Here is a 115,343-nt window from a genome sequence, read left to right on the forward strand (position 1 = left end):
GACGACGATGGTCAGGACGGAGACGCTCACGGCGATCGCCAGGGAGCGCCGGAGCCCGTGGACGGCGGAGGCGTAGACGTCGTTCCCGCCCTGGTTGGTGCCGAACCAGTGGGCGGCGCCGGGCGGCTCGGTGAGGGCGGCGAAGTCGGCGTCGGAGTACGCGTAGGAGGTGAACAGGGAGCCGAACACGCTGAACAGCACCAGCAGTACGAAGATCACCACACCGACGACGGCGAGGCGGTTGCGCAGGAAGCGGCGCAGGTAGAGCCGGCCGAGGCCGAGGTCGGAGGCGTTCTTCCGGCCGCCGGGGGGAGCCGTTCGCGCCGCCGGGTCCGCCGTCGCCCCGGACGAGGCGTCGGTCGTCATGTCTGTGGCCACGTCAGTTCACCCTCACTCGGGGGTCGAGGAAGACGGTGGCGATGTCCGCGAGGATCGCGCCGATCGCGGTCAGGGCGGCGGCGAAGGCAGCCGTCGCGACCGTGCCGTGCACGTCGTTCTTGCCGATGGTCTGGATGAAGTAGCGGCCCATGCCGTTCCAGCCGAAGATCGTCTCGGTGATGACGGCGCCGGTGAACATGGCCGGGATGCTGAACGCCACGGAGGTCGCCGTCGGGATGAGCGCGGCGCGCAGGGCGTGCCTGCGGATCGCCTGGGACCGGGTGAGCCCGGTGGCCTGGGCGGTGCGTACGAAGTCCGCGTCGATGGTGTCCAGCAGCAGCGAACGCTGCGTCAGGTGGTAGCCGACATAGCCCATCAGCGTCAGGCTCAGGGTCGGCAGGATCAGATGCAGCAGACGGTCGCCGATCGTCGGCAACAGCCCCTCGACGCCCGGGGAGTTCTCCCCGGCGACGTAGAGGAAGTGCAGTCCGGCGTTCTGGTTGAGCCAGATGGCCACGAAGACCACGGCGAGCGCGGCCACGGACGTCGGGATGTTGAACACCGCGATGGACACGGCCTGCGAGATCCGGTCGGCCCAGCCGTACTGCCGTGACGCGGTGTACACGGCCAGGGCGACGCCGATGACCACGGACAGGAGGGTCGCGATGATGACCAGTTCACCGCTGATGAGCGCCCGGTAGCCGATCTCCCCGTTGACGGAGACGCCGGTGGGCGACCTGCCCCAGTCGAAGTGGAACACCACCGAGGTGAGCCAGTCCCACCAGCGGTGCACCAAGGGCTCCCCCGGGCTCAGGTTGTACGGCGCGAGGGCCCGGTCGATCTGCTCCTCGGTACGGACCGGGCGCAGCTCCTTGAAGTTGGACCGCGGGTCCAGGAACCAACTGGCCAGGAAGTACGTGGCGTTGGTCGCGACCACGATCATCAGGAGCCAGCCGGCCGCCTTGCGGGTCACATGGCGCACCATGCCCGGCACCTCCTCCCCGCAGGTCGGAGACGCACCTCGGGGGTGCCGGGTCGAGGGGGCGTGTGCATGTGACGGCGAGAGCTTTCTGGGTACGGAGCGTGAGCACGAATGTGCGAACCCCAGCCTGGTCCGCGCCCCGGGACCGGCACCAGGCTTTGGCCGCTCTTGCCATGAGCTCGACATACTGCCGCAGCAATTCACCACGGGGAGTCACCAGGCGGGCACGGACGGGTCCCGTCCCGCACGAATCCGCCCCCATCGGGCCCAGGGGGGGGCGGGTCCGATGGGGGCGGCGGCCGGGGGCGGCCTCATGCACCGTCCCGTGGGGGGTGAGAGACGTGTGCCCGGCACTCCCGAGGTCATGCATGTGACGTACGCCACTCTCTGTCGGGGTGCCGTCACCCGATCGGCACCGGGGTGCGCAGGACCGGCCCGAGCCGCTTCGATCACCGCTGTGACCTGCGGTATCGCGTCTTGGCAAGGAGGCCGCGCCGGTCCGTTCGAGTGAAAGCTGACTCGGTGTCAGCAGGCATGGGCGGCGGACCGCCCGTTAGCTCGGGGTCAGGACACACCTACTCGCGCCATCGCCGGAGGAACCCCCCATGCGTCCTGCCCGTCTAGTGACCGGTACCGCCGCGTCCGCGGTCACCATAGCCACGCTCGGCCTCTTCGCCGCCGGGCCCGCGTACGCGGGAGATGCCGGCACACTGCGGGCCGGCCCGGCCCAGGCGGCGTCACTGACGCTCACCGGTGCTCCCGGGGCACGGCTCACCGACGACGAAGACGCGGGCGACGACGCCGGATCGGGGTCCGGTCCGGGCTCCGGCACGGACGGCCCGTTCAGCCTCGACACCCTCTCCGGTCTCGACGCGCCGTCGCTGCTCGACTCCGTCGCCGGGGGCGACGCCTTCTCCGGGCTCGGCCTGTCGGGCGGGCGTGACAACCCGTCCGGGGACGAGGACACGGACCGCGGCCAGGACACCGGACGGGGTCCGGGCACCGACCGCGGCGACGGCTCGGGCGGACGCGACGAGTCCGGCGGACGTGACGGCTCGGGCGGACGTGACGACTCCGGCGGACGTGACGACTCCGGCGGGCGCGACGACTCCGGCGGGCGCGACGACTCCGGCGGGCGCGATTCGTCGGACGGGCGTGAGAGCTGGAGTCCGTCCGACGAAGAGGGCTCGGGCAAGCACGACGGCTCGGGCGGGCGCGACACCTCCTCGTCCGGACACCGCCCCGGGGACGGTCCCACCGGACCCACCGGGCACGTCAAAACCGGTGTCGGCGGCAGCGTCCGGTCCGACACCACCCAGATCGCGGCGGGCGCCGGCGTACTCGCCGCGACCGCCGTCGGCGGAGCCTGGCTCCTGCGTCGCCGGGCGAGCGGCACGCAGGGAGCCGGCTGACGGAGCCGGATTCACGGCTCCGTACCGCCCGGTTCCCGTCCCGGTGGCCCCGCGCCACCGGGACGGGACCATCCCCATTCCGTCACCCGGAGGACGAACGTGACCCAGAAGGCCAAGGGCTGGCTGCTGGTCGTCGCGGCGCTGGCCGGTGTCTGGCTGATCCGGAACGGCGCCGACACCCAGCTGGTCCCGCCCCGGCCGACCGCCGCCCAGGCGTTCGCCGACGGCCCGGTGCCTCAGCCGGGGTCGCCGCTCGCCGATCCGCTGAAGCCCTCCGCTCCCGTACGCATCCGCATCCCGAGCATCCGGGTGGACGCCCCGATGATGCCTCTGGGCCTCGGGCCCGACGGCAGCCTCGACGTGCCGCCCGCCGGGAACCGCAACATGGTCGGCTGGTACCGGGACGGCACTCCCCCGGGCTCCGAAGGCAGCGCCATCGTCGCCGGACACGTGGACAACGCCCAGGGGCGGTCGGTCTTCTACGACCTGGGCGCGCTGCAGAAGGGCAGCACGGTGGAGGTGGTCCGCCAGGACGGCCGCACCGCCGTCTTCTCGCTCGACGCGATCGAGGTCTACGAGAGCGACGATTTCCCCGACGAGCGGGTGTACGGCGCCTCGTCCTTCGCCTCGCTGCGGCTGATCACCTGCGGCGGCGGCTTCTCGAAGAAGACGGGCTACGCGGGCAATGTGGTGGCGTACGCGCATCTGACCGCCGTCCGCTGAACCCCGGCCGCCCGGGGCGCCGGGGCGGGCCGCTCAGGCCGTCCACTGGTCGAAGGCCAACTTCGCGACCAGCGAGAAGACCACGACCAGCAGCACCCCGCGGACGAAGCCGCTGCCCCTGCTGAGCGCCATCCGCGCCCCGACGACCGCGCCCGCCAGGTTGAACACCGCCATCAGCGCGGCCAGCTGCCACAGCACGCTGCCCTGGTAGGCGAACATCGCCAGCGCGCCGGCGTTGGTGCAGACATTGACGATCTTGGCGGTGGCGGACGCCGTCACCAGGTCGAGATGGAGCACCGCGGTCAGCGCCAGCACCAGGAACGTGCCGGTGCCGGGGCCGAACAGCCCGTCGTAGAAACCGATGCCGCCACCGACCAGCACGATCGCGGTGACGGTGCGGGCCCGGGTGACCCGGTGCCGCACGCCCTCGTCCGTCTCCTTGCCGAAGGACGGCCGCAGCATCACGAACCCGGCGACGGCCAGCAGCACGACCATGATCACCGGCCGGAGCACCGCACTGCTGATCCCGGCGGCGAAGAACGCGCCGGTCATCGAACCGGCCAGCGCCGCGAGCCCGATCCGCACCGCGGTCCCGATCTTCACGGGGGCCTTGCGTACGTACGCCACGGCGGCGCCCGAGGTGCCGACGATCGCGACCGCCTTGTTGGTGCCCAGCACGTGCGCGGCCGGAACGTGCGGCAGCCCCAGGAGCAGCGCGGGCAGCAGAAGCAGCCCGCCGCCGCCCACCACCGCGTCGATCCAGCCCGCCGCGGCCGCCGCGAGACAGAGGACGATCAGGGTGGTGAGGGTTATGTCGGGCATGATCACGACCCTAAGGACGCGGTCGGCGTCCCGTCCAACCCCTTGAGCCAAACCTGAGCTTCCCGCGGCTTCCCGCGGCTTCCCGCGCTGGTGCGCGCCCGCGTGCACGGCGCGCACCGGCCGCCCGGTCCGCTCCGGCCCAGCCGGTCCCGGGGGCGCACCGCGACCGTACGCTGGGCGCATGAGCCACGGCTGGAGCGCGAACGACATCCCGGACCAGAGCGGCCGTACGGCCGTGGTCACCGGCGCCAACAGCGGCATCGGCCTGCACACCGCGCGGGAACTGGCCCGGCGCGGTGCGCGGGTCCTGCTCGCCTGCCGCGACGAGACCCGCGGCGGGGAGGCCGAGTCCCGTATCCGGAAGGCGGTGACCGGAGCGGACGTGACGTTCGTCCCGCTCGATCTGGCCGATCTGGACTCGGTGCGCGCGTTCGCCGCGGCCCATGCGCCCGCCCGGCTCGATCTGCTGATCAACAACGCGGGCGTGATGGCCCTCCCGTACGGGACGACGGCCGACGGCTTCGAGCGGCAGTTCGGCGTCAACCACCTCGGGCACTTCGCCCTGACCGGGCTGCTGCTGCCCCGGCTCCTCGACACCCCCGGCGCGCGGGTGGTGACCGTCTCCAGCGGTCTGCACGCGCTGTCCGACATCGACATGGGTGATCTCAACAGCGAGCGGAGCTACCGGCGCTGGGTCGCCTACGGCCGCTCGAAGACCGCCAATCTGCTCTTCGTCCACGAGCTGGCACGGCGGCTGGCCAGGGGCGGCTCCCGGCTGGTGGCCGCCGCCGCGCACCCGGGGTACGCGGCGACCAATCTGCATTCCGCCGCCGCCCGGATGGAGCGGCGCAGGGCGGCGGAGCGGTTCTTCGACCTGGGCAACCGGATCGTCGCCCAGCCCGCCTCGGCCGGTGCGCTGCCCACGCTGTACGCGGCCACCGCGCCCGGCGTGCGCCCCGACTCCTTCACCGGGCCGGGGCCGCTCGGCTGGCGCGGGGCGCCCGCCCCGTCCTGGCGGACGGGCTGGACGCGCGACGACGTCACGAGCGAGCGGCTCTGGGTGGCGTCCGAGCAGCTCACGGGGGTGACGTACCCCGGTCTCGCCCCCTGAGCGGCCGCCGGGCGGTCGTCGGCTCAGCCCTGCGGGTCCTGGACCGCGGCGGGGTCCATCCACATGACCTCCCAGATGTGGTGGTCCGGGTCCTGGAAGGAACGGCCGTACATGTGGCCGTAGTCGATCGGCTCGTTGGCGGGCGAGCCGCCGGAGGCGAGCGCGGTGTCGGCCAGCTCGTCCACCTTCTCCCGGCTCTCGGCGCTCAGGGCGAGGATGACCTCGGTGGACTTCGAGGAGTCGGCGATCTCCTTCTTGGTGAACTCCTTGAAGCGCGGCTCGCTGAGGAGCATCGCGAAGATGGTGTCGCTGATGACGAGGCACGCGGTGTTCTCGTCGCTGAACTGCGGGTTGCACGAGAAGCCCAGCTTGCCGAAGAAGGCCTTGGTCGCTTCGAGGTCCTTGACCGGCAGGTTGACGAAGATCATCTGAGGCATGGCCGTTTCGCTCTCTGTTGTTCGAACGCGTACGACGGGTAGACGACGGGGCGGCACGGAACTCATCGCCGCCCGCGAAAGAATTTCCGCCGCTCGAAGCCCTGCCCGCCCGGCGCGTCCCACCCGCCGCGTCCGGCCCACCACGTCCGCCCTCCGCCGCCGCGTCCGGCCCACCACGTCCGCCCTCCCGCCGCCGCGTCCGGCCCGCCGCTTCGTCCGCCGCCGCCGTCCGGCCCGCTCCGGGAAGTTCCCTGGCCGCCGCTCAGGACAGGGCGAGCGGCGCGCCGCCGCGGAGGAGCGATCCGCCCAGCGGCGTCAGCGTGTGCAGGACCGAGCCGCCGTGCCGCAGGGTGTGGATCAGGCCCGCCTCGCGCAGCACACAGGCGTGCTGGCTCGCCGAGGCGAGGGAGACCCCCGCCCGGAGGGCCAGCTCACTGGTCGTACAGCCGTTCCCTATCGCGCTGAGGACCGTCGACCGGGTGGTGCCGAGGAGTCGGCCGAGCCAGGGGCCCGGCTCGGCGAAGACCGGCGCGCGGGAGTGGGTGACCGGGTAGACGAGGACCGGCGGGAGCCGTGGGTCGCGGTAGACGACCGGGGTGACGCGGCAGAAGAAGGACGGCTGGAGCAGCAGCCCCCGCCCGTCCAGACGGACGTCCCGGTCGACGGGGTAGTCCGCCTCCAGCACCGGGGCCCGCCAGCGGATCATCGGCGGGAGGGAGGCGAGCAGCTCATGGGCGCCGCCGTCCAGGAGGGCGCGGCCGCGCACCGCGCGGTCGGCCTCGACGCTGGCCCGGATGTGCGGCCAGTACGGCTCGATCGCGGCGCGGTGGTAGCTGCGCAGCGCGTCGACGAGCCGGCCGAGCGGTTCGGCGTGGCCGCCCGGGAAGCGGCCCGCGTCGCGGCGTCCGGCACCGAGCAGGGCCAGTTCGGCCAGGACCCGGGCGGGCGGGGTGCCGCGCAATGCCTCCATTCCCGCGTCGATGCCGTACGGCTCGCCGTTTTCCTGAGAAGGCGTCAGGAAGTCCGGGAAATAGCCGCGGGGTGGAATCACCGCGGACAACAGACGTACTTCACCATTCAACCGACGACGGGTTTCCGCACGCCATTTCCCGAACACCGCGGAACCGCGCCGGTCCCTCAGTCGGTGGAAACTCAGAGCGGTTTCCCACAGCGCGTCCGGCCGGGTGGCCATCCGCACCTTGGAGAGGTCCACTCCGGACATATGGATACGCAGCACCGGGCCCCCACCTGTTGCACCTGCAATTACCCCCACCCCAGGGTAGGTGATCCGTAACAGCACGTCACCACGGGGTTTCGGCCAGAGGTGAAACGACTCGCACCGGCCCGCACTCACCCGAAAAGCTGTACGACGTCGGGTACGAATCCGGCGCCACCGGAAGGGCGAGTGAAGGCCGTGGGGGGTTTCGCGCGCCCGGCGGCGGTGGAAGGCCGGTGCGGCACCGTGCCCGATGGGGGTAACCCGGGTGCGGTCCATGGATGGGGATCCATGGACCGCATCCCGGTCCGTTCCGGACTCTTTTCTTTGCGTACCAAACTGGCCCCGTCCCCCGGGTGAAGAAAAAGCACAAGGACGCACAACGATTTCCCCAGAACAAAACGAGACGGCGGCACCCCCGCACAGGGTGCCGCCGTCTCCGGGGAGTGGGCCAGGGGGTCCGGGTACCGGATCAGCGGCTGTCGCTGCCGGCCGAACCCGCCGCCGCCCGGCCCGCTTCGAGCCGCGCGACGGGGATACGGAACGGGGAGCAGGAGACGTAGTCCAGGCCCACCTCGTGGAAGAAGTGCACCGACTCCGGGTCTCCGCCGTGCTCGCCGCAGACGCCGAGCTTCAGGTCGGGCCGGGTGGCCCGGCCGGCCGCGGCCGCGCTGCGGACCAGCGAGCCGACGCCGTCCTTGTCGATCGTCTCGAACGGCGACACCCCGAAGATGCCCTTCTCCAGGTACGCGGTGAAGAACGAGGCCTCCACGTCGTCGCGGGAGAAGCCCCACACCGTCTGGGTCAGGTCGTTGGTGCCGAAGGAGAAGAACTGCGCGGCCTCGGCGATCTGACCGGCGGTCAGCGCGGCGCGCGGCAGCTCGATCATGGTGCCGATGGTGAGCTTGAGACGGGTACCGGTGGCGGCCTCCACCTCGGCGATGACCCGGTCGGCCTCCTCGCGGACGATCTCCAGCTCCTGGACCGTGCCGACCAGCGGGATCATGATCTCGGCGCGCGGGTCGCCCTTGGCGTTCTTGCGCTCGGCGGCGGCCTCGGCGATCGCCCGCACCTGCATGGCGAACAGGCCGGGGATGACGAGTCCGAGGCGGACCCCGCGCAGACCGAGCATCGGGTTCTGCTCGTGCAGCTTGTGCACGGCCTGGAGCAGGCGCAGATCGTTCTCGTTGGCGTCCTTGCGGGACTCGGCGAGCGCGACGCGCACCGACAGTTCGGTGATGTCGGGCAGGAACTCGTGCAGCGGCGGGTCGAGCAGCCGTACGGTGACGGGCAGTCCGTCCATCGCCTCGAACAGCTCGATGAAGTCGGCCTTCTGGAGCGGGAGCAGCTCCTCCAGCGCGGTCTCGCGCTCGGTGTCGGTGTCCGCGAGGATCAGCTTCTCGACCATCTCGCGGCGCTCGCCGAGGAACATGTGCTCGGTGCGGCACAGGCCGATGCCCTGGGCGCCGAAGCGGCGGGCGCGCAGCGCGTCCTCGGCGTTGTCGGCGTTGGCCCGCACCCGCAGCCGGCGCACCCGGTCCGCGTACGCCATGATGCGGTGCACCGCGGCGACCAGTTCGTCGGCGTCGTCGGCACCGGCGTGCATCCGGCCCTCGAAGTACTCGACGACCGGAGACGGCACGACGGGGACCTCACCGAGGTACACCTTGCCGGTGGAGCCGTCGATGGAGACGACGTCGCCCTCCTCGACGACCCGGCCGCCCACCGTCATCCGGCGGCGCTTGGTGTCGACCTCCAGGTCCTCGGCGCCGCAGACACAGGTCTTGCCCATGCCGCGGGCGACGACGGCGGCGTGCGAGGTCTTGCCGCCGCGCGAGGTCAGGATGCCCTCGGCCGCGATCATGCCGTCGAGGTCGTCGGGGTTGGTCTCGCGGCGGATCAGGATGACCTTCTCGCCGGACCGGGACCACTTGATGGCGGTGTACGAGTCGAAGACCGCCTTGCCGACCGCCGCGCCGGGCGAGGCGGCGATGCCCCGGCCGAGCAGCTCCGTGGCGGCCTCGTCGTCGAAGCGCGGGAACATCAGCTGGGCGAGCTGGGCGCCGTTGACCCGCTGGAGCGCCTCGGCCTCGTCGATCAGGCCCTGGTCGACGAGCTGGGTCGCGATCCGGAAGGCGGCACCGGCGGTGCGCTTGCCGACCCGGGTCTGGAGCATCCACAGCCGGCCGCGCTCGATGGTGAACTCGATGTCGCACAGGTCCTTGTAGTGCGTTTCGAGGGTTTCCATGATCTGCATCAGCTGGTCGTACGACTTCTTGTCGATCGACTCCAGCTCGGCGAGCGGCACGGTGTTGCGGATACCGGCGACGACGTCCTCGCCCTGCGCGTTCTGCAGGTAGTCGCCGTACACGCCCTGGTGGCCGCTGGCCGGGTCGCGGGTGAAGGCGACTCCCGTACCGGAGTCGGGGCCCAGGTTGCCGAAGACCATCGAGCAGACGTTGACGGCGGTGCCGAGGTCGCCCGGGATGCGTTCCTGGCGGCGGTAGAGCTTGGCCCGGTCGGTGTTCCACGAGTCGAAGACGGCCTTTATGGCCAGGTCCATCTGCTCGCGCGGGTCCTGCGGGAAGTCCCGTCCGGCGTCCCTGGCGACGATCTTCTTGAACCGCGCGACCAGCTTCTTCAGGTCGGCCGCGTCCAGATCGACGTCGACGGTGACGCCCTTGGCCTCCTTCGCCTCCTCCAGCGCCTCCTCGAAGAGGTCGCCGTCGACGCCGAGGACGGTCTTGCCGAACATCTGGATGAGGCGGCGGTAGGAGTCCCACGCGAACCGCTCGTCGCCCGCCTGGGCGGTGAGACCGGCCACGGACGCGTCGGAGAGGCCGATGTTGAGGACCGTGTCCATCATGCCGGGCATCGAGAACTTCGCGCCGGAGCGGACCGAGACCAGCAGCGGATCGTCGGCCTGGCCGAGCTTCTTGCCCATCCGTGCTTCGAGGGCGTCGAGGTGCGCACTGACCTCGGCACGCAGCTCTGCCGGCTCCTCGCCGCTGTCGAGGTAGACCTTGCACGCCTCGGTGGTGATGGTGAATCCCGGAGGGACGGGGAGCCCGAGGTTGGTCATCTCGGCGAGGTTCGCACCCTTGCCGCCGAGGAGGTCCTTCAGATCCTTGTTGCCCTCGGTGAAGTCATAAACGAACTTCTCGCCCTCGGACGCCCGGGATTCCGGGCTGGTTACGTGGGGATCTTTGTTTTCCGACACGGGTCTCGACTCCTCGAGGACGCGGTGGCTGCCCTGACGGCGAGGAACATACCCAGATCGAAGGCGTCTGGGTACGTCCACTTGCGCGTCATGAGGCCTCAACCACCCGTCCGCCAGCAGATCGAAAGTGACGCGAGCTTTAGCCTGTTCGGAGGCATGTGTTCACTTCTTGAACGAATAAACACTCAGTGGAGCGGGATTCTTCGATTCTGATCACTCTCCGCACGGGAAGCGTCGATCGATCAAAATGGAGGCCCCTGGCACCGAGTGCCATCATTTGAGAAGTCAAGCTCCCGATTTTGCGCTCATCTGAGCACACCAGCTCTCAGGGTGGCGAGAATCACTCTACGGCCGGCGCTCAGATGTCACCATCCGGACGCCTGACCGGCAACCGACTGTCATTCCCTCATCACCGAATGGGCATGGAAGCAGACGGATTCATCGCCTCACACGCCCCATCGGCCCGTTCAGGCCGTTCATTGGCCGAACCGCCACCGAATCCGGCCGAATAAGGCGCTCAGATGAGCGAGGCAAGAGAAGAGGCACGCGGTGCCTGTGGCTCCGCGTGCCCCGAAAGAGTCCGGAAGGGCGGCAGCGGGGGCCCGAGGCCCCGCTGCCGCCCCCGGCGGGCCGTCTCAGCCGCCCGAGGTGTCCAGCTCCGCGTCCGGGCTCACACCCGCGCAGTCGTAGGGGTCCTTCAGCCAGCCGTCCGGCAGCACGACGCGGTTGTTGCCCGAGGTGCGCCCGCGCGGCCCGTCCGCGCCGTCCGGCCACGGCTGGTCCAGGTCGAGCTCCTGCAACTGCCCGCCCAGCTCCTCCAGCGAGGAGGTCACCGCGAGCCGCTTGCGCATCTCCGAGCCGACCGAGAAGCCCTTGAGGTACCAGGCCACGTGCTTGCGGAAGTCGATCACGCCACGCTTCTCGTCGCCGATCCACTCCCCCAGCAGCGTCGCGTGCCGCAGCATCACCTCGGAGACCTCCCGGAGCCCCGGCGCCTGCCGCGTCCCCGTGCCCTCGAAGGCGCTCACCAGGTCGGCGAAGAGCCAGGGGCGGCCCAGGCAGCCACGGCCCACGACCACGCCGTCGCAGCCGGTCTCCCGCATCATCCGGCGGGCGTCGTCCGCGCACCAGATGTCGCCGTTGCCGAGGACGGGGATCTCCGGGACGTGCTCCTTGAGACGGGCGATGGCGTCCCAGTCGGCGGTGCCGCCATAGTGCTGCGCGGCCGTCCTGCCGTGCAGGGCGACGGCCGTGACCCCCTCCTCGACCGCGATCCGGCCCGCGTCCAGATAGGTCATGTGGTCGTCGTCGATGCCCTTGCGCATCTTGATGGTGACCGGCAGCTCACCGGCGTTGGAGACCGCCTCGTGGAGGATCGCGCGCAGCAGCGGCCGCTTGTACGGGAGCGCCGAGCCACCGCCCTTGCGGGTCACCTTGGGGACCGGGCAGCCGAAGTTCAGGTCGATGTGGTCGGCGAGGTCCTCGTCGACGATCATGCGGACGGCCTTGCCGACGGTGACCGGGTCCACTCCGTACAGCTGGATCGAGCGCGGGGTCTCGCTCGCGTCGAAGTGGATCAGCTGCATGGTCTTCTCGTTGCGCTCGACCAGCGCCCGGGTGGTGATCATCTCGCTGACGAACAGCCCCTTGCCGCCGGAGAACTCCCGGCACAGGGTGCGGAACGGGGCGTTGGTGATGCCGGCCATGGGGGCGAGCACCACCGGCGGCTGCACCGTGTGCGGGCCGATCCGGAGCAGCGGGAGCGAGGGGGCGAGCGTGGTCATTGCTCCATTGTCGCGTACCGGACCGGAAGTTCCGGCAGCAGCATTCGTTAGTTAACCGTACTATCCATGTATGCCCGAGCTCAGTCACCGCCGACGGCAGTTGGTGCTGGCGATCTGCTGCATGAGTCTGCTGATCGTCAGTCTCGACAACACCGTTCTCAACGTCGCCCTGCCCTCCATGCAGAAGGAACTGCACGCCACCGTCGCCGGCATGCAGTGGACGATCGACGCCTACACCCTCGTCCTGGCCTCGCTGCTGATGCTCGCGGGCTCCACCGCCGACCGGATCGGGCGGCGGAAGATCTTCAAGATCGGGCTCCTCCTCTTCACCCTCGGTTCGCTGCTCTGCTCCCTGGCACCGAACCTGGAGTCGCTGGTGGCGTTCCGGATGGTGCAGGCGGTGGGCGGTTCGATGCTCAACCCCGTCGCGATGTCGATCATCACCAACACCTTCACCGACCCGCGCGAGCGGGCCCGTGCCATCGGGGTGTGGGGCGGTGTCGTCGGCATCTCCATGGCGGCGGGCCCGGTGGTCGGCGGGCTGCTGGTGGACTCGGTCGGCTGGCGGTCGATCTTCTGGATCAATCTGCCGGTCGGCCTGGCCGCGCTGCTCCTCACCTGGCGGTACGTCCCCGAGTCCCGCGCCCCGAAGCCGCGCCGCCCCGACCCGGTGGGCCAGCTGCTGGTGATCGGGCTGCTCGGTTCGCTGACGTACGCGATCATCGAGGCGCCCTCCTCGGGCTGGACCTCGGCCCGGATCCTGGTGTTCACCGCGCTCGCCGTGTGCTCCCTGATCGGGCTGCTGCTGTACGAGCCCCGGCGCGCCGAGCCCCTGATCGATCTGCGGTTCTTCCGCAGCGCCCCGTTCAGCGGCGCCACCGTCATCGCGGTCTGCGCCTTCGCCGCACTGAGCGGGTTCCTCTTCCTCAACACCCTCTACCTGCAGAACGTGCGCGGGCTGAGCGCGCTGCACGCCGGTCTCTACATGCTGCCGATGGCGGCTCTGACCTTCGTCTGCGCACCCCTGTCCGGGCGGCTCGTCGGCAACCGGGGGCCCCGGCTGCCGCTGCTCGTGGCGGGCGTGGCCATGACCGCGTGCGGGGTGCTGTTCGCCGTGTTCGACGCGGAGACGGACAACCTCCTGCTCTTCACCGGCTATGTGCTCTTCGGCCTCGGCTTCGGCATGGTCAACGCGCCGATCACCAACACGGCCGTCTCCGGGATGCCGCGCTCGCAGGCCGGGGTGGCGGCGGCGGTCGCCTCGACCAGCCGGCAGATCGGCGGGACGCTCGGGGTCGCCGTGATCGGCGCGGTGCTGGCGTCGGGCGTGGCGGGGACCGGATCGCCGCGCAGTGCCGGGTACGCGACGGGCTTCGTGGACGCGAGCACGCCCGCCTGGTGGATCATCGGCGGATGCGGGCTCTGCGTCCTGCTGGTCGGGGCGCTGACCAGCGGGCAGTGGGCGCGAAGGACGGCCCACCGGACCGCGCTGCGGCTGGAGGAGACGACGGGCGCCCCGGCCGGGGGTCAGGCCTCGGCGAGCTCCAGGTCCTGAAGCTCCTGGAGGCGCTTCCTGGTCTCCTCGTCGGAGGGCGCGTACGTCACCATGCGCGGACCCCTCGACGGACCGAGCCACAGATCGGTGTGTTCGAGACGGAGCAGCCCGACATGGGCGTTGCGGAAGATCTTGGTCCGGCCGCCCGTGGCCACCACCTCGTGCCGGGCCCAGATCTCCCGGAACTCCTCGGACGACTCCTCCAGCCGCCTCAGCAGCGCCTTCCAGGCGGGCTCGGCCAGATGCTCGGCCATCGACCTGCGGAACTTGGCGGCCATCAGCCGGTTCACCTCGGCCAGCTCGACGACCGAGGAGCGCCACTGCGCGTTGGTGTAGGCGAGGATCATGCAGTTGCGGTCCTCGGGGGCGACCGCGTCCAGATCGCAGAGCAGCCTGCCGTACGTCCGGTTGTACGCGAGGATGTCGTAACGGCTGTTCTGGATGCAGGCCGGGATCGGGTCCAGCTGCCGCAGCATCTCGCGCAGCGCGAGCGTCACGCTCGGGCAGTCCGCGCCCGGGGCCGGGTCGACGGCACCGGCCAGCGAGAAGAGATGACCGCGCTCGCCGCTGTCGAGCAGCAGCGCGCGGGCCAGCGCGTCGAGCACCTGGGGCGAGACCTGGATGTCCCGGGCCTGTTCCAACCAGGTGTACCAGGTGACACCGACGGCGGAGAGCTGGGCGACCTCCTCGCGGCGCAGGCCGGGGGTGCGTCTGCGGCGGCCCCGGACCAGGCCGACCTGCTCGGGGGTGATCCGCTCGCGGCGGCTGCGCAGGAAGTCCGCGAGCTCCTGCCGTCGGACGTCGGGCTCGAAGGGCCCTGCCGCCCCCGGATCCGACGAGAGCCCAGGCACCACACGCACATCGGGTAGTTCGCTCACCATCGTCCTCATGCCTCCAGCCTGCCGAACCTCCCGGCGCTCTGCCAGGTACTGCTTGTACCAGGATAAAGACACTCTGGTACCAGGCTGAGAAGGGGGCGATTCTCGATGACGTGAGTGAATCAACTGTACGAACGCAAGCCATCGCCCCCGCCGGCACCGTGGTCCGGCACGACCACCCCGCTCCGGTGCTCGGCGCGCTCGGGCTGTTCACCGTGCTGCTCGGCGCGGCGCTGCCGCTCATCGACTTCTTCATCGTCAACGTCGCGCTGCCGACCATCGACCACGATCTGGACGCGGGTCCCGCGCTGCTGGAACTGGTCGTCGCGGGCTACGGCCTCGCCTATGCCGTGCTGCTCGTCCTCGGCGGCCGGCTCGGCGACATGGCCGGCCGGCGCCGGCTCTTCCTGCTGGGCATCGCCGCCTTCGGCATCACCTCGCTCGCCTGCGGACTCGCCCCGGACGCCTGGACGCTCGTGGGGGCGCGGGTGGCGCAGGGCGCGGCGGCGGCGCTGATGCTGCCGCAGGTGCTCGCCACCATCCAGGCGGCCACCTCGGGAGACCGGCGGGCCCGCGCGATGGGCCTGTACGGGGCGACGGCCGGGCTCTCCATGGTCGCGGGCCAGATCCTCGGCGGTGTCCTGGTCGCCGCCGCGCCGCTGTCGTCGGTGTTCGGCGAGAGCGCGGGCTGGCGTTCGGTGTTCCTGGTGAACGTGCCGGTGGCGGCGGTGGGGCTGGTGCTGGCCGCCCGCGCCGTGCCGGAGACCCGTTCGGAGCGGCCCGAGCCGGTCGACGTGCCGGGCACGCTGCTGCTGACGGTGTCGCTGGTGACGCTGCTCGCCCCGCTGACGGAGGGGCGCGCGGCGGGCTGGCCGCTGTGGACCTGGGTCTCGCTGGCGCTGTTCCCGTTCGCCGCGTACGCCTTCTACCGGGTGGAGCGGCGGGCCGACCGGCTCGGGCGGATGCCGCTGGTGCCGCCGAGCCTGCTGCGGCTGGAGTCGTTGCGGCGCGGGCTGACGCTGGTGGTGCCGTTCTCGATCGGCTTCGGCGGCTTCATGTTCGTGATCGCGGTGGCCCTCCAGCAGGGGCTGGGGCTGGGCCCGGCGGCGGCGGGTCTGTCGATGGCGCCGATGGCGGTGGCCTTCTTCGTGGCGTCGCTGGCCGGTCCGCGGCTGATCCTGCGGTACGGCAGCCGGGTGGTGACGGCCGGCGGGCTGATCCAGGCGGTGGGGGTGCTGGTGCTCGCGCTCACCGTGTGGCGCGAGTGGTCCGGTCTCGGGATGCTGGGGCTGATGCCGGGGGTGGCGATCGCGGGGTTCGGGCAGGGTCTCCAGCTGCCCGTCCTGTTCCGCATCGTGCTCTCCGACGTACCGGCCGCGCGTGCCGGGGTGGGCGGCGGGGTGATGACCACGACCCAGCAGGCCGCGCTGGCCCTGGGGGTGGCCACGCTGGGCACGCTGTTCCTCTCCCTGGTCCCGGGCGCGGGCATGCGGGACGCGCTGGCCGTGACGCTGCTGGTGCAGCTGGCCGCGGTGGCGCTGACGACGCTGCTCAGTCTGCGGCTGCCGCGCAGCGTGAGGTGAGCGCGGGGCGGCGACGGGGCGCGGACAAGGGCGTGGGCCCGGATCACGGGGTGATCCGGGCCCACGGTCGTACGGGTGACGAGAAGGCGTCAGCTCTGCGCCGGGGCGTCCTGCCCGTCGGTGTCCGGCTGTGCGGTGTCGTCCGGCGCGGACTCGGGCGCGGTGCCCGACTGCGCGCGCTCGCGCATCCTGCGCAGCAGCTCCTGCTTCTGGTCGGCGGCCGCCCTGCGGTCGGCGTCGCGCGCGGGGCCGGCGCCCTGCTGCTCGGCCCGGGACAGCTTCTTGCGCTGTCCGCCCACACCCAGCAGGTTGTTACGGCTCTTGGCCATGGCGTTCTCCCGTTCGTTGTGCGAAGTGAGGTCTGAGACGACCTGGAATCGGTCCGGTGGGCGGCGGGTGGTCGACCCCGCCGCGCTCTCACTCGTAGATCTGGAAGAACGAATACATGGCGGCACCGTACCCCGCCCCGCCTCGCCGACGCACCCGGTTTTCCGGCTGTGCGGGGGTACGGCGGAGCCCCGGCCCCCCGCACGGGGACCGGGGCTCCGCCCGGGGGCGCGGTGGGTCAGCAGCCCAGCAGACGGGAGCCGAGGTAGCCCTGGATCTGGTCCAGGGAGACGCGCTCCTGCTTCATGGTGTCGCGCTCGCGCACGGTCACCGCGTTGTCGTCGAGGGTGTCGAAGTCGACGGTGACGCAGAACGGCGTGCCGATCTCGTCCTGACGGCGGTAGCGGCGGCCGATGGCGCCCGCGTCGTCGAACTCGATGTTCCAGTTCTTCCGCAGGTCGGCCGCGAGGCCCTTGGCCTTCGGCGAGAGCTGCGGGTTGCGGGACAGCGGCAGCACGGCGACCTTGACCGGCGCCAGGCGCGGGTCGAGACGCATCACGGTGCGCTTCTCCATGACGCCCTTGGCGTTGGGAGCCTCGTCCTCGATGTAGGCGTCGAGGAGGAAGGCGAGCATCGCGCGGCCGACACCGGCCGCCGGCTCGATGACGTACGGGGTCCAGCGCTCGCCGGCCTCCTGGTCGAAGAAGACCAGGTCGGTGCCCGAGGCCTTGGAGTGCGCCTTGAGGTCGTAGTCCGTGCGGTTGGCGACGCCCTCCAGCTCACCCCACTCGCTGCCGCCGAAGCGGAAGCGGTACTCGATGTCGGCGGTGCGCTTGGAGTAGTGCGAGAGCTTCTCCGCCGGGTGCTCGTACCAGCGCATGTTCTCCTCGCGCATGCCGAGTTCCGTGTACCAGTTCCAGCGCTGGTCCATCCAGTACTGCTGCCACTCCTCGTCCTCGCCCGGCTTGACGAAGAACTCCATCTCCATCTGCTCGAACTCGCGGGTGCGGAAGATGAAGTTGCCCGGGGTGATCTCGTTGCGGAACGACTTGCCCATCTGGGCGATGCCGAACGGCGGCTTCTTGCGCGAGGTCTGAAGCACCTGGCCGAAGTTGGTGAAGATGCCCTGGGCGGTCTCGGGGCGCAGGTACGCGACCGAACCGGAGTCCTGGGTGGGGCCGAGGTGGGTGGAGAGGAGACCCGAGAACTGCTTGGGCTCGGTGAAGGTGCCCTTGTTGCCGCAGTTGGGGCAGTTGAGCTCGGCGAGGCCGTTCACCGGCGGCTTGCCGTGCTTCTCCTCGTACGCCTCCTCCAGGTGGTCGGCGCGGAAGCGCTTGTGGCAGGAGGTGCACTCGGTCAGCGGGTCGCTGAACGTGGCGACGTGGCCGGAGGCGACCCACACCTCGGGGGCCAGGATGACCGACGAGTCGAGTCCGACCACGTCCTCGCGCGCGGTGACCATGTAGCGCCACCACTGGCGCTTGAGGTTCTCCTTCATCTCGACGCCCAGCGGCCCGTAGTCCCAGGCGGCTCGCTGGCCGCCGTAGATCTCACTGCACGGGTAGACGAAGCCACGGCGCTTGCTCAGGCTGACGATGGAGTCGATCTTGTCGGCGGCCACGGTGCTCTCTTCATTACGACGAAAACTGGACAGGGGACGGCGCGGAGCGCCTCGGTGGGGGGTGGTGATCACGAGACGACGGGCGAATGCTTCAGATTACCGGCGGGCACGCCCCCTGGATCAAATCGGTACCGGCGCCGTCGGCCGCAAAGTCATCTCATCAGCCTTGTTGACAATCGTTTCCAGTTTTGTTGAAAATGACTGTCATGAACGTAAGCCGCCTCATACCCACCGCCGCCGTCGCCGGAGCAGCCGTCCTCGGCCTCACCGCCCTCACGGCCTGTTCCTCCTCCGATGCCGCGGACCACAAGAACGGCGACAAACTGGACGTGGTGGCCTCGTTCTACCCGATGCAGTTCCTGGCCGAGCAGATAGGCGGGAAGCACGTCACCGTCACCACCCTGACCAAGCCGGGCGTCGAGCCGCACGACCTGGAGCTCAGCCCCCGGCAGACCGGCGGACTCACCGACGCCGACTTCATCCTGTACCTCAAGGGCATCCAGCCCGCCGTGGACGACGCCATCGCCCAGTCCGGCGCCAAGCACGTCGTCGACGCGGCGAAGCTCACCACGCTGGAGGACCACGGCACCGAGACCGGCGCCGACGAGCACGGTCACGAACACCACGGCGACGAGGCCGGGGCCGACCCCCACATCTGGCTGGACCCGGTGAAGTACGCCGAGGTCGCCAAGGGCGTCGGCAAGGCCCTGGAGAAGAGCGACCCGGACCACGCCGCGGACTACCGGAAGAACACCGACGCGCTGGTCACCAAGCTCGACGGCCTGAACACGGCGTACGAGAACGGGCTGCGGAACACCTCCACCAAGACCTTCATCACCACCCACTCCGCCTTCGGATACCTCGCCGAGCGCTACGGCCTCACCCAGGAGGGCATCGCCGGCGTCGACCCCGAGGCCGAGCCCAGCCCCGCCCGGCTCAGCGAGATCCACACCATCGCGGAGAAGGACAAGGCCACCACCGTATTCTTCGAGACGCTCGCCAGCGACCGGACCGCGAGGACCGTCGCCAAGGACACCGGGCTGAAGACCGACGTCCTGGACCCGCTCGAAGGAATCACGGACAAGTCCAAGGGCACCGACTACATCGAGGTCATGCGGTCCAACCTCACCGCCCTGGAGAAGGCGCTCGGCGCGAAGTGACCCTCGAAACACCCGCCACAGCAGCATCGGAGGCGCTCATGCCCGAGACCGGGAGCACCACGACCGACCCCGTGATAGCCCTGCGGGGCGCCACCGCCACGCTCGGCGCGCGCCCCGTGCTGCGCGGCATCGACCTGACCGTCCACCGCGGCGAGGTGGCCGCCCTGCTCGGCGCCAACGGCTCGGGCAAGTCGACCGCCGTGCGCTCCGCCATCGGCCAGGTCCCGCTCACCGGCGGCTCCGTCGAGCTCTTCGGCACCCCGCTGCGCCGCTTCCGCGACTGGGCCCGCATCGGTTACGTGCCCCAGCGCACCACCGCGGCCGGCGGCGTCCCCGCCACGATCCGCGAGGTCGTCGCCTCCGGACGGCTGTCCCGCACGAAGCTGGGCCTGCTCCGCCGGGCCGACCGGGCCGCCGTCGACCGGGCCATCGGGCTCGTCGGCCTCGCCGACCGGGCCGGGGACTCGGTGGACGCGCTCTCCGGCGGACAGCACCAGCGGGTGCTGATCGCCCGCGCGCTGGCCGCCGAACCCGAGCTGCTGATCATGGACGAGCCGATGGCCGGCGTCGACCTGGCCAGCCAGGAGATCCTCGCCACGACCCTGCGCGACCAGGTCGAGGCCGGCACCACGGTGCTGCTCGTGCTGCACGAGCTCGGCCCGCTGGAGCCGCTGATCGACCGCGCGGTCGTGCTGCGCGACGGCTGTGTGCTGCACGACGGGCCGCCCCCGAAGGCGCTGGGCCAGCACGCCCTGCCCGGCCACGACCACGTACACCCCCACGCGGCCTCCGAGCCCGTCCGGACGGGACTGCTGAGCTGACCATGGAATTCCTCGACCCTCCCTTCATGCAGCGGGCCCTGCTCGCCGCCGTGCTCGTCGGCGTCATCGCCCCCGCCGTCGGCATCTACCTCGTCCAGCGCCGCCAGGCCCTGATGGGCGACGGCATCGGCCATATCGCGATGACCGGCGTCGGCCTCGGCTTCCTGCTCTCCACCAGCCCCGTCTGGATGGCCACGGCGGTGGCCGTCGCGGGCGCCGTCGTGATGGAGCTGATCCGCTGGTACGGACGCACCCGCGGCGACATCGCGCTGGCCATGCTGTTCTACGGCGGCATGGCGGGCGGGGTGATGCTGATCCACCTCTCCGACACCGGCTCCAACGCCAACCTCACCTCGTACCTCTTCGGCTCCCTGTCCACGGTCTCCTCCGAGGACATCACCTCGATCTGCGTGCTGGCCGCCTTCGTGCTGCTGGTGACGCTGGGGCTGCGCCGCCAGCTGTTCGCGGTCAGCCAGGACGAGGAGTTCGCCCGGGTCACCGGGCTGCCGGTGCGCGCGCTCAATCTGCTGGTCGCCGTGACGGCGGCGGTGACCGTCACCGTCGCGATGCGGGTCGTCGGGCTGCTGCTGGTCAGCGCGCTGATGGTGGTGCCGGTCGCGGCCGCGCAGCAGATCACCAGGTCCTTCAAGGTGACCTTCGTGCTGTCGGTGGCCATCGGCACGGCGGTGACCCTGGCCGGCACCGTCACCTCGTACTACCAGGACGTACCGCCCGGCGCGACGATCGTGCTGCTGGCCATCGCGGTCTTCGTCGCCCTGACCCTGCTGGCGACGCCGCTGGCCAGAAGCCGCGCACGCCGGAGCGAATCGGCGTCCGAGGAGTGCACCCTGGAGGTACCGGCCTCCCGTCCGGCCCCGGACTCGCTCCGGGTTTGACCATGACGCCCGGACGGGCTGGCACAATGGCCCGACACGAGTACGGGCGACACGAGGAGGCTGCTGTGGCGACGGCGCCGATCAGTGGAACGAACGCGGCCCCGGTACGCGGCCGGTCGACCCGGCAGCGGGCGGCGGTGGCGGCGGCGCTCGACGAGGTGGACGAGTTCCGCAGCGCCCAGGAGCTGCACGATGTGCTGAAGCACCGCGGTGACTCGGTCGGGCTGACCACCGTCTACCGCACCCTCCAGTCCCTCGCCGACGCCGGCGAGGTCGACGTGCTGCGCACCACGGACGGCGAGTCCGTGTACCGGCGCTGCTCGACCGGGGACCACCATCACCACCTGGTGTGCCGGATGTGCGGCAAGGCCGTGGAGGTCGAGGGCCCCGCGGTGGAGCAGTGGGCGGAGACCATCGCCACGCAGCACGGCTATGTGAACGTGGCCCACACGGTGGAGATCTTCGGTACCTGCTCGGAGTGCGCGGCCACCCAGAAGTGACGGTCCGGGGGCGAGCCGCCCCCGGACCTGTGCCGCTCAGCCCGTCGGCTCCTGCGCCGCCTCCACCGCGCCGCCGAAGCGCCGGTCCCGCTGGGCGAACTCCAGGCAGGCCCGCCACAGGTCGCGGCGGTCGAAGTCCGGCCAGAGCACGTCCTGGAAGACCATCTCGGCGTAGGCGCTCTGCCAGATCAGATAATTGGACGTGCGCTGTTCCCCGCTGGGGCGGACGAAGAGGTCGACGTCCGGCATGTCCGGGTAGTAGATGTACTTCGCGAAGGTCTTCTCGTTGACCTTGGACGGGTCCAGCTTCCCGGCCGCGACGTCCCGCGCGATCCGCTGCGCCGCGTCGGCGATCTCGGCCCGGCCGCCGTAGTTGACGCAGAAGTACAGCGTCATCCTGTCGTTGTCCTTGGTCTGCTCCTGGGCGACCTGGAGCTCCTGGACCACGGACTTCCACAGCTTGGGCATGCGGCCGACCCAGCGGATGCGGATGCCCAGCTCGTCCATCTCGTCACGGCGGCGGCGGATCACGTCCCGGTTGAAGTTCATCAGGAACTTCACCTCCTCCGGGGACCGCTTCCAGTTCTCGGTGGAGAACGCGTACAGCGAGAGGTTCTTGACGCCCATCTCGATGCAGCCCTTGAGCACGTCCATCACGACGCCCTCGCCGACCTTGTGCCCCTCGGTGCGCGGCAGGCCGCGTTCCTTGGCCCAGCGGCCGTTGCCGTCCATCACGACGGCGACGTGCTTGGGCACCAGCTCACCGGGGATCTTCGGAGGCGTGGCACCGGAGGGGTGCGGCTCCGGGGTCTTGTAGTCGCGCCGGTTACGGCCGCCGAGCATCCCGCGTACTGCCATGAACTGTCTCGCTCCCTGTGCCTGATCTGCTGTGGTCATTTCTCTACGTACCGCAGTGAGCGGAGCCCGCGCTCCAGGTGCCAGTGCAGATAGGCGGACACCAGCCCGCTCCCCTCCCTGACATGGCGCGCCTCGCACGCGTCCGCCGTCTCCCAGTCGCCGCTGAGCAGCGCGCTCAGCAGGGTCACGGCCTCCGCCGAGGGTACGACGCTGCCGGGCACCCGGCAGTCGCCGCAGATGACGCCGCCCGCCGCGACGGAGAAGAACCGGTTCGGGCCGGGCATTCCGCACCGGGCGCAGTCCTCGAAGCTGGGTGCGTAGCCGTTGACGGCGAGCGAGCGCAGCAGGAACGCGTCGAGGATGAGATGCGGCTCGTGCTCGCCGCGGGCGAGGGTCCGCAGCCCGCCGACGAGCAGGAGGTACTGCTGGACCGCGGGCTCGCCCTCGTGGTCGGTGAACCGCTCGGCGGTCTCCAGCATGGCGGTGCCCGCGGTGTAGCGGGCGTAGTCGGTGACGATGCCGCCGCCGTACGGGGCGATCGTCTCGCTCTGGGTGCAGAGCGGCAGTCCCCGGCCGACCAGTTCGCTGCCCCGGGCGAAGAACTGCACGTCGACGTGGGAGAAGGGTTCCAGCCGGGCACCGAACTTGGACTTGGTGCGCCGCACCCCGCGGGCGACGGCGCGGACCCGGCCGTGGCCGCGGGTCAGGATCGTGATGATCCGGTCGGCCTCGCCCAGCTTCTGCGTGCGCAGCACCACGCCGTCGTCCCGGAACAAGCTCATACGACCATTGTCCGGTACGGGGACGGCGCGCCGGGCCCCGGGCGGTCAGGAGGGGGTGCGCGCCGCCTCGGCGAGCAGCCGGGCCGTGTCCTCGGCGCGGAGTTGCAGCGCGCCGCCGATGGTGGTCAGCACCTCGCGCTCCGCCGGTCCGTACGGGCCGTCGGCGAGCGCGATCCTGGCGCCCTGGAGGAGAATCGATTCGCGTCCGGCGGGGGCCAGGTGCGGGGCGAGGGGTTCCAGCGCCTCGTGGAGTTCGATGGCGAGGGCCGCTCCGCAGGCCTCGGCCGCGGGGTCGAAGGCGGAGCCCTGGCCGGTGTCGGCGGCGAGCACCTCGACGACGGTGCAGAGCTGTTCCTCGGTGCAGTCGTCGAATCCGGCGCCGCGCACGATGGCGGCCGCGGCCTCCAGCACGGTGCGGGAGGTGGTGCCGCCGGCCGCGAGGACGCCGAGCGCGACGGTGTGGACGGCGTCCCGCAGCATGGCGGAGAGCCGGGTGGTGGTGGGGTGGTCGAGCGCCTCGGTGCCGAAGTGCTCCCGGCAGGCGGCGCATTCGACGACGGGGCCCGCGGTGCCGCGCGCCAGCATCGGCACACCGAGCACCGTGAGGCGCCGACGGCCGGTGAGCCGCCGGTAGTTGCGGTCGCCGCCGCAGCCGGGGCAGAAGAACTCGCCGTCGCCGACGGGGTCCCAGACGGTGCGGATGCCGCAGATACGCAGCTTCATGGCGCGTTGTCCCAGGGCTGACCGCACGTCGCACACCTCCGTAACTCCCCCGTGGCCCCAAGGGCACGGGAGGTGGCCCCTCCGGCAGCATTGCCGTGTGAACGTGATGTTAACCACAGTCGTGATGTGACGTCAGCACCTTGCCGGTGACAACCGTCCGGAGATGGCCGAACCCCGCCCCCCTGGTGCGGGTGGGCGGGGTCCTCGGCCGTGCGGCGGCGGCCCTTCGCGGGCGCCGGATCAGCGGGTGGCGCGGTTGACCGCGGAGACGACCGCCTTCAGCGAGGCCCGTGTGGTGTTGGCGTCGATGCCGATGCCCCACAGGACCTTTCCGTCGATGGCGCACTCGATGTACGAGGCGGCCTGGGAGCTGGCGCCCTCGCTCATGGTGTGCTCGGTGTAGTCCAGCAGACGGGCGTCGATGCCGATGGCCTGCAGCGCTTCGAAGAAGGCGGAGATCGGTCCGTTGCCGGTGCCGGTCAGTACGGTGTCCGCGCCGTCCACGGTCGCCTCGACGGTGATCGTGTCCTGGCCGTCGGAGCCGGTCGTGGTCTGGCCGGTGCGCAGCTGTACGCGGCCCCAGGCGTTCTCCGGGTTGGGCAGGTACTCGTCGCGGAAGGTGGACCAGATCTGGGTCGGCGTGACCTCGCCGCCCTCGGCATCCGTCTTGGCCTGAATGATCCGGGAGAACTCGATCTGCATCCGGCGCGGCAGGTCCAGCTTGTGGTCGTTCTTCAGGACATACGCGATTCCGCCCTTGCCGGACTGCGAGTTGACCCGGATGACGGCCTCGTAGCTGCGGCCGACGTCCTTCGGGTCGATCGGCAGGTACGGGACCGCCCACTCGATGTCGTCCACGGTCTTGCCCCGGGCGGCCGCGTCGGCCTCCATGGCGTCGAAGCCCTTCTTGATGGCGTCCTGGTGGGAGCCGGAGAAGGCGGTGTAGACCAGGTCGCCCGCGTAGGGGTGGCGCGGGTGGACCTCCATCTGGTTGCAGTACTCGCTGGTGCGGCGGATCTCGTCGATCTGCGAGAAGTCGATCTGCGGGTCGACACCCTGCGAGAACAGGTTCATGCCCAGGGTGACCAGGTCGACGTTGCCGGTGCGCTCGCCCTGGCCGAACAGGCAGCCCTCGATGCGGTCGGCGCCGGCCATGAGGGCCAGCTCGGCGGCGGCGACGGCGGTGCCCCGGTCGTTGTGCGGGTGGACGGACAGGCAGACGAACTCGCGGCGCGACAGGTTCCGCGACATCCACTCGAACCGGTCCGCGTGCGTGGAGGGCGTCGAACGCTCCACGGTGGCGGGCAGGTTGAGGATGATCTCGCGGCCCGCCTCCGGCTGCCAGACGTCGCAGACCGCCTCGCAGACCTCCAGGGCGAAGTCCAGCTCGGTGTCGGTGAAGATCTCGGGGCTGTACTGGTAGCCGAAGGTCGTCTCCGGGCCCAGCAGCTTCTCCGCGTACTCCATGACCAGCCGGGTGCCGTCCACGGCGATCTGCTTGATGTCGTCCTTGGAGCCGCGGAAGACGACCCGGCGGAAGGTGGGCGCCGTGGCGTTGTACAGGTGCACGGTGGCGCGGTGGGCGCCGACGAGGGACTCGACGGTCCGCTCGATCAGGTCCTCGCGGGCCTGGGTCAGGACGGAGATCGTCACGTCCTCGGGGATCGCGCCCTCTTCGATGATGGAGCGGACGAAGGCGAAGTCGGTCTCGCCGGAGGACGGGAAGCCGACCTCGATCTCCTTGTAGCCCATGCGTACGAGCAGATCGAACATCTCGCGCTTGCGGGCCGGGGACATCGGGTCGATCAGGGCCTGGTTGCCGTCGCGCAGGTCGGTGGAGAGCCAGCGGGGCGCGACCGTGATCCGCTTGTCCGGCCAGGTGCGGTCGGGGATGTCGACGGCCTCGTAGCCGGCGTACTTGTGGATCGGCATCCCGGACGGCTTCTGGAGCCGAGTCGCGTTGGTGATCGGCGTGGGCCGGCCGACGGCGTTCTCGGCGGGGGTCTGGGCGGGATGTGCGTCGGTCATGGCGTACGGCTCCTCGGGGTCCAACGAGTGGGACGGCCGACTGTGTCGCTGCAACACCAGACTCCGCGGGGAGGGGGTCGGCCTACGACTACAGGCCCTCGCCGCGGCAGCTAAGAAGAAGCAGCCCGAAACGCATGATGCGACGAGACTAACCGAGAGGCGCCTGATGCGTCCGTCCCGTATCAGTATGCGGGACCGGGCGCAGGAAACGCCCAACAGTGACCGATCACTCCATTTCGTCAATCCTGATCGCAACCAGTGACATCTCCGTCACCCGGTGCCACAGTCGGCGGTATGCAGCCTCAGTCACAGCAGGGATTCCACCCCGTCTTCTGCACCATCGTGCCGCCCCATCTCCTCGACAAGCTCTCGCAGTCCGACAACCCCGATCTCGCCGGGCCCTCCCGTCGCACCCTGGAGGGCGACGCCGCCCGCCGCACCCGCCGCCAGATGGCCACGGTCGTCACCGTGCCCGTCGCCCCCGCGGCCGCCGGGGAGGTCTCCGACAAGCCAGACCGCACGCTCTACGACTGCCGCCACCACACCCGGCTGCCCGGCACCAAGGTCCGCTCCGAGGGGCAGGAGCCCACGAAGGACGCGAGCGTCAACCGCGCGTACGCGGGTCTCGGCGCCACCTTCGAACTGCTGCTCAAGGCATACGGCCGCCGTTCGATCGACGGCAACGGACTGCCGCTGATCGGCTCCGTGCACTACGACGAGAAGTACAACAACGCCTTCTTCGACGGCGAGCAGATGGTCTTCGGCGACGGCGACGGCGAGATCTTCCTCGACTTCACCGTGGCCATCGACGTGATCGGCCATGAGCTGACCCACGGCCTGACCCAGTACACCGCCAATCTGAGCTACTACGGCCAGTCCGGCGCGCTCAACGAGTCGGTGTCGGACGTCTTCGGCTCCCTGGTCAAGCAGTACACCCTGGGCCAGACCGCCGAGCAGGCCGACTGGCTGATCGGCGCCGGGCTGCTGGCGCCCGGCGTCCAGGGCGTCGCGCTGCGCTCGATGAAGGCACCGGGCACGGCGTACGACGACGACGTGCTGGGCAAGGACCCGCAGCCCGCGAAGATGGAGGACTACGTCCACACCAGCGAGGACAACGGTGGGGTGCACCTCAACTCCGGCATCCCGAACCGCGCGTTCTACCTGCTGGCGACGGCGCTCGGCGGCCATGCGTGGGAACGCGCCGGCCAGCTCTGGTTCGATGTGCTCACAGGTGGTCAACTGGCGGTGGACGCGGACTTCGCGTCCTTCGCCCGGCTGACGGTCGCCGCGGCCCGCAGCCGCTTCGGCGAGGGCGACGAGGCCGAGGCCGTCCTGAAGGCGTGGTCGGAAGTGGGCGTGCCGACCTCGTAGGCGAACCGGCCCCTTGCCCAGCCCGCCCGGCGTTGGAGGACACCCCATGCGGATTCAGGTCAGCAGGACCGGCGGCTTCGCGGGCATCGCCCGCCACCGCGAGGTCGACACCGCCGGGCGGGACGACGCCCCGGAGTGGGAGGCGCTGGCGGAATCGGCGCTCGCGGCGGGCCACGCCACCCCGCCCAAGGGTGTGCCGGACGGCTTCCGGTACCGGATCACGATCGGCGACCGCACGGTGCACTGCGCGGACCCGCGGCTGACCGACGCCCAGCGGGCCCTGGTCTCACGCGTCCTGAAGGAGGGCGCGTGAGACCGGGTTCCGGATGACCGGGGCCTCACGCGGGGCGCGGACGACGGGCCGGGCGGGGGCCGGAGGGCGGGACAGGCGGGGGGCCGGAGGGCGGGACAGGCGGGGGGGGCCGGACGGGCGGCGGGACGAGCGGCGGGCCGGACGGAGCTGGGCTCAGAAACCGAGCCTGCGCAACTGCTTCGGGACCCCTCCCCACTGCCGCCCTCGCACCCCTCGGCCCCCAGGGGCCTCAGCGGCTTCGACCGGCTGCGCCGCCCTCCGGCCGCCGGACGGCGCGGGGCTCAGAAACCGAGCCTGCGCAGCTGCTTCGGGTCGCGCTGCCAGTCCTTGGCGACCTTCACATGGAGGTCCAGGAAGACCGGCGTGCCGAGCAGGGCCTCGATGTGCTTGCGCGACTTGGTGCCGACGTCCTTCAGCCGCTTGCCCTTCGGGCCGATGATGATGCCCTTCTGGCTGGGACGTTCGATATAGACGTTGGCGTGGATGTCGAGCAGCGGCTTGTCCGCCGGCCGGCCCTCGCGCGGCAGCATCTCCTCGACGACGACCGCGATGGAGTGCGGCAGCTCGTCCCGTACGCCTTCGAGCGCGGCCTCGCGGATCAGCTCCGCGACCATGACCATCTCGGGCTCGTCGGTGAGGTCGCCCTCCGGGTAGAGCGGCGGGCTCACCGGGAGCAGCGGGGCGATCAGGTCGCCCAACAGCTCGACCTGGCTGTTCTTGACCGCGGAGACCGGAATGATCTCCGCCCACTCGAAGCCGAGCTCCTCGGCGAGACGGGACACGGCGATCAGCTGTTCGGCGAGCTGCTTGGAGTCGACCAGGTCGGTCTTGGTGATGATGGCGATCTTCGGGGTCTTCTTGATGCCCGCGAGTTCCTTGACGATGTACTTGTCGCCGGGGCCGAGCTTCTGGTCGGCGGGCAGGCAGAAGCCGATGACGTCGACCTCGGCCCAGGTGGTCCGCACGACGTCGTTGAGCCGCTCGCCCAGCAGGGTGCGCGGCTTGTGGAGGCCGGGGGTGTCGACCAGGATCAGCTGCGCGTCGTCGCGGTGCACGATGCCGCGCACGGTGTGCCGGGTGGTCTGCGGCCGGTTGGAGGTGATCGCCACCTTCTGGCCGACCAGAGCGTTCGTGAGGGTGGACTTGCCCGCGTTGGGGCGGCCCACGAAGCAGGCGAAACCGGCCCGGTGGGGGGCTTCGCCCGCGGCCTGCTGCGCAGCGGCATCTGTGTCAGGTCGAACGCTCATGGCGCCCATTGTCCCCGATCCGGGCGGCCCCGCCGCACCAAGGGCCGCGTCGGGGCCTGTCGGTGTCGTCTCAGGCGGCGCGCGCACGGTTCCGGCGGGCCCGGATCCACAGCCCCGTGCCGCCGCCGACGGCCACCAGCAGGATCCCGGCCATGAGCCAGGGCAGGGCGAAATACCCGACGGCTGCGGACTCGCGCGTTTCGCGGGCGCTCGCGGTCAGCCGGATCTCGCCCCATTCCAGCTGGGGCGCGCCGGTCCACTGCTCGGTCAGCCGGACCTCCTGGCGGGGCAGCAGCTCGGCGGGGATCCGTTTCAGGTCGCGGGCGAGCAGGGTGCGGCCGAAGAGCCCCTCGGCCTTGAGGGCGACCTTGGGGCTGAGGGTGACATTGCCCCGGTTGTGGAGCGTGTACGAGATGACGGCCCGGCTCTTCCCGGTGCCGGGGACCAGTGGCTGGGTGTGCTCGACCCGGATGTCGTCCACGGAGAGCGCGGGGACGGTCGGCCCGTTGACCCGCAGATAGATCCGGGCGCCGACCGCCTTCTGGATGCCGACGGCGACGGCTCCGGCGTCGGCCGGGTCGACGCGCTCGTCGAGCGCGACGAGTGCGCCGGGGTGGTCGCCCGGTTCGGCGTCCTCGGGCACGGTGATGGTGACCGGGACGGTGACCGAGCCGTGCGGCCCCACGGTGACCCGGTCGCGGCCGGTGCTCGCCCAGGCGCCCACCGAGCGCTGCCGCTCGTCGCGGGACCGTACGGCGAACCCGCCGTCGCGCGCGGTGTTGTAGGCGTCGGCCGCGTACAGCCGGAAGGTCTGCGCCCGGCCCGTCTTGTTGGTGACGGTGACCTTGTCGTGGAGGGTGGCGCCGGGGTCGGCCGAGAGGTAGAAGTACGGGCGCTGGCCGGACCGGGCGATGGCCGGGTAGACCGACCAGCTGCCGTTGTCCGCGGCGTGCGCGGCGGGCGCGCCGGCCAGCAGGAGGGCGCCGGTCAGGAGGAACAGGTAGACGGTGCGCACGGTGCGGTACCCCCGGGTGGTGGTCGGGTCGGGCGGTCCGGGCGGGTGCGCGCCCGGAACGCCGGTTGCTCGGGAGTGCTCGGTCACGTGAGGGTGAGGGTGAGCACGCCGGAGTACGCGCCGGGGGCGGTGTACGCCGGTACGGTCAGTGCGAGCCGGGCGTCGACGGTGAACTCGCCGCCGGTGGAGGTCCCGTTCGGCGTGGACGCCAGTGTGGCGCCCGCGCTGCCGACCGGGCCCGGGGAGCCCGCCGCGCAGGTGCTCGGGCTGCCGGGCTTCGTCGCGCAGACCGGGGTCCAGCCGAGTGCGGAGGCGCCGATCGTCGCGCCGCCGGGCCCCTTGAAGTCGGTGACCTTCCCGGTCAGGGACCAGCCCGCGGGGCCGCCGCGGTAGTCCTCGACCGTGACCGTCCGCAGGGAGCCCCGGGAGGCGCCGCCGCGGCCGAAGTCGACGGCCGACATCTCGACGGTGTCCCCGGCCTGGACCATGGAGAGCGTGCCCGCCCGGACCGAGGTCCTGAGCTGCTGGCTGCCGTCCGGGATGTCGCCGCCGCCACCGGTGACGGTGTAGGGCTGCGGGCCCGCGCCCTTGGCCGGGTCCCAGCCGCCGCCCTCGTAGGCGACGATGCCGGTGGTCGCAGGGTCGTCGACGGTGAGCCGGCCGCTGAAGCCGCCCGAGCCGTCCGCCTCGGCGGTGGCCGTGTCGGCGGTCGCCGCGTCACCGGCCCGGCCCGCGAGGGTGATGTGCGCGCCGGGGGTGAACTTCGATCCGGTGACGGTGACCGCGTCGCCCGCCTTGCCGGACGCGGCCCCGAGCCGGATGGCCCGCTCGTTGACCTGGCCGCCGCCGTCCGTCGCGATGATCGTCTCGGAGACGGGGGCGGGCGGGTCCGTCACCGTGCAGGGGGTGTCCAGCTCCATGATGTAGCTGGTGTGGATGTTGTAGTCGCCCGGCGACAGGGTGATCTGTCCGGGCGCGGTGACCGTGAAGGTGCCGGTCATCGAGAAGGACGGGAAGGCGCCCTTGCCGGGGACCGGGTCGTTCTTCTTGGGGCCCTCGACGGCGACGCTCCCGCTCTGCGCACCGCCGACGGTGACCTTGCCGGTGGGCGTCATGATGTCGGCGGGCAGGGCCAGGTCGACCGGGTTGCTCGCGGCGGCCTCGACCACGGTGTACGTGACCGTGACCGTGTCGCCCACCTGCGGGGCGGCGTTGTCGACGGTGATCTCGGCCTTCGTGGTCCCGTCGATCGGGGGGATGCCCGCGATGGCGGGCGGGATGCAGTGGGTGGGGAAGTCCACCGGCACGGAGGCGGTGGGCATGGCCTGCGCGGGGCCCGCGAGCCCCCCTCCCCCGGCCACGACGAGCGCGCCGACGCCCAGTGCGGCGGCCCAGCGGCGGCCGCGCCCGGGGCGTCCTCGGACGCCGGATCTTCGCACGCTGACTCTTCGGACGGTCGGACGCATGGAGCCCCCTCCTGCGGATGCGGCGCGGCGGCACTCCGCGCCGACGGGGGCCCATTGACGGCTGCGGCTCCGAAGAAGTCAAGGGCGGTGGACCGCGTGGGCTGATGACCCATCAGATGCTGTCAAGATCCGTGCTCCTCGCGCCGGTACGCGAAACGCCCCGCGGCCGGCCGCGGGGCGTTCGTGCCCGGTGTACGGATCTCCCCGGCGTCAGCCCGCCGTCACGCTGACCCGCAGTGTGCCGTCGGGCCCGGCGAGCAGCACGGGGGTGTCCGGGCCGCCCAGGTCCCGTACCGCGGCACGGTCCTCGTCCGAGGGGGTCGCGGCCTCGGAGACGACCGCGGCCGCCTCCAGCGAGGTGGCCCCGCTGGCGACGGCCATCGCCACCGCGGTCTGCAGCGCGCTGAGCTTCAGCGACTCCAGCCGTACGGTGCCCGCGACGTAGGTGCGTCCGGTCTCGTCCCGTACGGCCGCGCCCTCCGGCACACCGTTGCGGGCGCGGGCGCTGCGGGCCAGCGTGACGATCTTGCGGTCCTCGGGGCCGAGGTCGGTGCTCTCAGTCATGTGCCGAGCATACGAACCGGGCGCGCCCGTCCGCGCACCGGCTACGCCCGGTCCAGCCGCAGCCGGTCCGCCTTCGGCAGCCCGGCCACCACCAGGTCGTAGGAGTCCTCGATCAGCTCGCAAAGGACCCGGTCGGGGATCCCGGAGACCGTCACGGTGTTCCAGTGCCGCTTGTTCATGTGCCAGCCCGGCGCCACCGCGTCGTACTTCTCCCGCAGCCGCACCGCCTCGTCCGGGTCGCATTTCAGGTTCACCGTCAGCGGGCGGGCGTCCAGCGTGCTGAGCGCGAACATCTTGCCGAGCACCTTGAAGACGGAGGCCCCGGGGCCGAACGGGAACTCCTCGGTGCTCGCGTTGAACTCCAGGCAGAACGCCCTCAGCTGCTGCGGAGTCACCCCTCGTCCTCCCCCTGTGGTGCCACGGGCTCCACCAGGACCGTGACGATCTTGTTGCGGCGGCCCGCCGGGGACTCCGCGGTCAGCCGCAGCCGCCGGCCGTCCGGCAGGTCGACGACGGCCGAAGCCCCGGAGATCGGGACCCGGCCCAGCGCCTTGGCCAGCAGCCCGCCGACGGTCTCCACGTCCTCGTCGTCGTACTCGTCGAAGCCGAACAGCTCCCCGAGGTCGCCGATGTCGAGGCGCGCGGTCACCCGGAAGCAGTCGTTCTCCAGCTCCTGGACGGGCGGGAGTTCGCGGTCGTACTCGTCGGTGATCTCGCCGACGATCTCCTCAAGGATGTCCTCGATGGTGACGATGCCCGCCGTGCCGCCGTACTCGTCGATCACGACCGCGACGTGGCTGCGCTCCTGCTGCATCTCGCGCAGCAGGTCACCGGCGTTCTTGGTGTCGGGCACGAAGGCCGCCGGACGCATCGCCGTGGAGACCAGATCGGCCTCGGACTCGCGGTTGATGTGGGTCTTGCGGACCAGGTCCTTGAGATACACGATGCCGACGATGTCGTCCTCGTTCTCCCCGGTGACCGGGATCCGCGAGAAACCGGAGCGCAGGGCCAGGGTGAGCGCCTGCCGGATGGTCTTGTAGCGCTCGATGCAGACCAGGTCCGTGCGCGGCACCATGACCTCGCGCACCAGGGTGTCGCCGAGCTCGAAGACGGAGTGCACCATGCGGCGCTCCTCGTCCTCGATCAGCGACTCCGCCTCGGCGAGGTCGACCATGGCACGCAGTTCGGCCTCGCTGGCGAACGGGCCCTTGCGGAACCCCTTGCCCGGGGTCAGCGCGTTGCCGATGAGGATCAGCAGCTGCGGGACCGGGCCCATGATCCTGGCCAGCGGCAGCAGGACGTACGCGGCGGCGGTGGCGGTGTTCAGCGGGTGCTGGCGGCCGATGGTGCGCGGCGAGACGCCGATGGCGACGTAGGAGACGAGGACCATCACGCCCATGGCGACGGCCAGCGCCTCCCAGGTCTCCGGGAGTTCCTTCAGACAGGCGTACGTGACGAGCACCGCGGCCGACATCTCGCAGGCGACCCGCACCAGCAGGGCGACGTTGAGATAGCGGGTCGGGTCCGCCGCGACCTGCTCCAGCTTCCCGCTGCCGCGCCGCCCGGAGCGGACCGCCTCGGCGGCCCGGAAGCTGGAGACCCGGGCGATGCCCGCCTCCGCGCAGGCCGCGAGCCAGCCGACGACGACCAGCAGGACGGCACCCAGGACGAGAGGAACGCTCACGAGACGGTGGGGGCGGGCGACGGGCCGGTCAGACCGTGCTCGGCGCGCCAGCCGTCGACGATGGCGGCCTGGAGGCCGAACATCTCGGCCTTCTCGTCCGGCTCCTCGTGGTCGTACCCGAGGAGGTGCAGCACTCCGTGGACGGTGAGGAGCTGGAGCTCCTCGTCCATGGAGTGCCGGGTCTCCGCGTCCTCGCCCTGCTTCTTGGCGACCTCCGGGCAGAGCACGATGTCACCGAGGAGCCCCTGCGGGGGCTCCTCGTCGTCCTTGGCCGGCGGACGCAGCTCGTCCATCGGGAAGGACATGACATCGGTCGGGCCCGGGAGGTCCATCCACTGGATGTGGAGCTGTTCCATGGCGTCGGTGTCCACCACGATCACCGAGAGTTCGGAGAGCGGGTGGATCCGCATCCGCGCGAGCGCGTAGCGGGCGATGTCGAGGATCGCCTGCTCGTCGACCTCGGTTCCGGACTCGTTGTTGACGTCGATCGACATGGTGCGCTGCTACTGCTTCCCGTTGTGGCCGGCTCTGCTGTCGTACTTCTCGTACGCGTCGACGATACGGCCGACGAGCTTGTGCCGGACAACGTCCTGGGAGGTGAGCCGGGAGAAGTGGACGTCCTCGACGCCGTCCAGGATCTCCTGGACCTGGCGCAGACCGCTCTTGGTGCCGTTCGGCAGGTCCACCTGGGTGACGTCACCGGTGATGACGATCTTCGAGTCGAAGCCGAGCCGGGTCAGGAACATCTTCATCTGCTCGGCGCTGGTGTTCTGTGCCTCGTCCAGAATGATGAACGCGTCGTTGAGGGTGTTGTGCGTCAGCAGGTAGTCCTGGGTGACGTACAGCGAGTCCTCCGCCGCCACCTGGATGCACACGGCCTCCTCACGCCCGGCCGGCTCGATGCTGTCGATGAAGCGCATCGGGCGGCCGCCGCCCGCCATGCGGTACTTCTCCGCCTTGCGAGCGAGGCGGAAGGGCTCGATGTCCTCGGGGAGGCGGATGTCGACGATGTGCGCGTCGTGGCGGTGATGGACCTCGCGGCCCTGCGCCAGACCCGGTGCGCGTCCTTCCGCGGCCCGGCGACGGGTGTACGCCACACCGCCGAGGGACCGCACAAGGGCGATCACGTCGTCGCGCAGCATGATCGATGCCGTCGAGTACTGAACGCGACAGGTGCGGTCCGCCTGGGTGACCGGATCACCGCCCGCGTCGAGCAGCCCTTGAAGCACGGCGAGGCGGACGGGCGCGGAGTTGTAGAGGTACGTGTCCGGTACGAATGTGGAGTGCGACCGTGTGCCCAGCAGGTCGAGGTCACGGAGGGACCGGGTGACCGGGTTCTCCAGCGTGACCACGTCACCTTGAGCCTTCACCCCGTTCAGAACGTAGTCCGGCCCGCCCTTGTGCCGTACGGACACGCCGTGCAGCGAGCCTTCCAGTGCCTCGGCCAGCTCGGGGTCCTCGGTGGCGAACGAGGGGGTCGTCGTCCCGGTCAGGCAGCCGTCACCGAGCAGGAGCCCCAGCGCATAGGGGTCCACCGGGACCTCGCGCTCAGGGAAACAGACCGGCGCTGTCAGCATCGGCAGTTCGTAGCGGCGTGCGTGCGCCGTGCGGAGACTGCCGATCATCTCCCTGGTCTCCAGGACCCGCCACGGCTCGTCCCGGCGCTTGTCCGACGCCGTACGGACCGTCCACAGGTGCTCGCCGCAGCACAAGGTCCACGAGCCGTCCTGGGCGGTGACGCGATAGATGTCCTTCTCGCCCTGTGGATAGACACCGAGGACGGGGGTCGGCTCGCCGTTCGACCCGATGACGAGGTCACCGACGCGCAGATCACCGATCGGGCGCCAGCCGTCCGGCGTGAGGACGTTGGTGAAGGTCGGCTGCGCACGGCCACGCATGTACGCCAGCGGCGCCACCTCGATCGTGCCCGCCGCCATCAGCCGCGGAATCGAGTCGGGGTCCAGCATGTCGTGCAGCGCGTCGTAGAGCGGGCGCAGATACGGGTCGATCTTCTCGTAGAGCGTGCCGGGCAGGAAGCCGAGCCGCTCGCCCGCCTCGACCGCGGGCCGGGTCAGGATGATCCGGTTGACCTGCTTGGACTGGAGGGCCTGGACGGCCTTCGCCATGGCGAGATAGGTCTTGCCGGTACCGGCGGGGCCGATACCGAAGACGATCGTGTGCTTGTCGATCGCGTCGACGTACCGCTTCTGGTTGAGCGTCTTGGGGCGGATGGTGCGGCCGCGGCTGGAGAGGATGTTCTGGGTGAGCACCTCGGCGGGGGTCTCCTCGCCGTCCCCCTCGCCGCTCTCCGTCGCCCTGAGCATGGCGATCGAGCGTTCCACTGCGTCCTCCGTCATCGGCTGACCGGTGCGGAGCACCAGCATCATCTCGTCGAACAGGCGCTGGATCAGGGCGACTTCCGTCGCGTCCCCGGCGGCGCTGATCTCGTTGCCCCGGACGTGGATGTCGGCCGCCGGGAAGGCCGTCTCGATCACGCGCAGCAGGGCGTCGCCGGATCCCAGCACGGTCACCATCGGGTGGCTCGCGGGGACGGTGAAGCGGGCTCGCGCCTGCTTCGGCGCAGGGGTCTGGGCTGTGGGTGTCTGAGTCATGGGCCGGCTCTGTGGCCTGCACATACCTCCCGTTGCAAGGTTCTCGCCGATCGACAACCTCTCGGATTACCAAGCCTACGACTCCGCACCGACAACGCCGAGAGCTTTTTCGCACAGGCTCGCGAAGAGCGGTGCGCGGCCGTCAGGCGGGGTGCCGGAAGCCGATCGTGGGCACCGCCCGGCGCAGCGGCCAGGGCCGGGCGGCCGCGGGCAGCAGATCTTCCAGGAAGGCGTACCGCTGGAGGGCGGCCGGGTCCTGGTCGGCGAAGGTGCGGACCCGCTGCCACCAGGCGGCGACCTCCGCCCAGCCCGGCGCCGACAGCGATCCACCGAACTCCTGGACGGAGAGTGCCGCGGTCAGTCCGGCGAAGGCCAGCCGGTCGGCCAGCGGCCAGTCGGCGAGGGTGCCGGTGACGAAACCGGCGACGAAGACATCGCCCGCTCCGGTGGGGTCGAGCGCCTCGACCTCGATCGCGGGCACCTCGGCGCTCGCCCCGGTCGTCGCGTCCACCGCGTACGCGCCCTCCGACCCCAGGGTGACCACGGCGAGCGGCACGCGCTCGGCCAGGGCGTGGGCGGCGGCGCGCGGGCAGTCGGTGCGGGTGTAGCGCATCGCCTCCTCGGCGTTGGGGAGGAAGGCCTGGCAGTGCTCCAGGTCGGCGAGGGCGTCCAGATCCCAGCGGCCGGTCTCGTCCCAGCCGACGTCGGCGAAGATCCGGGCGCCGTTGCGGGCGGCGACGGCGACCCATGGTTCGGTGCGGCCGGGGGCGAGCGAGGCGACGGCGGCGCGGGCCCGGGGCGGGCAGCGCGGGAACGGCGGCTCGCCGGTGGGGACGGCGGTGCCGTGGGTGCCCTCGGGGCCGGGGGCCTCGTGGCCGTGCGAGACCATCGTCCGCTCGCCCTCGTACGCCATCGAGACGGTCACCGGCGAGTGCCAGCCGGGGACGGTGTGCGACATGGAGAGGTCGATGCCCTCGCCCTGCTCCAGGGCGTCCCAGCAGTACTCCCCGTAGTGGTCGTCGCCGAACGCCGCGGCCAGTGAGGTGTGCAGGCCCAGCCTCGCCAGGGCGGTCGCCATGTTGGCGACGCCGCCGGGGCTGGAGCCCATGCCGCGTGCCCAGGACTCGGTGCCGCGCACGGGAGCGCTGTCGAGGCCGGTGAAGATGATGTCGAGGAAGACCGTGCCGGTGAGGAAGACGTCGCAGTCCGGGTCCTGCGGGGCGCGCAGCCCGTCCAGTGGGTCGATGTCTGGAATGTCCGTGCTCACTGTGCACTCCCCGGTCGTGGCAGATCCGGCCAGTGTGCCCGATCCGACGGCGTAACCGGAGCGTGCGCGCCGCCGGCGCCGGAGGGCTCGCACCGGCGACCCGGACAGGGGTGCGGATCCGCGCAAACAGCCGCTGCTACCCGCACTCTCCCGACCCAAACGCATATGTGACCCAGATCACACAGGGGTGACTTTCGGGCGGCTGGCCGCGGTTGATACAAATTGGCCCGCGAGCCCCTTCGGCGACGGTTACCGACAAGTGGCCCGAATTCCTCGTATTTCCTGCATTGCCCTCCCCTGCCTTCCCTGCCGTCTCCGGCATGTCTTCAGGAACGCCCATGTCCTCGCGCCCTCGCGCCGCGTGGCCCCTGGTCGCCGTGTTCACCGCCGGTTACCTCGCCGCCTATCTGCTCCCCACCATCGTCGGGCGGCTCTCCGTCCATCTCGGCCTCGGTACGGCCCAGGCCGGACTGGTCGGCAGTGCCCTCCTGCTGAGTTCGGCGACCGCCGGTTTCACCCTGGCGGGCCGGGTCGAGACGTACGGCCCGCGGCGGCCCGCCCGGATCGGTCTGGTGCTGGCCATGGTGGGGTACGGCTGCGCCGCCCTGGCCGGGTCGGTGCCGCTGGTGGTCATGGGCGCGATGATCGGCGGCTTCGGCTCCGGCACGGCGACCGCGGTGGCCGCCTCGGGCATCGCCGCCCAGCGCGACCCGCACCGCACCTCGTCGCTCGGTCTGCTCAGCGTCTCCGCGACGGCGGGCGCCCTCTATCTGACGATCCCGCACCTCGGCGGCGGCCACCGGCTGCCGTTCGCCTCGATCGCCCTGGTCGCCCTGCTCGTCTGGCCCGCCACCGGGCGGCTCGGCGGCTCCACGCCCGCCGGTCCCGCCGCCCCGGCCGTCGGCCGGCTGCCGCACCGCAGGTCCGGTCTGGTCCTCGCGGGCGGCATGCTCGTCTGGTCCATGGCGCAGAACGCGCTGTGGGGCGTCAGCAGCCGGATCGGCGTGGCTCAGGCCGGGCTCTCCGAGGTCACCATCGGCGCGGTGTTCGCGGCCGCGCTGGGCGCGGGTCTGCTCGGGGTGATGGGCGCCGGGGTGCTGGGCGCCCGGCTCGGCCGGGCGGTGCCGATCGGCCTGGGCACCGTGATCATCGCCGTGAGCATCGTGCTCAGCTCCTCGGCCGGGAACCTCGGCCAGTTCGCGACCGGCGAGATCCTGTGGAACACCGTCTACCCGGTGGTCCTGTCGTATCTGATCGGCCTGGCCGCCTCCCTGGACGTGCGGGGCCGCTGGGCGGTCCTCGCTGGCTCCGCGTCGTCGGTCGGGGTGGCCTGCGGGCCGGTCCTCGGCAGTGTGCTGTCCGAACAGGCCGGCTACCCGGTCATGGGCCTGGTCCTGGGCGCCGTCACCCTGCTGGTCGCCGCCCCGGTCACGGCCGTCGCCCTGCACACCGGGGGCCGCCCGCTGGTGCCGGGATCGGTGCGCCGCCGGGGCGGAGCCCCGGCCGCGCTGCTCGCCGTCACCACCGGAGCGGTGCCCGGCGCGGTGCCGAAGCTGGGTGCGCCCGAGCAGGCCGTCACGGAGATCAGCCTGCCCGTGCGGCGCAGGCGCCCGGTCCGCACCGCGTTCCGGACGGCCGGCCCGGCGGGCGGTGCCGGTCAGTCGAACGCGTACGCCTCGACCTCGGACAGATAGCGCGCCCGGCGCTCCTCGTCGTGGTCGAGGAAGGCCGCCTCGAAGGAGTTGCGGGCCAGCGTGCGCAGCTGCTCGTGGTCCAGCGCGAGCGCCTCGCGGACGGCGTGGAAGGTGTCCCCGACGTACCCGCCGAAGTAGGCGGGGTCGTCGGAGTTCACCGTGCAGAGCAGCCCGGCGGCCATCATCGCCCGCAGCGGGTGTTCCTCCAGGGTGTCGATGGCGCGCAGCCGTACGTTGGACAGCGGGCAGAGGGTGAGCGGCACACGGTCCGCGACCAGCCGCTCCACCAGCTCCGGGTCCTCCATGCAGCGCAGCCCGTGGTCGATACGCTCGACCCCGAGAACGTCCAGCGCCTCCCGGATGTACTCGGGCGGGCCCTCCTCACCGGCGTGGGCGACCCTGCGCAGCCCGAGCGCCCCGGCCGCCTCGTACACCTCACGGAACTTGACGGGCGGGTGGCCGACCTCCGCCGAGTCGAGGCCGACCGCGCTGATCCGGTGCAGATACGGCTTCGCCGCCTCCAGCGTCTCCATCGCCGACTCGGCCGACTCGTCGCGCAGGAAGCACATGATCAGCTGGGTGGAGATGCTGTGCTTCTCCTCGCTGCGGTCCAGCGCCCGGCCGAGCCCCTCGACGACGGTGCCGATCGGGACGCCGCGCGCGGTGTGCGCCTGCGGGTCGAAGAAGATCTCCGCGTGCCGGACGCCCTGCGCGGCGGCGCGGGCGAGATAGGCGTCGGCCAGCTCCTCGAAGTCCTCCTCGGTCCGGAGCACCGCCATCAGCGCGTAGTACAGGTCCAGGAAGCTCTGCAGGTCGTCGAAGAGGTAGGCGGTGCGGAGCTCCTCGGTGTCCGCGTACGGCAGTCGCACGCCGTTGCGCGCGGCGAGGGCGAAGGCCAGCTCGGGTTCGAGGGTGCCTTCGATGTGGAGGTGGAGTTCGGCCTTGGGGAGGTGCACGGGATTTCACGCTCACAGACGGTGGTGCTGATGGTGCCGGGGTGGTGCTGTCGTGTCAGGGGTGCCGCTTGGGCACGGGAATGCGGCCGAGGTCCTCGGCGACGGTCAGTTCGCCCTCGAACCCCGCCGCGCGGGCCTCGGCCCCGAAGGCTGCCGGGTCGTCGTACCGCTGCGAGAAGTGCGTCAGCACGAGGTGCCGTACGCCCGCGTCCCGGGCCACCCGGGCCGCCTGTCCGGCGGTCAGATGGCCGTGGTCGGTGGCCAGCCGTTCGTCCTCGTCGAGGAAGGTCGACTCGATGACCAGCAGGTCGCAGCCCTCGGCGAGCACCCGCACGCCGTCGCAGAGCCTCGTGTCCATGATGAACGCGAACCGCTGGCCGCGCCTGCGCTCGGAGACGTCGTCGAGCGTGACGCCGCCGAGGGAGCCGTCCCGCTGGATCCGGCCGACGTCCGGCCCCTTGATGCCGTGCTCGGCGAGTTTCGCGGGCAGCATCCGGCGCCCGTCGGGCTCGACGAGCCGGTAGCCGTACGACTCGACGGGGTGCGAGAGCCGGTGGGCGCTGAGCGTGTACGTGCCGGTGGTGGCGAGCACCCCGTCGGCGGCGACCGGGGCCTCGGTCAGCTCGACGGACTCGCGGTAGGCGGTGGCGTACCGCAGCCGTTCGAAGAAGTGCTGCCCGCTCGCCGGGTAGTGCGCGGTGACCGGGTGCGGGACCTGGTCGAGGTTGATCCGCTGGATCACCCCGGCCAGGCCCAGCGAGTGGTCGCCGTGGAAGTGCGTGACGCAGATCCGGTCGATGTCGTGCGCGGCGACCCCGGCACGCAGCATCTGGCGCTGGGTGCCCTCACCGGGATCGAAGAGGATGCCCTCGCCGTCCCAGCGCAGCAGATAGCCGTTGTGGTTGCGGTGCCTGGTCGGGACCTGGCTGGCGGTGCCGAGGACCACGAGTTCGCGTACGGACACGGTCTGCGGTCAGCCGTTCTAGCCGGGGGGCCACTGGAGGCCGCGGCCGCCCAGTACGTGGGCGTGCGCGTGGAACACGGTCTGGCCCGCGCCGGAGCCGGTGTTGAAGACGACCCGGTAGCCGCTGTCCACGATCTTCTCGTCGGCGGCGACCTGTCCCGCCTCGCGCAGGACGTCGGCGGCGATCCCCGGCTCGGCGGCGGCGAGCGCGGCCGCGTCCGGGTGGTGGACGCGGGGGATGACGAGTACGTGGGTGGGGGCCTGCGGGTTGATGTCCCGGAAGGCGACCGTGGTTTCGGTCTCGCGGACGATGGTGGCCGGGATCTCACCCGAGACGATCTTGCAGAACAGGCAGTCGGGCTGCGGTTCTCCTGCCATGGGGCGGCTCCTCGGTAGAAGGTGACGGCGACGGCGACCGTGGCGGTGCCCGCCGTACGGCATGCTATCGGGCCGGTACTCCGCCCCTTCGGGCGCTCGGACCGCGGCGGCTCCGGGCGCCTGGGGCGCGGTGGGCTCAGACGGCTCGCGTCGCGGCCCGCCGCGGCGGCTTTGGCGCTCGGGGCGCGGCGGCGCGGGGCGCCCGGATCGCGGCAGGCTCACACGGCTCGTGTCCCGGCCCGTTGCGGCGGCTCCGGCGCTCAAGGCGCGGCCCCTCAGGCGTTCAAGTTGCGCCCCCTCGACCGCTCGCTCCGGTGGCTCCGGCGCGCTTCCCGGTGCCTGGTGCGCATGCCGCCCTCCCCTTCCGGCGGGCATTTCCAGCCCCTCCGGCGTTCGAGGAGCGGGGGTCCGGGGGCAGCGCCCCCGGTCACGGGAAGGGGCGGGGCGGGGGAACGGGCCCGCCGCAGGCGCACCCCACCCCGTCCCGCCCCGCGCACACGGACGCCCCGGCCCCTACGCCTCCGGCCGCTCCCGCCGCCCCGGCGGCTCCGGCAACTCCGGCAACTCCGGCGCCCGTACCGCCGGCGTCTCCGCCAGCGACGCCAGCGCGATCCGGATCGCCTCGTCCAGCTGCGGATCCCGCCCCGCCACATGGTCCTGCGGCGCCATCACGACCTCGACGTCGGGATCGACCCCGCGGTTCTCCACGTCCCAGCCGTAACCCTCGAACCAGAACGCGTACTTGGGCTGGGTGACCAGCGTCCCGTCCACCAGCCGGTACTTGCTGTCGATGCCGACCACGCCGCCCCAGGTCCGGGTGCCGACGACCGGCCCGATGCTCAGCGCCTTGATCGCGGCGTTCACGATGTCGCCGTCCGAGCCGGAGAACTCGTTGGCCACCGCGACCACCGGGCCGCGCGGCGCGTCCTGCGGGTAGCTGAACGGCCGCATGCCGCGCGGCACGTCCCAGCCGACGACGCGGCGGGCGAGCTTCTCCACGATCAGCTGCGAGATGTGGCCGCCGCGGTTCTCCCGGACGTCCACGACCAGCCCCTCACGGGCCACCTCGACGCGCAGATCGCGGTGGAGCTGCGCCCAGCCCGAGCCGACCATGTCGGGGATGTGGAGATAGCCGAGGCGTCCGCCGGACCGCTCGTGCACATGGGCCCGCCGGTCGGCGACCCACGCGTGGTAGCGCAGCGCCTCCTCGTCGGCGACCGGTACGACGACGACATGGCGGGGATCGCCGCCGTCCACCGGCGAGACGGTCAGCTCGACCGGCTTGTCGGCGGAGCCGGTGAGCAGCGGTCCGGGCCCGGCCACCGGGTCGACCGGGCAGCCGTCGACGGCGAGGATCACATCACCGGGGCGCACCGCCACCCCGGGCGCGGTCAGCGGCGAGCGGGCCTCCGGGTCGGAGGTCTCCGACGGCAGGATCCGGTCGACGCGCCAGGCGCCCTCGTCGGTACGGGAGATGTCCGCGCCGAGCAGCCCCTGGCGGGCCGAGTCGTCGCGCCATCCCCCGGACGGGATCACATAGGCGTGCGAGGTGCCGAGTTCCCCCTGCACCTCCCAGAGCAGGTCCATCAGGTCGTCGTGGGTGGCGACCCGCTCCAGCACCGGGCGGTACCGCTCCAGGACGCCGTCCCAGTCGAGGCCGCCCATGTCGGGGCGCCAGAAGTTGTCCCGCATGATGCGCCCGGCCTCGTCGTACATCTGGCGCCATTCGGCGGCGGGTTCGAGGGTCCGCCGGATCCGGGAGAGGTCGACGGTGACGCCGCCGTCGCTGCCGCCGTCGTCGTCATCGGCCGCGACATGGCTGTCGGACGGCACGACGCGCAGCTTGCCCCGGGTGTGCAGGACGACCCGCTTGCCGTCCCCGCTGACCGCGAAGTCCTGGACTCCGGAGGCGAGTTCCTCGCAGCGCAGCTTCTCCAGGTCGTACCGCTCCAGCACCGTCTCGGGACGCCCGGAGTCGGGGGTGGCGGCGCTCGTGCCGAGCACCCCGGTCACCGGGTGGTTCAGCCACAGCAGCCCGTCCTTCGCGGCGCGCAGCGTGGAGTAGCTGCCTGCCTCGACGGGCAGCGGCACGATCCGGTCCGCGAGCCCGTCGAGGTCGATGCGGGTGACGGGCAGCGCGGTCGGGTTGTCCTGATCGCCCTCGCCGCCCTTCTCCCTCTCGGACGGGCGGCCGTGGCGCTGCGGCCCGAACGGGGAGGGCGTGGTGGCGGCGAGCGTCAGCAGATACGGGCGGCAGGTGCCGAGGAACGCCAGGTCGAAGACATGGGCGTCGTAGACCGGGTCGAAGGACCGCTCGGAGAGGAACGCCAGGTGTTTGCCGTCGCCGGTGAACGCGGGTGCGAAGTCCCGGAAGCGCAGCGGGGTGGCCTCGGCGACCGAGAGGTCGGCGAGGTGCGCGAGCTTGAGCCTGCTGAGCGGACCGGGGCCGGGGTGGGACCAGGCGAGCCAGGAGGAGTCGGGCGAGAAGGCGAGGCCGGAGGCTTCGCCGTGCTCGCTGCGGTCCACCTCGTGGACCTCTCCGCTCTCCCGCTCGACGATCAGGATCCGCCCGTCGTGCGCGGCGACGGCGAACCGGCTGCCGTCGGGGGCCGGGGCCAGTTCGAGAACCCTGCCGACGCGGCCGACGGCGAGGCGGCGCGGTACGGCGCCGGGGGCGGTGCCGGTGGCGGGGGCGCACTCCAGGGCGTCGTCGCCCTCGGCGTCGGTGACCCAGACGACGTGCTGGTCGCCGTCGGCCTGGAAGGCGCGGGGCAGCCTGGCCCGTACGCCGGGTTCGACGGCGAGTGCGCGGGCCGGGCCCTCGCGGTGGGTGACCCAGTGGACGGCACCGCGCGTCCCGACGGCGCTGCCCCGGCCGGTGCGGTCCGGGGAGGCGGCGTCGAGATGGCCGGCGGCGTGCACGGGGTGCGGCTGGAGGTCGGCGCGCTGGCCGCCGAGCCGGATGTCGAGGCGGCGCGGCCCGTCGCCTTCGAGGTCGTCCAGCAGCCAGAGTTCACCGGCCGAGGCGTAGGCGACCCGGGTGCCGTCGGAGGTCGCGTGGCGGGCGTAGAAGCCCTCGACGCCGGTGTGGCGGCGCAGGTCGGAGCCGTCCGGGAGCGAGGAGTAGACCGCGCCGACGCCCTCGTGGTCGGAGAGGAAGGCGATGCGCTCGCCCACCCACATCGGGCACTCGATGTTCCCGTCGAGCCCGGCGTGGAGCCGGACGAACTCCGACGGGCCGTCGGCCGGGCCCTCGGCCGAAGGCTCCTGCTCGATCCACAGCTTGCCCGCCGTACCGCCCCGGTAGCGCTTCCAGGTGGCGGCCTCGCGCCCCATGGTGACCGAGAGCAGCAGGACCCGGCCGCCGGGCCCGTACGCGGCCGAGCCGACCGGCCCGTACGGCAGGGTGCGTGCCGGTCCGCCGTCGACCGGGAGGGCCCTGGCCCAGGTGCGGCGGTGCGATGCCTGTCCCTGGGCGCTGACGACCAGCACGTCGCCCCCGGGCGTCCAGCCGTGGACGGCGGTCTGGGCGTCGCCCCAGTAGGTGAGCCGCTCGGAGGGTCCGCCGTCGGCCGGGGCGATGTGTACCTCGGGTTCCCCGTCCCGGGTGGACGTCCAGGCGACCAGGGTGCCGTCGGGCGATATCCGCGGGTGGCCGACGGGCCGGTTGTCGGCGCTGACGCGCCAGGCGCGGCCACCGTCCAGCGGGGCCAGCCAGACGTCGTCCTCGGCGGTGAAGGCGATCGAATCGCCCTGGACATGGGGGTATCGGAGGTAGGCAGGCTGTGTCACATCGGTCACCCTAGGCCGCGGTCCTGTTCCGCGTAACCGGGTTGGCCGGAGTACGACGGGCGGCCGTGCGCCGGTCGGACTCACTTGCCCATGGGCGCCTCCGTCACCGTGACCGTGACCGTGACGGCCGGTCGGACGCCGGCGCCGCCACCGGCCGGCAGCGGGTTCAGCACGGCGGTCGAGGGGGCGGCGTCGCAGTTGCCGAGCACATCCGCCCGGAAGACGTCCCTGCCGCCCGTCCGGGCGGTCAGGTCCCCCCGCACGCACCGCCCGCCGAGCTCCTGGGTCACCTTGCCCGTGAGGGTGATGGCCTCGCCGTTGCCGGTCCTGCCGTTGCAGTCCACGTTCGCGACCCGGCGCACGGCCACGACGGGCGACGCGCCCTGGGCCTGGCCCCCGTCGGCTCCGGCGGTACAGCTCAGCCACTGCACATCGACCCCGTTGCGCTCCAGCGCGCCGGTGCCGACCCGGCCGGTGGTCACCGCGACGGACGCGGAATTCAGCCCGTTCGTGGGCTCACACGCGGTGGCCCCGGCCACCGCCGCGACGACGAGTGCGGACACGGCCAGAAAGCGCCGTTCCCGTCCCTGACCCCATGCCCTTGATGTCCACATACGGGCAGCTTCCCACCGATACCCACCGGACGGTAGACGGCGTGCGGTCGCACCAGGGGGCGCCGCCGGGGCGCACGAAGAAGCTCCGGCCGACCGCCAGTTGCCGACCGGCCTTGCGAACACGGCCGTTCCCGGGGGAAGAAGTCGGCCTCACGGGAGAATCGGGCTCGCGGGAGACTTTGGTGCCACGAGGAAAGCCGCCTCACGGGAAACCCTGGCCCCACGCCCACCGACCGACCCCACGGCAACCGGTCGCCCCACGCCCTCCGGCCGACCTCATGCTCTTCGGCCGACCCCACGCCCACCGGTCGACCCCACGCCCACCGGCCGATCCCACAGCAACCGGCCCGACCCCACCACCGGAAGCCGCCCCACCACCGGAAGCCGCCCCACCACCAGAAGCCGCCCCTGCCGCCACCGGCCGGGCTCACAACCACCGGCCGGGCTCACGACCAGCGGCCGGTCCGCCCCAGCAGCAGCGCCGTCGCCGCCGTGCCCGCCGTGGAGGTGCGCAGCACGCTCGCCCCGAGTCGGCAGGTCCGCGCGCCCGCCTCGGCGAAGAGCGCCAGCTCGTCCGGCGACACACCGCCCTCGGGCCCGACGACCAGCACGATCTCGCCCCGGTCGGGGAGCGGGACGGTGGCCAGCGGCTCGCTGTCGTGTCCCCGGTCCTCGTGCAGGACGGCGGCGAAGTCCGCCGTGGCCAGCAGCGCGGCGACCTGTTTGGTCGTCATCGCGTCGGCCACGTCGGGGAAGCGGACCCGGCGGGACTGCTTGCCCGCCTCCCGGGCGGTGTTGCGCCACTTCGCCAGGGACTTGAGGCCGCGGTCGCCCTTCCACTGCGTGATGCAGCGCGCCGCCTGCCAGGGCACGATCGCGTCGACGCCGGTCTCCGTCATCGTCTCCACGGCGACCTCGCCCCGGTCGCCCTTGGGCAGGGCCTGGACGACGGTGATCCGGGGAGCGGGGCGGGGCTCCTCCCGGATGCCGGTCAGACCGGTGACGACGAGCCGGTCCTTGCCCTCGGCGGCCAGGACGGCGCCCTCCGTCCAGTGGCCGCGCCCGTCGGTGAGCACGAGCTCCTCACCGGCGCGCAGCCGCTTCACCGACACGGCGTGCCGGCCCTCGGGCCCCTCCAGGACGAACTCGGGTCCGCCGGGGACCTGTTCGACGACGAAGACCGGTGCGGTCACTGCGTACTCCCTGTGCTCACTGCCGCCCGTGCGGCGTCCAGTTCTTCGGCGAGCAGCCGGACCAGCCGGCCCGCGGGCAGCTCGCGTGCCATCCGGTGTCCCTGGCCCGCCCACAGGGCCATGCCCTGCGCGTCCCCGGCCTTCGCCGCCGCCTTGCGCAGCCCTGCGGTCAGGTAGTGGACCTGCGGATAGGCGGCGGGGGCGTACGGGCCGTGCTCGCGCACGAACCGGTTGACCAGACCGCGGGCCGGGCGGCCGGAGAACGCCCGGGTCAGGGCCGTCCGTACGAACAGCGGGTTGGTCAGGGCCTGCTTGTGCAGCGGGCTCGCGCCGGACTCGGGGCAGGCGAGGAACGCCGTACCGAGCTGCGCCGCCTCGGCGCCCGCGGCGAGCACCGCGGCGATCTGGGACCCGCGCATCAGCCCGCCGGTCGCGACGATCGGGATCTGCACGGTCTCGCGGACCTGGGCGACCAGCGAGAGCAGCCCGATCCCGGCGCCGTCGGCCTGCGGGTCGTCGCGGTGGGTGGACTGGTGGCCGCCCGCCTCGACGCCCTGGACGCAGACCGCGTCGGCGCCCGCCCACTGCGCGGCCTGGGCCTCCTCGGGCGTGGTCACCGTCACCACGGTGTACGTGCCGACCCCGGCGAACGCGTCGAGGGTGTCGCGGGTCGGGCAGCCGAAGGTGAACGAGACGGCCGGGACCGGGTCCTCCAGGAGGATGGCCAGCTTGGCCTCGTACCCGTCGTCGCCGCCATGGGCGTCCGGGTCGCCCAGCGGGGTCTCGTACCAGGCGGCCTCGCCCGCGAGCTGGTGCCGGTACACCTCGACGGCGCTCGGGTCGGCGAGGGCCGGCTGCGGCATGAAGAGATTGACGCCGAAGGGCTGACCGGTCAGCCCCCTCAGCTGCTTGATCTCGTGGTACATGCCGTCCGCCGTCTTGTACCCGGCGGCGAGGAAACCGAGCCCGCCCGCCTCGGAGACGGCCGCGACGAGCTGCGGGGCGGACGCGCCCCCCGCCATCGGGGCCTGCACGATCGGATACCGGCAGAGATCGGTCAACGCGGATGACATGACCGCATCGTGTCACGTCCCGCGCGGACCGGGGAGCGCGGGACGGGGTCCGCTTTGTACTCAAACGCCGGGCGGGCCCGTCGAGCGGGCCCACCCGGCGTCCGGAAGGGGTGCGGCAGACCGGTCAGCGACCGTTGAAGGCGTCCTTCAGCCGGGAGAACAGTCCCTGCTGGCCGGGCTGGAACTGGCCGGTGGGCCGCTCCTCGCCCCGCATCTTCGCCAGGTCCCGCAGCAGCCGTTCCTGCTCCGGGTCCAGCTTCGTCGGGGTCATCACCTCGACGTGCACGATCAGATCGCCGCGCCCGCCGCCCCGCAGATGCGTGATGCCGCGTCCGTGCAGCGGGACCGACTGGCCGGACTGGGTGCCCGGCCGGATGTCGACCTCCTCCAGGCCGTCGAGCGTCTCCAGCGGCACCTTGGTGCCGAGCGCGCCCGCCGTCATGGGGATGGTGACCGTGCAGTGCAGATCGTCGCCCCGGCGCTGGAACACCGCGTGCGAGAGCTCGTGGATCTCCACGTACAGATCGCCGGCCGGGCCGCCGCCGGGGCCGACCTCTCCCTCGCCCGCGAGCTGGATGCGGGTGCCGTTGTCGACACCGGCGGGGATCTTCACGGTGAGCGTGCGCCGCGACCGGATGCGGCCGTCACCGGCGCACTCCGGGCACGGGGTCGGCACGACCGTGCCGAAGCCCTGGCACTGCGGGCAGGGCCGCGAGGTCATGACCTGGCCGAGGAAGGACCGGGTGACCTGGGAGACCTCGCCGCGGCCGCGGCACATGTCACAGGTCTGGGCGGAGGTGCCGGGGGCGGCGCCCTCGCCGCTGCACGTGGTGCAGACGACGGCCGTGTCGACCTGGATGTCCTTGGTGGTGCCGAACGCGGCCTCGGCGAGATCGATCTCCAAACGGATCATCGCGTCCTGGCCGCGCCGGGTGCGCGAACGGGGCCCGCGCTGCGACGACGTACCGAAGAACGCGTCCATGATGTCGGAGAAGTTGCCGAAGCCGCCCTGTCCGAATCCGCCCGCGCCACCGCCGCCGGAGGCGGACAGCGGGTCGCCGCCGAGGTCGTAGACCTGCTTCTTCTGCGGGTCCGACAGCACCTCGTAGGCGGCGTTGATCTCCTTGAACCGCTCCTGGGTCTTCGGATCGGGGTTCACATCCGGGTGCAGCTCGCGGGCGAGCCGACGGAATGCCTTCTTGATCTCGTCCTGAGATGCGTCGCGGCGTACGCCGAGTACGGCGTAGTAGTCCGTGGCCACTTACGACTCCGCCAGGATCTGTCCGACGTAACGTGCCACTGCGCGTACCGCTCCCATCGTTCCGGGGTAGTCCATGCGGGTCGGTCCGACCACGCCGAGTTTGGCGACTGCCTCGTCGCCCGAACCGTAGCCGACCGCGACGACGGACGTGGAGTTGAGCCCCTCGTGGGCGTTCTCGTGCCCGATACGTACGGTCATGCCCGAGTCCTTGGCCTCGCCGAGCAGCTTCAGCAGCACGACCTGTTCCTCCAGTGCCTCCAGCACCGGCCGGATCATCACCGGGAAGTCGTGTCCGAAGCGGGTGAGGTTGGAGGTGCCGCCGATCATCAGCCGCTCCTCCGTCTCCTCGACGAGGGTTTCGAGCAGGGTGGAGAGCACGGTGGACACGGTGCCCCGGTCCTCGCTCTCGAAGGATTCCGGCAGGTCCTGCACCAGCTGCGGGACGTCCGCGAAGCGGCGTCCGACGACCCGGCTGTTGAGCCGGGCCCGCAGATCGGCGAGAGAAGTCTCACCGAACGGGGCGGGGCAGTCGATCATGCGCTGCTCGACCCGGCCGGTGTCCGTGATGAGCACGAGCATCAGCCGGGCGGACGCCAGCGACAGCAGCTCCACGTGCCGCACCGTCGACCGGGTCAGCGAGGGGTACTGCACGATGGCGACCTGCCGGGTCAGCTGCGCGAGCAGCCGTACGGTGCGGCCCACGACGTCGTCGAGGTCGACCGCTCCGTCGAGGAAGTTGTGAATGGCCCGGCGCTCCGGCGAGGAGAGGGGCTTGACCCCCGCGAGCCTGTCGACGAAGAGCCGGTAGCCCTTGTCCGTCGGGATGCGTCCGGCGCTGGTGTGGGGCTGGGCGATGAAGCCCTCGTCCTCCAGCACCGCCATGTCGTTGCGCACGGTCGCCGGGGAGACCCCCAGCTTGTGCCGCTCGGTGAGCGCCTTGGAGCCCACGGGCTCCTCCGTGCCGACATAGTCCTGGACGATGGCGCGAAGGACTTCGAGTCTGCGTTCGCTGAGCATCGCGCACACCTCCAGCTGTGTTTCCTCGGTGGTTCTCGGGTCGTTCCTGTGTCCCTGCCCAGGAATCCGCCTGGCACTCTGTCATCGCGAGTGCCAGCAATCCCCCGGCCAGTGTACGGCGGTCGAGTGGGGGCCTAGCAAGGGCGACCGGCCACGCTACCGCGAGACCTCGCGAGCCGTTTGCCGATAGCGTCCCGGTATGGATGCCTCTTGGGAAGAGTTCGGGTGGGAGCGGCTCGGTCATGGAGTGGGCCGGCGGCGCCTTCCGGGGTGGGACGCGACGGTCGCGCTGGTGGCCGGAACGGACGGGGTACTGCTCTTCGACACCGGATCGACGCTCCGCGAGGGCGCCGAGGTGCGGGCCCAGGCCCAGGCCCTGTTCGGCCGGAGGGTGACGCATATCGCACTCAGCCACCCCCATTTCGACCACGTCCTGGGCACCGCCGCGTTCTCCGGCACCGAGGTGTACGGGGCGGTCGGCCTCGCGGAGCTGCTGGAGCGCGAGGCGTCGGGGCTGCACGGCTCGGCGGTACGTCACGGGGTCACCGAGCACGACGCGGCGGAGGCCGTCGACGCGCTGGTGTCGCCGCACCACCAGGTGTGCGGCGAGTGGACGCTCGATCTGGGCGGCGGGCGCGAGGTGGTGCTGGCCGACGTGGGCCCCGCGCACAGCGGCCACGACCTGGTGGCCGTCGTCCCCGGCTCCCCCGCGATCGTGCTCTGCGGCGACCTGGTCGAGGAGTCCGGCGAACCGCAGGCGGGCGAGGACGCCTTCCCGTCCCGCTGGCCGGCCGCGCTGGACCGGCTGCTGGAGCTGGGCGGCGAGGACGGGGTGTACGTACCGGGCCACGGGGCGGTGGTGAACGCCGCGTTCGTCCGCGCCCAGCGTGAACAACTGGCCGTACGCTTCGGCGTGTCGTGACCCTCGGGGCCAGGTCGTCCTATCGTCGTCCGATGCGCAGCTACCAGCCGGACCTGACCCCGCCGTGGAAGAGGTCCGCCCCCGTTCCCGAGGTCCCCGCCGAGCCCGATCTGGTCGTGGAGGAGGTCTCCACCGGATTCTGCGGTGCGGTGATCCGCTGCGAGAAGACGGCCCAGGGGCCGACGGTGACCCTGGAGGACCGCTTCGGCAAGCACCGGGTCTTCCCGATGGAACCGCGTGGCTTCCTGCTGGAGGGCCGGGTGGTCACCCTCGTCCGCCCCTCGGCGGCCGGCCCCGTGCGCCCGGCCCGTACGGCCTCGGGTTCGGTCGCGGTCCCGGGGGCGCGGGCCCGGGTCGCGCGGGCGGGCCGGATCTATGTGGAGGGCAGGCACGACGCGGAGCTGGTCGAACGGGTCTGGGGCGACGACCTGCGGATCGAGGGCGTGGTCGTGGAGTACCTGGAGGGCATCGACGACCTCCCCGCCATCGTGCGCGACTTCTCCCCCGGCCCGGACGCCCGGCTGGGCGTCCTGGTCGACCATCTGGTGCCCGGCTCCAAGGAGTCCCGGATCGCCGCCCAGGTCTCGGACGCGAACGTCCTGGTGCTCGGCCATCCCTACATCGACGTGTGGGAAGCGGTGAAGCCGTCCTCGGCGGGCATCGCGGCCTGGCCGGTGGTACCGCGCGGCCAGGACTGGAAGACCGGCGTGTGCCGCGCGCTCGGCTGGCCGGAGAACACCGGCGCGGCCTGGCAGCGGATCCTGTCCACGGTCCGCTCGTACCGCGATCTGGAACCGGCCCTGCTGGGCTCGGTGGAGCACCTGATCGACTTCGTGACGGCACCGGAGTAGGGGATGCCCAGCCCTGCGGGGCTTCTTTCAGCCCGTGGGGGTTCCCTCAGCTCGTCGGGGCTTCTCTCAGCCCGTCGGGGTTTCCCCAGCCCGGTCGGGGCTTCTCTCAGCCCGGTCGGGGCCTGTCCAGCCCTGCGGGGCTTCTCCCAGCCGTGGGGCTTTCCCCGCCCGGTCAGGGCTTCCCCAGCTCGGTCGGGGATTCCCCAGCCCACCGGGGTTTCCCTCAGCCCGGTCGGGGCTTCTGTCAGCCCCTCCGGCGTTTGAGGAGCGGGGGTCCGGGGGCGGAGCCCCCGGTTACGGGAAGGGGCGGGACAGGGGAACAGGCCCGCCGCAGGCGCACCCCCCGCGCACCGCACCCCACCACGCCCGGGACCGGCACCCGCCCCGGCACCGGCACCGGCACCTGCGCCCGCACCCGCGCCCCACACCCCACCCTCAGTCCACCAGATCCCGCACCATCGCATCCGCCAGCAACCGCCCCCGCAGGGTCAGCACCGCCCGCCCCCGCTCGTACGGCCCGTGCTCCAGCAGCCCGTCCGTCAGCGCGCGGCGGGACGCGGCCAGCCCGGCCGGGGCCAGCAGCGACAGCGGGCAGCCGTCCGCGAGCCGGAGCTCCAGAAGGATCCGCTCGACCCGCCGGTCCTCCTCGGAGAGGACCTCGCGCCCGGCCCCCGGCGACCGCCCCTCCGCCAGCGCCTGCGCGTACGCCCCGGGATGCTTCACGTTCCACCAGCGCACCCCGCCGACATGGCTGTGCGCCCCCGGCCCGGCGCCCCACCAGTCGGCTCCGCGCCAGTACAGCTCGTTGTGCAGGCACCGTCCCTCGGGCGTGCGGGCCCAGTTCGACACCTCGTACCACGAGAAGCCCGCCGCGGCCATCGCCTCGTCGGCGATCAGATAGCGGTCGGCGTGGACGTCGTCGTCCGTCATCGGGACCTCGCCGCGCCGGATCCGCCGTGCCAGCTGCGTCCCCTCCTCGACGATCAGCGCGTACGCCGAGACGTGATCCGGACCCGCGCCGATCGCCGCGTCCAGCGAGGCCCGCCAGTCGTCGTCGGACTCCCCCGGCGTGCCGTAGATCAGGTCGAGGTTGACGTGCTCGAAGCCCGCCTCCCGGGCCTCGGCCACGCACGCCTCGGGCCGCCCCGGCGTATGCGTACGGTCCAGGATCTTCAGCACGTGCTGCCGGGCACTCTGCATCCCGAACGAGATCCGGTTGAAGCCGCCCGCCCGCAGCTCGGCGAGATACGCCGGACCGACGGACTCCGGATTGGCCTCGGTGGTGATCTCCGCGTCGTCCGCGAGCCCGAACTCCTCGCGGATCGCCCCCAGCATCCGGACGAGGTCCGCGGCCGCGAGCAGCGTGGGCGTACCGCCGCCGACGAAGACCGTGCGGACCGGGCGCGGATCGTCGCCCAGCACCTTGCGGGCCTGGCGGACCTCGCCGATCAGATGCTCGGCGTAGTTGTCCCGGGAGGCCAGCGCGCCGCCGGAGCCGCGCAGCTCGGTGGCGGTGTAGGTGTTGAAGTCGCAGTAGCCGCAGCGGGTCGCGCAGTACGGCACGTGCAGATAGAAGCCGAGCGGCCGGTCCGCGGCGCCTTCCAGGGCATGGCGGGGCAGCGCCCCGTCGTCGGGCACGGGTTCACCATCGGGCAGTACGGAAGGCATACCGCCCATTGTCGCGCGCCGCCGGGGAACCCCCGGCCACGCCCGTGACCACGGCGGCTGCCCGCCCGGGGAAGGAGCCTCGCCCCGCCCCGGGGAACGGGCCGCACCCCGCCCGGGAGACGAACCTCACCCCGCCTGGAGCACCAGCAGCGCCAGATCGTCGTCGGGCGGCCGCTCGGCGAACTCGTGCACGGCCCGCTTGATCCGGTCCGCGATGCCGTCCGCCGACAGCCCGGTGCAGTCGGCCAGGGCTCGGGCCAGGCCGTCGCCGTCGTCGAACATCAGCGGCCCGGAGCGCCGCTCGGTCACCCCGTCCGTGACGCACAGCAGGCTGTCGCCGGGCGCCAGGTCGAAGCTCTGGCTCTCGTACGCGACGTCGTCGAAGATCCCGAGCAGTATCTGCGGCTCGGCGGCCGGGCGCACCTCGCCGTCGGGCCGCAGCAGCAGCGGCAGCGGGTGGCCGGCGCTGGCCAGGGTGCAGTGGACGCCGCCGCCGGGCAGCGGCACGAGTTCCCCGTACAGCAGGGAGAGGAAGCGCGACTGCCCGGTGTCCGCCGTCTGCTGGCCCCCGGCGGCGGCCACCATGAGCGCGGCCGCCTCGGCGGCCTCCATCGCGTCGTCGAGGAGCAGCCGGTTGAGCCGGTCCAGGACCTCCCCGACGCCGAAGCCCTCACGGGCCAGCAGCCGCAGCCAGGGCCGGGCGAGGCCGGTGACGACGGCGGCCTCGGGGCCGCTGCCCTGCACATCGCCGAGGACGAAGCACCAGCGGTCGCCGGGGCACGGGAAGATGTCGTAGAAGTCACCGCCGACGACGCCGTCGTCGCTGGGTTCGTACACCAGCGAGCTGGAGACCCCGGGTATGTCGGCGACCTTGCCGGGCAGCAGTGCGCGCTGAAGGATGCGGCTGATGGTGGCCTGCCGGGTGTACTCGCGGGCGGCGCCGACGGCGAGCCCGACCCGGCGTACGAAGTCCTCGATGAGCGCGGTCACCTCGTCGGGGACGCGGGTGAGCCCCTCCCGGCCGAGGAGCACGGCGCCGAGGTTCCGGCCGCCGGAGGTGATCCGGTAGGCGAGGGCGGAGACGACGGGCTCGTCGGTCTTCTCGGGCTCCTCGTGCTCCTCCTCCTCGCCGCCCGGCCAGGGCATGGAGACGGGGCCGGTGCCCACCCTCTCGGGGAGCCGGATCGGGCCCTGCTCCAGCAGGGCGCGCAGCTGCCCGGTCTCGGCCTCGTCCCGGTGCCAGACGCTGGCGAGGCGCGGGACGGCCGAGGGGCCGCCGTTCTCGGGTTCCAGCCAGATCGCGCACCAGTCGGCGAGTCTGGGAACTAGTAACTGCCCCGAGAGCGCCGCCACGATGTCCTCGTCGAGCTGACCGGCCAGCAGGTCGGAGGCTTCGGCGAGGAAGGAGAGCGCGCCGCGGCCGGCCCAGTCCGCGTCGTCGCGCAGCGCGCGCCGGGGGGTGGGGGCGAGCAGTTCGGCGGCGCGCAGCCCCTGCTGGAAGCCGGGCTCGGCCGCCGGTTCCGGGAACGGATTCCAGCTGTCCACGGGGAGCCGGGCCCAGACGGTCTTGAGGCCGGTGCGGTAGGTGATGCCCCAGCGCTCGGCGAGGGTGCCGACGAGCTGGAGCCCGCGGCCGTAGTCGGCGGGGTCGTCGGGACCGATGGTGCTGGTGCCCTCCGCCGCCTCGGCCACGCTTCCGGCCTCCGGGCGGTCGCTGCGCACCGCGCGGGCCGGGTGGTGGTCCGAGACCTCCAGCACCAGGGCCGCGGCCTCGTCCTCGGTGGCCTCCTCCAGCCGGGCGAGCACTTCCACCGTGGTCCCGGCGTGTACGACCGCGTTGGTGACCAGCTCGCTGACGACGACTTCCGCGTCCTCCGCCACCCGCTCGCTGAAGCCCACCGCCGCGGGCAGCCCGAGCCCGGCCCACTCTTCGAGCGCGGCCCGGACGAACCGGCGGGCGGCGGAGGGTGCGAGGAGGTTTCCGGGCAGGGACGTATGGGCGACCGGCCACGCATCCGCACGGCCTGTGGGTATACCGGGACGCTGGACGATGTCCCGCTGCAAGGGAATGGGCCCCACGGCGCAGCTCCTGACCTGTGCTCGCTCTGTTTGTTCTCGTTGCTGTCTGTCTGTTCTCGTTGGGCGGCGCTGACGACACCGACAGAGTGACAGATGCACCATGCCCATAAGCAGCGAGTTGCCGAAGTGAGCAGAGAAAAAAGAGCGGGCCGAACGCCGTGGGGGCAGGCCCTATGCCTCGCGGGTTCCCGCGTACATGTCGTCGATGAGTCCCTTGTACTCGCGCTCGACGACCGGCCGCTTCAGCTTGAGACTGGGCGTCAGCTCGCCGTGCTCGATGTCGAGGTCACGGGGCAGCAGCCGGAACTTCTTGATGGTCTGCCAGCGCTGCAACCCCTCGTTGAGGCGCTTCACATAGCCCTCGATGAGCGCGACGGTCTGCGGGGAGGCCACCACGTCGGCGTACGGTTTCCCGCCCAGTCCGTTCTCGGCGGCCCAGCCCAGGATGGTCGGCTCGTCGAGCGCGATCAGCGCGGTGCAGAAATTGCGGTCGGCGCCGTGCACCAGGATGTTGGAGACGAACGGACAGACCGCCTTGAACTGTCCCTCGACCTCCGCCGGGGCGATGTACTTGCCGCCCGACGTCTTGATCAGGTCCTTCTTGCGGTCGGTGATCCGGAGGTAGCCGTCCACGGACAGCTCGCCGATGTCGCCGGTGTGGAACCAGCCGTCCGCCTCCAGCACCTCGGCGGTCTTCTCCGGCTGCCCGTGGTACCCCTCCATGAGGCCGGGGCCGCGCAGCAGGATCTCGCCGTCGTCCGCGATCCGGACCTCGGTGCCGGGGAGCGGCTTTCCGACGGTGCCGGTGCGGTAGGCCTCGCCGGGGTTCACGAACGAGGCGGCGCTGGACTCGGTGAGTCCGTAGCCCTCCAGGATGTGGATCCCGGCGCCCGCGAAGAAGTAGCCGATGTCGGGGGCGAGGGCGGCGGAGCCGGAGACACAGGCGCGCAGCCGGCCCCCGAATGCCTCGCGGATCTTGGCGAAGACGAGGGCGTCGGCGACCTTGTGCTTGGCACCGAGCGCGAACGGTACGGAGGCCGTGCCGGTGTGCCGGAAGTTGTCCTGCGAGACCGTCGCGTACTCGCGGGCGACCCCGGCCGCCCACTGGAAGATCTTGTACTTGGCCCCGCCTCCGGCCCTCGCCTTGGCGGCGACGCCGTTGTAGACCTTCTCGAAGATGCGGGGCACGGCGGCCATGTACGTCGGCTGGACCACCGGGAGGTTCTCGATGATCTTGTCGACCCGGCCGTCGACGGCGGTGACGTGGCCGACCTCGATCTGGCCCGAGGTGAGGACCTTGCCGAAGACGTGCGCGAGCGGCAGCCAGAGGTACTGGACGTCGTCCTTGGTGATCAGCCCGGTGGAGACGGTGGCCTTGGCCATGTACGACCAGTTGTCGTGCGGCAGGCGTACGCCCTTGGGGCGGCCGGTGGTGCCCGAGGTGTAGATCAGGGTGGCCAGCTGGTCGGCCGTGATGGCGGCGACCCGCTCCTTGATCGCCTCGGGGTGCGCCGCCAGGTGCTCGGCGCCCCGGGCCTCCAGGTCGGCGAGGGTGAGCACCCAGCCGTCGGGGTCGCCCTCGGCGGGTCCGGCGTCCTCCGGATCGATGACGACGACATGGGCGAGGTCGGGCAGCTCGGCCCGGTGCTCGCGGGCCTTGGCCAGCTGGGCGGCGTCCTCGGCGATCAGTACCCGGCTGTCGGAGTCGGAGAGGATGAAGGCCGACTCCTCCGCGTTGGTCGAGGGGTAGATGGTGGTGGTGGCGGCGCCCGCGCACATCACCCCGAGGTCGGCCAGGATCCATTCCACCCGCGTGCCGGCGGCGAGCGCGATCCGTTCCTCCGGGCGCACCCCCAGCGCGATGAGCCCTGCCGCGATGGCGTAGACCCGCTCGGCGGCCTGCGCCCAGCTCAGCGACTTCCACTCATCGGGTCCCTCGCCGGAGGCCGGGGGGACGGGGTAGCGGTACGCCTCCCCGTCCGGAGTGGCCGCCACGCGGTCGATGAAGAGGTTCGCCACGGAGGGCGGTCGGTTCTCGATCAAGGTCAGTGTGTCGCTCACGACGTCCTCCGGGCCTGCGGCAGTGCTTCACGACCGGCTGCTGGTTGCTGCTGATTCCTGCGGGTGTCTGCGTACTCGATCCTGCGGGTGTGTCCTGCGTGCCTGGACCTGTGTGCCTGGTCCTGCGTACTCGGTGCTGCGTACTCGGTGCTGCGGGGCTCGCTCCACAAAGCTCGGCTCGCTCCGCGGGCGCTTGTTCCAAGGCGCTTGTTCGAGGTGCTGGTTCGAGGCGCTTGTTTAACTGGTGAGTAACTACGAAGCCGTGATCAGGGTAGAGCGCCCGGGTCCACCGCGTAAGAGGCAACGGGCCGTCGCTTGATAACAAACGGGCCCCCACGCCGCAGGGTGCTGCGGCACAGGGGCCTGTTCGGGCCGCCGCGGGGCGGCGGCGGGGGGCGGGGCCGGAACCCGGGTCCCGGCGACGCCCGCGGCGGGCTACTTCTTGCCCTTGCCGTCCCCGCCCGACTCGTCGGTGGACAGCACGGCGATGAAGGCCTCCTGCGGCACCTCCACGTTGCCGACCATCTTCATCCGCTTCTTGCCCTCCTTCTGCTTCTCCAGCAGCTTCCGCTTACGGGAGATGTCACCGCCGTAGCACTTGGCGAGGACGTCCTTGCGGATGGCGCGGACCGTCTCACGGGCGATGACCCGGGAGCCGATGGCGGCCTGGATCGGCACCTCGAAGTTCTGCCGCGGGATCAGCTCGCGCAGCTTGGCGACGAGCCGGACGCCGTACGCGTACGCCTTGTCCTTGTGCGTGACCGCGGAGAAGGCGTCGACCTTGTCGCCGTGCAGCAGGATGTCGACCTTGACGAGCTGGGCGGACTGCTCGCCGGTGGGCTCGTAGTCGAGCGAGGCGTAACCCCGCGTCTTGGACTTCAGCTGGTCGAAGAAGTCGAAGACGATCTCGGCGAGCGGCAGGGTGTAGCGGATCTCGACCCGGTCCTCGGAGAGGTAGTCCATGCCGAGCAGGGTGCCGCGCCGGTTCTGGCAGAGCTCCATGATCGCGCCGATGAACTCGCTGGGGGCCAGGACCGTGGCGCGGACGACGGGCTCGTGCACCTTGTCGATCTTGCCCTCGGGGAACTCGCTCGGGTTGGTGACGGTGTGCTCGGTGCCGTCCTCCATGTCGACGCGGTAGACCACGTTGGGGGCGGTGGCGATGAGTTCGAGGCCGAACTCGCGCTCCAGCCGCTCCCGGATCACGTCGAGGTGGAGCAGTCCGAGGAAGCCGACGCGGAAGCCGAAGCCGAGGGCCGCGGAGGTCTCCGGCTCGTACACCAGGGCGGCGTCGTTGAGCTGGAGCTTGTCCAGCGCCTCGCGCAGGTCCGGGTAGTCCGATCCGTCCAGCGGGTACAGCCCCGAGAAGACCATCGGCTTGGGGTCCTTGTAGCCGCCCAGCGCCTCGGTCGCACCCTTGTTCAGGGAGGTGATGGTGTCACCGACCTTGGACTGCCGGACGTCCTTCACCCCGGTGATGATGTAGCCGACCTCGCCCACGCCGAGGCCGTCGGCCGGGGTCATCTCCGGGGAGGAGACCCCGATCTCCAGCAGCTCGTGGGTGGCGCCGGTGGACATCATCCTGATGCGCTCGCGCTTGTTGAGCTGGCCGTCGACCACACGGACGTACGTGACCACGCCGCGGTACGAGTCGTAGACCGAGTCGAAGATCATCGCGCGGGCGGGGGCGTCCGCCTGGCCGATCGGGGCCGGTACGTCCCTGACCACCCGGTCGAGCAGCGCGTCCACGCCGATGCCGGTCTTGGCGGAGACCTTGAGGACGTCCTCCGGCTGGCAGCCGATGAGGTTGGCCAGCTCCTCGGAGAACTTCTCGGGCTGCGCGGCCGGCAGGTCGATCTTGTTGAGCACCGGGACGATGGTGAGGTCGTTCTCCATCGCCAGGTAGAGGTTGGCGAGCGTCTGGGCCTCGATGCCCTGCGCGGCGTCGACCAGGAGGATCGTGCCCTCGCAGGCGGCGAGCGAGCGGGAGACCTCATAGGTGAAGTCCACGTGGCCCGGGGTGTCGATCATGTTGAGGACATGGGTGCGGCCCTCGCCCGTGGTGGGGGCCCAGGGCAGACGCACCGCCTGGGACTTGATGGTGATGCCGCGCTCGCGCTCGATGTCCATCCGGTCGAGGTACTGAGCGCGCATCTGCCGCTGGTCGACCACGCCGGTCAGCTGGAGCATCCGGTCGGCAAGGGTCGACTTGCCGTGGTCGATGTGCGCGATGATGCAGAAGTTGCGGATCAGCGCCGGGTCGGTACGGCTCGGCTCGGGCACGTTGGTAGGAGTCGCGGGCACGCAGGGTCCTGATTCTTGAGACGCCGAACGCCGTGTCTCGGGTCGATGTCGGTTCGGTCGGATCGATACGTAGCCTCCATCGTCCCATGGTTGCGGGGCGGAGACCGGTTTGGGCCGGTCGGAGCGGGGCTGGTACCGTTGACAGCTGTGCCTCGCGACTCTCTCAGGCCGTGGGGCGCACATCGAAGATCCAACGAACCTGAAAAGGCTCTTTCGTGGCGAACATCAAGTCCCAGATCAAGCGGAACAAGACGAACGAGAAGGCGCGCCTGCGCAACAAGGCCGTCAAGTCCTCGCTCAAGACCGCTATCCGCAAGGCCCGTGAGGCTGCCGCCGCCGGTGACGTCGAGAAGGCCACCTCGGCCGCTCGCGACGCCTCCCGCGCGCTCGACAAGGCCGTCTCGAAGGGTGTCATCCACAAGAACGCCGCCGCCAACAAGAAGTCGGCGCTGGCCTCCAAGGTTGCCTCCCTCCAGGGCTGAGCATTCTGATGTGATCGCCGGGACGGACCCAGCGGGCCCTCTCTCCCGCTCCTGACCGGCACCCCGCGCCGCACACCGAACCTGCGTTCGCCACGCGGGTGCGGCGCACCAAGCGTGAACCGAAGCCCCGGCCCCGCCCTCCCCAGGGCGAGGACCGGGGCTTCGGCGTATGCGGTTCTGGCGCCGGGGGCTGCTTCGGCTTGGGGGCGGGCTGCCTCGGCCGGGGGTGGGCTGCTCCGGTCTGGGGGCGGGGTGCTCCTCCGGCCGGGGGGGCGAGCTGCTCCGGTCTGGCGCTCCGGCTGGAGTCTCGGGCTGGTGGGTGCGGGCCGGTTCGTGCCGGGCCGGTTCGTGCCGGGCCGGTTCGTGCCGGCCCGGCTCGTGCGGGCCGGTTCGTGCGTGGGGCTGGGCGTACGCACGGAGGCTTCGGCGCACGCGCAGAGGCTTCGGGGCACGCGGGAAGCGCGGGGCACGCGCGGGCTTCGGCGTACGCGCTGCCGCCTTGCGGGAGCTGCCCGGACGAAGCCCCGGCCGTACGGACGTAACCGGGGCTGACGGGTGACGGGTGACGGGTGACGGGCCCGGGGTGCCGGGTTCGGGTTCAGGTCCGCCGGTCCGACGGTCCGGGTCCGACCGTCCGGATCCTACGATCGGGGTCCGACGTCAGCAGGTTCTGCCCCAGAGGCGGGTTCAGCCCCGGGGTCACTGTCCCGACAGGGTTGGCGTCCCGACCGGGTCACCGCCCCGACCTCGCCGCGCGCGCCACCGCGACCACGGCCTTCTCCAGAGCGTACTCGGGGTCGTCGCCGCCGCCCTTGACTCCCGCGTCCGCGGCCGCAACCGCCCGCAGCGCCAGGGCCACCCCGTCCGGCGTCCAGCCGCGCATCTGCTGCCGCACCCGGTCGATCTTCCACGGCGGCATGCCCAGTTCACGGGCGAGGTCCGCGGGCCGGCCCCCGCGGGCCGAGGACAGCTTGCCGATCGCCCGTACGCCCTGTGCCAGCGCGCTCGTGATCAGCACCGGCGCCACCCCTGTGGACAGCGACCAGCGCAGCGCCTCCAGCGCCTCCGCGGCGCGCCCCTCCACCGCGCGGTCGGCGACCGTGAAGCTCGACGCCTCGGCGCGGCCCGTGTAGTAACGGGCGACGACCGTCTCGTCGATGGTGCCCTCGACATCCGCGACGAGCTGCGAGACCGCACTCGCCAGCTCCCGCAGATCACTGCCGATGGAGTCGACCAGGGCCTGGCACGCCTCGGGCGTCGCCGAACGCCCCAGCACCCGGAACTCCGCCCGCACGAACGACAGCCGCTCGGCCGGCTTGGTCGTCTTCGGACACGCGACCTCCCGCGCCCCCGCCTTGCGCGCCGCGTCCAGCAGGCCCTTGCCCTTGGCGCCGCCCGCGTGCAGCAGCACGAGGGTGATCTCCTCGACAGGATCGCCCAGATACGCCTTGACGTCCTTGACCGTGTCAGCGGAGAGATCCTGCGCGTTGCGCACGATCACCACCTTGCGCTCGGCGAAGAGCGAAGGGCTCGTCAGCTCGGCGAGGGTGCCGGGCTGGAGCTGGTCGGGGGTGAGGTCGCGGACGTCCGTGTCGGGGTCGGAAGCGCGGGCGGCCGCCACCACCTGCTGCACGGCGCGGTCGAGGAGCAGGTCCTCCTGGCCCACGGCGAGGGTGAGGGGGGCGAGCGGGTCGTCGGTGGAATTCCTTCTGGTGGCCATCGCCGTCCAGCATCCCATGCACCACTGACAGCCCCGGCCTGACCCATGGGTTCCCTGATCACGGGGAATTCCTGGGCAGGGTGCCGGGAGGCAGCCGACCCGGGCCCCTCCGGCGCATGGTCGACGAGAGCCTGCGGCGGCCGGGAAGACGCTGCCGCCATCGGTGCGGTCACCGGTGGCCCGGCCCCCTGGAGCGTCATGCGCATGTACGGTCGCTGAGCACTGCCCGCCCTCGCTCGCCCGGCGTATCCGGTACGGGAGAATGACCCGGTGAGCGATGTGAGACATGTGCTGGTGCTGCCCGACCGCGATGCAGCGGAGGAGGTGGCGGGAGAACTCGGCGACCGCTTCGGTGTCGCCGAGGAGCCCCAGCTCGTACGCGATGCGCTGGCCGGCGAGGACGATGCCGAGGACGCGCAGTGGCTGGTGGTCGTGGAGGATCCGGCGGGGCGGCTGGACGCCTCGGAGCTCGACGCCTTCGCCGCGGAGTACGAGGGATGGCTCGAAGCGCCCTGACGCCCGCGCGCCCCTGATTCGCTCCCTGACCCGCTCCCCCGCCCCGCGGCCCGCCCCCTCGCGGGTCGGGTCGGCCGACGGAGCGGGGATCGGACGGATGGGCGGCGGGCAGGGGACGGTGGACGGCCGGCTCAGCCCTTCGGGACGATCTGGATGTCCATGTCGATGGAGATACTGGAGCCCACGGCCGCGATGCCTCGGGCCAGCATGGTCTGCCAGGTCAGGGTGAAGTCCTCGCGGTGCAGCTCCGTGGTGGCCCGGCAGGCGGCCCGGGTCTCGCCCTCCAGGCCGCTGCCCAGGCCGAGGTACTGGGTGTCCAGCGTGACCGTACGGCTGACGCCGTGCAGCGTGAGCGCACCGGTCACGCCCCAGCGGGTGCCGCCCCGATGAACGAAGCGCTCGCTGTAGAACTCCATCGTCGGGTAGCGCCCGACGTCGAGGAAGTCGCTGGAGCGCAGGTGGTCGTCCCGCATCTGGACGTTCGTGTCGATCGACGCGGCATCGATGATCACGTGCATGGCCGAGTCCTCCATGCGGTCGGCGATCCGCACGGCACCCGCGAAGGTGTTGAACCGGCCGTGAATGCGCGCGAGGCCGATGTGCCGGGCCGTGAAGCCGATCTGCGAGTGCATCGGCTCGACCTCCCACTCGCCGGGAGCCGGAAGCTGCGGGGGTACGGCAAGCTGAAGGGTCACGTCGCCGAGGCTCGCGTGACCGCCCTCGGCCACCGTCGCCGAACCGTGGAACGGGGTGAAGCCCTCGGCCGTGACGGCCAGCCGGTACTCCCCTGCCGGAACGGTGGCGAGCACATTCCCGAACGGGTCCGTCTCACCGCCGAAGACCTTGCGGCCCGCGCCGTCCGTCACCGCGAACTCGGCCATCGGCACGATCTCGTTGACGGGGTCGAGCACACGGCAACTGAGCAATCCGGCGGTACGCGGCACCTCAAGCCCGGCAAGGGCGTTGCCCTGCGCGGCTCCTGCCGCTCGTCTGCCATTCAGCCAACGACCGAACATCTTCCACCTTCCCCCGGGAACGATTCACCTTGGGGCCCGGCGGCTGGACGTCTCTGTCGGAGCAGCGGCCCACCGACGAGCATGCATTCGATCACCATTGTGTCGTTCGAGGCAAACAGAGCAGCTCGCAGGGTCTTGGGTGGAGGTGTTACCGAAGGTCCGAATTGATCACTCCGCTTGCGACCCACAGCGGGCGGCCGGGGTCGGCGGACGGCGGGCGCCTGTGCACGAAGGCCGGCGGGCGGCCACGTCCGGTACGACGTCATGGCCGCCCCACCGCCCGCACCCCGGACCCGGCGCCCGTCACGGCGATCGCACCATCGGTGTCCGTCCGCAGCACCACCGCACCGCCCGCCCTGAGCGCATCGACGGTCCGCGCGGCCGGGTGACCGTACGGATTGCCCTTGCCCACGCTCACCAGGGCGAACCGCGGGTGCGCGCTCCGCAGCAGAGCGGGGTCCTGATAGGCCGAGCCGTGATGGGCGACCTTGAGCACATCCACCCGCGGCAGCCCCGGATATCTGCTCAGCAGCCCTTGCTGGGACGGTGGTTCGAGGTCGCCCATGAGCAGCAGGGTCAGCCCGCCGGTCCTGACGTACAGGGTGACGCTGGCGTCGTTCGGTTCCCGCGGTACGGGCCCGGCGCCCGGGGCCACCGCCGGGCCACCGGCCCCCGCCGCGTACGCGGGCCAGAGGACCCGCCAGTCGAGCGCTCCCATCCGGCGGTGTTCCTCCGGGGCGGCCCGGACCAGGGGCACATGCGCCCCGGCCGCCGTCCTCCGTACGAACGCGACCTGTTCCCAGGGCTCGTCGAGGCTCGTCGTCTCGATCGCGCCCACCGCCCTGCCCCGCAGTACACCGGGCAGGCCCCGTACGTGGTCGGCGTGGAAGTGCGTGAGGATCAGGAACGGCACCCGGGTGATGCCGAGGTCATGAAGACACCGGTCGACGAGAGAAGGGTCGGGCCCGGTGTCGACGACCACACCCGCGCCGTCCCCCGCGGCCAGCACCAGGGCATCCCCCTGCCCCACGTCGCACATCGCGAACGCCCAGCCCGGCGGCGGCCACCCGGTCAGGACCCGGGTGAGCGGCACCGGGCGCAGCACCGCGAGGACCAACAGCAACGCCGCCGCCGAGCAGACCCAGGGATGGCGCACGATCCGCCGGGCGAAGAGCACCACCAGAGCGGTCAGCGCGGTGAGCAGCACCGCCCCTGCGGCACCGTCGGGCCAGTCCATCTCCGCTCCGGGCAGGGCGGCCCCGGTCCGGGCCACCGTGGCGATCCAACCGGCCGGCCACCCCGCGATCCGGGCGAGCAGCTCCGCCACCGGCATGGCCACCGGCGCCAGGGCGAGCGCGGCGAACCCGAGGACCGTGGCCGGGGCCACCGCGAACTCGGCCAGCAGATTGCACGGGACCGCCACCAGACTCACCCGGGAGGCGAGCAGTACGACGACCGGCGCGCACAACGCCTGCGCGGCGGCCGCCGCCGCCAGCGCCTCGGCGAGCCTGGGCGGTACCCCGCGCCGTCTCAGCGCGTCGCTCCACCTCGGGGCAATGGTCAGCAGCGCGCCGGTGGCCAGGACGGACAGGACGAAACCGTAACTGCGCGCCATCCACGGGTCGTAGAGCACCAGCAGCAGAACAGCGGCGGCCAGCGCGGGAATCAGTGATCTGCGCCGCCCCGTGCCGATGGCGAGCAGGGTGATGAGGCCGCAGGCCGCTGCCCGCAGAACGCTCGGTTCGGGCCGGCAGACAAGGACGAAGGCCAGTGTGAGCCCGCCGCCCAGCAGCGCCGTCAGCCGAAGCGGGATGCCCAACCGTGGTGCCAGCCCACGGCGTTCGGCGCGAAGCGCGGTGCCGGGCGGTCCGATGAGGAGGACGAGCAGGATCGCCAGGTTGGCTCCGGAGACCGCCATCAGATGGGTGAGATCGGCGGCCTTGAACGCCTCGTGCAGTTCGGGGGTGACCCGTGAGGTGTCGCCGACCACCAGGCCCGGCAGCAGGGCCCGTGCATCGGGTTCGAGCCGTTCGCTCGCCTGCCGCAGGCCTCCCCGCAGCGCCCCCGCCGTGCGCTGGAGGAGAGAAGGGGGCCCGATGACACGGGGCGGGCCCTTGCCCTCGGGTCGCAGCACGGCGGCACTGCGTTCCCCCTCGTGCAGGGACGGTGCCAGCCTGCCCGCGACGCGCAGGCGCGTGGAGGGAAGCAACCGCTGCCACTGCCCCGTCGATCCGTCGGGTGTCACGATCAGCAGGACCGGCGTACTCAGGCTGGTGCCCGCACCGTCGGGGCCGGTCAGCCGGGTGATCTCGGCGTCCACGAGGAGCGAGGCGGGAGTGCTGTGGTCGCCGCGCACCCGGGGCTGGGTCTTCCGGACGTCGGACGTCACCGTCACCTCCGCCTCGACCCGTTCGAACCGTTGGGCCAGCGAATGCACCGGCCCCTGCCGCGCATCCGCGCTGTGCAACCCGGCCGACGTGGCCCCGGCCGCCGCGCAGAGCAGCGCCGCAGCGGTGGCGGTGGCGGTCACCCGGGTGCGTGGCCACCACCGACCCCGTACCGCTGCCCCAGCAGTCCCCCGTACCGCTGGGGCAGCGGTCCCCTTCTCGCCGCCCTCGCCGTCCTCGTCCCGTCCCTCTTCTCCGTGCCCGTGCCCTTGTCCATGTCCGCTGCCGTCCTCGTTCCCACTCCCTGTCCGCTCTCCCCCGGCGGTGGCCGCCGTCCTGTGGAGCGCACGGTTCGCCGAGGCTCCGGAGACGGCCAGGAGCACCATGGCCGCGCCCACGCACAGCACCACGCCCGTGAGGGTCCACCACCCCGGTGCGCTCAGCGCCGGCGCCGCTCCGGCCCACGCCGCCAGGGCCGGAGGGACGAGGCGGAGATCGACCGGGCCCTCCTGCCGGGGTTCGGAAGCGCCGAGCCTCCGGCCCGACGCCGCGTGAACGTCCGGGGTGCTCATGGCCCCACCAAGGGCCGGAGGTCGGCGAACCGACGGTCACCGATCCCGCCGACCTCACGCAGTTCATCGATGGAGCGGAAACCGCCGTGCTGCGCGCGGTAGTCGATGATGTGCTGGGCCAGTACAGGGCCGACCCCGGGCAGCGTTTCCAACTGCTCGGCGGTCGCGGTGTTGAGACTGACCGGGCCTGCCGGAGAACCTCCCCCGCCGACACCCTGGGCGACCGCTCCCGCCCCGCCACCGGCCGAGGGACCGGGAGGGACGCCCACCACGATCTGCTCCCCGTCCATGAGCACTCGCGCCCGGTTGAGCCCGGTCAGGTCGGCGCCCTCCCGGACCCCGCCCGCAGCGCGCAAGGCGTCGGCGACCCTTGCTCCGGACGGCAGTTGACGGACACCGGGGCTTCGCACCTTTCCGCTCACATCGACGACGACGTGTCCGCCCGGCCCCGTCGCGGGTGACGGTCCCGGCGCCGGCTCCGGCACTTGCCCACCGCCCGGTTCCGGCGTCGACGTCCGGGCATGCGCGACCTCGTCGACCGATGGGGGCACGCGCACGGAATGCGGGCGCGCGGACCAGAAATGCACAGCGGCGAAGACTCCGGCCGCGACCAGGATCACGGCCAGCGCCGCGAGTGTCTTCGGCTCCAGGCCACATCTGAGCTGCAACCACACGGGAATCCGCTCCCGGAGAGCGGGAGCCAGCCGCTCCCACCACCGCACCGGCCGCCCGGAGAACGGCCCCGCGACCGAGGGCGCAGGCCCGGACGCAGGAGCAGGCCCGGACGCAGGAACGGCGTCCCCGGCCGAGCCAGAGCCGAAACCAGGGCTGCGGCCAGGACTGAGGCCAGGGCTGAAACCAGAGCTGGGGCTCGACACCGCAGTCGTGGTCGGCGGCGAAGCCGAAGCAGGCCCCGGAGTCGGCCGCGAAGCCGAGGCAAGCCCCGATACCGCCCCCGGCTCCTGCCCCTGCCCCTGCTCCTGCCCCGCAACGGCCCCCGGTGCAGCGCCCGCGACCCGCCCGGCGTACGCGCCGGTCATGAGGGCATCCGCCCTGCGTCGCGCCGCCGCGGCTGCGGCGTTCGTACGCCCGCGCGACGACCGTTGCCTGCCGGGCCCGAGGCCCGGCCCCGGACCGATGCCCGAGCCCGGACCGATGCCGGGGCCGCTGCGAACACGACCGTCCGAGGCCGGTGCGCGGCCGGGACCGCTGCCGCTTCCGCTCGTTGCGCGATGTGATCGGGAAGTCATGCCTCACGACGGTAGACACATCCGCCCGAACCCGCTGAGCAGGATCAATTCCGGTGGACAACCCACCAGTTGTGGATAACTCGGCCACTCCGAAGAGTGATGCGCGAGCGGTCGGCCGGGCCGGCCGGACGATTCCGGCGGGTCAGTGCGGCGAGACCACTGCCCCGAGCAGACCGGGCCCGGTGTGCGCCCCGATCACCGCGCCCACCTCGCTCACATGGAGATCGACCAGTCCCGGCACCCGTTCCCGCAGCCGCTCCGCGAGCCGCTCGGCCCGCTCGGGCGCCGCCAAGTGGTGCACGGCGATGTCCACATGGTCGTCGCCCGCCCGTTCCGCGACGATCTCCTCCAGGCGCGCGATCGCCTTCGAGGCCGTCCGCACCTTCTCCAGCATCTCGATGTGGCCGCCGTCGAGCTGGAGCAGCGGCTTCACGGCGAGGGCCGATCCCAGCAGCGCCTGTGCGGCGCCGATGCGGCCGCCACGGCGCAGATAGTCCAGCGTGTCCACGTAGAAGTACGCGGAGGTGTTCGCGGCCCGCTTCTCCGCTGCGGCGACCGCCTCGTCCAGGCTTCCGCCCGCCTCCGCCGTCTCCGCCGACGCCAGGGCACAGAATCCGAGGGCCATGGCGACCATCCCGGTGTCCACCACCCGGACCGGAACCGGCGCCTCCTTCGCCGCGAGCAGAGCGGCGTCGTACGTACCCGAGATCTCGGCCGAGAGGTGCAGCGAGACGATGCCGGTCGCCCCGGCCCCCGCTGCCGCACGGTACGCGGCGGCGAACACCTCCGGACTCGGCCGGGACGTCGTCACGGGACGGCGCTTCTGAAGCGCCACCGCGAGGGAACGGGCCGAGATCTCGGTGCCGTCCTCCAGAGCCTGATCACCGAGGACGACGGTCAGCGGCACCGCGGTGATGCCGTGCCGCTCCATCGTCTCGGGCGGCAGGTAGGCCGTGGAATCGGTGACGATCGCGACATGGCGGGACATGAGCGGGAGGTTACCTGGCGAGTCCATGTCTCGGCAGTCCGACCCCGGCCGAATGATCTCTCCTGACCTCCTCGGACCGCTTCCTGTCGCCACCGGCCATCACCGGTCACCACCAGTCGGCCCCGATCACGATCGATCGCTACCGATCACCGCGCATAGCCACACGCACAGCCACACCGGGCCGTCCTACGCCATCCGCCGTCCCCCGGCTGTCCGCCGCTGTCCACCGCCTGCCCGCAGTGGTGCGCGCCATTCGTCGCCGAAGGCTCAGTTCGTCGTTTCGGGCCGGGCCGTCTTCTGCCACGGATACCCGGTCTGCTGCCGGGGGTCCGGAGCCGTGATCGCCCGAGCGGCACCGTCGGTCGGCCCGCTCCCCGGCTCCTGCCCCCGCGCCTGCCGCCGCACCGGCCCCTGGCCGCTCGCATCACCCTGCGGCCCGTTCTCGCCCCCGGCCGGCTCGTCCGTCTCCACCGTCCAGTGCCGAAGCGCCCCCGCCTCCACGTCGATCTGCGCGTTCAGCGCGTCCAGATCGTCGTCGGTGAACCTCCGCGCCCGGTCGCGCGCCGCCCACCGCAGCGAATCCGCGGAATGCGTGATCCGTTCCATCCGCTGCTTCAGGCTCGGCAGCAGCGAGGCGACGGTCGCCCGGTCCGGCTCGCGCTCCAGCTTCTTCAGCTCTTCGTCCAGCTCCCACCCGTGCACACTCAGCCGCTTGAAGAGGCCCAGCGACTCCGCGAGCGAGGCGTCCTCGGCGAGTCCCGCCTCCAACGCGTCCTGCGTGGCCCGCATGGATGTGCGCAGGGTCAGCCGCAACTGCGCCAGCTCTCCGCCCACCCCCGCCTGGCCGTAGCTCTTGGCCCGCAGCGTGGTCTCCTCGACGGTGCGGCGCGCCTGGGTGATCGTGCGGTCCACGCCGCGCTTCGCCGCGCCGACGGCCTTGACGCCCACGTACACGCCCAGGGCCACGAACGCGAAGAAGAGCAACCCCAGAATCAGGATCACGGATTCCATGAGCGCCCCTCGATGTCGTCTCGGCTGCCGGTGCCTGCCCCTCCACCGTAAACGGAAAGGGCAGGCCGAGGGTTCCACCGGAACCCCCAACCTGCCCGTAGGGGTACACCCCCACCCGACACTTTCACCCCGGAACGGCACCGCCCCCGCCGCGCGGGCGCGGGCGGTGTCTCACCCGGGGCTCCGCACGATCACGCCGGGACGATGTTGACCAGCTTCGGCGCCCGCACGATCACCTTGCGGATGCCCGCCCCGCCCAGCGCCGCCACCACGGACGGGTCGGCCAGGGCCAGCGCCTCCAGCTCCTCGTCCGTGATCGACGGGGAGATCTCCAGGCGCGCCTTGACCTTGCCCTTGATCTGCACGACACAGGTCACGGTCTCGTCCACGACGTACGCCGGGTCGGCGACCGGGAAGTCCTGGTGCACGACCGACTCGGAGTGGCCCAGTCGGCGCCACAGCTCCTCGGCGATGTGCGGGGCCAGCGGCGCCACCAGCAGCACCAGCGACTCGGCGACGGAGCGGGACAGCGGGCCGCCCGCCTTGGTCAGGTGGTTGTTCAGCTCGGTGACCTTGGCGATCGCCGTGTTGAAACGCATCCCGGCCATGTCCTGGCCGACGCCGTCGATCGCCTTGTGCAGCGCGCGCAGCGTCTCCTCGCCCGGCTCCGTGTCGACCACGGTGACCGCGCCGGTCTCCTCGTCGACGACATTGCGCCACAGCCGCTGCAGCAGCCGGTACTGGCCGACGACGGCGCGCGTGTCCCACGGCCGCGAGACGTCCAGCGGGCCCATCGCCATCTCGTACAGGCGCAGCGTGTCCGCCCCGAACTCGGCGCAGATCTCGTCGGGCGTGACGGCGTTCTTCAGGGACTTGCCCATCTTGCCCAGGACACGGCTGACCTTCTCGCCCTGGTAGTAGAACGTTCCGTCGCGCTCCTCGACCTCGGCCGCCGGGACCGCGATGCCGCGGCTGTCCCGGTAGACGAACGCCTGGATCATGCCCTGGTTGTACAGCTTGTGGAACGGCTCGGCGGACGAGATGTGCCCCAGGTCGTGCAGCACCTTGGACCAGAAGCGGGCGTACAGCAGGTGCAGGACGGCGTGCTCGGCGCCGCCGACGTACAGGTCGACACCGCCGGTCGGCCGGCCCTCGCGCGGGCCCATCCAGTACTGCTCGATCGCCGGGTCGACCAGCTTCCGGTCGTTGTTCGGGTCCAGGTAGCGCAGCTCGTACCAGCAGGAGCCCGCCCAGTTGGGCATGGTGTTGGTCTCGCGGCGGTACTTCTTCGGACCGTTGCCGTCGCCCAGGTCCAGGGTGACGTCGACCCACTCGGCGTTCCGGGACAGCGGCGTCTCGGGCTGGGTGTCGGCGTCGTCGGGGTCGAAGGTGCGCGGAGAGTAGTCGTCGACCTCCGGCAGCTCCAGGGGCAGCATCGACTCGGGCAGCGGGTGGGCGATGCCCTCCTCGTCGTAGACGATCGGGAAGGGCTCGCCCCAGTAGCGCTGGCGGCTGAACAGCCAGTCGCGCAGCCGGAAGTTGACGGTGCCCTCACCGACCCCGTGCGCGGTCAGCCAGTCGGTGATCTTCGCCTTGGCCTCGACGACGCCCAGGCCGTCCAGCGAGATCTCGTCGTTGGCGGAGTTGACCAGCTTCGCGTCGTACGAGCCGAAGGCGTCGTCCCACGTCGACGGGTCCGTGCCGCGGTCGTCCGACGGCTCGACGACACAGCGCATCGGCAGTTCGAAGGCGCGCGCGAAGGCGAAGTCGCGCGCGTCGTGCGCCGGTACGGCCATGATCGCGCCGGTGCCGTACCCCATCAGGACGTAGTCGGCGATGAAGACGGGAACCTTCTCGCCGCTGACCGGGTTGGTCGCGTACGCACCGGTGAAGACACCGGTCTTGTCCTTGGCCTCGGCCTGCCGCTCCACGTCGGACTTGGCGGCGGCCTGCTTGCGGTACGCGGCGACGGCCTCGGCCGGGTTGGCGTACCCGCCGGTCCACACCGCGTGGGTGCCGTCCGGCCAGGCGGCCGGGATGATCTGCTCGACCAGCTCGTGCTCGGGCGCCAGCACCATGTAGGTGGCGCCGAACAGGGTGTCCTGGCGGGTGGTGAAGACGGTGATGCCGCCGGCGCCGTCGACCGGGAAGTCGACGCGGGCGCCTTCGGAACGCCCGATCCAGTTGCGCTGCTGCAGCTTGATGGCCTCGGGCCAGTCCAGCCCGTCCAGGTCGTCCAGCAGCCGGTCGGCATAGGCGGTGATGCGCATGTTCCACTGGCGCAGCTTGGCCTTGAACACGGGGAAGTTGCCGCGCTCGGAGCGGCCGTCGGCCGTCACTTCCTCATTGGCCAGGACGGTGCCCAGGCCGGGCGACCAGTTGACGGGCGCGTCGGAGGCGTACGCCAGGCGGTACTCGCCCAGGACCTCCGCGCGCTCGACGGCGCTCAGCGCGTTCCAGTCACGGCCGTCCGGGGTGGGGCGCGCGCCGCTCTCGAACTGTGCGACCAGCTCGGCGATCGGGCGGGCCCGGTCGGCCTCGGTGTCGTACCAGGAGTTGAAGATCTGCAGGAAGATCCACTGGGTCCACTTGTAGTACTCCGACTCGATCGTGGCGAACGAGCGGCGCTTGTCGTGGCCCAGGCCCAGCCTGCGCAGCTGGGAGGTCATGTTCTCGATGTTGGCCTCGGTGGAGACCCGCGGGTGCGTGCCGGTCTGCACCGCGTACTGCTCCGCGGGCAGGCCGAAGGCGTCGAAGCCCAGGGTGTGCAGCACGTTGTGCCCGGTCATCCGCTGGTGGCGGGCGTACACATCGGTGGCGATGTACCCCAGCGGGTGGCCGACGTGCAGGCCCGCACCCGAGGGGTACGGGAACATGTCCATGATGAACTTCTTCGGCCGGGCGGCCAGCTCCGGATCGCCCGCCAGGTCACCGGTCGGGTTCGGCGCCTCGTAGGTGCCCTCGGCGTCCCAGAAGTCCTGCCAGCGTGCCTCGATGTCGGCGGCCATCGCCGCCGTGTAGCGGTGCGGCGCAGCCGTCTCGGCTGCGGAAGTCGTCTCGCTCATGATCCTCAAAGCTCCATCGATCGTCATCTGCCGGCGCCCATGTCTACGGACACGCGTCTACGGAAACGAAAAATCCCCTCGCACAGGAGGGGACGCCGCGCCGATTCCGACCAGGCATTCTCACCGGTCGGGACTGATCAGCGCGGCTCGCTAAGCAGAAGGCGTACGGCACGCATGGCGTCAGGGTACCGCACGGGCCCGGAACCGGTCCGGGCGAGACCGGACCATGGACAGGGCGACGCAGGCGGCCGTACGGCGCCCCTCCGGCCTTTCCGCAGCCGGGACGGCGGGAGACCGGGGTACCGATGTGTCGCGCAGAACGAGAAGCGGGCCACCCTGTGTGGGTGACCCGCTTCTCGTTCTTCACTGTGGAGCTAAGGAGAATTGAACTCCTGACCTCCTGCATGCCATGCAGGCGCTCTACCAACTGAGCTATAGCCCCGTGCTGTTTTCCGCCCGGTCTCCCTGGCGACATCGAGAACATTACCGGTGACCCCGCCGGTCCACCAAATCGATTCCCCGCCGTACCGGTTTGACCGTTTTTGCGGCATCGTGACAGCCGTCGGTCGCATCGGGCCGGAGGGGGTCAGGCCGTGGCGAAGGAGTAGAAGCGCTTGAGTGTGCAGTGCTCCTCCAGCAGCCGACCGTAGATCGGCTCCCCCTCCAGCTCCCGGTAGGTCTCGATCGGGTCGCCCTTTATGATCAGCGCCCGCGCGCACTCCTCGCACCAGTACTGGTACTCCGGATTGATCGGATCCATGTCCCTGACGATGGGCGTACCGCTGCCGCACCAGTCGCATTTTCGCCTGTGTGCACCCATGGGTCAGCTCCGGCTTTGGCCGTGAGTCGCGGGGGATCCGGGAACAAGGGGCAGGTCGGGGACCTCGTGGCGGCTCGCTGGCATCGCGCTCCCTCCCGTTCGGTCCGTCGCCCCCTCCGGCGCTCCGATTCTGCCATGACCCCGCAAGAGGGGAAGCCCGTCGGAGTTCCGGTCGTTCACCGACGCCGTACGAGACCCACCGCGACTCCTGCCACCGCGGCCGCGGCGAGCGCGAGGGCGCACGCCCACAGAGCCTGTCCCGACCCCTGCGCCCCTTGCGCGTCAAGGCGGTTGAGGTAGAGCGTGCCGAACGCGGCGACGCCGGTCAGCTGTCCGAGCTGGGTGACCGTCACCAGTACGCCGCTGGCGTCGGCCGCGTCCTTGGGACGTACGTCCGCCAGCGCCCTCGTCAGGGTGGGACTGAAGCCCAGCGCCAGCCCGGCACCCATCGCCACGAAGGCGGCGTACAACGCGGGCCCGCCGTCGCCGCCGTCGCGCAGCAGCAGCCCGACGGCCAGGGAGGCGACGGCCACGAGCACGAACCCGCCCGGCACCAGGGCCGTCCGGAGAACCGTCGGCCACCGCCGCCAGGTCAGCCCCGTCACGCCGAACACCAGCGCGGTCGGCGCGAACATCAGCCCCGCGCGCAGCGGCGAGTAACCCAGACCGCCCTGGACGTGCAAGGTCATCGCGAAGAGGAAGCCCGCGTTGATCGCCATCACCAGAAGAATGCGGAGCGCCGCTCGGGCGATGCCGGGAACGCGCAGCACCCGGGGCGCGATCAGGGGCGCGCCACCACTCGCGGCCAGCCGTGACTCGTATCCGGCGAAACCGGCGAAGATCACCGCCGAGAGCGCCGGACCGACCTGTGACCAGAGCGGCCAGCCCAGCTCCTGCCCGAGCACCAGGGGAACGGTGAGCAGGGTGACGGCGGCGGCCAGCACCACCATTCCCGGCAGGTCGAGCCCGCGGGCACGGGCCTGGACCCGGCCGGGCGCGGTACGCGGTTCGCGCGGCAGGACCCTGGCGCCGAGCACCAGCAGTACGAGCCCGATCGGCACGTTCACCAGGAAGACCGGCCGCCAGCCCGCGCCGAACAGATCGGCACTGACCAGCACCCCGCCGACCACCTGTCCGGCCGCCGCCCCGACGGCGAGCACCGCGCTGTAGGCGCCCAGCGCCCGGACCCGCGCCTCGCCGGTGAAGTGGCGTTGGATGAGGCTGAGCACCTGCGGGATCATCATCGCCGCTGCCCCGCCCTGCACCAGCCGGAAGGCGATCAACTGTCCGGTTCCCGCGGCGAGTCCGCAGGCGAGCGAGGCCGCGGTGAAGACGCCGATCCCGGCCAGGTGGACCCGGCCGTGCCCGAACAGGTCGCCGAGGCGTGCTCCGGTGATGAGCAGCACCGCGTACGTGATGGTGTAACCGGCCACGACGAGTTGCAGTCCGGCGCCGGAGGCGCCGAGTTCGCTCCGGATCGTGGGGGCGGCGACATTGACGATGAAGATGTCGAGCAGGGCCATGAACTGGGCCGCCAGCACCAGGGCGAGCACGCGCCCGGAGCGGTTGTCAGTGGTGGCGTCTTTACTGGTTGCGGAACGAGGAGTCGCTTCGGAGGCCGTTGTCATGGCATCGAGCCTGGCCCCGGCCGCATACGGGTAACGAGAGCCCGCTGATGCTGGTACCGACAGCACCTGGCAACTCCCCGGTGTGTCACGGAACATGGGGGTGTGACGACGGTGACGACACATCAGGCGGCTTACGACGCGGGCCGGCACCGGCGGCGTCCGGAGCTCGCGGCCTTCCTGCGCAATCGCCGGGCACGGGTGACGCCCGCCGATGTGGGCATGGCCCCGGGCCTGCGCCGCCGCACCCCGGGCCTGCGCCGCGAGGAGGTCGCGCAGCTCTCCGGCGTCGGCGTCACCTGGTACACCTGGCTCGAACAGGGCCGTCCGATCAACGCGTCGCCACAAGTGCTGGACGCCGTGGCGCGCACGCTCCGGCTGGACGCCTCGGAGCGCGAACACCTCTACCACCTGGCGGAGGTGGCCTGCGCACCCGGCAGGCAGTCCGACGCCATCGAGGTGGGGCCGGAGATCCAGGGCATCATCGACGCGCTCGATCCGCATCCCGCCGTGGTCTACAACGCCAGATACGACATCCTGGCCACCAACCCGGCCTATCGCGATCTGTTCGCCGTCCACGGCATGGTGGGGGCGGGGATACGCAATGTGCTGTGGACGCTGTTCACCGTGTCCGAGGAGGCCTGTCCCGTCGTCCACCGGGGGCAGGAACTGCCGATGATGGTGGCGACGCTACGGGGCGCGTACGGGCGCCATACGGGCGAGCCGGCCTGGGAGTCGTTCGTCGAACAGCTCTCGGCCGCCAGCCCGTACTTCGCCGAGCTGTGGCGCAGCGGAGATGTCGCCCCACCCGGACCGCGGGTGAAGACCTTCCGGCACCGGGCGGTGTCCGGGGACATACGGATGACGTCGGTGTCGCTGTCCGTCAACGGGCTGCCGGAGTGCCGGATCGTGGCGTACACCCCTGCCGACGAGGAGAGCGGGGAGCGGGTGGCCGCGCTGCGGCGGCGCCGCGAGGGGTGAACGCGAAGATCCCGCCCCCTGCCGGGGACGGGATCTTGATTGTGGAGCTAAGGAGAATTGAACTCCTGACCTCCTGCATGCCATGCAGGCGCTCTACCAACTGAGCTATAGCCCCGCTGTTCACTGTGTTTCTCTGCGTTTCCGCGCTGCGAACAAGAAGAACTTTAGCCTGTGACCTGCCAGAAAGCGAAATCCGGCCGAGAAGCCCTGGGGCCCGTCCGGCCGGGAGCCCGGGGACGGCCCTCAGGTGTCGTCGCCGAGCACCGGCTCGGGCAGTGTGCCGGCGTTGTGCTCCAGCAGGCGCCAGCCCCGCGCGCCCTCGCCCAGCACCGACCAGCAGCAGTTGGAGAGGCCACCGAGCCCTTCCCAGTGGTGCGACTCCAGGCCCAGCAGCCGGCCGATGGTGGTGCGGATGGTGCCGCCGTGGCTGACCACGACGAGCGTGCCGTTCCCGGGCAGCTTGTCGGCATGGCCGAGCACGACCGGGGCGGCCCGGTCGGCCACCTCGGTCTCCAGCTCGCCGCCACCGCGGCGCACGGGCTCGCCCCGCTTCCACGCGGCGTACTGCTCGCCGTACTGCCCGACGATCTCCTCGTGGGTGAGGCCCTGCCAGGCACCCGCGTACGTCTCCCGCAGCCCCGCGTCGTGCGCGACTTCGAGGCCGGTGATCGCGGCCAGCTCGGCGGCGGTGTCGGCGGCCCGCTGGAGGTCGGAGGCGACGATCGCGTCCGGCTTCAGCGAGGCCAGCAGCCGGGCGGCCCGCCGGGCCTGCCCGACTCCGGCCTCGGTGAGCGCGATGTCCGTGGAGCCCTGGAACCTGCGCTCCAGATTCCATGCCGTCTGGCCGTGGCGCCAGAGGACGATCCTGCGGCCCCTGCCGCTTCCGCTGCCGTTCAGCTCTGCTCACCTTCCGTGCTGCCGGTCAGCCGCGCGTGCTCCTCGGCCTTGCCGCGGGTCTTGACGGCGTCCTCGGGAAGCGGGATCTCGGGGCAGTCCTTCCAGAGGCGCTCCAGCGCGTAGAAGACACGCTCCTCGCTGTGCTGGACGTGGATGACGATGTCGACGTAGTCGAGGAGGATCCAGCGCGCGTCGCGGTCGCCCTCGCGGCGTACCGGCTTGGCGCCGAGCTCCTTCTGGAGCCGCTCCTCGATCTCGTCGACGATCGACTTGACCTGGCGGTCGTTGGGGGCCGAGGCCAGCAGGAAGGCGTCCGTGATCGACAGCACGTCGCTGACGTCGTACGCGATGATGTCGTGCGCGAGCCGGTCGGCGGCCGCCTGGGCGGCGGCGTTGATGAGCTCGATGGAGCGGTCCGTGGCGGTCACATGCAGGCTTTCGTCGGCGGTCAGATCGACCTCTAGGGTCTCACGGACCGCCGACAGCCCACGCAGCGATTGTTCACGGGCCGGATCGACGTCGTCCGGGCGGCCGCGTGCGGATCATTTGATCTTGTAGTCCTGGCCGAGCAGAACGGACACGTCCGCGTTGGCGGCGGGCTTGCCCTCCTTCACCGCTTCCGTCGGCAGCCCCAGGGTCTTGGCGACCTGCGTCGCCTTCTCCTTGTCCGCCGCGGTCTTGTAGACGACCTCGGACAGTGCCGTGGTCCCGGCCGTTCCGCCGCCGACGAAGTCGTAGCCGCCGTTGACCAGCTTGATCTGTGCGGACTGCGTGCTGTCCGGGTTCCCGGTGGCGTTCTTGATGCCGACCCGTACCGCCGCGTCCGCGGCCGGGGCCTTGACCGTGCCGCCCAGGACGTCCTTGACGACGCTCTCGGTGGCCGCGTCGGTGAGCGATCCGTCGGTCTGCACCGGCAGGAGCGCCGTCTTGTAGTCGCCGACCTTGGCGTGCTGGGCGAGCTTCGCCAGGGAGGCCCCCAGGTCCTTCTCGGGGAGCGAGGGGTCGAGGATCTGCGCCAGCGTCTGCACGGTGACGGTGGCGGCCTTCGGGTCGTCCGAGATCTTCCGCAGTACGCCCCGCACGACCTCGCCGAACCGGGTGAGCTGCTTCGTCTCCGGCTCGCCCGGCCCCTGGTAGGTGGCGTACGCGACGGCCATCCGGCCGCTCAGGGTCTGCGCCTCGCCCTTCTTCACCAGGGGGGAGGCGTCCTTCTTGGTGTCCGGTACATCGGTGTCGGTGTCGACCTCGATGTTGCCGACCAGGTCGACCAGCGTCTCCAGGTACGGCGTGTCGAGCCGCCATGTGCCGCTGATGTCGGTGCCGAGCAGAGTGCTGAGGGAGTCACGGGTGCCGGTGGTGCCGTCGTCCTTGACGGACTTGCCGAGGGTGGTCGTGATGCCGTCGTCGTCGGCGACCGCGAGCGAGTTGGGCAGCAGGACCGTGGTGCCCTTCTTGGTCGTCACGTTGTCGACGAGCAGCGCCGTGGAGGTGCCGCCCTTCTTGGTGTCACGCAGATGGACCACGATGACGTCCCGCTTCTGCGGGCCCGACGACGCCGTGTCGTTCTGGTCCGAGCCGGACAGGCCCGGGATCTTTCCGGCGGACCAGAGATAGCCGACGCCGCCGACCACGACCAGGGCCACCACGACTATGAGCGCGACCATGCGGTTGCGGCCGCGACGCCGTGCCTCCTCGCGCCGCTCGCTGCGGCTCTCGGTGAACTTCAGCCAGTCGATGACGTCTTCGGAGTCCTCGTCGGGCTCCTCGATGAAGGAGAACTGCTCGGTGCGGTAGTCGCGGTCGGCGCGGCGCTGCCCCGGGACGACCGCTTCCGGCTCCGCGCCGGAGCCGGGCTCGGGCGCGGGCCCGGGTTCCGGCGGGGCCGGAGCGGGCGCGGGCGGCTCGGGCGGTGCGGCCGCCTGCTGCGGGATGTTCCACTGCTGGGTGGTGTCGACCGCGGCGGGCTGCCGGCCGGTGTCGTAGCCATAGCCGTCGTAGCCGCCGTACGCCTGCTGCTGTGCCTGCTGGGGCTGCTGCTGCGAGGCGTACGGGTCGTACGCCTGCGGCTGGGGCTGGGCGTACGGGTCGTAGCCGTACCCCTGGTCGGCCTGCTGCGGTTGCTGGTGGGACTGCTGCGGCTGCTGCGGCGCGTACGGGTCGTACGCCTGCGGCTGTGCTTGCTGCGGCTGCTGGTACACCGGCTGCCCGTACTCGTCGTAGCCGATGATCTGCGGCTGCTGGTAGTACGGGTCGTACGGGTTCTGTCGGTCGTTCACCGGTGCCCCTCTGCGTCGCTCATTCGCCGCGGTACAGCTGGCGTTTGTCGATGTAGCGGACCACGCCGTCCGGCACCAAGTACCAGACCGGATCCCCCTGCGCGACCCTCTCACGACAGTCCGTGGACGAGATCGCGAGCGCGGGGACCTCCACCAGGGAGACCCCGCCCTCCGGCAGCCCGGCGTCCGTGAGGACGTGCCCCGGCCGTGTCACGCCGATGAAGTGGGAGAGCGAGAACAGCTCGTCGGCGTCCCGCCAGGTGAGGATCTGGGAGAGCGCGTCGGCACCGGTGATGAAGAAGAGGTCCGCGTCGCCGTGGATCGTGCGCAGGTCCCGCAGCGTATCGATGGTGTACGTGGGTCCGCTGCGGTCGATGTCGCTCCGGCTGACCGAGAACTGGGGGTTGGACGCTGTCGCGATGACCGTCATCAGGTAGCGGTCCTCGGCCGGGGAGACGTGCTTGTGGCTCTTCTGCCACGGCTGCCCGGTCGGTACGAAGATCACCTCGTCGAGGTGGAACTGGGCGGCCACTTCGCTGGCCGCCACCAGGTGTCCATGATGAATCGGGTCGAACGTCCCGCCCATCACGCCGAGTCGGCGCTTTCCGCTGCCGGTAGGCACTTCCTGCTGTCCCATGCGTGCAGAGCCTACTGGCACAGCTGTACGCCTTCGTCTCAGCGGTCGCGGTTGAAGCGCGTGGTGATCCAGAGCAGGAGCAGCAGCACGACGAACGCGCCGCCTCCGGTGAGATACGGGCTGAGGCTTTCGTGGTTGCCACCGTGTTCGCCGCCCTCGGAGGCGAGGGTGACCAGCTGGTGCGCGGTGCTCGTGAGGCTCATCTTCGGCAGGACCTATCGATCGGGAGTCGGAAGGAAGACGTCGCGCACATCGTATGCGTGCGCTTCGGGCACGCTCACGCCGACTCAGTCGTTCTTGTCGTCGTTGCGGTATCCGCGGAGCAGGAACCAGGCCAGCAGTGCGGCTCCGACGAGCGAGGCGAGCAGCACGATGCGAAGCGTGTTGCCGGGCCCCTGCTCCCCGGACGCGGCGGCGAGCAGAGCAACGGTGTGCGGCATGTCGGGCGTCTCCTCAGTTATCCACAGCCCCCCGCACACCGTAGCCCCAGCACCTAGGCTGGGGATTGTCAGGGGGGCGAGCGAAATCTCGTACGAACAGGGGGCCCATTCATGACCGAACGCAGCCACGAGAGCCACGAGAACGTGCCGAGCAGGCAGCGCAGGCGTTTCGCGGGCATCTCGTCCAGGGCCTACGAGCACCCGGCGGACCGCTCGGCCCTGGTGGCCCTGCGCAAGCTGAGCGGTTTCGACACCGTCTTCAAGACACTGAGCGGTCTGCTGCCCGAGCGCAGTCTCCGACTGCTCTTCCTCTCCGACTCCGTCCGGGTGAGCGACGCCCAGTTCACCCACCTCAACGACATGCTTCGGGACGCCTGTTACATCCTGGACCTGGAGAAGGTCCCGCCGATGTACGTCAACCAGGACCCGCAGCCCAACGCCATGTGCATCGGCCTCGACGAACCGATCATCGTGGTGACGACGGGGCTGGTGGAGCTGCTCGACGAGGAGGAGATGCGTGCGGTCATCGGCCACGAGGTGGGGCACGCGCTCTCCGGCCACGCGGTGTACCGCACGATTCTGCTCTTCCTCACCAATATCGCGCTGAAGGTCGCCTGGATCCCGCTCGGCAACGTGGCGATCATGGCGATCGTGACGGCGCTGCGCGAGTGGTTCCGCAAGTCCGAGCTGTCGGCCGACCGGGCCGGGCTGCTCGTGGGCCAGGATCTCCAGGCGTCGATGCGCGGCCTGATGAAGATCGCGGGCGGCAATCATCTGCACGAGATGAACGTGGACGCCTTCCTCGCCCAGGCCGACGAGTACGAGAAGGGCGGCGATCTGCGCGACTCGGTGCTCAAGATCCTCAACCTGCTGCCCCGCTCGCACCCGTTCACCACGGTGCGCGCGGCGGAGCTGAAGAAGTGGTCCGAGACCCGGGACTACCAGCGGATCATGGACGGTCACTACCCGCGGCGCGACGAGGACAAGGACACCTCGGTCACCGACTCCTTCCGGGAGTCCGCGGCCCACTACGCGGACACGGTGCGCTCCAGCAAGGACCCGCTGATGAAGCTGGTCGGCGACATAGCGGGGGGCGCCGGGGACCTGGGTGGCAAGCTCCGCGACAAGTTCACCGGCCAAGGCGGGAGCGCGGCCGGCAAGGGCGGCGGCGCTACGGACGGCTCCACGGACTCCGCGAGGCCGGAGGAGCCCCATGACCCTGAGGGGCCGGGGACCGGGTCGGGGCCTGCGGGGAGCTGACCGCCAGGGTCCCGCAGAGGGCGGCAGTGGGCCGGCCCGTCGCGTACGGGTCGGTCCCCGCGGGGCCCCGGAGGACGGCGCGCTGCCCGGCGAGCAGGGGCCGCAGCGCCCCGGTGGTGTCCGCCGGGCACGACTGCGGTCCGGCCTGGACGTAACTGGAGCGTACCTCCAGCCGGTGCAGCCGCAGGTCCTCCCGGTCGAAGCGGAAGCGCAGCTCGCGCCGTACGGTGAAGAGCGAGTCACCGCCCGTCCCTCGGGGGCCCGCGGTGGCGGGGCGGAGCACATAGGTGAAGGTGTGGTCCGACACCACCTCCAGGGTGTCGGCCCCCTCCTCCGTGTAGCTCAGAGTGCCGCGGACCCTGATGTCCGTACCGGCCAGCGCCACCTTCGCCGGGTCGAACCGCACCAGCCACCCGGACGCGGCGTGCTCCCCGTCGTCCTGCGACCGGTTCATGCTGCGCTCGAACTGCGCCGTCTGGTCCGGGTCAAGCAGAAGTTCCACCGGGCGCGCCGTGGCGCCCGTGAGCACGTCCGGGTCGAGGGAGGAGGCCACCAGATAGTCCTTGACCGTGGTCAGGGCACTCGCCACCTGGCTGTCCGAGAAGTTGTCCGTCCGTCTGATCACCGGCAGATTGATGCCTGCGGCACCTTTTCCGAACTGTGCGGCGGGGCTCGCGGCGAGCAGGGCCTCGGGCGTTCCGCCCGGTACGACGCCCCGGGGCGCCAGGGGCACCACGGTCGACGCCAGCGGCCCGGCCCGTCGGCCGACGGGCGCCTGGTAGGGGTCGCGGAGGCCCATGTAGACGGCCGTCCCGAAGGCCAGGGCGATCAGGAGGATCAAGGCGATGGCGGCCCTGGACCCGGTGCGCCAGTGCCGGGCCGGCAGACTGCGTACGGCGGGGGCGTGGTCCTCCATGCGCTCCTGCGCGGAGAATTCCTGCAGCCGTGCAGCGCGCACGAACGACTCGTCGAAGACGAGTGACCGGTACTCGTCCTCGCTGCCGCCCGACGGACTCCCGGACGGACCTTCTGGTGGTTCTCCGCGGTCTGCCATGACTTCTCCCGACTCCACGTCACCGGCCGGGGCCGAAACGCTTCGCTCTGCTTCGGCCGAATGGCTTCGGACAGGGCCTGCCCGTCATGAGTTCGTATGACGTCGCACGACTGCGCATGTACGGACGAGTGAGAAGCCCCCTCGGCGAGAGGGGTCATACCTTCAGGGTAGGTCGATTACGACCGGGGTAAACGCCCGGCCGCGAGAGAACTGCGCGAGAAGAGCGCGAGAACGGCGAAAGGGCCGCGAGGGCACCGTGGGAGAGCCGTGGAAAGACAGGCCGTGGGAGGACCGGCGGGGGCGCGGTCGCGACCCGCACCGGCGGAGCCGTCCGGTCCGCTCCTCAGTGCGCGCGGGGGATCGCGGAGACCGTGGGGCGCGGATAGCTCGTGGCGGCCGGTGGAGTGGCGCCGGGGGCCGAAGCGTGGAGGCTGTCCACGCCGCTGTCCACGCCCGTCGTGGCGGGCGGCGGGGCGGGCTCCTGACGGCTGTTGCCCGAGGTGTTGCGGTAGACGGCACCGAAGGCCAGCGCGACCATGCCGATGCCCATCAGCACCGCGAGCAGCCAGGCCACCGGGCGGTGCCAGCGCGCCGCGCCCCGGTAGGGCCACAGAGCGCCGCCGTGGCGCCCGTAGGGCCCGCTGCCGTACGCGTCGCCCTCGGGGTCCAGCGGGTCGCCGTAGGCGCTCTCGCGCCCGTACACGCCGGGGCCGTACCCCTCGTCGTAGAGGTCGTCCTCCCGGGGGCCGCCGCCCGCGGACGCCAGGGAGGCCTCGGCCTCGGCGCGCGCCTGGGCGGCCGCCAGCAGTCGCTCCACGGCGGTCGGCTCATGGATCTCGGCGGCCCGTACGAAGTCCTCGTCGAACACCACGGAGGCGAAGTCCTCGTCCGCGCCCCCGCGGTCGTCGTCGGGCTCCCAGCCGTCCGGGAACGGCCTGCCCCCCACGTCGTCCGGCACGGTTTCAGACTAGCCCCGCCGGGTCGTTCTGGGCAGGGAGCCCGCAATATTCACCGGCCCGCCGAGGTCACCGCACATGGCCGTCGCCCGTGACGATGTACTTCGTCGAGGTGAGCTCCGGCAGGCCCATCGGGCCCCTGGCGTGCAGCTTCTGCGTGGAGATGCCGATCTCGGCGCCGAAGCCGAACTGGCCGCCGTCGGTGAAGCGGGTGGACGCGTTCACGGCCACCGTGGTGGAGTCCACCAGCTGGGTGAAGCGGCGCGCCGCGGCCTGGGAGGTGGTCACGATCGCCTCGGTGTGCCCGGAGGACCAGAGGCGGATGTGCGCGACGGCCGCGTCCAGCGAATCCACGACGGCCGCGGCGATGTCGTAGGAGAGGTACTCGGTCTCCCAGTCCTCCGGCGTCGCCTCCACCACGGTGGCCTTGGAGCCCTCGGCGTACGTGAGCACCCGCTCGTCGCCGTGCACGGTGACGCCCGCCTCGGCCAGCGCGTCCAGGGCGCGCGGCAGGAACCGCGCGGCGACGTCCTGGTGGACCAGGAGCGTCTCGGCCGCGTTGCAGACGCTCGGGCGCTGTGCCTTGGAGTTGATCAGGATGTCCACGGCCATGTCGAGGTCGGTCTGCGCGTCCACGTACACATGGCAGTTGCCGGTGCCGGTCTCGATGACCGGCACGGTGGACTCCTCGACCACCGTCCGGATCAGCGAGGCGCCGCCGCGCGGGATGAGGACGTCGACGAGACCGCGGGCCCGCATGAGTTCCCGTACGGAGTCCCGGTTCTCGCCCGGGACCAGCTGCACCGCGTCGGCCGGGAGCCCGGAGCCGCCGACCGCGTCGCGCAGCACCCGGACGAGCGCGACATTGGAGGAGTACGCGGAGGACGAGCCGCGCAGCAGGACGGCGTTGCCCGACTTCAGACAGAGGGCGGCGGCGTCGACCGTCACGTTGGGGCGGGCCTCGTAGATGATCCCGACCACGCCGAGCGGCACCCGGACCTGTCGCAGGTCGATGCCGTTGGGCAGGGTCGAGCCGCGGACGACCTCGCCGACCGGGTCGGGCAGCGCCGCCACGTCCCGCACGTCGGCGGCGATGGCGCGGATCCGCTCCGGGGTGAGCGTGAGCCGGTCGATGATCGACTCGCTGGTACCGGCCTCACGGGCGCGGGCGACGTCCTCGGCGTTGGCCGTGACGATCTCGCCCGTCCGCACCTCCAGCGCGTCCGCGATCGCCAGCAGCGCGTCGTCCTTCGCCGCGCGCGGCAGCGGGGCGATGTCGGCGGCGGCGGAGCGTGCCCGGTAGGCGGCCTGGGCGACCGGGGACATGTTGTCGTACGGCGAGAGCGTGGTCATGCCCGCAGGGTAGTGCGCACACTGCGGGCATCCGTCGCTCATCCCGTGATGCGAGACGACCGGGCCGGGAACGACCGCGCTCCGGGACGAACGGCGACGCGGAGCGACCACGGTCCGGGACGGCCCCGGCCCGGACCGGCCGCCGCCGCGGTGCGACCGCGCCCGAGGACGGCCCCCGCAACCGGTCACCGCTCAGTACGGGTGCACTCCGACCGGGGCGGCCGGCGGCGGCCCGTATCCCTCGGCGACGCGCTGGTGGTACGTCTCGCGGTCGATGACCTCCAGGCCGACGATCTTCCAGGGCGGGAGCTTGGCCGTGGAGCGGTGTTCGCCCCAGAGCCGCAGCGCGACGGCCGCCGCGTCGTGCAGGTCCCGGGCCTCTTCCCAGTAGCGGATCTCCGCGTGGTCGTTGGCGTACCGACTGGTCAGCAGGAAGGGATGGTCGTGCGCGAGCTGTTCCAGCCCGCGTCTGACCTCCTTCAGGGGAATGGCGGCTCCCGAGACACTGAGTGTGATGTGCCAGAGCTTCGACGGAGTGCGTTCCTCCTTCGCCGCCGTCTGTTCGGGCCGGGTGGTCCGGCCGTCCCCTCCGTCCGCGGTCCGGCTCCCGTCGAAGTCGGCACCCGCTCCGACGCTGGTCAGGGCCCGGCCACCCGTTCCTCGGGGCGGCGCCCCCGGGCGCGCTCGTCTCACCGGCGGCCTCCTGTGAATGCGTTTGCTGTGCTGTACCCCGCTGTTTCCCCGGTACAAAGTTGACCAGTCCGCAGCCGGGGATGGGGCGGTTTTCGTGAAGGTCTCTGCCCCGATACTGGACTTTCAGCCCTTTCAGGGGTTTGTCAGGAGTGCAGTACGACCAGATCGTCCCTGTGTACGACCTCGCGCTCGTAGGCGGGACCGAGCTCCCGCGCCAGGTCCCGGGTGGAGCGGCCGAGCAGCTGCGGGATCTCCCTGGCGTCGAAGTTGACGAGTCCGCGGGCCACGGGCCGGCCTCCCAGGTCGCGGAGTTCCACCGGGTCACCGGCGGTGAACTCGCCCTCGACCGAGGCGATTCCGGCGGGCAGCAGCGAGCTGTGGCGTTCGACGACCGCCCGTACGGCGCCGTCGTCCAGGGTCAGTGAGCCCTGCGGGGTGGAGGCGTGGGCGAGCCAGAGCAGCCGGTCCGCCGAGCGGCGTCCGGTGCGGTGGAAGTACGTGCCGGTGTCGCGTCCGGCCAGGGCGTCGGCGGCCCGGCTGGCCGAGGTGAGCACGACGGGGACGCCGGCCGCCGTGGCGATCCGGGCGGCCTCGACCTTGGTGACCATGCCGCCGGTGCCGACGCCCGCCTTCCCGGCGCTGCCGATGGTGACGCCCGCGAGGTCCTCGGGGCCGGTCACCTCGGCGATCCGCGAGGTGCCCGGGGTGCTGGGGTCGCCGTCGTAGAGGCCGTCCACGTCCGAGAGGAGGACCAGCAGGTCCGCGCGGACGAGGTGGGCGACCAGCGCGGCCAGCCGGTCGTTGTCGCCGAACCGGATCTCGTCCGTGGCGACGGTGTCGTTCTCGTTGACGACCGGGAGCGCGCCCATGTCCAGAAGCTGGTCGAGGGTGCGGCAGGCGTTGCGGTAATGGGCGCGGCGGCTGGTGTCGTTGCTGGTGAGCAGCACCTGGCCGACCCGTACGCCGTACCGCGCGAAGGAGGCGGTGTAGCGGGCGACGAGCAGTCCCTGGCCGACGCTGGCGGCGGCCTGCTGCCTGGCCAGGTCCTTGGGGCGGCGCAGCAGGCCGAGCGGGGCGAGCCCGGCCGCGATGGCGCCGCTGGAGACGAGCACGATCTCGCGCTCCCCGCCGCTCCTCACCTTGGCCAGCACGTCGACGAGCGCGTCGACACGGTCCGCGTCGAGGCCGCCCGCCGCGGTGGTGAGGGATGAGGAACCGACCTTGACCACGATCCTGCGGGCCTCTGTGACGCCCTGCCTTGCCCCTGACACGTACATCCCCAATGATTCGGCCCCGCCGGACCTCGCAATCTACGCGAGCGGCGGATCCCGCGCCCGCGCGTTCCGCTCCCTGGACCGCCGCGGTGCGCCGTCCTCCGTTTACCGGCAGGCGCCGCACGGACGGCGAACGGCCTGCGGATCGCCGGTCAGTTTCCGCATACTGTCGGCGGAATCACGCTCCGGCGGTATAGAAATCCAATGGGGCACCTGGACCATCCAGCAGCCGATAGGGTGCGGCGGGTGGCTTCCTAAATGCCCATTCCCGGCGGTGCAGGCTCCGCATCCGCCGTCGGCCAGAGGGACTTCAACAGACATGGGACAGCAGCAATGCCAGTCAAAGTAAGTGTCGTCATTCCTGTATACAACCCGGGCAAGTACATCGACCCCTGCATCGACTCACTGCTGCGACAGACCCTCCCCGCAAGGGAGTTCGAGGTTCTCTTCGTCAACGACGGCTCGACGGACGACACGCGTGAGCGACTGGAGAAGCTGGCCGGGGAGCATCCGCATTTCCGTGTCATCACCATCCCGAATTCCGGCTGGCCCGGAAAGCCCCGCAACACCGGTGTGGAGGAGGCGAAGGGCGAGTACGTCCAGTTCGTGGACCAGGACGACTTCCTCGCGTCCGGCGCCCTGGAACGGATGTACGGCATGGGCCGCCGCAACGGTTCGGACATCGTCATCGGCAAGGTGGCGAGCAACTTCCGCGGCGTCCCGCACGGCGTGTTCAAGAAGAACCGCGAGAAGTGCAACCTCCAGGACGCACCCCTGTACGACAGCCTCACTCCGCACAAGATGTTCCGTACGGAGTTCCTCCGCGAGAACGGCATCGCCTACCCCGAGGGCAAGCGCCGCCTGGAGGACCAGCTCTACATGATGCAGGCGTACTTCCCCGCCGAGGTCGTCTCGATCCTCGGCGACTACACCTGCTACTACTACTCCCGGCGGGACGACGGCCAGAACGCCGGATCCGCGAAGATCGTCCCGTCCGGCTACTACGGCAACCTCCGAGAGGTCCTCGACGTCGTCGTGGCCCACACCGAGCCCGGCGCGTTCCGGGACAGGCTGCTGCGCCGCTTCTACCGTGTCGAGATGCTCGGCCGGCTCAGCGAGCCCGCCGTCCTCAAGTACGACCCCGAGTATCTGGACGAGATGTGCGACGCCGTCCGGGGCCTGGCCGCGGACTTCATGGACGACGGGGTGCACGACGGACTCGGCCCGGTGCTCCGGCTGCGCTCCACGCTGCTGCGCGACGACGACCGCCAGGGCCTCGTCCGGCTGGCCCGCTTCGCCGCGTCGGTCAAGGCGGCCGCCCGTCTGGAGAAGCTCGCCTGGCTGCCGGACGGCCGGATCGACCTCACCGTCAGCAGCAGGCTGGTGCACGGCGAGGACCGGGCCCCGCTGAAACTGCTGCGCCGCGACGGGCGTTACTTCCTCCACCCCGACATCACCGAGGGCCTGCTGCCTGACGGTGAGCTCCTGGACGTCACCGACGGCATGTCCGGCTTCTCCGCCGAGCTGTCGCTCCGCAACCGCGAGACCGCCGTCGAGTGGTCCTGCCCCGCGAGCTTCACCACCCGGGTGGAGGAGCTCGGCGACGATGTCTGCGAGGTCGTGCTCCACGGCAGCGGCCGGATCGGCTCGGAGGCCGTCAAGGGCCGCGGCCGGGTGTCGCAGGGCTTCTGGGACGTCTGGGTGCCGCTGCGCGGTCTCGGCCTGGTCCGCAAGGCCCGGCTCGGCGCCGACCGCGACCCGGAGGTGGACGCCGCCTGTCTGCCCGCCTCGCTGGGCTCTCCGGCCCGTGCCGTCATCCCGTACTTCACCAACCCGCACGGCAACCTCACCCTCGACGTCGCCCGCCGCGCCAAACGGCTGGCCGAGTACCTCGAAGGCCGTCCGGTCCTGCGCTCCCCCGGCGGCCGTATCGAACTGCGGCTGGACCTGTTCACCACGTCCGCCACCGCGCCCTCGGAGGCCACGCTGGTCCTGAGCCCGGCGGACGGCTCGGACGGGCCCTCCCACCAGCTGCGCACCAGGCTGCTCCCCACCGACGGCCGGGCCCACCTCACCGTGCCCGGCCGCGCCCCGGGCGTCGACCCCGGAGCCTGGAAGCTCGCGGTCCGGCTGGACGGCGACAAGAACCCCGCGCTCCACCTCTGCGATGTCACCGTGGCCAGGGGCGGCCGGATCGCCGTCTCGCCGAGCCTGCCCGCGATCTCCCCCGAGCTCATGCGGGAGATCGTCGGCCGGCGCAGGAAGGCGAAGCTGGGCCGCGCCCTGCGCTCGGTCGGCGGTCCCCTCGTGCGACGGCTCCCGGCCGGGGGCCGCAAGCGGGTGCGCCGGCTCGCCGCATGGTTCACCGGCTGACCCGCGCCCCGTACCTCCTTGCGTTTCCCACCCGCACACACCCGGCCGAGTGCATCGGTCACGAGCAACAGGACAAGGACGTGATCGCATGCGGCAGCTCTCCATCGCGGGGGTCTGGGTGCATGAGCCCAAGATCTTCCCGGACAGCCGCGGCAGCTTCCACGAGTGGTTCAGGGCGTCGGAGCTCAGCGAGGCCGTCGGGCACACGCTGCGGCTGGCGCAGGCCAACTTCTCCGTCTCCAGCCGGGGGACCCTGCGCGGCGTGCACTTCGCGGACGTGCCGCCGAGCCAGGCGAAGTACGTCAAGTGCGTGCGCGGCGCGGTGCTCGACGTCATCGTGGACATCCGGGTCGGCTCCCCCACGTACAAGCGGTGGGAAGCCGTCCGGCTCGACGACGTCGACCACCACTCCGTCTACCTCGCGGAGGGCCTCGGCCACGCCTTCATGGCGCTGACGGACGACGCCTCGGTCGCCTATCTGTGCTCCGAGGGCTACGCACCGGGCCGCGAGCACGGCATCCATCCGCTCGACCCGGAGCTGGGCATCGAGTGGCCGCAGGGGATCACCCCGCTGCTCTCCGACAAGGACGCCGCGTCGCCCTCGCTGGCCGAGGCCGAGGCGCAGGGCCTGCTGCCCTCGTACGAGGCGTGCCAGGAGTACTACGCGCAGCTGCGCGCCCGCGGCTGATTCCCGGGGCGGGCGCGCCGAAGCCCCCGTGGTCCGTACGGATCGCGGGGGCTTCGGGCGTGGACCGAACGTGGCGCCGTCCGGGTCCGGTCAGCCCGTCACGGCCTCGATGCGCGAACGCAGCGGCGCGAAGGCGGAGCGCGGGCGGCGCAGATTGCGGGCGCGGGACAGGGCCGGCCAGAAGTCGGCTCGGAGCAGCGCCTCGGGCCGGACCGCGTTCTTGCGGGCCAGTACCTCTTCGGGCACGTCCTGCGGATCGGGTACGACGAACTCCTCGACGATCTTGTCGTAGGCGTTCGTCAGGACGTCGTTCCCCGGGTCGGCGCCGAACACGGCGACCACGCCGGTCGGTTCCGTGTCCACCTCGACGACCACCAGGTCGGGGCGGTAACGCCGCAGCACCTGCACCACCTTGTACACGTCGCCGGTCCAGAACTTGGTGTGCCGGTCGCGGGCCGCCTCGTCGACGTCGCGCGGCAGCATGTCGTCCAGCACGATCACGCTCGACCAGCGGGAGTGCTTCTCCACGTTCATGAAGTCGCGCAGGGCGTACTCGAAGAGGTGCATGCCGTCGATGAAGGCGAGCTCCAGCTTCGGGTCCCCGCCGAGGACGTTGAACGGATCGCGGCGGGCGAGGGCACGGAACGGGTTGCGGCCGGTGCGCAGGTGCAGCAGGGGGTCCTTGCGGGCGAAGAAGGCGTCGCTCGTCGCCTTGACCAGGTGGACGTCGCAGCTGATGTCCGTCACGACCCGGAAGGCGGGGTCGACGGCGACGGAGGGGACCCGCGAGAGGGCCAGGCTTCTGCCGTCGTTGACCCCGATCTCCAGATAGTTCCGGGGACGGTAGACACGGTGCAGATGACGCAGGAAGTCATGGCGGTTCACGTGGAGCAGCCCTTCGCAGAAACCAACCGGTCCGGTTCCCGGCGAAGTTACCTTATGACCGCACTATGTCGTAAGCGTTCTCCCCTGTGTAAACCCGCGTTTCGAACCTCTATGGAATCTGACGCATTCTGATCGCTTGTACGATCAATTGATGATCATCGCCGCTCCGCCGCGACCAGCGCCGGAAATGCCTCGGCCAGCGCCTCCCGCCAGTCCCTGACCGGTTCGATACCGGCCGCGGCCCAGCGGTCGTGGCCCAGCACGCTGAACGCGGGCCGGGGGGCCGGACGCACGAAGGCCTCGCTGGTGGTGGGACGGACGCGCTCCGGGTCGGTGCCGAGCAGCCGGAAGATCTCCCGGGTGAAGCCGAACCAGGTCGTCTCGCCGCCGCTGGTGCCGTGGTAGACCCCGGCGGGCGCGGTGCCCGCGAGGGCGGCCCGCCCGAGCCGGACCAGCCGGTCGGCCAGGTCGACGGTCCAGGTGGGCTGACCCCGCTGGTCGTCCACCACGTCGAGGGTGTCCTTGACGCCCTCCAGCCTGATCATCGTACGGACGAAGTTTCCGCCGCCCGCCCCGTAGAGCCAGGCGGTGCGGACCACGTAGCCGGTCTCCGGCAGGGTGCTCAGGACGGCCTGTTCGCCGGCGAGCTTGGTGCGGCCGTAGGCGCCGCGCGGCCCGGTCGGGTCGTCCTCGGCATACGGCTCGGCGCCGTCCCCGGCGAAGACATAGTCCGTGGAGACGTGGAGGAGCACGGCGCCGTGCTTGCGGCAGGCCTCGGCGAGGACCGCCGGACCCGTGCCGTTGACCCGCAGCGCGGCGTCCTCCTGGGACTCGGCGTCGTCGACCGCGGTCCAGGCGGCGCAGTTGACCACGACGGCGGGGCGGTGCTCCTCGAAGGCCGCCCGCACCGAACCGGGGTCGGCGACGTCCACGGCCGCCCGGTCCGCGGCGACCGCGGTCGCTTCCTCCCCGGCGAGCCGGGCCAGGACGTCCTGGCCCAGCATCCCGGCGGCTCCGGTGACCAGCCAGACGGCGCTCACAGCGCGGCCCGGTCCTTCAGCGGCTCCCACCAGGCGCGGTGGTCGCGGTACCACTGCACGGTCTCGGCGAGGCCGGTGCGGAAGTCCTTGCGGGGCTCGTAGCCCAGCTCCTCGCGGATCTTGGTGCAGTCGACCGAGTAGCGGCGGTCATGGCCCTTGCGGTCCTCCACATGGGTGACGCTGGTGTCCCAGTCGGCGCCGCAGGCGTCCAGCAGCAGGCCGGTGAGCTCCTTGTTGGAGAGTTCGGTGCCGCCGCCGATGTTGTAGACCTCGCCGGCCCGGCCCTTGGTGCGGACGAGCTCGATGCCCTGCACATGGTCGTCGATGTGCAGCCAGTCGCGGACGTTGGCGCCGTCGCCGTAAAGAGGGACCGGTTTGCCGTCCAGCAGGTTGGTGACGAAGAGCGGGATGACCTTCTCGGGGAAGTGGTGGTGCCCGTAGTTGTTGGAGCAGCGGGTCACCCGCACGTCGAGGCCGTGGGTGCGGTGGTACGAGAGCGCGATCAGGTCGCTGGACGCCTTGGCGGCGGAGTACGGCGAGTTGGGCGCCAGGGGGTGGGTCTCGGGCCAGGAGCCCTCGTCGATCGAGCCGTAGACCTCGTCGGTGGAGATGTGCACGAAGGTCTTCACGCCCGCCCGGTGCGCGGCGTGGATCAGGGTGTGGGTGCCCACGACGTTGGTACGGACGAACTCGGCGCCGCCGTCGATGGAACGGTCCACATGGGACTCGGCGGCGAAGTGCACCACCTGGTCGTGCCCGGCCATCAGCTCGGCGACCAGCTCCGGATCGCAGATGTCTCCCTGCACGAACCGGAAGCCGGGGTGGTCGCGCACCTCGTCGAGGTTGGCCGGGTTGCCCGCGTAGGTCAGCTTGTCGAGCACGGTCACGGCGACGTCGCCGGGGCCCTGGGGGCCGAGCACCGTACGGACGTAGTGCGAGCCGATGAAACCGGCGCCGCCGGTCACCAGGATGTCGGTGGTCATGAGGAGATCTGCACCTTGCTGTGGTCGCCGAGTACGAGTCGGTGGGCGGACGGGGATCGGGGCGCGGGGGTCACTTCGACATCACGGCCGATGAGCGACGCCTCGACGCGGCGGACACCGGCGATGGACGCGCCCCGCAGCACGATGGAGTACTCGATCTCGCTGTCCTCGATGCGGACGTCCTCCGCGACCGAGGTGAACGGGCCCACGTACGCGCCGCTGATCACCGAACGGGCGCCGATGATCGCGGGGCCGACGATACGGCTGCCGCTGACCTTGGCGCCCGCCTCGATCCGCACCCGGCCGATGATCTCGCTGCCCTCGTCGACCTCGGCATCCCCGTGGAAGGGCTCGACCCCCTCCAGGACGGTCCGGTTGACCTCCAGCATGTCGGTGACGTTGCCGGTGTCCTTCCAGTAGCCGTGGATCGTGGTGGAGCGCACGTCGCGGCGCTGGTCGATCAGCCACTGGATGGCGTGCGTGATCTCCAGCTCGCCGCGCCAGGACGGCTCGATCGAGCGGACGGCCTCGTGGACGGCGGGGGTGAAGAGGTAGACCCCGACGAGCGCCAGATCGCTCTTGGGCACCTTCGGCTTCTCCTCCAGTGCCGCGACCCGGCCGTCGGCGTCGAGTTCGGCGACCCCGAAGGACGTCGGGTCGGGCACATGGGTCAGCAGGATCTGCGCGTCCGGCTTGTCCGCGCGGAACTCCTCCACCAGACCGGTGATCCCGCCCACGATGAAGTTGTCGCCCAGGTACATGACGAAGTCGTCGTCGCCCAGGAAGTCACGCGCGATCAGCACCGCGTGGGCGAGCCCGAGCGGCTCGTCCTGCGGGATGTACGTGACCTCGATGCCGAGCCCCGACCCGTCCCCGACCGCCTCGCGGATCTCGGGCGCGGTGTCGCCCACGATGATGCCGACCTCGGTGATGCCCGCCTCCGCGATGGCCTCCAGCCCGTAGAACAGCACGGGCTTGTTCGCCACGGGCACCAGCTGTTTGGCCGAGGTGTGCGTGATGGGCCGCAGGCGGGTGCCGGCCCCTCCGGATAGTACGAGAGCCTTCACGTGACCAGTCCCCATGGTGAGCTGTCGGTCCTGTCGCGGGCGCGATGTCCCGTCGACCTTACCGACCGCACCGGTGTGATTTCGGGTGAATCCGTCCGATCAACACCTGCGTGGTACGTCCGGGGGACGGCCGGACCTCACCCCGCGTTCAGCCGCTTCTTCCACCGCCTCGCGTCCCGGCGCATCCTGCCGACCACCCGGCGGGAGAACGAGGGCCGGGGAGCGACGGCCTTCGGCGGCTCGATGCGCTTGCCGTCGTGCCAGTCCGGCACCGTGACCTCGTAGTTGGAATCGGCCAGCCGGGCCGACTTGTCACGGAAGTGCGGGTACGCCAGGTAGAGCTTCCGGCCGTCGCGCGATTTGACCACGTCCGGAACCGTCTTCGCCTTGACGTACCGCACGATCTCGATGAGCAGGTCCATCCGGCCCTGCGCCACACAGGCGAGACGCAGCCGCTCCGGCACCTTGATCAGCCGGGCGACGCCGTCGGTCCAGTACGTCTCCATGAGCGGAGCCGCGAGTTCCATCTTGTGCCGCCGGACTTCCTCGGAATCCTTCAGCACGACGGGACCGAACTGCTGGAGCGTTCCGACCGTGAAGGGCCGGACCATCAGGAAATCCCGTTTCGGACCTGCGGGCTCGATCCGGTGAATGAGCTCCATCATGGCGCGCATCGAGTCGAAACGCCACACATAGGTACCGCTCTTCGTGACGTGCTTCCCGTCGTCACGGCCCACCAGGTAATAGCAGACGTAATTGGAGATCACCGAGACCCCGGCGCCGCGGAGATATGCCTCCATCGTGAAGAGGGCGTCCTCCCCGGTCTTGAGATTCTCGTCGAATCTCAGGGAGAGCCGTTCCAGGAGTTCACGCCGGAAGAGCTTCTGCGCACTCAGGGTGTAAATGACCTTGGAGTTGTATACGTCGACCCGCTCCTTGGTCGCCCCCCACATCGACTTCGGGGCCCCCCGGTTCACACCGACCACCTTGCCGAGCACCACATCGGTGCCCGCCCGGTCGGCCATGGTCACCATCCGCTCCAGGGCCTCGTCGCCGAAGTAGTCGTCGGCGTCCAGGAAGAACACATAGCGGCCGCGGGCCAGGCCGAGGCCCACATTGCGCGGTCCGCTGGGACCGCCCGAGTTCTTCTGTCTGATCACTCTGGTCGGAACCTTCGACCTCGCGGCGAATTCCTCCAGGTACTCACCCGTGCCATCGGTGGAGCCGTCGTCGACCGCAACGATTTCGATCCGGTCGGCACCGATGGTCTGCGTTTCTACTGATTCGAGACAGCGGACGAGGTAGGGCATGGCCTCATATGCACCAACAACCACGGTCACGTCAGGAATTTGCGTCTGGTTCACACAAACAGAAGACAGTCATACAGGTCCGTTGGTTGTCTGACGCCACACGGCCAAATGGTGATGCTCATCACAAAGGCCCGGCACAACCCTTTGGGGGGTATGCCGGGCCTTACGCGATCAGGTAATGCGGAGGGTCGGATTCTAGCCACCCACGGGTTCGCCCAGACTCTTCGCCACTCCGGCATTCCGGGCATCGGACTTCGCCGCGAGCGCCGCAACGGCCGTGTCGAACTGCACGATCGAGGTGGGCTCGTCCGGGCCGAGGAGGTACTGCTTGAGCTCACGCCTGGCCTCCGCCAGGGTGTCCGCAGCCGGGTCCGTCACCGCGGCGAGCAGGGCGTCCAGCTCGACCGCCGAGTTGGACAGGATCACCGCGGCACGCACCGCGGTGTTCTGCCGCCGGAACTCGTCCTCGCCCAGTTCGGCCGAGTCCGTGACCGCGTACGGCTTGCCGCTCGCGATGAAGTCGGACACGACGCTGGAGATGTCCGAGACCATGGCGTCCGACTCGTTGAAGCAGTCGTACAGCCGCATCTGGGCCCCGGTGATGACCCGGTGCTCCCACCAGCCCTGCGCACGCCAGGACGCCGCGTTCCACTCGTCCTTGAGCCGCGCCGTCTCGGCCTCGCGGGCCGGGTCGGCCAGCGAGTCCCGGGACAGCTCCGCCTCGTCCCGCGCGGTGCGCCCGCCGCCGGCCAGCTCCGCCAGCCGCGCCTCGATCCGGGCCATCTCGGCCCGCGCCTCGGCCTGCTCGCCCCGGAGCGCGGCCGACTGCTCGGCCCAGCGGGGGTCGGTGGCACGCCGGGCGGCGGCCTGCTCGATCATCGCGGTGATCCGCAGGTGCGCCGCCTTGGCCTTGGCGCTGCGGGTGCCGGTGAAGGGGTGCGGCTTGTACAGCAGCCGGACCGGCTGCTCGGCCTCCAGCAGCCGCCTGACGATGTTCTCGCCGGCCAGCAGCAGGGAGGTGTTGCCCGGGTTGTCGTCCCAGCCCTCCCAGGTGGGCGCGTACAGCACGGTCGGGACCGGGTGGTTCTGCGTGCCGGACCACGAGCGGATGGCGGCCAGCTGCGGGCGGCCCACCTCCACGATGTCCTCGTCGCGGACGCCGACGTCGGCCAGCGCGTAACGGTCGCGGCCGGCCCGGCCCGCGGTCCACACCTCGTCGTAGACCTTGCTGTACGGGTTGACGCTGGCGATCTTGTCGCTGTCGCCGTGGCCGATGAAGACGTGCTTCATGGTCGGCACCCGGAGCAGGTGGATGTTCTTGCCGACATTGGCCGCGTAGAGCGCGACCCGTACCGACGAGAGGTCCAGGTTCATCAGGTGCACACCACCGGGCACGCAGAGCACCGGCACCGAGGTGGTGGCGAGCTGCGGCACGATGTTGCGCTCACGCAGCAGGATCATCGGCCGCCCGCCGAGCTGGGCCATCGTCTCCAGCCACATGTTGGCCTGGTAGGCGGAGTCCTTGGATCCGGAGAAGTACAGCAGCACGGTCGGCCGGTACGCGGCGAGCCAGTCGCCCACCGCGTTGAGGACCTTGGTCTCCGGCGGCACGAGCCGGCTCGGCCGGACGTACGGCAGCAGCGCCAGGAGATAGCAGACGGCGAGCGCGAGCGTGAGGCCGAGGCCGAGGTAGGCGATGGCCTCCTTGCCGGTCTCGATCGCGACCAGCACGCCCACCATCGAGAAGACGTCCAGGTGCAGCATCTTCTCCGCGGGCCTGCTCATCAGGGCCTGCGGCGGGGCGTCCGCGATCCGCACCGACGCCAGGTCGATGTTGCGGGTGACGACCGGAAGCTTGCGGCGCAGCCGGACCAGCGTGACCATCGCGCTCTGCGGGGCCTGGAGTCCGTAGAAGGCCAGCAGACAGGCGACCGTCACGTAGAAGAGCGTCTCCTCGCCGTATCCCATGCGGGACAGCAGCAGGATGAGGAGCAGTTGCCGGACCAGGAAGCGGATCGAGAGCCCCGCCCGGACGGCGGCGAGCCGGTTGATCAGGTAGCTGCCGCAGTGGTGCAGATACCGGTCCGCGAGATAAGTGACCGCGGTGGCCGCGGCGAAGAACCAGAGATTGGGGATTATTGCCGCGAGCATTATGCACGGGAACCCCAGAGCCACCAGGAGCGCGGCGGCCAGCTCCGAACCGCTGCCCACCCGAGCCAAGCGCATGGCTTTCGAAATCACGAAGTACCGCTCCCGAGGGTGCCGACTTTTTACCTTACAAGGGGAATGTGAAGTCCGAGCTTCACGAATTCGGACCCCTGCGGTGCGCTCATGGCGACTGCAGGGGTCCGAATAGTCGATTGTCAAGCAGTATTACACATCGGCCTGTCGGTCCAGGACAGCGGCAAGGGCCTGCTCGAAGCCGGACGCCTCGGAGGCACCACGGGTCGGGTCCTGCTGGCGCACGTCGATGACATGGCCGGTCATCTCGGAGAGCAGGACGTCGAGCGAGGTCCTGGCCACCGCCTCGGAGGAGAGCAGCGTGCCTGCGGGCTCCTCGCCGAACGCCTTGGTGCGCATCGGGGTGGCGGTGCGCTCGGGGTTCACGCAGTTCACCCGCACCCCGTCGGCCGCCCACTCGTCCGAGAGCGCCTGGGTGAGGTTCACCATGGCGGCCTTGGTGGACGAGTAGAGGCTGTACTCCGCGCGGCCCCGGGTGTAGCTGCTGGAGGTGTAGAGCAGCAGCTGGCCCTTGGTCTCGGCGAGGTACTTGTACGCGGCGCGGGCGATCTGCACGGGCGCCAGGTAGTTGACGTTGAGCGCTTCCTGGATGGTCGCGGTCTCCGTCTCGGCGAGCTTGCCGATGCGGAGCACGCCCGCCGTGTTGATCACGTAGTCGACCCGGCCGGTGTCCGCGTACGCCTTGGCGAGCGCCTCGTCGATGTGCTCGGGGTTCTCCACGTGCGTGCCGGTGGTGGAGCGGCCCAGGGCGTAGACGGTGGCGCCGTAGGACTCGGCCAGCGTCGCGATGTCCGCGCCGATGCCGTACGAGCCGCCGAAGACGACGAGGGTCTTGCCGGTGAGCAGCTCACGGTAGGCGGCGTCGTCGGTCGGCTGCGGAACGGCCGTGGAGGCCAGCTGGAAGAGCTTGTCCGCGATGAAGACGTCGACCGGCTGGGTCACCTTCATGTTGTACTCGTCGCCCGCCACGACATAGATCGGTACGTCGGGGAGGTACTTCAGCACGACCGAGCAGTCGTCGGTCGCCTGGAAGTTCGGGTCCCCCGCGGCGACCTCGTACGCCCGGCGGATCGTGGAGAGCTTGAAGGCCTGCGGCGTCTGGCCGCGGCGCAGCCGGGAGCGGTCGGGCACATCGGTGATGAACTCGCCGTCGCCGCCGTGGGTGCGGGTCACGATGATCGTGTCCGCGGACGGGATGGCGACGTCGACCGCCTGGTAGCGGTCGAGCGCGTCGACGCAGTCCTTGATGACGCGCTGCGAGAGCAGCGGGCGCACGGCGTCGTGGAAGAGGACATTGCGGTCCTCGCCCTCGGCCAGGCCCTCGCCGAGCGCCTCGATGGCGCGCTCGGTGGTCTCGTTGCGCGTGGCACCGCCCTCGATCACCTTGGTGACCTTGGTCAGCCCGGCCTTGGCGACGATCTTCTCGACGTCGGGCACATAGCCCGGGGCCATGAGCACGATGACGTCGTCGATGGAGTCGGCCTGCTGGAAGATCGACAGTGTGTGCTCGATGACAGCCTTGCCTGCGATCTTCAGCAGCTGCTTGGGAATGGACAGACCCACGCGCTGGCCGGTGCCGCCGGCGAGCACGACTGCTGTGGTTCGGGCTTTGACTATGTGCTGAGCAGACACAGACGACCTACCTTGCGAGGGCTGGGAGATACCGCGATGGTTGCACTCTCCGTTACCGTCTCGCAAGGTGGACGTCGGTCACCGCATGCCGTATCGAAACCTTTTGTTGCCTTGCGATCAGGGCGAATACCGGAATCCGCGCTTCCCGGCCAGGTGACCGACGCCACACGAGTGAGCGGCATGATTCACCCTTGAGCGGGTCCGGTTCCCCCGGACGTATGACGCGGAGCGTGTGCGACGACCGCCGGAAGGTGCGGTTCCGGCGGCCGTCGTCCTTCCTAGAACGGGTTGAACTCGTCGAACTCGCGCTGCGCCTCGTCGCGTTCCGACTCGCGGTCGCGTCGGCGCTGCGCCGCCGGGCGCGGTGCTTCGAGCCGGTGGTCCTCGCCACGGCGGCCGAGCATCTCCGCGCCCGCCGCCAGGGTCGGCTCCCAGTCGAAGACGACCGCGTTGTCCTCGGCACCGATGGCCACGCCGTCGCCCGCGCGGGCACCGGCCTTCACCAGGGCGTCCTCGACGCCGAGGCGGTTGAGCCGGTCGGCCAGGTAGCCGACGGCCTCGTCGTTGTTGAAGTCGGTCTGGCGTACCCAGCGCTCCGGCTTCTCGCCGCGCACCCGGTAGATGCCGTCCTCCTCCAGCGTGACGGTGAAGCCCGCGTCGTCGACGGCCTTCGGACGGATGACGATGCGGGTCGCCACCTCCACCGGCTTGGCGGCACGCGCCTCGGCGATGATGCCGGCGAGCGCGAAGGAGAGCTCCTTGAGCCCGGTACGGGCGACCGCGGACACCTCGAAGACGCGGTAGCCGCGCGCCTCCAGGTCGGGGCGGATCATGTCGGCGAGGTCCTGGCCGTCCGGGATGTCGATCTTGTTGAGGACGACGATGCGGGGCCGGTCCTCCAGACCGCCGTACTGCTTCAGCTCCTCCTCGATGATGTCGAGGTCGGAGACCGGGTCGCGGTCGGACTCCAGCGTCGCGGTGTCCAGCACGTGCACCAGCACCGAGCAGCGCTCCACGTGCCGCAGGAACTCCAGGCCGAGGCCCCGGCCCTGGCTGGCGCCCGGGATCAGGCCCGGGACGTCGGCGACGGTGTAGACGGTGCTGCCCGCGGTGACCACGCCGAGGTTCGGGACCAGGGTGGTGAAGGGGTAGTCGGCGATCTTCGGCTTGGCCGCCGAGAGGACGGAGATCAGCGAGGACTTGCCCGCGCTCGGGTAGCCGACCAGCGCGACATCGGCGACGGTCTTGAGCTCCAGGACGATGTCCCGGGCCTCGCCGGGCTCGCCGAGCAGCGCGAAGCCCGGGGCCTTGCGCCGGGCGGAGGCCAGCGCGGCGTTGCCGAGGCCGCCGCGGCCGCCCTGTCCGGCGACGAACGTGGTGCCCTGGCCGACCAGGTCGGCGAGCACATTGCCGTCGCGGTCGAGCACGACCGTGCCGTCGGGCACCGGCAGGACCAGGTCCTGGCCGTCCTTGCCGGACCGGTTGTCACCCGCGCCGGGCTGGCCGTTGGTGGCCTTGCGGTGGGGGTGGTGGTGGTAGTCGAGGAGCGTGGTGATCGCCTGGTCCACGACCAGGGTCACATCGCCGCCACGGCCGCCGTTGCCGCCGTCAGGACCGCCGAGCGGCTTGAACTTCTCACGGTGTACGGAGGCGCAGCCGTGGCCTCCGTTACCCGCGGCGACATGCAGCTCGACGCGGTCCACGAAGGTGGTCATGGTGGGAACCTCCAGTTACATACATGCAGAAATGTCTCACTCGCGCTGTCCCCGCGGAGGAGGCAGCCGTCTCTCATGGGAGAAACACGCGAAAGGCGGACCCGCTTCCCGTACGGGAAGTGAGGTCCGCCTCCGCAGAACCGCTCGACGAGCGCCGAAGATCAGCCGGCGATCGGAACGATGTTCACGACATTGCGGCCACGGTGCGTGCCGAACTCGACCGCACCGGCGGCGAGCGCGAACAGCGTGTCGTCGCCGCCACGGCCGACGCCCGTGCCCGGGTGGAAGTGGGTGCCGCGCTGGCGGACCAGGATCTCACCGGCGTTGACGGCCTGACCGCCGAAGCGCTTCACGCCGAGCCGCTGAGCATTGGAATCGCGCCCGTTCCGGGTGGACGATGCGCCCTTCTTGTGTGCCATGTCTCCTCAGTCCCTTACTTCGCAGCCGCGGGGATACCGGTGACCTTGATCGCCGTGTACTGCTGACGGTGACCCTGGCGACGGCGGTAGCCGGTCTTGTTCTTGTAGCGAAGGATGTCGATCTTCGCGCCCTTGTGGTGGTCCACGACCTCGGCCTGGACCTTGATCCCGGCCAGCACCCACGGGTCGCTGGTCACGGCGTCGCCGTCGACCACGAGCAGGGTCGAGAGCTCGACCGTGTCGCCAACCTGGGCAGTGGAAATCTTGTCAACCTCAACGATGTCACCGACAGCAACCTTGTGCTGGCGGCCACCGCTGCGCACGATGGCGTACACGCGGATCTCTCTCTCGCTCGGAACGAAGCCCCTGATGCCAGCCGCTCGCGCAGGCCGAAGCCCGCGACGATCCGGAAGGATGAGCGGCCTCTCACCTGTGAAAGGGAGGGGGTTGCTCAGGGACAGGCGCATGGAAACACGCCGAAGGGCAAGGTTACGGGGCGCCGTCCGGAGGGTCAAACCGGGCCCTGTGTCCTTCCCCGCCGCTCCCCCGTTCATTCCTGCCCGGCCCCCTCGCGTCGTCCTGCCCGGCCGCCCGCGCTCGCTCCGTCACGGCGGCCACACGGGCCCGGACGGGCCTGAACGGCCGGTGGGCCACACCCGTGTCGAGTGTGGCCCACCGGCCGTCGTACGGGCCCCACGAAGGCCGTGGAGGGGCTCCGGCGGCCTTCGTGGGGCCGTCCCGTGTCCCGTCCTGCCCGCTACGCCTCGGCGTCGGCCGAGACGGCGGACTTCGAGGACTGCTCCGCGGCGACCGCCTTCTTCGTCGCCGCCTTCTTGGCCGTCGTCTTCTTCGCGGCGGTCTTCTTGGCGGCCGTCTTCTTGGTGGTGGCCGCCTTCTTGGCCGTGGCCTTCTTGGCGGTCTTGCGGGCCGCCTTCTTGACCGGGGCCTCCGCCTCGGCCGGCTCGGCGGCCTCGGCCTCGGGTTCGGGTTCGGCCTTCGGCTCGGTCGGACCGGTCACCACGACGACCTCGGCCCCGTCCGCTCCGGAGGGCGAACCCGCGGGGGCGGTGACCTTGCGGGTCACCCGGCGGCGCACACGCGGCGGGGCGGCCTCGGGGGCCGCCTCCTCGGGTGCGGCCTCGGGCTGCGCGGCCTCGGGGGCGGGTTCCGGCTGCCCGACCGGCTCGGCCGGGACCGTCTCGGCCGGGGCCTGCTCGGTCTCGGCCTTCTCGGTCTCGGCCTGCTCGGTCTGGGCGGGCTCGGTCCCGGCGGGCGAGCCCGCCGGGGCGGTCGCCTTACGGGTCGCCCGACGGCGCGTACGGCCCTGGGGGGCCTCGGCCGCGGGAGCCTCCTCGGCCACCGGGGCCGGAGCCTCGGCGACCTGCTCCACGACCACGACCGGCTCGGGCTCCACGACCACGACCGGCTCCGGCTCCGGCTCGACAACCTCCGGGGCGGCGGCAGCGGCGGCCTTGGGCGCACCGGCCGGGGCCGTCGCCTTGCGGGTCGCGCGGCGGCGTCCACGGCCGCGCGTGGCGGCCGCCTCGGCCTCGGCGGGGCTGCTGTACAGCTCCTCGTCCGGAACGAACTCCGGCTCGGGCAGCGCCACCGGGGCGGCCACCTCCGCGGCCAGCTCGGCCTCGGTCTCGGCCTCGGTCTCCGTCACGGCCTCGGCCACGTGCTCGTGGTCCGCGCCGCCCCGGCCGCGCTTCTTGGAACGCTTGCCGTTGCCGCCGCCACCGACCGAGGTCGGCTGCTCCATGTGCACGATCACGCCGCGCCCGTTGCAGTGGACACAGGTCTCGGAGAAGGACTCCAGCAGGCCCTGGCCCACCCGCTTGCGGGTCATCTGGACCAGGCCCAGCGAGGTGACCTCGGCGACCTGGTGCTTCGTACGGTCGCGTCCCAGGCACTCCAGCAGGCGCCGCAGCACCAGGTCCCGGTTGGACTCCAGCACCATGTCGATGAAGTCGACGACCACGATGCCGCCGAGGTCGCGCAGCCGCAGCTGGCGCACGATCTCCTCGGCCGCCTCCAGGTTGTTCTTGGTGACGGTCTCTTCCAGGTTGCCGCCCTGGCCGGTGAACTTGCCGGTGTTGACGTCGACGACGACCATCGCCTCGGTCTTGTCGATCACCAGCGAGCCGCCGCTCGGCAGGTAGACCTTCCGGTCCAGCGCCTTCATCAGCTGCTCGTCGATCCGGTAGGTCGCGAAGATGTCGACCTCGGAGGTCCACCGCGAGAGGCGGTCCTTCAGGTCGGGCGCCACCTGCGAGACGTAGCCGTGGATGGTCTCCCACGCGTCGTCGCCGCTGACGATGACCTTGGAGAAGTCCTCGTTGAAGATGTCGCGGACGACCCGGACGGTCATGTCCGGCTCGCCGTAGAGCAGGGTCGGCGCGTTGGAACTGCCGGTGCCCTTCGCCTTCTTCTGGATGTCCTCCCACTGCTGCTGGAGCCGCTCGACATCGCGGCGCAGCTCGTCCTCGCTGGCGCCCTCCGCGGCGGTGCGGACGATGACGCCCGCGTCCTCGGGGACGATCTTCTTGAGGATGGTCTTCAGCCGGGCCCGCTCGGTGTCGGGCAGCTTGCGGCTGATGCCGGTCATCGAGCCCTCGGGCACGTAGACCAGGTAGCGGCCGGGCAGCGAGACCTGGCTGGTCAGACGGGCGCCCTTGTGGCCGATCGGGTCCTTGGTCACCTGGACGAGGACGGACTGGCCGGACTTGAGCGCGGTCTCGATCCGGCGCGGCCCGTGGGCCATGCCGAGCGCCTCGAAGTTCACCTCACCGGCGTAGAGCACGGCGTTGCGGCCCTTGCCGATGTCGACGAAGGCGGCCTCCATGGACGGCAGGACGTTCTGCACCTTGCCCAGGTAGACGTTGCCGACGTAGCTGGTGGCCTGCTCCTTGTTGACGTAGTGCTCGACGAGCACGTTGTCCTCGAGGACGCCGATCTGGGTGCGCTCGCCGTTCTGGCGGACGACCATGACCCGCTCCACGGCCTCGCGGCGGGCCAGGAACTCGGCCTCGGTGATGATCGGGACGCGACGGCGGCCCTGCTCACGGCCTTCGCGGCGGCGCTGCTTCTTGGCCTCCATACGGGTCGAGCCCTTGATGGACTGGACCTCGTCGAAGCCGGTGCCGGGCTCCCGCTCCTCCTTCTTGCGGGGCTCGCGGACCTTGACGACCGTGCGCTCCGGGTCGTCCGTGCCGTTGTCGGCGTCGGCGGCGGCGTCTCCGCTGCGACGACGACGGCGGCGACGGCGACGGCTGCTGCTGGAACCGGAGGCGGAGGCCTCGTGCTCCTCGTCCTCCTCCTCGGACTCCTGAGCGCGCTCCTCGTCGTCCTCGGCGTGGTCGGCGGCGTCGTCGTGCTGCTCCGCGGCCTCGTCACCCTCGCTGGTCTCACCACGACGGCGGCGACGGCCTCCGCGACGGCGACGGCGCGAGGGCCGGTCCCCGTACTCGTCCGTCTCGTCGCCCTCGTGCTCGGCGTCGGCCTCGTGCTCCGGCTCGGGCTCCTCCTCGGCCTGCTCCTCCGCCACGGGGGCGGCGGTCTGCTCGGGCTCGGCGGCCTCGCCGCGACGGCGGCGACGGCGACGCGAACCGGCCTGCGGCGCGGCCTCGGCGGCCGGGGCCTCGACGGCGGCCGTCGGCTCCTCGACCGTCTCGGTCTCCTCCTCGGGCTCGGCCTCGACCTCGGCGTGGCGCGACGCCGCGGCGGCCGCGGCGGCGGTCTCCGGGGTCTGGAACATCGGCTCGGCGAAGACCGGGGCCTGGAACACGGCCACGGCGGGACGCGCGGCGCGACGGCCCTTGCGTACGGGCTCCTCGGCCTTGGCGGTGAACTCCGGCCGGCCGGCGGCGGCGGTGGCCCGGCGGCGCTGACGGCCGCGCGGGGCGGCGTCCTCGGCTTCGGCGGGCTCGGCGGCGGGCTCCTTTGCCACGGGCTTCTCGGCGGCAGCGGGCTCCGCGGCCTCCTCGGCGGCCTGCGGCGCACCGGCCGGAGCCGTCGCCTTGCGCACCGCGCGACGACGGCCGCGCGGTGCCTCGGCGGCGGGCTCGGTGACGGGCTCGGCCTCCTCGGCGGCTGCTTCCTCGACGGGCGCGACGGCCTCGGCGGGCGCTTCGGCGGCCTGCGGCGCACCGGCCGGGGCGGATGCCCGGCGCCGGGTGCGGCCACGCGGCGCGGCGGGCTCGGGCTCGGCGGCGAGCTCGGCCTCCACGACCGGCTCGGCCTCCACGGGGGCCGGTGCCTCCGCCACGATCTCCACGGCTTCGGCGGCCTGCGGCGCACCGGCCGGGGCCGTCGCCTTGCGGACCGCACGGCGGCGCGTACGGGCGGGCGCCGCCTCCGCGGGAGCCTCGGGCTCCGGCGCGGGCTCGGCGACGGGCTCGGCGGCCTCGGTGGTCTCGGCGGCCTGCGGCGCACCGGCCGGAGCGGTCGCCTTGCGGACGGCACGACGGCGCGGACGCGCGGGCGCCGCCTCCGCCGGGGCCTCGGCCACGGGCTCGGTGCTCACGGCGGCCTCGGTGGCTTCGGCGGCCTGCGGCGCACCGGCCGGGGCCGTCGCCTTGCGGACCGCGCGACGGCGCGTACGGGCGGGCGGCGCGGCCTCGTCCGACACGGCGCTCGCGGCGTCGGCGGGGTTGCTGTCCGCCCCTGCGGCATCGGCGGCCGGTATGGCCGGCGCGACCTCTTCGGCGGTTGCGCCCTGTGCGTCCGCCACCGGCGGACCGGCCGGGCGGGACGCGGCGCGGCGCCTGCGGCGCGGCGGCAGCTTGTCGCCGGGTGCGTTGTTCTCTTCGGCGTTCCCGGTCGTGCCGGGTTCGTTGGACTGGGGCATGCGGGCGGTTCTCCCGTCAGGCTCCCGGGCGCCGCGTCTGATTCCGGTCCGGCACGGTCCGCGTGAAGTACGCGGCTCCGCCGTCCGGGGCGCGGGCGCCGCACGGGAGCTCAATGTCTGGCTCGCCGGTTCCGTACGCGAGCTGCGTACGGCCTGGCGAAAGTCTTATGGGTCATCGCGCGGCCCGAACCGGATGGCTCCCGGGTCGAAGGCTGCGCTGCAACGACCGCCTTACGCGGAACCTGCACCTTCCGGCGCCGTCGCGACGGCGGTCCCGGTGGCCGCGTGTGGAGCGGCCGGGGATGCCTCGCGGTCGGGCGCGAGCGGGTCGGTCACCGTGCCGGACTCCTCGTCGAAGAGCCCCTGCGCCAGCCTGGTCACCGCTGCGGGGACCGGCGGCGCCAGGTCGGCCACAACGTGGAGACCGGACAGGACGTCGTCGGGTCGCACGGCAGGTGTCACGTGCCGAACAACCAGCCGCAGTATCGCACAAGGCTTGTCCCCGGGCCTATCAGCCTGTGGATCAAGAGCCTGGAGGTCGACCACGGCGGCGCGGGCGTCGAAGGTGCGCATGCCGTTCTTGGCACGGCGCTGCACCTCGACGGTCTCCGCCCCGTTGAAGGCGGCCACGGCCGCGGTGGCGTCCGCCACGGTGACCCCGTCGAGACGGAGCTCCCAGACGGAGGCGGTCAGCCGGTCGGCGAGACCCGAGGTGCGGGCCTCCACGGCGTCGGTGATGTCGAGGCCGTCCGGGAGCGAGTCGTTGAGCAGATCCCGCAGGACGGCCGGATCGCGGGCCTCGGTGAGGGCGATCTCCAGGAACTCGGCCTCACTGCCCGTGCCGGTCGGGGCGGCGTTGGCGTACGACACCTTCGGGTGCGGGGTGAAGCCGGCCGAGTAGGCCATGGGCACCTCGGAGCGGCGAAGGGCCCGCTCGAAGGCACGCTGGAAGTCACGGTGGCTGGTGAACCGGAGGCGGCCGCGCTTGGTGTAGCGCAGTCGGATGCGCTGCACTGCCGGTGCGGGCGGCGGGCCTTCGGGCTGTCGCTTGCCCAGTGGTTCTTCTCCTCGGTGCGGGGCGGACGCGGTGGCGCGCCGCCCTCGAAATGCGGGTGGCCCGGGGCGTCCGCTCCGGGCTCACCCCCGCTCGGCGTCGTGTCTTCCGGGCGAGGAGATCTCTGATGCGGGCGCCGCGCTGGGCACAGTCGTTGTACTACCCAGAGTACGCGCAAGGGGCCTCCCCGGTTCCCGGGGCTCGGGCACCCCGGACCCTCGGGCGGCACGCGCCAGGCGTCGCGGCGCGCCCGGAGCGCCGTCCCGCGCGCCGAGCCCGGCGCCGACCGGCCGCGCGGCCCGCCCCTGCGGCTCCCTTCCGGGGCGCGGGCGCCCACGGCCGCCACCGCACCCCCGGCACCCGCGCGTGCCCCAGCGGGGCGAGGACCGGTGACCAGCGCCGGGATCCGGGGCGTGCTCGCCGTGATCGGTGCCGGACACGACGCGAAGGCCCGGTCCGGATCGCCCCGGACCGGGCCTTCGTCACCCGGCTGTCGTCCGCCCGGGTCCGGCGGCTACTTCACCACCGACAGCGGCAGCAGCTTCTTGCCGGTCGGGCCGATCTGGATGCTGGTGTCCATCTGCGGGCAGACGCCGCAGTCGAAGCAGGGGGTCCAGCGGCAGTCGTCGACCTCGGTCTCGTCGAGTGCGTCCTGCCAGTCCTCCCAGAGCCAGTCCTTGTCGAGGCCAGAGTCCAGGTGGTCCCAGGGCAGGACCTCCTCGTAGGCGCGCTCGCGGGTGGTGTACCAGTCGACGTCCACGCCGTACCCGGGCAGCGTCTTCTCGGCGGCGGTCATCCAGCGGTCGTAGCTGAAGTGCTCGCGCCAGCCGTCGAAGCGGCCGCCGGACTCGTAGACCGCGCGGATGACGGAGCCGACGCGGCGGTCGCCACGCGAGAGGAGGCCCTCGACGATGCCGGGCTTGCCGTCGTGGTAGCGGAAGCCGATGGAACGGCCGTACTTCTTGTCGCCGCGGATCTTGTCACGGAGCTTGGTGAGGCGCGCGTCGGTCTCCTCGGCGCTCAGCTGCGGGGCCCACTGGAACGGCGTGTGCGGCTTGGGCACGAAGCCACCGATGGAGACGGTGCAGCGGATGTCGTTCTGGCCGGAGACCTCGCGGCCCTTGGCGATGACGTTGACCGCCATGTCGCCGATCTGGAGGACGTCCTCGTCGGTCTCGGTGGGCAGTCCGCACATGAAGTACAGCTTCACCTGGCGCCAGCCGTTGCCGTACGCGGTGGCGACGGTACGGATGAGGTCCTCTTCGGAGACCATCTTGTTGATGACCTTGCGCATCCGCTCGGAGCCGCCCTCGGGGGCGAAGGTGAGACCGGAGCGGCGGCCGTTGCGGGTCAGCTCGTTGGCCAGGTCCACGTTGAACGCGTCGACACGGGTGGACGGCAGCGAGAGGCCGATCTTGTCCTCGGTGTACCGGTCGGCGAGGCCCTTGGCGATCTCACCGATCTCGGTGTGGTCCGCGGAGGAGAGCGAGAGGAGGCCGACCTCCTCGAAGCCGGTCGCCTTGAGGCCCTTCTCGACCATGTCGCCGATGCCGGTGATGCTTCGCTCCCGCACGGGGCGCGTGATCATGCCGGCCTGGCAGAAGCGGCAGCCGCGGGTGCAGCCGCGGAAGATCTCGACGGACATCCGCTCGTGGACGGTCTCGGCGAGCGGGACCAGGGGCTGCTTCGGGTACGGCCACTCGTCGAGGTCCATCACCGTGTGCTTGGAGACCCGCCACGGCACGCCCGACTTGTTGGGCACGACGCGGCCGATGCGGCCGTCCGGGAGGTACTCGACGTCGTAGAAGCCCGGGACGTAGACGCCACCGGTCCTCGCGAGGCGGAAGAGCACCTCCTCGCGGCCGCCGGGGCGGCCCTCGGCCTTCCAGGCGCGGACGATCTCGGTGATCTCCAGGACGGCCTGCTCGCCGTCGCCGATGACCGCGCAGTCGATGAACTCGGCGATCGGCTCGGGGTTGAACGCGGCGTGGCCGCCCGCGAGGACGATCGGGTCGTCGATCGTGCGGTCCTTGGCCTCCAGCGGGATGCCTGCGAGGTCCAGCGCGGTGAGCATGTTGGTGTAGCCGAGCTCGGTGGAGAAGCTCAGCCCGAAGACGTCGAACGCCTTGACCGGGCGGTGGCTGTCCACGGTGAACTGCGGGACCCGGTGCTCGCGCATCAGCTCCTCCAGGTCCGGCCAGACGCTGTAGGTGCGCTCGGCGAGGACGCCCTGGCGCTCGTTGAGCACCTCGTAGAGGATCATGACGCCCTGGTTGGGGAGCCCGACCTCGTACGCGTCCGGGTACATCAATGCCCAGCGGACGTCGCATTCGTCCCACGGCTTGACGGTGGAGTTGAGCTCACCGCCGACGTACTGGATGGGCTTCTGCACATGCGGGAGCAGAGCTTCGAGCTGTGGGAAGACCGAATCGACAGACATCGCGCACTTTCGAGAGCCGGCAGGGGTGACCATCAAGCGTACCCCGATGCTCAGCCCCCCAGTGCCGCCCGCAGTTGCGCCCCCGACGCCCTTCTCCACACCTTCGGCAGCTCCCGTTCCCCGGCAGAGGCGGCCGCCTCCTCCCGTCCGTACAGCACTCCCCAGGTGAAGGACGGTTCCCCCGCCGCCTGCGCCTGGACGGCCAGGGTCCGCAGGGCCTCGCGGGCGACCACACTGTCCTGGTGGTCGCCGAGGAGGCTCTGTACGGCCTTCATCCGTGCGGCGAAGCGCGCCGCGGGCCTGCCGAGCGCGGGCCGGGCCGCCTCCGCCGCGTACCGGGCGCGTTTGGCGGCCTTGCGGGCCTCGTGCAGGGCCATGTCGCGGTCGCGGCCGGGCGGGAGCTCCAGGGCGTGGCCGACGCGGGCCGCGAGGCGCCGGTACTCCCGCAGCACGGCGCGGGGCAGTACGCGCCCGGGGGCGCGCGAGGCGGCGGGCAGCAGGGGCGGTTCGGCGAGCAGGGCGTCGAGGCCCTCCAGGAGCGCCAGGTACCGCGCCCCGTCGAGCACGGCGAGGGTGCGGCGGCGGAAGTCGTCGTGGCGGGCCACCGACCAGATGCGCAGCCGTCCGCGGGCCGGGCCGAGGACCAGGGTGCGGGGCAGGCCGTCGAGGCGGGCGCGCAGCCGGGCGTCGAGCACCTCCTGGTCGCGCTCCCGGCCGAGCTCGGCGGCCAGCCACTTCAGCTCGTCGCCGACCGGCCCGGTGGCGTCCCGGTCGAGGACCTTCCGGTACGTCCGCAGCGCGCTGCGCAGCCTGCGGGTGGCGACCCGCATCCGGTGCACGGAGTCGGGCAGGTCGCGGCGCACGGCGGGGTCGAGGGCGACGATCGCCTCGGCCTGGTGCCGGACGTAGGCGAGGACGTGGTCGCCCGCGGTGCGCGGCCGGGGCTCGTCGGCGGGGCCCGTACTGCGCTCCGGCCCGGTCCCGGCGAGTGCCCTGGCCGCCTTGGACAGTGCGGCGGAGGGGCGGATCCCGGCCTTGCGCAGCCGGTGTTCCACGGCGTCGAGGAAGGCGGGGTCGCCGCCGTCGGCGAGCTCGGCCTCGATCTCGGTCCAGGCGGCCGTGGCGCCGCCGCCGGTCAGCCGCTCGGCCCGCACCCGGTCGACGGCGACCTCGGCGAGCAGGGCGCCGTCGGCATCGAGGAGGTGGTGGACGTCGCGGGCGGAGACCAGCCGGACGACGGGGACGAGGGCGCGGTCGCGGACCCGGGAGCGCAGCAGCCGCGCGAAGGGGAGCGGCAGGGTGTCGGAGAGGGGTTCCCGCAGCTCGTCCCGGATGCCGGCGGCGACGGGGAACTTGAGGTGCCAGCCGGCGTCCGCGCCTCCGGTGCGGCGGCGCAGGGTGAGGGAGTCCGCCGCGAGCCGGAGGTCCACGGTGTCGTAGTACACGGCGTCCAGTTCGACGGCGCCCGGGTGGGCGACGGAGTGGACCCCGGCCACCCGGGTCAGGTCCGGGAGCCGGGTGGCCGGGTCGGCTTCGTACTTCCGCTCGATCTCACGCTTCGAGTCCGCCATGAACCGAATCTAGACGTGTTCGCCGCTCATGGGCGGTTTTCCCGGACCGGCTCAGGCGCTTATCGGCCGCTGCACCCTGATCGACTGGAGCAGCCCGACGGCCACCCAGACGGCGAACATCGAGGACCCTCCGTACGACACGAACGGCAGCGGGAGCCCGGCGACCGGCATGATGCCGAGCGTCATCCCGATGTTCTCGAAGGCCTGGAAGGCGAACCAGGCGATGATCCCGGCGGCCACTATCGTGCCGTACAGCTCGGTCGTCTCGCGGGCGATCCGGCAGGCGCGCCAGAGGACGACGCCGAGCAGGACCAGGATCAGTCCGGCGCCGAGGAAGCCGAGCTCCTCGCCCGCGACGGTGAAGACGAAGTCGGTCTGCTGCTCGGGGACGAACTGGCCGGTGGTCTGGGTGCCGTGGAAGAGGCCCGTCCCGGAGAGGCCGCCGGAGCCGATCGCGATACGGGCCTGGTTGGTGTTGTAGCCGACGCCCGCCGGGTCGAGCGCGGGGTTGGCGAAGGCGGCGAACCGGGCGATCTGGTACTCGTCGAGCAGACCGAGCTGCCAGACCGCGATCGCGCCGGCCACGCCCGCGCCGAGCAGGCCGCCGATCCAGCGGTTCGAGGCGCCGGAGGCGAGGAGCACGCCGAGCACGATGACGACCATGACCATCACGGAGCCGAGGTCCGGCATTCCCATGACGACGGCCATCGGGACGGCCGCCAGGCCCAGGGCCTTGGCGACGGTCCGGTGGTCGGGGTGGAGCTGGTCGCCCGCGTCGACGCGCTCGGCGAGCAGCATCGCCATGACCAGGATGATGGTGATCTTGGTGAACTCGGACGGCTGGAGCGAGAAGCCGCCGCCGATGATGATCCAGGCGTGGGCGCCGTTGACGGTGGCGCCGAGCGGGGTGAGCACCGCGAGCACCAGGAGCACCGAGAGCCCGTAGAGGATCGGGACGGCGCCGCGCAGGGTGCGGTGGCCGAGCCAGATCGTGCCGACCATCAGGGCGAAGCCGATGCCGGTGTTGAGGGCGTGCCGGAGGAGGAAGTAGTACGGATCGCCGTGGGTGAGCGAGTCGCGCCCCCGGGTCGCCGAGTAGACCAGCAGCGAGCCGATGAACGAGAGCGCGAGCGCGGACCCGAGCAGCGGCCAGTCGAGTTTGCGCACCACGGAGTCGCGGGCGGTGAGTTTGCCCCAGGTGGAGCGCTCGGGGGCGTAGCGCTGGATGGAGAAGCCGGCCATCAGTCGCGCCTCCCCAGCGCTGCGGCGAGGGTCTGCCCGTCCGGGGTCTTCGGCACGGCGGGACGGTAGGGCTTGATCTCCGGGGAGTCGATCGAGCCGTCCTGCTGGATCTTGGGCAGGGACTTCTGCGGGGTGGGCAGCAGCGCCTTCTTCAGGTCCTGCTTGCCGGTCTCGTCGAGGCCGTAGAGGGAGTCGAAGATGTGGCGCACGGCGGGCCCGGACGCGCCGGACCCGGTACCGCCCTGGGAGATCGTCATGACGATCGAGTAGTCCTTGGTGTACGAGGCGAACCAGGAGGTCGTCTGCTTGCCGTAGACCTCGGCCGTACCCGTCTTGGCGTGCATCGGGATCTTGTCCTGCGGCCAGCCGCCGAACCGCCAGGCGGCCGAGCCCCGGGTGGCGACGCCCGCGAGGGCGCCGTCGATCTCGTTGCGGGTCTTGCGGGAGAAGGGCAGCTTGCCGTGCGACTCGGGCTTGATCTCCTGGACGCTCTTGCCGTCGCCGCTGACGATGGCCTTGCCGACGGTGGGGTCGTAGAGCGTGCCGCCGTTGGCGATCGCGGCGTAGATGGTGGCCATCTGGATCGGGGTGACGAGTGTGTCGCCCTGGCCGATGGAGTAGTTGACGGAGTCACCGGCGCGCATCTTGTCGCCTTCGAGGCAGTTCTCGTAGGCGATCTGCTCGACGTACGTGCCGCCCTTCTTGCCCTGCTTGCACCAGGCGTCCTTGTTCGCCTTGTAGAAGTCCTGCTTCCACTTGCGGTCGGGCACGCGGCCGCTGACCTCGTTGGGGAGGTCGATACCGGTCTCCTTGCCGAGGCCGAACTGGTGGGCGGTCTTGTAGAACCAGTCGTTGGGGTGCTTCTTGGGGTTCATCCCGCCGTCCTTCAGCCACTCCTTGTGCGCGATGCCGTAGTACACGGTGTCGCAGGAGACTTCGAGGGCCCGGCCGATGGTGATGTCGCCGTACCCCTGGGACTCGAAGTTCTTGAAGGTCTGTCCGCCGACGTTGTACGAGCTGGGGCAGGGGTAGTTGCCGTTGAAGGGGTAGCCCGCGTTGACCGCGGCGGTCGAGGAGATGACCTTGAAGATCGAGCCGGGGGCGGCCTGGCCCTGGATGGCCCGGTTCAGCAGCGGGAAGTTGGAGTTCTTGCCGGTGAGCTTGGCGTAGTCCTTGGCGGAGATGCCGCCGACCCAGGAGTTGGGGTCGTAGTTGGGCAGCGAGGCCATCGCGACGACGCGGCCGGTCTTGGCCTCCATGACGACGACGGCGCCGGAGTCGGCCTTGTAGTTCTCGCCGGTGTTCTTGTCGAACGACTGGCGGGCCACCTTCATGGCGTCGTTGAGCTCGTACTCGGCGACGGCCTGGACCCGGGCGTCGATGGAGGTGATGACGCTGGAGCCCGCCTCCGCCTTGTCGTTCTTCGCCTGGCCGATGACCCGGCCGAGGTTGTCGACCTCGTAGCGGGTGACCCCGGCCTTGCCGCGCAGTTCCTTGTCGTAGGTGCGCTCCAGTCCGGAGCGGCCGACCTGGTCGGAGCGGAGGTACGGCGAGTCGGTGTTCTGGGCCTTGGTGATCTCCTCGTCGGTGACCGGCGAGAGGTAGCCGAGGACCTGCGCGGTGTTGGCCTTGCCGGGCGCCGCGTACCGGCGTACGGCGGTGGGCTCGGCGGTGATGCCGGGGAAGTCCTCGGCGCGTTCGCGGATCGTGAGGGCCTGCTGGGTGGTGGCCTCGTCGGTGACCGGGATCGGCTGGTACGGCGAGCCGTTCCAGCAGGGCTGCGGCGTCTTGGAGTCGCAGAGCCGGACCTTGTCGAGGACTTCCTTGGGCTTCATGCCGAGGACGTCGGCGAGCCGGGTCAGGACGCTCTTGCCGTCGTCCTTCATCTTCATCAGCTCGGTGCGGCTGGCGGAGACCACCAGCCGGGTCTCGTTGTCGGCGAGGGGCACGCCGCGCGCGTCGAGGATGGAGCCGCGGACGGCGGGCTGGACGACCTGCTGGACGTGGTTGTTCTTCGCCTCGTCGCTGTACTCCTGGCCGTTGCGGATCTGGAGGTACCACAGGCGCCCGCCGAGGGTGAGCAGCAGGGAGAAGACGAGGACCTGGATGACGACGAGACGGATCTGGACCCGCTGGGTGCGGCCGGTCTCGGGGATGTTGGTCACGGGGCGCCCCCGGTGGTGGTCGGGCCGGAGGTGCCCGGGGCGGTCCGGCTGCGGTGCGGCCTCACAGTCGCTTGACCCCCTTGATGCGTCCGGCGCGGGCGGCGCGGTTGCGGGCGGCCTTGACCCGCAGTCCGCCGCGCTGGCTGCCGATGCGCAGTCCGGTGCCGGAGGCGAGCCAGCCCGCGGCCACGTCCCCGCCGCCCGAGGTGTCGG

93 protein-coding genes and 2 tRNA genes (2 of these 95 running past the window's edge) are annotated in these 115,343 nt (G+C 71.4%); 20 read left to right on the forward strand and 75 right to left on the reverse strand.

The genetic code is table 11. The features are described 5' to 3' along the window. Positions 1-366: the 5' portion of an ABC transporter permease gene (locus ACFVFH_RS03490; RefSeq protein ID WP_383763563.1), read on the reverse strand. 579 nt of this gene lie to the left of the window's left edge; the window shows 366 of its 945 coding nt (coding positions 1-366); its start codon is at positions 364-366; the stop codon falls past the left edge of the window. 13 nt (positions 367-379) lie between these two features. Next, positions 380-1,363, reverse strand: coding sequence for an ABC transporter permease (locus tag ACFVFH_RS03495; RefSeq protein ID WP_383762747.1), 984 nt, complete (start codon positions 1,361-1,363; stop codon positions 380-382). 602 nt (positions 1,364-1,965) lie between these two features. On the opposite strand from ACFVFH_RS03495, the gene ACFVFH_RS03500 reads away from it, so the two are divergent. Then, on the forward strand, positions 1,966-2,772 hold the full coding sequence (locus tag ACFVFH_RS03500; RefSeq protein WP_383762750.1) for a hypothetical protein: 807 nt from the start codon (positions 1,966-1,968) through the stop codon (positions 2,770-2,772). A 99-nt stretch (positions 2,773-2,871) separates the two neighbouring features. Beyond that, positions 2,872-3,495 carry a class F sortase gene (locus tag ACFVFH_RS03505; protein ID WP_383762753.1) on the forward strand — a complete coding sequence of 208 codons (624 nt, stop codon included), beginning with the start codon at positions 2,872-2,874 and terminating at the stop codon, positions 3,493-3,495. A 33-nt stretch (positions 3,496-3,528) separates the two neighbouring features. Here the strand turns inward: ACFVFH_RS03505 and ACFVFH_RS03510 are convergent, their stop codons facing one another. Next, entirely contained in the window at positions 3,529-4,317 is a 789-nt protein-coding gene (locus ACFVFH_RS03510) for a sulfite exporter TauE/SafE family protein (RefSeq protein WP_383762756.1), read from the reverse strand. A gap of 181 nt (positions 4,318-4,498) precedes the next feature. On the opposite strand from ACFVFH_RS03510, the gene ACFVFH_RS03515 reads away from it, so the two are divergent. Continuing rightward, a complete protein-coding gene (locus tag ACFVFH_RS03515) occupies positions 4,499-5,428 on the forward strand; it encodes an oxidoreductase (RefSeq protein ID WP_383762759.1) in 930 nt (309 codons plus the stop codon). A 23-nt stretch (positions 5,429-5,451) separates the two neighbouring features. On the opposite strand, the gene ACFVFH_RS03520 is transcribed toward ACFVFH_RS03515, so the two are convergent. The 4 genes from ACFVFH_RS03520 to dusB form a co-directional block, all read right to left on the reverse strand. Next, the gene (locus tag ACFVFH_RS03520) at positions 5,452-5,865 is read right to left on the reverse strand and encodes a VOC family protein (RefSeq protein ID WP_383762762.1); all 414 of its coding nucleotides are present in this window, start codon (positions 5,863-5,865) and stop codon (positions 5,452-5,454) included. A gap of 262 nt (positions 5,866-6,127) precedes the next feature. Then, positions 6,128-7,102 carry an ArsR/SmtB family transcription factor gene (locus tag ACFVFH_RS03525; RefSeq protein ID WP_383762765.1) on the reverse strand — a complete coding sequence of 325 codons (975 nt, stop codon included), beginning with the start codon at positions 7,100-7,102 and terminating at the stop codon, positions 6,128-6,130. A gap of 451 nt (positions 7,103-7,553) precedes the next feature. Further along, complete coding sequence (gene ppdK, locus ACFVFH_RS03530) at positions 7,554-10,301, reverse strand: pyruvate, phosphate dikinase (protein WP_383762767.1); 2,748 nt, start codon at positions 10,299-10,301, stop codon at positions 7,554-7,556. A 635-nt stretch (positions 10,302-10,936) separates the two neighbouring features. Next, positions 10,937-12,085 carry a tRNA dihydrouridine synthase DusB gene (gene dusB, locus ACFVFH_RS03535; RefSeq protein ID WP_383762770.1) on the reverse strand — a complete coding sequence of 383 codons (1,149 nt, stop codon included), beginning with the start codon at positions 12,083-12,085 and terminating at the stop codon, positions 10,937-10,939. 70 nt (positions 12,086-12,155) lie between these two features. Between dusB and ACFVFH_RS03540 the strand changes: the two genes are divergently transcribed. Continuing rightward, positions 12,156-13,640 carry an MFS transporter gene (locus tag ACFVFH_RS03540; protein ID WP_383762772.1) on the forward strand — a complete coding sequence of 495 codons (1,485 nt, stop codon included), beginning with the start codon at positions 12,156-12,158 and terminating at the stop codon, positions 13,638-13,640. On the opposite strand, the gene ACFVFH_RS03545 is transcribed toward ACFVFH_RS03540, so the two are convergent. Further along, positions 13,613-14,521 carry a helix-turn-helix domain-containing protein gene (locus ACFVFH_RS03545; protein ID WP_383763566.1) on the reverse strand — a complete coding sequence of 303 codons (909 nt, stop codon included), beginning with the start codon at positions 14,519-14,521 and terminating at the stop codon, positions 13,613-13,615. The genes ACFVFH_RS03540 and ACFVFH_RS03545 overlap by 28 nt on opposite strands. Positions 14,522-14,631: 110 nt before the next feature. Here ACFVFH_RS03545 and ACFVFH_RS03550 point away from each other — a divergent pair, with 110 nt between their 5' ends. Then, positions 14,632-16,101, forward strand: coding sequence for an MFS transporter (locus ACFVFH_RS03550; RefSeq protein WP_383762775.1), 1,470 nt, complete (start codon positions 14,632-14,634; stop codon positions 16,099-16,101). 89 nt (positions 16,102-16,190) lie between these two features. Here ACFVFH_RS03550 and ACFVFH_RS03555 read toward each other — a convergent pair whose 3' ends face one another. Both ACFVFH_RS03555 and ACFVFH_RS03560 read right to left on the reverse strand, forming a co-directional pair. Continuing rightward, entirely contained in the window at positions 16,191-16,430 is a 240-nt protein-coding gene (locus tag ACFVFH_RS03555; protein WP_383762777.1) for a DUF6243 family protein, read from the reverse strand. 236 nt (positions 16,431-16,666) lie between these two features. After that, positions 16,667-18,049 carry a glycine--tRNA ligase gene (locus ACFVFH_RS03560; RefSeq protein WP_383762780.1) on the reverse strand — a complete coding sequence of 461 codons (1,383 nt, stop codon included), beginning with the start codon at positions 18,047-18,049 and terminating at the stop codon, positions 16,667-16,669. A 206-nt stretch (positions 18,050-18,255) separates the two neighbouring features. On the opposite strand from ACFVFH_RS03560, the gene ACFVFH_RS03565 reads away from it, so the two are divergent. The 4 genes from ACFVFH_RS03565 to ACFVFH_RS03580 all read left to right on the forward strand — a co-directional run bounded on the left by ACFVFH_RS03565 (position 18,256) and on the right by ACFVFH_RS03580 (position 21,426). Continuing rightward, entirely contained in the window at positions 18,256-19,209 is a 954-nt protein-coding gene (locus ACFVFH_RS03565) for a metal ABC transporter substrate-binding protein (protein WP_383762783.1), read from the forward strand. A gap of 38 nt (positions 19,210-19,247) precedes the next feature. Then, complete coding sequence (locus ACFVFH_RS03570) at positions 19,248-20,030, forward strand: metal ABC transporter ATP-binding protein (RefSeq protein WP_383762785.1); 783 nt, start codon at positions 19,248-19,250, stop codon at positions 20,028-20,030. 2 nt (positions 20,031-20,032) lie between these two features. Then, positions 20,033-20,926: a metal ABC transporter permease gene (locus ACFVFH_RS03575; protein ID WP_383762787.1), complete on the forward strand. Its 894-nt coding sequence runs from the start codon at positions 20,033-20,035 to the stop codon at positions 20,924-20,926. A gap of 65 nt (positions 20,927-20,991) precedes the next feature. Next, positions 20,992-21,426, forward strand: a complete 435-nt coding sequence (locus ACFVFH_RS03580) for a Fur family transcriptional regulator (RefSeq protein WP_383762790.1) — start codon at positions 20,992-20,994, stop codon at positions 21,424-21,426. Between the two features lie 36 nt (positions 21,427-21,462). Here ACFVFH_RS03580 and ACFVFH_RS03585 read toward each other — a convergent pair whose 3' ends face one another. The 4 genes from ACFVFH_RS03585 to leuA all read right to left on the reverse strand — a co-directional run bounded on the left by ACFVFH_RS03585 (position 21,463) and on the right by leuA (position 25,817). Continuing rightward, positions 21,463-22,284: an isoprenyl transferase gene (locus tag ACFVFH_RS03585; RefSeq protein ID WP_383762793.1), complete on the reverse strand. Its 822-nt coding sequence runs from the start codon at positions 22,282-22,284 to the stop codon at positions 21,463-21,465. Between the two features lie 35 nt (positions 22,285-22,319). Continuing rightward, positions 22,320-23,066, reverse strand: coding sequence for a DNA repair protein RecO (gene recO / locus ACFVFH_RS03590; RefSeq protein ID WP_383762795.1), 747 nt, complete (start codon positions 23,064-23,066; stop codon positions 22,320-22,322). Between the two features lie 45 nt (positions 23,067-23,111). Then, on the reverse strand, positions 23,112-23,789 hold the full coding sequence (locus tag ACFVFH_RS03595; RefSeq protein ID WP_383762797.1) for a TerB family tellurite resistance protein: 678 nt from the start codon (positions 23,787-23,789) through the stop codon (positions 23,112-23,114). Between the two features lie 240 nt (positions 23,790-24,029). Beyond that, entirely contained in the window at positions 24,030-25,817 is a 1,788-nt protein-coding gene (gene leuA / locus ACFVFH_RS03600) for a 2-isopropylmalate synthase (RefSeq protein ID WP_383762800.1), read from the reverse strand. A 294-nt stretch (positions 25,818-26,111) separates the two neighbouring features. Between leuA and ACFVFH_RS03605 the strand changes: the two genes are divergently transcribed. Beyond that, on the forward strand, positions 26,112-27,188 hold the full coding sequence (locus ACFVFH_RS03605; RefSeq protein WP_383762803.1) for a M4 family metallopeptidase: 1,077 nt from the start codon (positions 26,112-26,114) through the stop codon (positions 27,186-27,188). Between the two features lie 46 nt (positions 27,189-27,234). Continuing rightward, complete coding sequence (locus ACFVFH_RS03610) at positions 27,235-27,501, forward strand: protealysin inhibitor emfourin (RefSeq protein ID WP_329921148.1); 267 nt, start codon at positions 27,235-27,237, stop codon at positions 27,499-27,501. A gap of 281 nt (positions 27,502-27,782) precedes the next feature. Here ACFVFH_RS03610 and era read toward each other — a convergent pair whose 3' ends face one another. The 9 genes from era to ACFVFH_RS03655 all read right to left on the reverse strand — a co-directional run bounded on the left by era (position 27,783) and on the right by ACFVFH_RS03655 (position 37,356). Next, entirely contained in the window at positions 27,783-28,757 is a 975-nt protein-coding gene (gene era / locus ACFVFH_RS03615) for a GTPase Era (protein ID WP_383762806.1), read from the reverse strand. A gap of 61 nt (positions 28,758-28,818) precedes the next feature. Then, positions 28,819-29,763 (reverse strand): WxL protein peptidoglycan domain-containing protein, encoded by a 945-nt coding sequence (locus tag ACFVFH_RS03620; RefSeq protein WP_383763568.1) that lies wholly within the window; start codon positions 29,761-29,763, stop codon positions 28,819-28,821. Between the two features lie 83 nt (positions 29,764-29,846). Beyond that, entirely contained in the window at positions 29,847-31,229 is a 1,383-nt protein-coding gene (locus ACFVFH_RS03625) for a beta-xylosidase (RefSeq protein ID WP_383762809.1), read from the reverse strand. Between the two features lie 210 nt (positions 31,230-31,439). Further along, entirely contained in the window at positions 31,440-31,793 is a 354-nt protein-coding gene (locus tag ACFVFH_RS03630; protein WP_093542682.1) for a cytidine deaminase, read from the reverse strand. A 41-nt stretch (positions 31,794-31,834) separates the two neighbouring features. After that, positions 31,835-32,188: an MmcQ/YjbR family DNA-binding protein gene (locus ACFVFH_RS03635; protein ID WP_383762812.1), complete on the reverse strand. Its 354-nt coding sequence runs from the start codon at positions 32,186-32,188 to the stop codon at positions 31,835-31,837. Then, positions 32,185-33,477 carry a hemolysin family protein gene (locus tag ACFVFH_RS03640; protein WP_383762815.1) on the reverse strand — a complete coding sequence of 431 codons (1,293 nt, stop codon included), beginning with the start codon at positions 33,475-33,477 and terminating at the stop codon, positions 32,185-32,187. The genes ACFVFH_RS03635 and ACFVFH_RS03640 overlap by 4 nt, the downstream gene beginning before the upstream one ends. Beyond that, entirely contained in the window at positions 33,474-33,971 is a 498-nt protein-coding gene (gene ybeY, locus ACFVFH_RS03645; protein ID WP_072483570.1) for an rRNA maturation RNase YbeY, read from the reverse strand. Before ybeY ends, ACFVFH_RS03640 begins: the two co-directional genes overlap by 4 nt. Positions 33,972-33,980: 9 nt before the next feature. Continuing rightward, on the reverse strand, positions 33,981-36,089 hold the full coding sequence (locus ACFVFH_RS03650) for a PhoH family protein (protein WP_383762818.1): 2,109 nt from the start codon (positions 36,087-36,089) through the stop codon (positions 33,981-33,983). Positions 36,090-36,231: 142 nt separating this feature from the next. After that, positions 36,232-37,356 carry a carbohydrate kinase family protein gene (locus tag ACFVFH_RS03655; protein ID WP_383762821.1) on the reverse strand — a complete coding sequence of 375 codons (1,125 nt, stop codon included), beginning with the start codon at positions 37,354-37,356 and terminating at the stop codon, positions 36,232-36,234. A gap of 338 nt (positions 37,357-37,694) precedes the next feature. Between ACFVFH_RS03655 and ACFVFH_RS03660 the strand changes: the two genes are divergently transcribed. Then, the gene (locus ACFVFH_RS03660) at positions 37,695-39,050 is read left to right on the forward strand and encodes an MFS transporter (RefSeq protein ID WP_383762824.1); all 1,356 of its coding nucleotides are present in this window, start codon (positions 37,695-37,697) and stop codon (positions 39,048-39,050) included. On the opposite strand, the gene ACFVFH_RS03665 is transcribed toward ACFVFH_RS03660, so the two are convergent. From ACFVFH_RS03665 to hrcA, 9 genes are all read right to left on the reverse strand, one after another. Beyond that, entirely contained in the window at positions 39,014-40,006 is a 993-nt protein-coding gene (locus ACFVFH_RS03665) for an adenosine deaminase (protein ID WP_383762826.1), read from the reverse strand. The genes ACFVFH_RS03660 and ACFVFH_RS03665 overlap by 37 nt on opposite strands. A gap of 55 nt (positions 40,007-40,061) precedes the next feature. Continuing rightward, on the reverse strand, positions 40,062-40,970 hold the full coding sequence (locus tag ACFVFH_RS03670) for a ribonuclease Z (protein WP_383762829.1): 909 nt from the start codon (positions 40,968-40,970) through the stop codon (positions 40,062-40,064). A gap of 18 nt (positions 40,971-40,988) precedes the next feature. Next, positions 40,989-41,348, reverse strand: coding sequence for a histidine triad nucleotide-binding protein (locus ACFVFH_RS03675; RefSeq protein WP_383762832.1), 360 nt, complete (start codon positions 41,346-41,348; stop codon positions 40,989-40,991). A gap of 513 nt (positions 41,349-41,861) precedes the next feature. Beyond that, a complete protein-coding gene (locus tag ACFVFH_RS03680) occupies positions 41,862-45,140 on the reverse strand; it encodes a S41 family peptidase (protein ID WP_383762835.1) in 3,279 nt (1,092 codons plus the stop codon). An 80-nt stretch (positions 45,141-45,220) separates the two neighbouring features. Further along, positions 45,221-45,703, reverse strand: coding sequence for a hypothetical protein (locus ACFVFH_RS03685; RefSeq protein WP_383762838.1), 483 nt, complete (start codon positions 45,701-45,703; stop codon positions 45,221-45,223). A gap of 497 nt (positions 45,704-46,200) precedes the next feature. Beyond that, entirely contained in the window at positions 46,201-46,947 is a 747-nt protein-coding gene (locus ACFVFH_RS03690; RefSeq protein ID WP_383762841.1) for a 16S rRNA (uracil(1498)-N(3))-methyltransferase, read from the reverse strand. Then, positions 46,944-48,020, reverse strand: a complete 1,077-nt coding sequence (locus tag ACFVFH_RS03695; protein ID WP_383762844.1) for a nitronate monooxygenase — start codon at positions 48,018-48,020, stop codon at positions 46,944-46,946. The genes ACFVFH_RS03690 and ACFVFH_RS03695 overlap by 4 nt, the downstream gene beginning before the upstream one ends. A 124-nt stretch (positions 48,021-48,144) precedes the next feature. Then, positions 48,145-49,281, reverse strand: a complete 1,137-nt coding sequence (dnaJ, locus tag ACFVFH_RS03700; protein WP_356481736.1) for a molecular chaperone DnaJ — start codon at positions 49,279-49,281, stop codon at positions 48,145-48,147. After that, complete coding sequence (gene hrcA / locus ACFVFH_RS03705) at positions 49,282-50,298, reverse strand: heat-inducible transcriptional repressor HrcA (protein ID WP_093542656.1); 1,017 nt, start codon at positions 50,296-50,298, stop codon at positions 49,282-49,284. A 199-nt stretch (positions 50,299-50,497) separates the two neighbouring features. Between hrcA and ACFVFH_RS03710 the strand changes: the two genes are divergently transcribed. Then, on the forward strand, positions 50,498-51,220 hold the full coding sequence (locus tag ACFVFH_RS03710) for an MBL fold metallo-hydrolase (protein ID WP_383762848.1): 723 nt from the start codon (positions 50,498-50,500) through the stop codon (positions 51,218-51,220). Positions 51,221-51,252: 32 nt separating this feature from the next. Next, complete coding sequence (locus tag ACFVFH_RS03715; RefSeq protein WP_383762851.1) at positions 51,253-52,071, forward strand: DUF3097 domain-containing protein; 819 nt, start codon at positions 51,253-51,255, stop codon at positions 52,069-52,071. A gap of 435 nt (positions 52,072-52,506) precedes the next feature. On the opposite strand, the gene hemW is transcribed toward ACFVFH_RS03715, so the two are convergent. The 4 genes from hemW to lepA form a co-directional block, all read right to left on the reverse strand. Continuing rightward, positions 52,507-53,748, reverse strand: a complete 1,242-nt coding sequence (gene hemW / locus ACFVFH_RS03720; RefSeq protein WP_383762854.1) for a radical SAM family heme chaperone HemW — start codon at positions 53,746-53,748, stop codon at positions 52,507-52,509. Positions 53,749-53,865: 117 nt separating this feature from the next. Beyond that, on the reverse strand, positions 53,866-55,803 hold the full coding sequence (locus ACFVFH_RS03725) for a SpoIIE family protein phosphatase (RefSeq protein WP_383763571.1): 1,938 nt from the start codon (positions 55,801-55,803) through the stop codon (positions 53,866-53,868). A 186-nt stretch (positions 55,804-55,989) separates the two neighbouring features. After that, positions 55,990-57,879: an AMP-dependent synthetase/ligase gene (locus ACFVFH_RS03730; protein ID WP_383762857.1), complete on the reverse strand. Its 1,890-nt coding sequence runs from the start codon at positions 57,877-57,879 to the stop codon at positions 55,990-55,992. A gap of 435 nt (positions 57,880-58,314) precedes the next feature. Next, the gene (gene lepA / locus ACFVFH_RS03735; protein ID WP_383762860.1) at positions 58,315-60,183 is read right to left on the reverse strand and encodes a translation elongation factor 4; all 1,869 of its coding nucleotides are present in this window, start codon (positions 60,181-60,183) and stop codon (positions 58,315-58,317) included. Positions 60,184-60,398: 215 nt separating this feature from the next. Between lepA and rpsT the strand changes: the two genes are divergently transcribed. Then, on the forward strand, positions 60,399-60,665 hold the full coding sequence (gene rpsT / locus ACFVFH_RS03740) for a 30S ribosomal protein S20 (protein ID WP_072483588.1): 267 nt from the start codon (positions 60,399-60,401) through the stop codon (positions 60,663-60,665). Positions 60,666-61,398: 733 nt separating this feature from the next. Here the strand turns inward: rpsT and holA are convergent. Beyond that, complete coding sequence (holA, locus tag ACFVFH_RS03745; RefSeq protein WP_383762863.1) at positions 61,399-62,385, reverse strand: DNA polymerase III subunit delta; 987 nt, start codon at positions 62,383-62,385, stop codon at positions 61,399-61,401. A 270-nt stretch (positions 62,386-62,655) separates the two neighbouring features. Between holA and ACFVFH_RS03750 the strand changes: the two genes are divergently transcribed. Next, the gene (locus ACFVFH_RS03750) at positions 62,656-62,901 is read left to right on the forward strand and encodes a hypothetical protein (protein WP_383762866.1); all 246 of its coding nucleotides are present in this window, start codon (positions 62,656-62,658) and stop codon (positions 62,899-62,901) included. 131 nt (positions 62,902-63,032) lie between these two features. Here ACFVFH_RS03750 and ACFVFH_RS03755 read toward each other — a convergent pair whose 3' ends face one another. From ACFVFH_RS03755 to ACFVFH_RS03795, 9 genes are all read right to left on the reverse strand, one after another. Then, complete coding sequence (locus ACFVFH_RS03755; RefSeq protein WP_383762869.1) at positions 63,033-63,917, reverse strand: YceI family protein; 885 nt, start codon at positions 63,915-63,917, stop codon at positions 63,033-63,035. Between the two features lie 262 nt (positions 63,918-64,179). Continuing rightward, positions 64,180-66,876: a ComEC/Rec2 family competence protein gene (locus tag ACFVFH_RS03760; RefSeq protein ID WP_383762872.1), complete on the reverse strand. Its 2,697-nt coding sequence runs from the start codon at positions 66,874-66,876 to the stop codon at positions 64,180-64,182. Beyond that, a complete protein-coding gene (locus ACFVFH_RS03765; protein ID WP_383762875.1) occupies positions 66,873-68,126 on the reverse strand; it encodes a helix-hairpin-helix domain-containing protein in 1,254 nt (417 codons plus the stop codon). The genes ACFVFH_RS03760 and ACFVFH_RS03765 overlap by 4 nt, the downstream gene beginning before the upstream one ends. 142 nt (positions 68,127-68,268) lie before the next feature. Then, complete coding sequence (locus ACFVFH_RS03770; RefSeq protein ID WP_383762878.1) at positions 68,269-69,114, reverse strand: DegV family protein; 846 nt, start codon at positions 69,112-69,114, stop codon at positions 68,269-68,271. Between the two features lie 267 nt (positions 69,115-69,381). After that, the gene (locus tag ACFVFH_RS03775) at positions 69,382-70,125 is read right to left on the reverse strand and encodes a hypothetical protein (protein WP_383762881.1); all 744 of its coding nucleotides are present in this window, start codon (positions 70,123-70,125) and stop codon (positions 69,382-69,384) included. A 191-nt stretch (positions 70,126-70,316) separates the two neighbouring features. Beyond that, positions 70,317-73,190 (reverse strand): leucine--tRNA ligase, encoded by a 2,874-nt coding sequence (gene leuS / locus ACFVFH_RS03780; protein WP_383762884.1) that lies wholly within the window; start codon positions 73,188-73,190, stop codon positions 70,317-70,319. Positions 73,191-73,559: 369 nt separating this feature from the next. Further along, positions 73,560-73,632, reverse strand: a tRNA-Ala gene (locus ACFVFH_RS03785). 144 nt (positions 73,633-73,776) lie between these two features. After that, a complete protein-coding gene (locus ACFVFH_RS03790; protein ID WP_015608461.1) occupies positions 73,777-74,010 on the reverse strand; it encodes a hypothetical protein in 234 nt (77 codons plus the stop codon). 176 nt (positions 74,011-74,186) lie between these two features. Then, entirely contained in the window at positions 74,187-75,638 is a 1,452-nt protein-coding gene (locus ACFVFH_RS03795; RefSeq protein WP_383762887.1) for an MFS transporter, read from the reverse strand. Between the two features lie 102 nt (positions 75,639-75,740). Here ACFVFH_RS03795 and ACFVFH_RS03800 point away from each other — a divergent pair, with 102 nt between their 5' ends. Further along, complete coding sequence (locus ACFVFH_RS03800; protein WP_383762890.1) at positions 75,741-76,616, forward strand: helix-turn-helix transcriptional regulator; 876 nt, start codon at positions 75,741-75,743, stop codon at positions 76,614-76,616. A 42-nt stretch (positions 76,617-76,658) separates the two neighbouring features. Here ACFVFH_RS03800 and ACFVFH_RS03805 read toward each other — a convergent pair. The 7 genes from ACFVFH_RS03805 to ACFVFH_RS03835 all read right to left on the reverse strand — a co-directional run bounded on the left by ACFVFH_RS03805 (position 76,659) and on the right by ACFVFH_RS03835 (position 80,866). Further along, a tRNA-Ala gene (locus ACFVFH_RS03805) sits at positions 76,659-76,731 on the reverse strand. Between the two features lie 128 nt (positions 76,732-76,859). Further along, positions 76,860-77,513, reverse strand: a complete 654-nt coding sequence (locus tag ACFVFH_RS03810) for a histidine phosphatase family protein (RefSeq protein WP_383763574.1) — start codon at positions 77,511-77,513, stop codon at positions 76,860-76,862. After that, on the reverse strand, positions 77,510-77,941 hold the full coding sequence (gene rsfS / locus ACFVFH_RS03815) for a ribosome silencing factor (protein WP_093542624.1): 432 nt from the start codon (positions 77,939-77,941) through the stop codon (positions 77,510-77,512). Before rsfS ends, ACFVFH_RS03810 begins: the two co-directional genes overlap by 4 nt. Positions 77,942-78,055: 114 nt before the next feature. Next, positions 78,056-79,789: an LCP family protein gene (locus ACFVFH_RS03820; RefSeq protein ID WP_383762893.1), complete on the reverse strand. Its 1,734-nt coding sequence runs from the start codon at positions 79,787-79,789 to the stop codon at positions 78,056-78,058. 19 nt (positions 79,790-79,808) lie between these two features. Next, positions 79,809-80,426, reverse strand: coding sequence for a nicotinate-nucleotide adenylyltransferase (nadD, locus tag ACFVFH_RS03825; RefSeq protein ID WP_383762895.1), 618 nt, complete (start codon positions 80,424-80,426; stop codon positions 79,809-79,811). A 38-nt stretch (positions 80,427-80,464) separates the two neighbouring features. Continuing rightward, positions 80,465-80,629 carry a hypothetical protein gene (locus tag ACFVFH_RS03830; RefSeq protein WP_093542618.1) on the reverse strand — a complete coding sequence of 55 codons (165 nt, stop codon included), beginning with the start codon at positions 80,627-80,629 and terminating at the stop codon, positions 80,465-80,467. 84 nt (positions 80,630-80,713) lie between these two features. Further along, entirely contained in the window at positions 80,714-80,866 is a 153-nt protein-coding gene (locus ACFVFH_RS03835) for a hypothetical protein (protein ID WP_176729186.1), read from the reverse strand. Between the two features lie 111 nt (positions 80,867-80,977). Between ACFVFH_RS03835 and ACFVFH_RS03840 the strand changes: the two genes are divergently transcribed. Further along, positions 80,978-82,126 carry a M48 family metallopeptidase gene (locus ACFVFH_RS03840; RefSeq protein ID WP_383762898.1) on the forward strand — a complete coding sequence of 383 codons (1,149 nt, stop codon included), beginning with the start codon at positions 80,978-80,980 and terminating at the stop codon, positions 82,124-82,126. On the opposite strand, the gene ACFVFH_RS03845 is transcribed toward ACFVFH_RS03840, so the two are convergent. The 5 genes from ACFVFH_RS03845 to proB all read right to left on the reverse strand — a co-directional run bounded on the left by ACFVFH_RS03845 (position 82,038) and on the right by proB (position 87,411). Next, a complete protein-coding gene (locus ACFVFH_RS03845) occupies positions 82,038-83,180 on the reverse strand; it encodes a hypothetical protein (protein WP_383762901.1) in 1,143 nt (380 codons plus the stop codon). The two genes, ACFVFH_RS03840 and ACFVFH_RS03845, sit on opposite strands and share 89 nt — an antisense overlap. 343 nt (positions 83,181-83,523) lie before the next feature. Then, the gene (locus ACFVFH_RS03850) at positions 83,524-84,138 is read right to left on the reverse strand and encodes a hypothetical protein (RefSeq protein WP_383762904.1); all 615 of its coding nucleotides are present in this window, start codon (positions 84,136-84,138) and stop codon (positions 83,524-83,526) included. Positions 84,139-84,205: 67 nt separating this feature from the next. Further along, complete coding sequence (locus tag ACFVFH_RS03855) at positions 84,206-85,489, reverse strand: glutamate-5-semialdehyde dehydrogenase (protein ID WP_383762907.1); 1,284 nt, start codon at positions 85,487-85,489, stop codon at positions 84,206-84,208. Between the two features lie 192 nt (positions 85,490-85,681). Beyond that, positions 85,682-86,182, reverse strand: coding sequence for a hypothetical protein (locus ACFVFH_RS03860; RefSeq protein WP_383762910.1), 501 nt, complete (start codon positions 86,180-86,182; stop codon positions 85,682-85,684). A 143-nt stretch (positions 86,183-86,325) separates the two neighbouring features. Further along, a complete protein-coding gene (gene proB, locus ACFVFH_RS03865; protein WP_383763577.1) occupies positions 86,326-87,411 on the reverse strand; it encodes a glutamate 5-kinase in 1,086 nt (361 codons plus the stop codon). A gap of 378 nt (positions 87,412-87,789) precedes the next feature. On the opposite strand from proB, the gene ACFVFH_RS03870 reads away from it, so the two are divergent. Next, positions 87,790-89,829, forward strand: coding sequence for a glycosyltransferase (locus ACFVFH_RS03870; RefSeq protein WP_383762913.1), 2,040 nt, complete (start codon positions 87,790-87,792; stop codon positions 89,827-89,829). Between the two features lie 88 nt (positions 89,830-89,917). Continuing rightward, a complete protein-coding gene (gene rfbC / locus ACFVFH_RS03875; RefSeq protein WP_383762916.1) occupies positions 89,918-90,517 on the forward strand; it encodes a dTDP-4-dehydrorhamnose 3,5-epimerase in 600 nt (199 codons plus the stop codon). Between the two features lie 90 nt (positions 90,518-90,607). On the opposite strand, the gene ACFVFH_RS03880 is transcribed toward rfbC, so the two are convergent. The 17 genes from ACFVFH_RS03880 to mreD all read right to left on the reverse strand — a co-directional run. Beyond that, positions 90,608-91,402, reverse strand: a complete 795-nt coding sequence (locus tag ACFVFH_RS03880; RefSeq protein WP_383762918.1) for a class I SAM-dependent methyltransferase — start codon at positions 91,400-91,402, stop codon at positions 90,608-90,610. Between the two features lie 155 nt (positions 91,403-91,557). Continuing rightward, positions 91,558-92,442 carry a dTDP-4-dehydrorhamnose reductase gene (gene rfbD / locus ACFVFH_RS03885; RefSeq protein WP_383762921.1) on the reverse strand — a complete coding sequence of 295 codons (885 nt, stop codon included), beginning with the start codon at positions 92,440-92,442 and terminating at the stop codon, positions 91,558-91,560. Then, positions 92,439-93,425 (reverse strand): dTDP-glucose 4,6-dehydratase, encoded by a 987-nt coding sequence (rfbB, locus tag ACFVFH_RS03890; RefSeq protein ID WP_383762923.1) that lies wholly within the window; start codon positions 93,423-93,425, stop codon positions 92,439-92,441. Before rfbB ends, rfbD begins: the two co-directional genes overlap by 4 nt. Further along, complete coding sequence (locus ACFVFH_RS03895) at positions 93,422-94,492, reverse strand: glucose-1-phosphate thymidylyltransferase (RefSeq protein WP_383763580.1); 1,071 nt, start codon at positions 94,490-94,492, stop codon at positions 93,422-93,424. The genes rfbB and ACFVFH_RS03895 overlap by 4 nt, the downstream gene beginning before the upstream one ends. Positions 94,493-94,629: 137 nt before the next feature. After that, positions 94,630-95,841, reverse strand: coding sequence for a glycosyltransferase family 2 protein (locus tag ACFVFH_RS03900; protein ID WP_383763583.1), 1,212 nt, complete (start codon positions 95,839-95,841; stop codon positions 94,630-94,632). 156 nt (positions 95,842-95,997) lie between these two features. Further along, positions 95,998-98,043 (reverse strand): hypothetical protein, encoded by a 2,046-nt coding sequence (locus ACFVFH_RS03905; protein WP_383762926.1) that lies wholly within the window; start codon positions 98,041-98,043, stop codon positions 95,998-96,000. A gap of 132 nt (positions 98,044-98,175) precedes the next feature. Beyond that, positions 98,176-99,675: a D-ribitol-5-phosphate cytidylyltransferase gene (locus ACFVFH_RS03910; RefSeq protein ID WP_383762929.1), complete on the reverse strand. Its 1,500-nt coding sequence runs from the start codon at positions 99,673-99,675 to the stop codon at positions 98,176-98,178. A gap of 278 nt (positions 99,676-99,953) precedes the next feature. Then, on the reverse strand, positions 99,954-101,390 hold the full coding sequence (obgE, locus tag ACFVFH_RS03915; protein ID WP_383762932.1) for a GTPase ObgE: 1,437 nt from the start codon (positions 101,388-101,390) through the stop codon (positions 99,954-99,956). 161 nt (positions 101,391-101,551) lie between these two features. Continuing rightward, positions 101,552-101,809, reverse strand: coding sequence for a 50S ribosomal protein L27 (gene rpmA / locus ACFVFH_RS03920; protein ID WP_383762935.1), 258 nt, complete (start codon positions 101,807-101,809; stop codon positions 101,552-101,554). Between the two features lie 14 nt (positions 101,810-101,823). Further along, positions 101,824-102,144, reverse strand: a complete 321-nt coding sequence (rplU, locus tag ACFVFH_RS03925; protein WP_030921216.1) for a 50S ribosomal protein L21 — start codon at positions 102,142-102,144, stop codon at positions 101,824-101,826. A 422-nt stretch (positions 102,145-102,566) separates the two neighbouring features. Then, positions 102,567-106,658 carry an Rne/Rng family ribonuclease gene (locus ACFVFH_RS03930; protein ID WP_383762937.1) on the reverse strand — a complete coding sequence of 1,364 codons (4,092 nt, stop codon included), beginning with the start codon at positions 106,656-106,658 and terminating at the stop codon, positions 102,567-102,569. 231 nt (positions 106,659-106,889) lie between these two features. Beyond that, entirely contained in the window at positions 106,890-107,672 is a 783-nt protein-coding gene (locus tag ACFVFH_RS03935; RefSeq protein ID WP_383762940.1) for a TIGR03936 family radical SAM-associated protein, read from the reverse strand. A gap of 554 nt (positions 107,673-108,226) precedes the next feature. Next, entirely contained in the window at positions 108,227-110,152 is a 1,926-nt protein-coding gene (locus ACFVFH_RS03940) for a TIGR03960 family B12-binding radical SAM protein (protein WP_383762943.1), read from the reverse strand. A 50-nt stretch (positions 110,153-110,202) separates the two neighbouring features. Next, complete coding sequence (locus ACFVFH_RS03945; protein WP_383762945.1) at positions 110,203-111,723, reverse strand: CHAD domain-containing protein; 1,521 nt, start codon at positions 111,721-111,723, stop codon at positions 110,203-110,205. 51 nt (positions 111,724-111,774) lie between these two features. After that, positions 111,775-112,965, reverse strand: a complete 1,191-nt coding sequence (gene rodA / locus ACFVFH_RS03950; RefSeq protein WP_383762948.1) for a rod shape-determining protein RodA — start codon at positions 112,963-112,965, stop codon at positions 111,775-111,777. Beyond that, a complete protein-coding gene (gene mrdA, locus ACFVFH_RS03955) occupies positions 112,965-115,130 on the reverse strand; it encodes a penicillin-binding protein 2 (RefSeq protein WP_383762951.1) in 2,166 nt (721 codons plus the stop codon). Before mrdA ends, rodA begins: the two co-directional genes overlap by 1 nt. Before the next feature lie 61 nt (positions 115,131-115,191). Then, positions 115,192-115,343, reverse strand: the end of a protein-coding gene (gene mreD / locus ACFVFH_RS03960) for a rod shape-determining protein MreD (protein WP_093542577.1). 511 nt of this gene lie beyond the right edge of the window; only the last 152 of its 663 coding nucleotides appear in the window; its start codon lies beyond the right edge, outside the window; the stop codon is at positions 115,192-115,194.

The sequence above is a fragment of the Streptomyces sp. NPDC057697 genome (assembly GCF_042799335.1).
Classification (GTDB): Bacteria; Actinomycetota; Actinomycetes; order Streptomycetales; family Streptomycetaceae; genus Streptomyces.

Bases quoted from the DNA above. Each gene is read 5' to 3' on its own strand.
- ACFVFH_RS03495 (WP_383762747.1), bottom strand. From the start codon at position 1,363: ATGGTGCGCCATGTGACCCGCAAGGCGGCCGGCTGGCTCCTGATGATC.
- ACFVFH_RS03500 (WP_383762750.1), top strand. From the start codon at position 1,966: ATGCGTCCTGCCCGTCTAGTGACCGGTACCGCCGCGTCCGCGGTCACC.
- ACFVFH_RS03510 (WP_383762756.1), bottom strand. From the start codon at position 4,317: ATGCCCGACATAACCCTCACCACCCTGATCGTCCTCTGTCTCGCGGCG.
- ACFVFH_RS03515 (WP_383762759.1), top strand. From the start codon at position 4,499: ATGAGCCACGGCTGGAGCGCGAACGACATCCCGGACCAGAGCGGCCGT.
- ACFVFH_RS03520 (WP_383762762.1), bottom strand. From the start codon at position 5,865: ATGCCTCAGATGATCTTCGTCAACCTGCCGGTCAAGGACCTCGAAGCG.
- dusB (WP_383762770.1), bottom strand. From the start codon at position 12,085: ATGACCACGCTCGCCCCCTCGCTCCCGCTGCTCCGGATCGGCCCGCAC.
- ACFVFH_RS03540 (WP_383762772.1), top strand. From the start codon at position 12,156: ATGCCCGAGCTCAGTCACCGCCGACGGCAGTTGGTGCTGGCGATCTGC.
- ACFVFH_RS03545 (WP_383763566.1), bottom strand. From the start codon at position 14,521: ATGGTGAGCGAACTACCCGATGTGCGTGTGGTGCCTGGGCTCTCGTCG.
- ACFVFH_RS03555 (WP_383762777.1), bottom strand. From the start codon at position 16,430: ATGGCCAAGAGCCGTAACAACCTGCTGGGTGTGGGCGGACAGCGCAAG.
- ACFVFH_RS03565 (WP_383762783.1), top strand. From the start codon at position 18,256: ATGAACGTAAGCCGCCTCATACCCACCGCCGCCGTCGCCGGAGCAGCC.
- ACFVFH_RS03570 (WP_383762785.1), top strand. From the start codon at position 19,248: ATGCCCGAGACCGGGAGCACCACGACCGACCCCGTGATAGCCCTGCGG.
- ACFVFH_RS03575 (WP_383762787.1), top strand. From the start codon at position 20,033: ATGGAATTCCTCGACCCTCCCTTCATGCAGCGGGCCCTGCTCGCCGCC.
- ACFVFH_RS03585 (WP_383762793.1), bottom strand. From the start codon at position 22,284: ATGGCAGTACGCGGGATGCTCGGCGGCCGTAACCGGCGCGACTACAAG.
- recO (WP_383762795.1), bottom strand. From the start codon at position 23,066: ATGAGCTTGTTCCGGGACGACGGCGTGGTGCTGCGCACGCAGAAGCTG.
- ACFVFH_RS03595 (WP_383762797.1), bottom strand. From the start codon at position 23,789: ATGAAGCTGCGTATCTGCGGCATCCGCACCGTCTGGGACCCCGTCGGC.
- leuA (WP_383762800.1), bottom strand. From the start codon at position 25,817: ATGACCGACGCACATCCCGCCCAGACCCCCGCCGAGAACGCCGTCGGC.
- ACFVFH_RS03605 (WP_383762803.1), top strand. From the start codon at position 26,112: ATGCAGCCTCAGTCACAGCAGGGATTCCACCCCGTCTTCTGCACCATC.
- ACFVFH_RS03610 (WP_329921148.1), top strand. From the start codon at position 27,235: ATGCGGATTCAGGTCAGCAGGACCGGCGGCTTCGCGGGCATCGCCCGC.
- era (WP_383762806.1), bottom strand. From the start codon at position 28,757: ATGGGCGCCATGAGCGTTCGACCTGACACAGATGCCGCTGCGCAGCAG.
- ACFVFH_RS03625 (WP_383762809.1), bottom strand. From the start codon at position 31,229: ATGCGTCCGACCGTCCGAAGAGTCAGCGTGCGAAGATCCGGCGTCCGA.
- ACFVFH_RS03630 (WP_093542682.1), bottom strand. From the start codon at position 31,793: ATGACTGAGAGCACCGACCTCGGCCCCGAGGACCGCAAGATCGTCACG.
- ybeY (WP_072483570.1), bottom strand. From the start codon at position 33,971: ATGTCGATCGACGTCAACAACGAGTCCGGAACCGAGGTCGACGAGCAG.
- ACFVFH_RS03650 (WP_383762818.1), bottom strand. From the start codon at position 36,089: ATGACTCAGACACCCACAGCCCAGACCCCTGCGCCGAAGCAGGCGCGA.
- ACFVFH_RS03660 (WP_383762824.1), top strand. From the start codon at position 37,695: ATGTCCTCGCGCCCTCGCGCCGCGTGGCCCCTGGTCGCCGTGTTCACC.
- ACFVFH_RS03675 (WP_383762832.1), bottom strand. From the start codon at position 41,348: ATGGCAGGAGAACCGCAGCCCGACTGCCTGTTCTGCAAGATCGTCTCG.
- ACFVFH_RS03695 (WP_383762844.1), bottom strand. From the start codon at position 48,020: ATGTCATCCGCGTTGACCGATCTCTGCCGGTATCCGATCGTGCAGGCC.
- hrcA (WP_093542656.1), bottom strand. From the start codon at position 50,298: ATGCTCAGCGAACGCAGACTCGAAGTCCTTCGCGCCATCGTCCAGGAC.
- ACFVFH_RS03710 (WP_383762848.1), top strand. From the start codon at position 50,498: ATGGATGCCTCTTGGGAAGAGTTCGGGTGGGAGCGGCTCGGTCATGGA.
- ACFVFH_RS03715 (WP_383762851.1), top strand. From the start codon at position 51,253: ATGCGCAGCTACCAGCCGGACCTGACCCCGCCGTGGAAGAGGTCCGCC.
- hemW (WP_383762854.1), bottom strand. From the start codon at position 53,748: ATGGGCGGTATGCCTTCCGTACTGCCCGATGGTGAACCCGTGCCCGAC.
- holA (WP_383762863.1), bottom strand. From the start codon at position 62,385: ATGGCCACCAGAAGGAATTCCACCGACGACCCGCTCGCCCCCCTCACC.
- ACFVFH_RS03755 (WP_383762869.1), bottom strand. From the start codon at position 63,917: ATGTTCGGTCGTTGGCTGAATGGCAGACGAGCGGCAGGAGCCGCGCAG.
- ACFVFH_RS03760 (WP_383762872.1), bottom strand. From the start codon at position 66,876: ATGAGCACCCCGGACGTTCACGCGGCGTCGGGCCGGAGGCTCGGCGCT.
- ACFVFH_RS03765 (WP_383762875.1), bottom strand. From the start codon at position 68,126: ATGACTTCCCGATCACATCGCGCAACGAGCGGAAGCGGCAGCGGTCCC.
- ACFVFH_RS03770 (WP_383762878.1), bottom strand. From the start codon at position 69,114: ATGTCCCGCCATGTCGCGATCGTCACCGATTCCACGGCCTACCTGCCG.
- ACFVFH_RS03775 (WP_383762881.1), bottom strand. From the start codon at position 70,125: ATGGAATCCGTGATCCTGATTCTGGGGTTGCTCTTCTTCGCGTTCGTG.
- leuS (WP_383762884.1), bottom strand. From the start codon at position 73,190: ATGAGCGAGACGACTTCCGCAGCCGAGACGGCTGCGCCGCACCGCTAC.
- ACFVFH_RS03790 (WP_015608461.1), bottom strand. From the start codon at position 74,010: ATGGGTGCACACAGGCGAAAATGCGACTGGTGCGGCAGCGGTACGCCC.
- ACFVFH_RS03795 (WP_383762887.1), bottom strand. From the start codon at position 75,638: ATGACAACGGCCTCCGAAGCGACTCCTCGTTCCGCAACCAGTAAAGAC.
- nadD (WP_383762895.1), bottom strand. From the start codon at position 80,426: ATGGGACAGCAGGAAGTGCCTACCGGCAGCGGAAAGCGCCGACTCGGC.
- ACFVFH_RS03830 (WP_093542618.1), bottom strand. From the start codon at position 80,629: ATGAGCCTCACGAGCACCGCGCACCAGCTGGTCACCCTCGCCTCCGAG.
- ACFVFH_RS03835 (WP_176729186.1), bottom strand. From the start codon at position 80,866: ATGCCGCACACCGTTGCTCTGCTCGCCGCCGCGTCCGGGGAGCAGGGG.
- ACFVFH_RS03840 (WP_383762898.1), top strand. From the start codon at position 80,978: ATGACCGAACGCAGCCACGAGAGCCACGAGAACGTGCCGAGCAGGCAG.
- ACFVFH_RS03845 (WP_383762901.1), bottom strand. From the start codon at position 83,180: ATGGCAGACCGCGGAGAACCACCAGAAGGTCCGTCCGGGAGTCCGTCG.
- ACFVFH_RS03855 (WP_383762907.1), bottom strand. From the start codon at position 85,489: ATGACCACGCTCTCGCCGTACGACAACATGTCCCCGGTCGCCCAGGCC.
- ACFVFH_RS03870 (WP_383762913.1), top strand. From the start codon at position 87,790: ATGCCAGTCAAAGTAAGTGTCGTCATTCCTGTATACAACCCGGGCAAG.
- rfbC (WP_383762916.1), top strand. From the start codon at position 89,918: ATGCGGCAGCTCTCCATCGCGGGGGTCTGGGTGCATGAGCCCAAGATC.
- rfbB (WP_383762923.1), bottom strand. From the start codon at position 93,425: ATGACCACCGACATCCTGGTGACCGGCGGCGCCGGTTTCATCGGCTCG.
- obgE (WP_383762932.1), bottom strand. From the start codon at position 101,390: ATGACCACCTTCGTGGACCGCGTCGAGCTGCATGTCGCCGCGGGTAAC.
- rpmA (WP_383762935.1), bottom strand. From the start codon at position 101,809: ATGGCACACAAGAAGGGCGCATCGTCCACCCGGAACGGGCGCGATTCC.
- ACFVFH_RS03930 (WP_383762937.1), bottom strand. From the start codon at position 106,658: ATGCCCCAGTCCAACGAACCCGGCACGACCGGGAACGCCGAAGAGAAC.
- ACFVFH_RS03940 (WP_383762943.1), bottom strand. From the start codon at position 110,152: ATGTCTGTCGATTCGGTCTTCCCACAGCTCGAAGCTCTGCTCCCGCAT.
- ACFVFH_RS03945 (WP_383762945.1), bottom strand. From the start codon at position 111,723: ATGGCGGACTCGAAGCGTGAGATCGAGCGGAAGTACGAAGCCGACCCG.
- rodA (WP_383762948.1), bottom strand. From the start codon at position 112,965: ATGGCCGGCTTCTCCATCCAGCGCTACGCCCCCGAGCGCTCCACCTGG.